Annotated in this window: 124 protein-coding genes and 4 tRNA genes (1 of these 128 cut by a window edge); 94 read left to right on the top strand and 34 right to left on the bottom strand. The window is 58.9% G+C overall.

Features of this window, described 5'->3' with window-relative positions; genetic code table 11:
- Window positions 1-232 precede the first annotated feature (232 nt).
- From birA to bfr, 49 genes are all read left to right on the top strand, one after another.
- The gene (birA, locus tag EJD88_RS26260) at window positions 233-1,192 is read left to right on the top strand and encodes a bifunctional biotin--[acetyl-CoA-carboxylase] ligase/biotin operon repressor BirA (protein ID WP_099584602.1); all 960 of its coding nucleotides are present in this window, start codon (window positions 233-235) and stop codon (window positions 1,190-1,192) included.
- Window positions 1,182-1,931 (top strand): pantothenate kinase, encoded by a 750-nt coding sequence (locus EJD88_RS26265; RefSeq protein WP_158879346.1) that lies wholly within the window; start codon window positions 1,182-1,184, stop codon window positions 1,929-1,931. The genes birA and EJD88_RS26265 overlap by 11 nt, the downstream gene beginning before the upstream one ends.
- A 7-nt stretch (window positions 1,932-1,938) precedes the next feature.
- A complete protein-coding gene (locus EJD88_RS26270; RefSeq protein ID WP_099584604.1) occupies window positions 1,939-2,385 on the top strand; it encodes a hypothetical protein in 447 nt (148 codons plus the stop codon).
- A gap of 142 nt (window positions 2,386-2,527) precedes the next feature.
- Window positions 2,528-2,612 (top strand) — tRNA-Tyr (locus tag EJD88_RS26275).
- Window positions 2,613-2,636: 24 nt separating this feature from the next.
- Window positions 2,637-2,710, top strand: a tRNA-Gly gene (locus EJD88_RS26280).
- Window positions 2,711-2,735: 25 nt separating this feature from the next.
- Window positions 2,736-2,811, top strand: a tRNA-Thr gene (locus tag EJD88_RS26285).
- Between the two features lie 167 nt (window positions 2,812-2,978).
- A tRNA-Trp gene (locus EJD88_RS26290) sits at window positions 2,979-3,054 on the top strand.
- A gap of 45 nt (window positions 3,055-3,099) precedes the next feature.
- The gene (gene secE / locus EJD88_RS26295) at window positions 3,100-3,468 is read left to right on the top strand and encodes a preprotein translocase subunit SecE (protein ID WP_003194658.1); all 369 of its coding nucleotides are present in this window, start codon (window positions 3,100-3,102) and stop codon (window positions 3,466-3,468) included.
- Window positions 3,469-3,477: 9 nt separating this feature from the next.
- Window positions 3,478-4,011 carry a transcription termination/antitermination protein NusG gene (nusG, locus tag EJD88_RS26300; protein ID WP_003176436.1) on the top strand — a complete coding sequence of 178 codons (534 nt, stop codon included), beginning with the start codon at window positions 3,478-3,480 and terminating at the stop codon, window positions 4,009-4,011.
- Between the two features lie 117 nt (window positions 4,012-4,128).
- Window positions 4,129-4,560 carry a 50S ribosomal protein L11 gene (gene rplK, locus EJD88_RS26305; RefSeq protein ID WP_003176435.1) on the top strand — a complete coding sequence of 144 codons (432 nt, stop codon included), beginning with the start codon at window positions 4,129-4,131 and terminating at the stop codon, window positions 4,558-4,560.
- A complete protein-coding gene (gene rplA, locus EJD88_RS26310) occupies window positions 4,560-5,255 on the top strand; it encodes a 50S ribosomal protein L1 (RefSeq protein ID WP_028618134.1) in 696 nt (231 codons plus the stop codon). The genes rplK and rplA overlap by 1 nt, the downstream gene beginning before the upstream one ends.
- A 200-nt stretch (window positions 5,256-5,455) precedes the next feature.
- Window positions 5,456-5,956, top strand: a complete 501-nt coding sequence (gene rplJ / locus EJD88_RS26315; RefSeq protein WP_003232405.1) for a 50S ribosomal protein L10 — start codon at window positions 5,456-5,458, stop codon at window positions 5,954-5,956.
- Between the two features lie 78 nt (window positions 5,957-6,034).
- Window positions 6,035-6,400 carry a 50S ribosomal protein L7/L12 gene (gene rplL, locus EJD88_RS26320; protein ID WP_053138313.1) on the top strand — a complete coding sequence of 122 codons (366 nt, stop codon included), beginning with the start codon at window positions 6,035-6,037 and terminating at the stop codon, window positions 6,398-6,400.
- Window positions 6,401-6,619: 219 nt separating this feature from the next.
- The gene (gene rpoB / locus EJD88_RS26325; protein WP_032884533.1) at window positions 6,620-10,693 is read left to right on the top strand and encodes a DNA-directed RNA polymerase subunit beta; all 4,074 of its coding nucleotides are present in this window, start codon (window positions 6,620-6,622) and stop codon (window positions 10,691-10,693) included.
- 64 nt (window positions 10,694-10,757) lie between these two features.
- Window positions 10,758-14,957, top strand: coding sequence for a DNA-directed RNA polymerase subunit beta' (gene rpoC, locus EJD88_RS26330; protein WP_099584605.1), 4,200 nt, complete (start codon window positions 10,758-10,760; stop codon window positions 14,955-14,957).
- A 216-nt stretch (window positions 14,958-15,173) separates the two neighbouring features.
- Window positions 15,174-15,545, top strand: coding sequence for a 30S ribosomal protein S12 (gene rpsL, locus EJD88_RS26335; RefSeq protein ID WP_002555494.1), 372 nt, complete (start codon window positions 15,174-15,176; stop codon window positions 15,543-15,545).
- 118 nt (window positions 15,546-15,663) lie between these two features.
- Window positions 15,664-16,134 (top strand): 30S ribosomal protein S7, encoded by a 471-nt coding sequence (rpsG, locus tag EJD88_RS26340; RefSeq protein ID WP_002555493.1) that lies wholly within the window; start codon window positions 15,664-15,666, stop codon window positions 16,132-16,134.
- A gap of 30 nt (window positions 16,135-16,164) precedes the next feature.
- Entirely contained in the window at window positions 16,165-18,270 is a 2,106-nt protein-coding gene (gene fusA / locus EJD88_RS26345; protein WP_015886136.1) for an elongation factor G, read from the top strand.
- 30 nt (window positions 18,271-18,300) lie between these two features.
- Entirely contained in the window at window positions 18,301-19,494 is a 1,194-nt protein-coding gene (gene tuf, locus EJD88_RS26350) for an elongation factor Tu (RefSeq protein WP_099584606.1), read from the top strand.
- A gap of 158 nt (window positions 19,495-19,652) precedes the next feature.
- Window positions 19,653-19,964, top strand: coding sequence for a 30S ribosomal protein S10 (rpsJ, locus tag EJD88_RS26355; protein WP_003186070.1), 312 nt, complete (start codon window positions 19,653-19,655; stop codon window positions 19,962-19,964).
- 81 nt (window positions 19,965-20,045) lie between these two features.
- Window positions 20,046-20,681 (top strand): 50S ribosomal protein L3, encoded by a 636-nt coding sequence (rplC, locus tag EJD88_RS26360; protein ID WP_003194649.1) that lies wholly within the window; start codon window positions 20,046-20,048, stop codon window positions 20,679-20,681.
- Window positions 20,682-20,693: 12 nt separating this feature from the next.
- Complete coding sequence (gene rplD, locus EJD88_RS26365; protein ID WP_003176424.1) at window positions 20,694-21,296, top strand: 50S ribosomal protein L4; 603 nt, start codon at window positions 20,694-20,696, stop codon at window positions 21,294-21,296.
- The gene (rplW, locus tag EJD88_RS26370; RefSeq protein ID WP_002555488.1) at window positions 21,293-21,592 is read left to right on the top strand and encodes a 50S ribosomal protein L23; all 300 of its coding nucleotides are present in this window, start codon (window positions 21,293-21,295) and stop codon (window positions 21,590-21,592) included. Before rplD ends, rplW begins: the two co-directional genes overlap by 4 nt.
- Before the next feature lie 14 nt (window positions 21,593-21,606).
- Window positions 21,607-22,431, top strand: a complete 825-nt coding sequence (gene rplB, locus EJD88_RS26375) for a 50S ribosomal protein L2 (RefSeq protein ID WP_003176423.1) — start codon at window positions 21,607-21,609, stop codon at window positions 22,429-22,431.
- 16 nt (window positions 22,432-22,447) lie between these two features.
- Window positions 22,448-22,723 carry a 30S ribosomal protein S19 gene (rpsS, locus tag EJD88_RS26380; protein WP_003232420.1) on the top strand — a complete coding sequence of 92 codons (276 nt, stop codon included), beginning with the start codon at window positions 22,448-22,450 and terminating at the stop codon, window positions 22,721-22,723.
- Window positions 22,724-22,734: 11 nt separating this feature from the next.
- Window positions 22,735-23,067, top strand: coding sequence for a 50S ribosomal protein L22 (gene rplV / locus EJD88_RS26385; RefSeq protein ID WP_003103908.1), 333 nt, complete (start codon window positions 22,735-22,737; stop codon window positions 23,065-23,067).
- Window positions 23,068-23,080: 13 nt separating this feature from the next.
- Window positions 23,081-23,767, top strand: coding sequence for a 30S ribosomal protein S3 (gene rpsC, locus EJD88_RS26390; protein WP_003176422.1), 687 nt, complete (start codon window positions 23,081-23,083; stop codon window positions 23,765-23,767).
- Between the two features lie 12 nt (window positions 23,768-23,779).
- On the top strand, window positions 23,780-24,193 hold the full coding sequence (gene rplP / locus EJD88_RS26395) for a 50S ribosomal protein L16 (protein ID WP_003232424.1): 414 nt from the start codon (window positions 23,780-23,782) through the stop codon (window positions 24,191-24,193).
- A complete protein-coding gene (gene rpmC, locus EJD88_RS26400) occupies window positions 24,193-24,384 on the top strand; it encodes a 50S ribosomal protein L29 (RefSeq protein ID WP_002555481.1) in 192 nt (63 codons plus the stop codon). Before rplP ends, rpmC begins: the two co-directional genes overlap by 1 nt.
- Before the next feature lie 2 nt (window positions 24,385-24,386).
- The gene (rpsQ, locus tag EJD88_RS26405; protein ID WP_003176419.1) at window positions 24,387-24,653 is read left to right on the top strand and encodes a 30S ribosomal protein S17; all 267 of its coding nucleotides are present in this window, start codon (window positions 24,387-24,389) and stop codon (window positions 24,651-24,653) included.
- 23 nt (window positions 24,654-24,676) lie between these two features.
- A complete protein-coding gene (gene rplN, locus EJD88_RS26410) occupies window positions 24,677-25,045 on the top strand; it encodes a 50S ribosomal protein L14 (protein ID WP_002555479.1) in 369 nt (122 codons plus the stop codon).
- 11 nt (window positions 25,046-25,056) lie between these two features.
- On the top strand, window positions 25,057-25,371 hold the full coding sequence (rplX, locus tag EJD88_RS26415; protein WP_003176416.1) for a 50S ribosomal protein L24: 315 nt from the start codon (window positions 25,057-25,059) through the stop codon (window positions 25,369-25,371).
- Between the two features lie 20 nt (window positions 25,372-25,391).
- A complete protein-coding gene (gene rplE, locus EJD88_RS26420; RefSeq protein WP_003176415.1) occupies window positions 25,392-25,931 on the top strand; it encodes a 50S ribosomal protein L5 in 540 nt (179 codons plus the stop codon).
- Between the two features lie 13 nt (window positions 25,932-25,944).
- Window positions 25,945-26,250 (top strand): 30S ribosomal protein S14, encoded by a 306-nt coding sequence (gene rpsN, locus EJD88_RS26425; protein WP_003176414.1) that lies wholly within the window; start codon window positions 25,945-25,947, stop codon window positions 26,248-26,250.
- 206 nt (window positions 26,251-26,456) lie between these two features.
- Window positions 26,457-26,849, top strand: a complete 393-nt coding sequence (gene rpsH / locus EJD88_RS26430) for a 30S ribosomal protein S8 (RefSeq protein ID WP_003176413.1) — start codon at window positions 26,457-26,459, stop codon at window positions 26,847-26,849.
- A gap of 12 nt (window positions 26,850-26,861) precedes the next feature.
- Window positions 26,862-27,395, top strand: a complete 534-nt coding sequence (gene rplF, locus EJD88_RS26435; protein ID WP_003176412.1) for a 50S ribosomal protein L6 — start codon at window positions 26,862-26,864, stop codon at window positions 27,393-27,395.
- 10 nt (window positions 27,396-27,405) lie between these two features.
- The gene (rplR, locus tag EJD88_RS26440; protein ID WP_017135964.1) at window positions 27,406-27,756 is read left to right on the top strand and encodes a 50S ribosomal protein L18; all 351 of its coding nucleotides are present in this window, start codon (window positions 27,406-27,408) and stop codon (window positions 27,754-27,756) included.
- Between the two features lie 3 nt (window positions 27,757-27,759).
- Entirely contained in the window at window positions 27,760-28,260 is a 501-nt protein-coding gene (gene rpsE, locus EJD88_RS26445; RefSeq protein WP_003186035.1) for a 30S ribosomal protein S5, read from the top strand.
- A 2-nt stretch (window positions 28,261-28,262) separates the two neighbouring features.
- Window positions 28,263-28,439, top strand: coding sequence for a 50S ribosomal protein L30 (gene rpmD, locus EJD88_RS26450; RefSeq protein WP_003176408.1), 177 nt, complete (start codon window positions 28,263-28,265; stop codon window positions 28,437-28,439).
- A gap of 3 nt (window positions 28,440-28,442) precedes the next feature.
- A complete protein-coding gene (rplO, locus tag EJD88_RS26455) occupies window positions 28,443-28,880 on the top strand; it encodes a 50S ribosomal protein L15 (protein WP_003176407.1) in 438 nt (145 codons plus the stop codon).
- Window positions 28,881-30,209, top strand: a complete 1,329-nt coding sequence (gene secY, locus EJD88_RS26460) for a preprotein translocase subunit SecY (RefSeq protein ID WP_017736663.1) — start codon at window positions 28,881-28,883, stop codon at window positions 30,207-30,209.
- Window positions 30,210-30,237: 28 nt separating this feature from the next.
- Window positions 30,238-30,354: a 50S ribosomal protein L36 gene (gene rpmJ / locus EJD88_RS26465; protein ID WP_002555468.1), complete on the top strand. Its 117-nt coding sequence runs from the start codon at window positions 30,238-30,240 to the stop codon at window positions 30,352-30,354.
- A 129-nt stretch (window positions 30,355-30,483) separates the two neighbouring features.
- A complete protein-coding gene (gene rpsM, locus EJD88_RS26470; protein ID WP_003210063.1) occupies window positions 30,484-30,840 on the top strand; it encodes a 30S ribosomal protein S13 in 357 nt (118 codons plus the stop codon).
- A 30-nt stretch (window positions 30,841-30,870) separates the two neighbouring features.
- Complete coding sequence (gene rpsK, locus EJD88_RS26475) at window positions 30,871-31,260, top strand: 30S ribosomal protein S11 (protein ID WP_002555466.1); 390 nt, start codon at window positions 30,871-30,873, stop codon at window positions 31,258-31,260.
- Window positions 31,261-31,278: 18 nt separating this feature from the next.
- Window positions 31,279-31,899 carry a 30S ribosomal protein S4 gene (gene rpsD, locus EJD88_RS26480; RefSeq protein ID WP_003210056.1) on the top strand — a complete coding sequence of 207 codons (621 nt, stop codon included), beginning with the start codon at window positions 31,279-31,281 and terminating at the stop codon, window positions 31,897-31,899.
- 22 nt (window positions 31,900-31,921) lie between these two features.
- The gene (rpoA, locus tag EJD88_RS26485; RefSeq protein WP_003176403.1) at window positions 31,922-32,923 is read left to right on the top strand and encodes a DNA-directed RNA polymerase subunit alpha; all 1,002 of its coding nucleotides are present in this window, start codon (window positions 31,922-31,924) and stop codon (window positions 32,921-32,923) included.
- 41 nt (window positions 32,924-32,964) lie between these two features.
- A complete protein-coding gene (rplQ, locus tag EJD88_RS26490) occupies window positions 32,965-33,351 on the top strand; it encodes a 50S ribosomal protein L17 (protein WP_003176402.1) in 387 nt (128 codons plus the stop codon).
- Window positions 33,352-33,600: 249 nt separating this feature from the next.
- Window positions 33,601-35,049: a catalase gene (locus EJD88_RS26495; protein WP_158879347.1), complete on the top strand. Its 1,449-nt coding sequence runs from the start codon at window positions 33,601-33,603 to the stop codon at window positions 35,047-35,049.
- A gap of 155 nt (window positions 35,050-35,204) precedes the next feature.
- Entirely contained in the window at window positions 35,205-35,669 is a 465-nt protein-coding gene (gene bfr / locus EJD88_RS26500; protein WP_033900044.1) for a bacterioferritin, read from the top strand.
- Window positions 35,670-35,733: 64 nt separating this feature from the next.
- On the opposite strand, the gene uvrA is transcribed toward bfr, so the two are convergent.
- On the bottom strand, window positions 35,734-38,568 hold the full coding sequence (gene uvrA, locus EJD88_RS26505) for an excinuclease ABC subunit UvrA (protein ID WP_099584608.1): 2,835 nt from the start codon (window positions 38,566-38,568) through the stop codon (window positions 35,734-35,736).
- A 178-nt stretch (window positions 38,569-38,746) separates the two neighbouring features.
- On the opposite strand from uvrA, the gene EJD88_RS26510 reads away from it, so the two are divergent.
- The 3 genes from EJD88_RS26510 to tam all read left to right on the top strand — a co-directional run bounded on the left by EJD88_RS26510 (window position 38,747) and on the right by tam (window position 41,645).
- Window positions 38,747-40,141, top strand: coding sequence for an MFS transporter (locus EJD88_RS26510; RefSeq protein ID WP_099584609.1), 1,395 nt, complete (start codon window positions 38,747-38,749; stop codon window positions 40,139-40,141).
- A gap of 9 nt (window positions 40,142-40,150) precedes the next feature.
- On the top strand, window positions 40,151-40,666 hold the full coding sequence (locus tag EJD88_RS26515) for a single-stranded DNA-binding protein (protein WP_003232445.1): 516 nt from the start codon (window positions 40,151-40,153) through the stop codon (window positions 40,664-40,666).
- Window positions 40,667-40,883: 217 nt separating this feature from the next.
- Window positions 40,884-41,645, top strand: coding sequence for a trans-aconitate 2-methyltransferase (gene tam, locus EJD88_RS26520; RefSeq protein ID WP_158879348.1), 762 nt, complete (start codon window positions 40,884-40,886; stop codon window positions 41,643-41,645).
- Window positions 41,646-41,664: 19 nt separating this feature from the next.
- Here the strand turns inward: tam and EJD88_RS26525 are convergent, their stop codons facing one another.
- Complete coding sequence (locus tag EJD88_RS26525) at window positions 41,665-42,228, bottom strand: cysteine hydrolase family protein (protein WP_112196879.1); 564 nt, start codon at window positions 42,226-42,228, stop codon at window positions 41,665-41,667.
- Between the two features lie 96 nt (window positions 42,229-42,324).
- Between EJD88_RS26525 and EJD88_RS26530 the strand changes: the two genes are divergently transcribed.
- The 3 genes from EJD88_RS26530 (at window position 42,325) to EJD88_RS26540 (ending at window position 45,310) form a co-directional block, all read left to right on the top strand.
- Window positions 42,325-43,284, top strand: a complete 960-nt coding sequence (locus tag EJD88_RS26530) for a GlxA family transcriptional regulator (RefSeq protein ID WP_099584612.1) — start codon at window positions 42,325-42,327, stop codon at window positions 43,282-43,284.
- Window positions 43,285-43,455: 171 nt separating this feature from the next.
- Window positions 43,456-44,565, top strand: coding sequence for a DUF3182 family protein (locus tag EJD88_RS26535; RefSeq protein ID WP_158879349.1), 1,110 nt, complete (start codon window positions 43,456-43,458; stop codon window positions 44,563-44,565).
- Window positions 44,555-45,310: a S9 family peptidase gene (locus tag EJD88_RS26540; protein WP_099584614.1), complete on the top strand. Its 756-nt coding sequence runs from the start codon at window positions 44,555-44,557 to the stop codon at window positions 45,308-45,310. The genes EJD88_RS26535 and EJD88_RS26540 overlap by 11 nt, the downstream gene beginning before the upstream one ends.
- Window positions 45,311-45,315: 5 nt before the next feature.
- Here the strand turns inward: EJD88_RS26540 and EJD88_RS26545 are convergent, their stop codons facing one another.
- Genes EJD88_RS26545 through EJD88_RS26555 form a run of 3 tightly spaced genes read right to left on the bottom strand, consistent with a single transcriptional unit; the run spans window position 45,316 to window position 48,294 of the window.
- The gene (locus tag EJD88_RS26545; RefSeq protein WP_112196876.1) at window positions 45,316-46,260 is read right to left on the bottom strand and encodes a lysylphosphatidylglycerol synthase domain-containing protein; all 945 of its coding nucleotides are present in this window, start codon (window positions 46,258-46,260) and stop codon (window positions 45,316-45,318) included.
- A complete protein-coding gene (gene clsB, locus EJD88_RS26550) occupies window positions 46,250-47,518 on the bottom strand; it encodes a cardiolipin synthase ClsB (RefSeq protein ID WP_158879350.1) in 1,269 nt (422 codons plus the stop codon). The genes EJD88_RS26545 and clsB overlap by 11 nt, the downstream gene beginning before the upstream one ends.
- Entirely contained in the window at window positions 47,515-48,294 is a 780-nt protein-coding gene (locus tag EJD88_RS26555; protein ID WP_099584617.1) for an endonuclease/exonuclease/phosphatase family protein, read from the bottom strand. The genes clsB and EJD88_RS26555 overlap by 4 nt, the downstream gene beginning before the upstream one ends.
- Before the next feature lie 266 nt (window positions 48,295-48,560).
- Here EJD88_RS26555 and EJD88_RS26560 point away from each other — a divergent pair, with 266 nt between their 5' ends.
- From EJD88_RS26560 to EJD88_RS26580, 5 genes are all read left to right on the top strand, one after another.
- Window positions 48,561-50,003 (top strand): OmpA family protein, encoded by a 1,443-nt coding sequence (locus EJD88_RS26560; RefSeq protein WP_198426410.1) that lies wholly within the window; start codon window positions 48,561-48,563, stop codon window positions 50,001-50,003.
- Window positions 50,004-50,021: 18 nt separating this feature from the next.
- Window positions 50,022-51,584 carry a hypothetical protein gene (locus EJD88_RS27060; protein ID WP_160385009.1) on the top strand — a complete coding sequence of 521 codons (1,563 nt, stop codon included), beginning with the start codon at window positions 50,022-50,024 and terminating at the stop codon, window positions 51,582-51,584.
- Window positions 51,585-52,415 carry a hypothetical protein gene (locus EJD88_RS26570; RefSeq protein ID WP_099584619.1) on the top strand — a complete coding sequence of 277 codons (831 nt, stop codon included), beginning with the start codon at window positions 51,585-51,587 and terminating at the stop codon, window positions 52,413-52,415.
- Between the two features lie 59 nt (window positions 52,416-52,474).
- The gene (locus EJD88_RS26575) at window positions 52,475-54,559 is read left to right on the top strand and encodes a mechanosensitive ion channel family protein (RefSeq protein WP_158879352.1); all 2,085 of its coding nucleotides are present in this window, start codon (window positions 52,475-52,477) and stop codon (window positions 54,557-54,559) included.
- A 112-nt stretch (window positions 54,560-54,671) separates the two neighbouring features.
- Window positions 54,672-55,556: a sugar nucleotide-binding protein gene (locus tag EJD88_RS26580; protein ID WP_158879353.1), complete on the top strand. Its 885-nt coding sequence runs from the start codon at window positions 54,672-54,674 to the stop codon at window positions 55,554-55,556.
- 127 nt (window positions 55,557-55,683) lie between these two features.
- On the opposite strand, the gene EJD88_RS26585 is transcribed toward EJD88_RS26580, so the two are convergent.
- The 5 genes from EJD88_RS26585 to EJD88_RS26605 form a co-directional block, all read right to left on the bottom strand.
- Window positions 55,684-56,382, bottom strand: coding sequence for an OmpW family protein (locus tag EJD88_RS26585; RefSeq protein ID WP_099584622.1), 699 nt, complete (start codon window positions 56,380-56,382; stop codon window positions 55,684-55,686).
- 94 nt (window positions 56,383-56,476) lie between these two features.
- Window positions 56,477-56,998, bottom strand: coding sequence for a DUF3299 domain-containing protein (locus tag EJD88_RS26590; RefSeq protein WP_099584623.1), 522 nt, complete (start codon window positions 56,996-56,998; stop codon window positions 56,477-56,479).
- A gap of 11 nt (window positions 56,999-57,009) precedes the next feature.
- Window positions 57,010-58,275: an ABC transporter permease gene (locus EJD88_RS26595; protein WP_092358194.1), complete on the bottom strand. Its 1,266-nt coding sequence runs from the start codon at window positions 58,273-58,275 to the stop codon at window positions 57,010-57,012.
- A gap of 1 nt (window position 58,276) precedes the next feature.
- A complete protein-coding gene (locus tag EJD88_RS26600) occupies window positions 58,277-58,987 on the bottom strand; it encodes an ABC transporter ATP-binding protein (RefSeq protein WP_099584624.1) in 711 nt (236 codons plus the stop codon).
- Between the two features lie 6 nt (window positions 58,988-58,993).
- Window positions 58,994-59,599, bottom strand: coding sequence for a DUF2796 domain-containing protein (locus EJD88_RS26605; RefSeq protein ID WP_099584625.1), 606 nt, complete (start codon window positions 59,597-59,599; stop codon window positions 58,994-58,996).
- 132 nt (window positions 59,600-59,731) lie between these two features.
- Here EJD88_RS26605 and EJD88_RS26610 point away from each other — a divergent pair, with 132 nt between their 5' ends.
- Complete coding sequence (locus EJD88_RS26610; RefSeq protein WP_158879354.1) at window positions 59,732-60,073, top strand: hypothetical protein; 342 nt, start codon at window positions 59,732-59,734, stop codon at window positions 60,071-60,073.
- Here EJD88_RS26610 and trxA read toward each other — a convergent pair.
- The 4 genes from trxA to EJD88_RS26630 form a co-directional block, all read right to left on the bottom strand.
- Window positions 60,070-60,942, bottom strand: a complete 873-nt coding sequence (gene trxA / locus EJD88_RS26615; RefSeq protein ID WP_158879355.1) for a thioredoxin — start codon at window positions 60,940-60,942, stop codon at window positions 60,070-60,072. The genes EJD88_RS26610 and trxA overlap by 4 nt on opposite strands.
- Window positions 60,943-61,014: 72 nt before the next feature.
- The gene (locus EJD88_RS26620) at window positions 61,015-62,016 is read right to left on the bottom strand and encodes an Abi family protein (protein WP_158879356.1); all 1,002 of its coding nucleotides are present in this window, start codon (window positions 62,014-62,016) and stop codon (window positions 61,015-61,017) included.
- Between the two features lie 263 nt (window positions 62,017-62,279).
- Entirely contained in the window at window positions 62,280-62,933 is a 654-nt protein-coding gene (locus tag EJD88_RS26625; protein WP_099584628.1) for a methyltransferase, read from the bottom strand.
- Window positions 62,930-63,385: a YbaY family lipoprotein gene (locus tag EJD88_RS26630; protein ID WP_122307046.1), complete on the bottom strand. Its 456-nt coding sequence runs from the start codon at window positions 63,383-63,385 to the stop codon at window positions 62,930-62,932. Before EJD88_RS26630 ends, EJD88_RS26625 begins: the two co-directional genes overlap by 4 nt.
- Window positions 63,386-63,524: 139 nt before the next feature.
- On the opposite strand from EJD88_RS26630, the gene nrdR reads away from it, so the two are divergent.
- From nrdR to EJD88_RS26685, 11 genes are all read left to right on the top strand, one after another.
- A complete protein-coding gene (nrdR, locus tag EJD88_RS26635; RefSeq protein ID WP_160385008.1) occupies window positions 63,525-63,995 on the top strand; it encodes a transcriptional regulator NrdR in 471 nt (156 codons plus the stop codon).
- A complete protein-coding gene (ribD, locus tag EJD88_RS26640; RefSeq protein ID WP_099584630.1) occupies window positions 63,992-65,128 on the top strand; it encodes a bifunctional diaminohydroxyphosphoribosylaminopyrimidine deaminase/5-amino-6-(5-phosphoribosylamino)uracil reductase RibD in 1,137 nt (378 codons plus the stop codon). Before nrdR ends, ribD begins: the two co-directional genes overlap by 4 nt.
- Before the next feature lie 48 nt (window positions 65,129-65,176).
- Window positions 65,177-65,839, top strand: a complete 663-nt coding sequence (locus EJD88_RS26645; protein WP_158879357.1) for a riboflavin synthase — start codon at window positions 65,177-65,179, stop codon at window positions 65,837-65,839.
- A gap of 15 nt (window positions 65,840-65,854) precedes the next feature.
- On the top strand, window positions 65,855-66,946 hold the full coding sequence (gene ribBA / locus EJD88_RS26650) for a bifunctional 3,4-dihydroxy-2-butanone-4-phosphate synthase/GTP cyclohydrolase II (RefSeq protein WP_099584631.1): 1,092 nt from the start codon (window positions 65,855-65,857) through the stop codon (window positions 66,944-66,946).
- Between the two features lie 88 nt (window positions 66,947-67,034).
- On the top strand, window positions 67,035-67,511 hold the full coding sequence (gene ribE / locus EJD88_RS26655) for a 6,7-dimethyl-8-ribityllumazine synthase (protein ID WP_003176356.1): 477 nt from the start codon (window positions 67,035-67,037) through the stop codon (window positions 67,509-67,511).
- Window positions 67,508-68,008, top strand: a complete 501-nt coding sequence (gene nusB, locus EJD88_RS26660) for a transcription antitermination factor NusB (protein ID WP_158879358.1) — start codon at window positions 67,508-67,510, stop codon at window positions 68,006-68,008. Before ribE ends, nusB begins: the two co-directional genes overlap by 4 nt.
- A gap of 18 nt (window positions 68,009-68,026) precedes the next feature.
- Window positions 68,027-68,992, top strand: coding sequence for a thiamine-phosphate kinase (gene thiL / locus EJD88_RS26665; protein WP_158879359.1), 966 nt, complete (start codon window positions 68,027-68,029; stop codon window positions 68,990-68,992).
- Between the two features lie 66 nt (window positions 68,993-69,058).
- Complete coding sequence (locus tag EJD88_RS26670; protein ID WP_158879360.1) at window positions 69,059-69,787, top strand: ABC transporter substrate-binding protein; 729 nt, start codon at window positions 69,059-69,061, stop codon at window positions 69,785-69,787.
- Window positions 69,788-69,914: 127 nt separating this feature from the next.
- Entirely contained in the window at window positions 69,915-70,532 is a 618-nt protein-coding gene (gene ribA / locus EJD88_RS26675; protein WP_016978544.1) for a GTP cyclohydrolase II, read from the top strand.
- Window positions 70,529-70,945: a nuclear FMR1 interacting 1 family protein gene (locus EJD88_RS26680; protein WP_099584636.1), complete on the top strand. Its 417-nt coding sequence runs from the start codon at window positions 70,529-70,531 to the stop codon at window positions 70,943-70,945. The genes ribA and EJD88_RS26680 overlap by 4 nt, the downstream gene beginning before the upstream one ends.
- Entirely contained in the window at window positions 70,942-71,730 is a 789-nt protein-coding gene (locus tag EJD88_RS26685; RefSeq protein WP_158879361.1) for a cobalamin-binding protein, read from the top strand. Before EJD88_RS26680 ends, EJD88_RS26685 begins: the two co-directional genes overlap by 4 nt.
- Window positions 71,731-71,801: 71 nt before the next feature.
- Here EJD88_RS26685 and EJD88_RS26690 read toward each other — a convergent pair whose 3' ends face one another.
- From EJD88_RS26690 to ycaC, 6 genes are all read right to left on the bottom strand, one after another.
- Entirely contained in the window at window positions 71,802-73,691 is a 1,890-nt protein-coding gene (locus EJD88_RS26690) for a TonB-dependent receptor domain-containing protein (RefSeq protein ID WP_158879362.1), read from the bottom strand.
- Between the two features lie 78 nt (window positions 73,692-73,769).
- On the bottom strand, window positions 73,770-75,668 hold the full coding sequence (gene dxs / locus EJD88_RS26695; protein ID WP_112196861.1) for a 1-deoxy-D-xylulose-5-phosphate synthase: 1,899 nt from the start codon (window positions 75,666-75,668) through the stop codon (window positions 73,770-73,772).
- Between the two features lie 111 nt (window positions 75,669-75,779).
- Window positions 75,780-76,667, bottom strand: a complete 888-nt coding sequence (ispA, locus tag EJD88_RS26700) for a (2E,6E)-farnesyl diphosphate synthase (protein WP_099584640.1) — start codon at window positions 76,665-76,667, stop codon at window positions 75,780-75,782.
- Entirely contained in the window at window positions 76,664-76,906 is a 243-nt protein-coding gene (locus EJD88_RS26705) for an exodeoxyribonuclease VII small subunit (protein ID WP_003176346.1), read from the bottom strand. The genes ispA and EJD88_RS26705 overlap by 4 nt, the downstream gene beginning before the upstream one ends.
- Before the next feature lie 74 nt (window positions 76,907-76,980).
- Window positions 76,981-78,120 (bottom strand): Fic family protein, encoded by a 1,140-nt coding sequence (locus EJD88_RS26710; protein WP_158879363.1) that lies wholly within the window; start codon window positions 78,118-78,120, stop codon window positions 76,981-76,983.
- A gap of 209 nt (window positions 78,121-78,329) precedes the next feature.
- Window positions 78,330-78,962 (bottom strand): isochorismate family cysteine hydrolase YcaC, encoded by a 633-nt coding sequence (ycaC, locus tag EJD88_RS26715; protein WP_099584642.1) that lies wholly within the window; start codon window positions 78,960-78,962, stop codon window positions 78,330-78,332.
- Between the two features lie 369 nt (window positions 78,963-79,331).
- Here ycaC and EJD88_RS26720 point away from each other — a divergent pair, with 369 nt between their 5' ends.
- The 9 genes from EJD88_RS26720 (at window position 79,332) to EJD88_RS26760 (ending at window position 85,970) form a co-directional block, all read left to right on the top strand.
- Complete coding sequence (locus EJD88_RS26720; RefSeq protein ID WP_158879364.1) at window positions 79,332-79,913, top strand: YjfI family protein; 582 nt, start codon at window positions 79,332-79,334, stop codon at window positions 79,911-79,913.
- Between the two features lie 17 nt (window positions 79,914-79,930).
- A complete protein-coding gene (locus EJD88_RS26725; protein WP_099584643.1) occupies window positions 79,931-80,629 on the top strand; it encodes a PspA/IM30 family protein in 699 nt (232 codons plus the stop codon).
- A gap of 98 nt (window positions 80,630-80,727) precedes the next feature.
- Entirely contained in the window at window positions 80,728-81,288 is a 561-nt protein-coding gene (locus EJD88_RS26730; protein ID WP_158879365.1) for a rhomboid family intramembrane serine protease, read from the top strand.
- A 72-nt stretch (window positions 81,289-81,360) separates the two neighbouring features.
- Entirely contained in the window at window positions 81,361-82,395 is a 1,035-nt protein-coding gene (locus tag EJD88_RS26735; RefSeq protein ID WP_158879366.1) for an ion channel, read from the top strand.
- A complete protein-coding gene (locus EJD88_RS26740) occupies window positions 82,382-83,056 on the top strand; it encodes a DUF2491 family protein (RefSeq protein WP_158879367.1) in 675 nt (224 codons plus the stop codon). Before EJD88_RS26735 ends, EJD88_RS26740 begins: the two co-directional genes overlap by 14 nt.
- A 15-nt stretch (window positions 83,057-83,071) precedes the next feature.
- Window positions 83,072-83,500, top strand: a complete 429-nt coding sequence (locus EJD88_RS26745) for a DUF350 domain-containing protein (protein ID WP_099584647.1) — start codon at window positions 83,072-83,074, stop codon at window positions 83,498-83,500.
- Between the two features lie 18 nt (window positions 83,501-83,518).
- Window positions 83,519-84,232: a DUF1190 domain-containing protein gene (locus EJD88_RS26750; protein ID WP_158879368.1), complete on the top strand. Its 714-nt coding sequence runs from the start codon at window positions 83,519-83,521 to the stop codon at window positions 84,230-84,232.
- Window positions 84,233-84,244: 12 nt separating this feature from the next.
- Window positions 84,245-85,402: a glutathionylspermidine synthase family protein gene (locus EJD88_RS26755; protein WP_158879369.1), complete on the top strand. Its 1,158-nt coding sequence runs from the start codon at window positions 84,245-84,247 to the stop codon at window positions 85,400-85,402.
- A 331-nt stretch (window positions 85,403-85,733) separates the two neighbouring features.
- Complete coding sequence (locus tag EJD88_RS26760) at window positions 85,734-85,970, top strand: hypothetical protein (RefSeq protein WP_158879370.1); 237 nt, start codon at window positions 85,734-85,736, stop codon at window positions 85,968-85,970.
- A 225-nt stretch (window positions 85,971-86,195) separates the two neighbouring features.
- On the opposite strand, the gene EJD88_RS26765 is transcribed toward EJD88_RS26760, so the two are convergent.
- From EJD88_RS26765 to EJD88_RS26805, 9 genes are all read right to left on the bottom strand, one after another.
- Window positions 86,196-86,972: a S24 family peptidase gene (locus EJD88_RS26765; protein ID WP_158879371.1), complete on the bottom strand. Its 777-nt coding sequence runs from the start codon at window positions 86,970-86,972 to the stop codon at window positions 86,196-86,198.
- Between the two features lie 214 nt (window positions 86,973-87,186).
- Entirely contained in the window at window positions 87,187-87,714 is a 528-nt protein-coding gene (gene ppa, locus EJD88_RS26770; protein ID WP_003176323.1) for an inorganic diphosphatase, read from the bottom strand.
- Window positions 87,715-87,822: 108 nt separating this feature from the next.
- Window positions 87,823-88,638, bottom strand: coding sequence for a zinc-dependent peptidase (locus tag EJD88_RS26775; protein WP_158879372.1), 816 nt, complete (start codon window positions 88,636-88,638; stop codon window positions 87,823-87,825).
- A 6-nt stretch (window positions 88,639-88,644) separates the two neighbouring features.
- Complete coding sequence (locus tag EJD88_RS26780) at window positions 88,645-89,301, bottom strand: DedA family protein (protein ID WP_122308050.1); 657 nt, start codon at window positions 89,299-89,301, stop codon at window positions 88,645-88,647.
- 280 nt (window positions 89,302-89,581) lie between these two features.
- Window positions 89,582-90,040: an N-acetyltransferase gene (locus EJD88_RS26785; protein ID WP_017528964.1), complete on the bottom strand. Its 459-nt coding sequence runs from the start codon at window positions 90,038-90,040 to the stop codon at window positions 89,582-89,584.
- Between the two features lie 92 nt (window positions 90,041-90,132).
- Window positions 90,133-90,966: an ethanolamine ammonia-lyase subunit EutC gene (gene eutC, locus EJD88_RS26790; protein WP_158879373.1), complete on the bottom strand. Its 834-nt coding sequence runs from the start codon at window positions 90,964-90,966 to the stop codon at window positions 90,133-90,135.
- Window positions 90,963-92,357, bottom strand: a complete 1,395-nt coding sequence (locus EJD88_RS26795; RefSeq protein ID WP_099584655.1) for an ethanolamine ammonia-lyase subunit EutB — start codon at window positions 92,355-92,357, stop codon at window positions 90,963-90,965. Before EJD88_RS26795 ends, eutC begins: the two co-directional genes overlap by 4 nt.
- 52 nt (window positions 92,358-92,409) lie before the next feature.
- Complete coding sequence (gene eat, locus EJD88_RS26800; RefSeq protein ID WP_112196852.1) at window positions 92,410-93,843, bottom strand: ethanolamine permease; 1,434 nt, start codon at window positions 93,841-93,843, stop codon at window positions 92,410-92,412.
- Between the two features lie 147 nt (window positions 93,844-93,990).
- Window positions 93,991-95,511: an aldehyde dehydrogenase family protein gene (locus EJD88_RS26805; RefSeq protein WP_099584657.1), complete on the bottom strand. Its 1,521-nt coding sequence runs from the start codon at window positions 95,509-95,511 to the stop codon at window positions 93,991-93,993.
- 272 nt (window positions 95,512-95,783) lie between these two features.
- Here EJD88_RS26805 and EJD88_RS26810 point away from each other — a divergent pair, with 272 nt between their 5' ends.
- The 4 genes from EJD88_RS26810 (at window position 95,784) to EJD88_RS26825 (ending at window position 100,017) form a co-directional block, all read left to right on the top strand.
- The gene (locus tag EJD88_RS26810; RefSeq protein WP_158879374.1) at window positions 95,784-97,685 is read left to right on the top strand and encodes a sigma-54-dependent Fis family transcriptional regulator; all 1,902 of its coding nucleotides are present in this window, start codon (window positions 95,784-95,786) and stop codon (window positions 97,683-97,685) included.
- Between the two features lie 79 nt (window positions 97,686-97,764).
- Window positions 97,765-99,114 carry a UDP-N-acetylmuramate:L-alanyl-gamma-D-glutamyl-meso-diaminopimelate ligase gene (mpl, locus tag EJD88_RS26815; RefSeq protein ID WP_158879375.1) on the top strand — a complete coding sequence of 450 codons (1,350 nt, stop codon included), beginning with the start codon at window positions 97,765-97,767 and terminating at the stop codon, window positions 99,112-99,114.
- Entirely contained in the window at window positions 99,111-99,740 is a 630-nt protein-coding gene (gene ubiX / locus EJD88_RS26820; RefSeq protein WP_099584660.1) for a flavin prenyltransferase UbiX, read from the top strand. Before mpl ends, ubiX begins: the two co-directional genes overlap by 4 nt.
- Window positions 99,733-100,017 carry a YceK/YidQ family lipoprotein gene (locus EJD88_RS26825; RefSeq protein ID WP_099584661.1) on the top strand — a complete coding sequence of 95 codons (285 nt, stop codon included), beginning with the start codon at window positions 99,733-99,735 and terminating at the stop codon, window positions 100,015-100,017. Before ubiX ends, EJD88_RS26825 begins: the two co-directional genes overlap by 8 nt.
- Window positions 100,018-100,056: 39 nt before the next feature.
- Here EJD88_RS26825 and EJD88_RS26830 read toward each other — a convergent pair whose 3' ends face one another.
- From EJD88_RS26830 to EJD88_RS26840, 3 genes are all read right to left on the bottom strand, one after another.
- Window positions 100,057-100,698: an oxidoreductase gene (locus EJD88_RS26830; RefSeq protein WP_158879376.1), complete on the bottom strand. Its 642-nt coding sequence runs from the start codon at window positions 100,696-100,698 to the stop codon at window positions 100,057-100,059.
- Window positions 100,699-100,727: 29 nt separating this feature from the next.
- On the bottom strand, window positions 100,728-102,446 hold the full coding sequence (locus EJD88_RS26835; protein WP_099584663.1) for a C13 family peptidase: 1,719 nt from the start codon (window positions 102,444-102,446) through the stop codon (window positions 100,728-100,730).
- A 105-nt stretch (window positions 102,447-102,551) separates the two neighbouring features.
- The gene (locus EJD88_RS26840; RefSeq protein WP_158879377.1) at window positions 102,552-103,007 is read right to left on the bottom strand and encodes a MaoC family dehydratase; all 456 of its coding nucleotides are present in this window, start codon (window positions 103,005-103,007) and stop codon (window positions 102,552-102,554) included.
- A gap of 164 nt (window positions 103,008-103,171) precedes the next feature.
- Here EJD88_RS26840 and EJD88_RS26845 point away from each other — a divergent pair, with 164 nt between their 5' ends.
- The 4 genes from EJD88_RS26845 (at window position 103,172) to EJD88_RS26860 (ending at window position 105,166) form a co-directional block, all read left to right on the top strand.
- On the top strand, window positions 103,172-103,525 hold the full coding sequence (locus EJD88_RS26845; RefSeq protein WP_032884588.1) for a CidA/LrgA family protein: 354 nt from the start codon (window positions 103,172-103,174) through the stop codon (window positions 103,523-103,525).
- Window positions 103,522-104,238, top strand: a complete 717-nt coding sequence (locus tag EJD88_RS26850) for an LrgB family protein (RefSeq protein WP_017735619.1) — start codon at window positions 103,522-103,524, stop codon at window positions 104,236-104,238. Before EJD88_RS26845 ends, EJD88_RS26850 begins: the two co-directional genes overlap by 4 nt.
- Before the next feature lie 21 nt (window positions 104,239-104,259).
- Window positions 104,260-104,850 carry an LON peptidase substrate-binding domain-containing protein gene (locus tag EJD88_RS26855; protein WP_158879378.1) on the top strand — a complete coding sequence of 197 codons (591 nt, stop codon included), beginning with the start codon at window positions 104,260-104,262 and terminating at the stop codon, window positions 104,848-104,850.
- Window positions 104,851-104,950: 100 nt separating this feature from the next.
- On the top strand, window positions 104,951-105,166 hold the full coding sequence (locus tag EJD88_RS26860; protein WP_099584827.1) for a hypothetical protein: 216 nt from the start codon (window positions 104,951-104,953) through the stop codon (window positions 105,164-105,166).
- On the opposite strand, the gene EJD88_RS26865 is transcribed toward EJD88_RS26860, so the two are convergent.
- The gene (locus tag EJD88_RS26865) at window positions 105,160-106,476 is read right to left on the bottom strand and encodes a bifunctional DedA family/phosphatase PAP2 family protein (protein WP_112196846.1); all 1,317 of its coding nucleotides are present in this window, start codon (window positions 106,474-106,476) and stop codon (window positions 105,160-105,162) included. The genes EJD88_RS26860 and EJD88_RS26865 overlap by 7 nt on opposite strands.
- 114 nt (window positions 106,477-106,590) lie before the next feature.
- On the bottom strand, window positions 106,591-107,262 hold the full coding sequence (locus EJD88_RS26870) for a DNA-3-methyladenine glycosylase (protein WP_158879379.1): 672 nt from the start codon (window positions 107,260-107,262) through the stop codon (window positions 106,591-106,593).
- 175 nt (window positions 107,263-107,437) lie between these two features.
- Here EJD88_RS26870 and EJD88_RS26875 point away from each other — a divergent pair, with 175 nt between their 5' ends.
- The 5 genes from EJD88_RS26875 to mrdA form a co-directional block, all read left to right on the top strand.
- Complete coding sequence (locus tag EJD88_RS26875) at window positions 107,438-108,703, top strand: glutamate-5-semialdehyde dehydrogenase (protein ID WP_158879380.1); 1,266 nt, start codon at window positions 107,438-107,440, stop codon at window positions 108,701-108,703.
- Window positions 108,703-109,347, top strand: a complete 645-nt coding sequence (gene nadD, locus EJD88_RS26880) for a nicotinate-nucleotide adenylyltransferase (protein WP_099584669.1) — start codon at window positions 108,703-108,705, stop codon at window positions 109,345-109,347. Before EJD88_RS26875 ends, nadD begins: the two co-directional genes overlap by 1 nt.
- A gap of 69 nt (window positions 109,348-109,416) precedes the next feature.
- Window positions 109,417-109,911 carry a ribosome silencing factor gene (gene rsfS, locus EJD88_RS26885; RefSeq protein WP_003176298.1) on the top strand — a complete coding sequence of 165 codons (495 nt, stop codon included), beginning with the start codon at window positions 109,417-109,419 and terminating at the stop codon, window positions 109,909-109,911.
- 9 nt (window positions 109,912-109,920) lie between these two features.
- On the top strand, window positions 109,921-110,388 hold the full coding sequence (gene rlmH, locus EJD88_RS26890) for a 23S rRNA (pseudouridine(1915)-N(3))-methyltransferase RlmH (protein WP_003176297.1): 468 nt from the start codon (window positions 109,921-109,923) through the stop codon (window positions 110,386-110,388).
- A gap of 15 nt (window positions 110,389-110,403) precedes the next feature.
- Window positions 110,404-110,614 carry the start of a penicillin-binding protein 2 gene (mrdA, locus tag EJD88_RS26895; protein WP_099584670.1) on the top strand. The gene runs 1,688 nt beyond the window's last position, so 211 of the gene's 1,899 nt are visible here — the first part of the coding sequence; the start codon lies at window positions 110,404-110,406; the stop codon falls past the right edge of the window.

The following is a 110,614-nucleotide window of genomic DNA, read 5'->3' on the forward strand; positions in this document are numbered from 1 at the left end:
TAGTGAAACGATGCATCGCCGATGGTAGTGTGGGGTTTCCCCATGTGAGAGTAGGTCATCGTCAAGATTAAATTCCGAAACCCCATTTGCGAAAGCAGATGGGGTTTTGTTTTGGGCGGTCGGAAAGTCCGGCGCGCTGCTCGGAGTGCGCTTCAATGCCAAGCGTCCGCCTTTCTATGCAATGCCCCTGCGCATGGCTATCATGCGTGCCTCATTGTGAGGCGATACTTGCATGCTGACGTTGTTAGAACTTCTGAAAGATGGCCGGTTCCATTCCGGAGAAGCGCTTGGTGCTGCCCTGGGCGTTAGTCGCAGTGCTGTTTGGAAGCAGCTCCAGCACCTTGAAGCCGAATTGAATCTGCCCGTTCATAGGATTCGAGGGAAGGGGTATCAATTGGCTTCTCCTCTTGTTTTCTTGAGCGCTGCGGAAATTCGGCAACATGCGCCTGCTTTGGCGTGGCCTATCCATGTCTACGATTCCATCGACTCAACAAATGCTGAAGCTTTGCGCCTTGCGGGTGTCGAGTGCGCAACCCCCTTCCTAGTGCTTGCGGAACAGCAAACGGCGGGAAGAGGCAGGCGTGGTCGAAAGTGGGTCAGTCCGTTTGCTCAGAATGTGTATTACAGCCTCGTCTTGCGTATTGAGGGCGGTCTGCGGCAACTGGAGGGGCTAAGCCTTGTGGTTGGGTTGGCAGTCATGCAAGCCCTACGTGAATCGGGAGTTCAGGCTGCTGCTTTGAAATGGCCTAACGACGTCCTCGTTGGACATAAGAAAATTGCCGGGATCTTGCTGGAACTCGTAGGGGACCCTGCGGATATCTGTCACGTTGTCCTCGGAATAGGTATCAACGTCAATATGCAGAAGGCTGATGAGGTTGACCAGCAATGGACATCGGTGCAGTTGGAGACGGGCTCTCCTGTTGATCGCAATTCGTTGGTTGCCCGTCTTGGTCTGCAGTTGCAGCGGTACCTGGATCGGCACAGGGCATTAGGTTTTGCCGCGCTTCAGGATGAATGGGAGGCAAGCCATGCTTGGCAGGGCAGGGCGGTGTCGCTCATAGCCGGTGTCAATGAGGTCGATGGATTTGTTCTGGGCGTTGATCGTCAAGGTGCGTTGCGCTTAAGTGTCGATGGCATTGAGAAAATATACAGTGGTGGTGAGTTAAGCCTGAGGTTGCGTGATGATTCTTGAGCTCGACTGTGGGAACAGCTTTATCAAGTGGCGTGTGCTCGGTTCGAGTCTGGCTGGTGTAGCGATAGAAGGTGTGGCAGGTTCTGATGAGGCATTGGTTGATAGTCTGCTGGCGGTGCCTGGCCTGTTGCTGACGCGTTGCCGGCTAGTGAGTGTGCGTGCGCTGGAGGAGACAGACAAGCTGGTCGCGGCGCTTGTGGATGCATTTGGTGTTGCTGTTACCTGCGCTGCTTCGGCTCGTGAAATGGCTGGGGTGCGTAACGGCTACGAAGATTTCGAGCGCTTGGGGCTCGATCGCTGGTTGGCGATGCTTGGTGGATTTAAGTTGGCATCCGGCGCTTGCTTGGTCCTGGACTTTGGTACGGCGGCGACGGCAGATTTTATAGCTGCGGATGGAGAGCACCTGGGGGGCTTCATTTGTCCGGGTATGTCTCTCATGAGGAATCAGCTGCGAACGCATACGCGCAAGATCCGGTATGGCGATGCCGCCGCTGAAAGGGCCTTGGAGTGCCTGTCACCTGGTCGCACCACGGTCGAAGCTGTAGAGCGGGGCTGTACGTTGATGCTAAGAGGGTTTGTGCTGACCCAGTTGGAGCTGGCCAGGAGCTACTGGGGCGATGACTTCACCGTGTTCCTGACAGGCGGCGACGCTGAACTGGTATTGGATGCTGTGCCGCAGGCTCGGCTCGTTCCTGATCTGATTTTCGTTGGTTTGGCGATGGCGTGCCCGTTATCTTGAGGTGTTTATGCGTTGGCTGTTTTTGCTTTTACTGATCCTCAACGCTTTTTACTACATATGGCATCAACAAGAGGCGCCGTTGCGCGCTAAAGATGTCACTCCTCTGAGTCTCTATCGAGGCAGCCAGCAGGATATTCGTCTGCTGAGCGAGTCCTCTGACGCCGTGGCCCGCAGGGAGCGGGCAAAGGCGTCTGATGCGCAAAATACCTGTTTGTATATTGGTGGTTTTGTAGATCAGCGTCAGGCGCAATCTGTCGAGCAGCGCCTCACCAGCCTGGATATAAAGGTCAGGATTCAGTTGCTGAGCTTGCCTGATGCCCAGGGTTACTGGCTCCGGGTTGCCCCGGAAAGCAGGCGTCTGGCTGAGGATCTGCCCTTTGAAAACCTTGCTAAGGAATTCAATGAGTTAAAACATAAAATAATGCTGTGCGAAGGCATTGCAACTGTCGAATAGTTTGAATAGAATGGCGCCCGCTTCGCAGTGAAGACCTTTAGGGGGATTTGATGGGAAGTGACGTCAATGCAGCTAACCTCATAATTTAAATGAGAAAATGCTTGACAGAAGGTCGGCGTGATGTAAAATGCCGGCTCGCTTAGGAGGGGTTCCCGAGCGGCCAAAGGGATCAGACTGTAAATCTGACGTCTACGACTTCGAAGGTTCGAATCCTTCCCCCTCCACCATTTTTAGCGTGAGCTGCAAGCTCCGCGGGTATAGTTTAGTGGTAGAACCTCAGCCTTCCAAGCTGATGATGCGGGTTCGATTCCCGCTACCCGCTCCAAGTTTGCAGGTTGTGCAGGTGTTTTGCTCTTGTAGCTCAGTTGGTAGAGCACACCCTTGGTAAGGGTGAGGTCAGCGGTTCAAATCCGCTCAAGAGCTCCATATAACAAGGCAGATATGAAAATATCTGCCTTTGTTTTAACAGCTGCCTCGGCTTGAGGGTTTTTTATCTGGCGACGATGATGTTGTCAGGTGAATTCAAGTCTAGTGGGGTTGGTTGTTGTAAAGTCTTTTTCAGGCCTGCATAATGGTCGGCCTGATTTTGTTTTAGGTCAGTAGCTCAATTGGCAGAGCGACGGTCTCCAAAACCGTAGGTTGGGGGTTCGATTCCCTCCTGACCTGCCAGATTCACGTGGTGTGTCTGGCTTTCTTTTCACAGGATCTTCATAGATGACTCCTAAGGCTGAAGCTCAAAGCTCTCGTTTCGATCTCGTCAAGTGGCTCGCTGTGGTCGCATTGGTGGTCGTAGGCGTTGTTGGCAATCAGTACTACTCTGCTTCGCCGATCCTGTACCGCGTTCTCGCTTTGCTTGCTCTTGCTGCTGTAGCTGCCTTTGTAGGCTTGCAGACTGCCAAAGGCAAGTCTTTCGCGGTTCTGGTGAAGGAAGCTCGCACCGAAATCCGTAAAGTCGTTTGGCCGACTCGCCAAGAAACCACGCAGACCACGTTGATTGTTGTGGCTGTTGTTCTGGTTATGGCGTTGCTGTTGTGGGGGCTTGATTCCCTCCTCGGCTGGCTTGTTTCCTTGATTGTTGGCTAAGGGTGTCCCGTGGCTAAGCGTTGGTACGTTGTGCATGCTTACTCGGGTTACGAGAAGCATGTTATGCGCTCTTTGCTAGAGCGCGTAAAGCTGGCAGGCATGGAAGATGGCTTCGGCGAAATTCTGGTTCCCACTGAAGAAGTGGTTGAAATGCGGAATGGTCAGAAGCGCAAAAGTGAGCGTAAGTTCTTCCCTGGCTATGTGCTGGTTCAGATGGACATGAATGAAGGTACTTGGCACTTGGTCAAGGACACTCCTCGTGTCATGGGTTTCATTGGCGGTACTGCTGATAAGCCTGCTCCAATCACTGACAAAGAGGCAGAAGCAATTCTGCGTCGTGTTGCTGATGGTAGCGACAAGCCTAAGCCGAAGACGTTGTTCGAGCCGGGTGAGGTTGTTCGTGTCACAGATGGTCCGTTTGCTGATTTCAACGGTACTGTCGAAGAAGTTAACTACGAAAAGAGCCGGATCCAAGTGGCGGTGCTCATTTTCGGTCGCTCTACTCCGGTAGAGTTGGAGTTCAGCCAGGTCGAGAAGGTCTAGCTGAATAAGCATCCCAACCCCGCAGCCTTAGGCTGTGGGGTTTTGTCGTCACTGGGATAAACGCGCAAGTAACCGGGGAGCCTTTCGAGGCGTTTGAACCCGTAATTGGAGTGCCTCATGGCCAAGAAGATTACCGCTTACATCAAGCTGCAAGTGAAGGCCGCTCAGGCCAACCCAAGCCCACCTGTTGGTCCAGCTCTGGGTCAGCACGGCGTGAACATCATGGAATTCTGCAAGGCTTTCAACGCCCGTACTCAGGGTCTTGAGCCAGGTCTGCCGACTCCAGTGATCATCACTGTATACAGCGACCGTAGCTTCACTTTCGAAACCAAGTCGACCCCGGCTTCGGTTTTGCTTAAGAAAGCTGCTGGTCTGACTAGCGGTTCCGCTCGTCCTAACACCGTTAAGGTTGGCACCGTAACTCGTGCTCAGCTGGAAGAAATCGCGAAAACCAAAAACGCGGATCTGACTGCAGCTGATATGGATGCAGCCGTGCGTACCATCGCCGGTTCTGCTCGTAGCATGGGCCTTAACGTGGAGGGTGTGTAATGGCTAAGCTGACCAAGCGCCAAAAGGCTATCGCCGGCAAAATCGAAGCGGGCAAGTCCTACAGCTTTGTAGACGCTGCTGCTCTGCTGACCGAGCTGTCGACTGTCAAGTTCAGCGAGTCTGTTGACGTTGCTGTAAACCTGGGTGTTGACCCACGTAAATCCGACCAGGTCGTTCGTAGCGCTACTGTGCTGCCACACGGTACTGGCAAGACTGTACGTGTAGCCGTCTTCACCCAAGGTCCAGCTGCTGAAGCAGCTCTGGCCGCTGGCGCTGATCGCGTTGGCATGGACGACCTGGCTGCCGAAATGAAAGGCGGCGACCTGAACTATGACGTAGTTATTGCTTCCCCGGATGCAATGCGCGTTGTAGGTCAATTGGGTCAGATCCTGGGCCCGCGCGGCCTGATGCCTAACCCTAAAGTCGGTACCGTAACTCCAGACGTAGCTACCGCGGTTAAAAACGCCAAGGCTGGTCAGGTTCGTTATCGCACCGACAAAAACGGCATCATTCACACCTCCGTTGGCAAAGTCGGCTTCGACGCCGTCAAGCTGAAGGAAAACGTTGAGGCCCTGATCGCTGATCTGAAGCGTATCAAGCCAGCTTCCTCGAAAGGTATCTACGTCAAGCGCGTTACCCTGAGCACCACTATGGGCCCAGGTCTGGTCATCGACCAAGGCTCGCTGGACGTATAAGACACAGATTGGCGCAAGCGATTGCGTCAATTGGAAAAAATTGGGGTCCCTGCCTGGCGGGGGCTATCCAAGACCGTAGGCGACGCAAGTCTTAAACCAAAAGCCTACGCAGATGGTGCTCCCGGTTCCTTACCGAATCAGACACCAAAACGACATCCGGCTCCGGCCAGATGAAACGGTAACAAGCAGGAGTTAAACCCGTGGCAATTAATCTCGAAGACAAGAAGGCCATCGTCGCTGAAGTCAACGAGGCTGCCAAAGCTGCTCTGTCCGCTGTCGTGGCTGATGCCCGTGGTGTGACAGTAGGCGCTATGACCGGACTCCGTAAAGAGGCTCGTGAAGCTGGCGTATACGTACGTGTTGTACGTAACACCCTGCTCAAGCGCGCCGTTGCTGACACTGAATACAGTGTCCTCAACGACGTGTTCACAGGCCCGACTCTGATCGCGTTCTCCAAGGATCATCCAGGCGCTGCTGCCCGTTTGTTCAAGGAATTCGCCAAGAGTCAGGATAAGTTCGAGATCAAGGCAGCTGCGTTCGAGGGCAAGTTCCTCGCAGCTAACCAAATCGACGTACTGGCAACACTGCCGACCCGCGACGAAGCCATTTCGCAGCTGATGAGCGTGATTCAAGGCGCTACCAGCAAGCTGGCTCGTACTCTGGCTGCAGTTCGCGAGCAAAAAGAAGCTGCCGCAGCCTAAGGCTGAGCAAATTCTCTCGCGTATTTTTGTTTATTTCGATGGCCGCGTAGGCCGTCCCCCAATTCAGGAAATACAGCAATGTCTATCTCCCAAGACGATATCCTCAACGCCGTAGCTGAAATGTCGGTTCTGCAGGTTGTTGAGCTGATCAAAGCTTTCGAAGAAAAATTCGGCGTTTCCGCTGCCGCTGCTTCCGCTGGCCCAGCTGCTGCTGCTGCCGTTGTTGAAGAGCAAACCGAATTCAACGTCATGCTGCTGGAAGCTGGCGAGAAGAAAGTAAACGTGATCAAGGCAGTACGTGAACTGACCGGTCTGGGCTTGAAAGAAGCCAAGGCTGTAGTTGACGGCGCTCCTGCTATGGTTCTGGAAGCAGTGACCAAAGATGCAGGCGACAAAGCCAAGGCAACTCTGGAAGAAGCAGGCGCTAAAGTCGAGCTGAAGTAAGCATCGACATTGCGTCTCCAGCCCAAGCGTTAAGCTGAAGGCTGATGGCTGGTGGCTCTTGCCACCGGCCTTTTTCCGTTCTTGGCTGTCGACTCGGTCGCCGCCATTAACGCGCTGTAGCCACCCGATGCGGTGGTGCAAACCATGGGGTTTGCAAGATTTTCTGGCTGCTCCCGTCGGAGGGGCCAAACAAGCAGGTGACCAAGCTGGGGAACGCTGATGGCTTACTCATATACTGAGAAAAAACGTATCCGCAAGGACTTTAGCAAGTTGCCGGACGTCATGGATGTCCCGTACCTTCTGGCTATCCAGCTGGATTCGTATCGTGAATTCTTGCAGGCGGGAGCGACCAAAGATCAGTTCCGCGACGTGGGCCTGCATGCGGCCTTCAAATCCGTTTTCCCGATCATCAGCTACTCCGGCAATGCTGCGCTGGAGTACGTCGGTTATCGCCTGGGCGAACCGGCATTTGATGTCAAAGAATGCGTGTTGCGTGGCGTTACGTACGCCGTACCTTTGCGGGTAAAAGTCCGCCTGATCATTTTCGACAAAGAATCGTCGAACAAAGCGATCAAGGACATCAAAGAGCAAGAAGTCTACATGGGCGAAATCCCATTGATGACTGAGAACGGTACCTTCGTTATCAACGGTACCGAGCGTGTAATTGTTTCCCAGCTGCACCGTTCCCCGGGCGTGTTCTTTGACCACGACCGCGGCAAGACGCACAGCTCCGGTAAACTGTTGTACTCCGCACGCATCATTCCGTACCGCGGTTCGTGGTTGGACTTCGAGTTCGACCCGAAAGACTGCGTGTTCGTGCGTATCGACCGTCGTCGCAAGCTGCCGGCCTCGGTACTGCTGCGCGCGCTCGGTTACACCACTGAGCAAGTGCTGGACGCTTTCTATACCACCAACGTGTTCAGCCTCAAGGATGAAACTCTAAGCCTTGAGCTGATTGCTTCGCGTCTGCGCGGTGAAATTGCGGTCCTGGACATTCAGGATGAAAATGGCAAGGTCATTGTTGAAGCGGGTCGTCGTATCACTGCGCGCCACATCAACCAGATCGAAAAAGCCGGCATCAAATCGCTGGAAGTGCCTCTGGACTACGTCCTGGGTCGCACGACCGCTAAAGTCATCGTTCACCCTGCTACTGGAGAAATCCTGGCTGAGTGCAACACCGAGCTGAACACTGAGATCCTGGCCAAGATTGCCAAGGCTCAGGTTGTTCGCATCGAGACTCTGTACACCAACGATATCGACTGCGGTCCGTTCGTCTCCGACACCCTGAAGATCGACTCCACCAGCAACCAATTGGAAGCGCTGGTCGAGATCTATCGCATGATGCGTCCTGGCGAGCCACCTACCAAAGACGCAGCCGAAACCTTGTTCAATAACCTGTTCTTCAGCCCTGAGCGTTATGACCTGTCTGCGGTCGGCCGGATGAAGTTCAACCGTCGTATCGGTCGTACCGAGATCGAAGGTTCGGGCGTGCTGTGCAAGGAAGACATCGTTGCGGTCTTGAAGACTCTGGTCGACATCCGTAACGGCAAAGGCATCGTCGATGACATCGACCACCTGGGTAACCGTCGTGTTCGCTGCGTAGGCGAAATGGCTGAGAACCAGTTCCGTGTTGGCCTGGTACGTGTTGAGCGTGCGGTCAAAGAGCGTCTGTCGATGGCAGAAAGCGAAGGCCTGATGCCGCAAGACTTGATCAACGCCAAGCCAGTGGCTGCGGCGGTGAAAGAGTTCTTCGGTTCCAGCCAGCTCTCGCAGTTCATGGACCAGAACAACCCGCTCTCCGAGATCACCCACAAGCGCCGTGTTTCTGCACTGGGCCCGGGCGGTCTGACCCGTGAGCGTGCAGGCTTTGAGGTTCGTGACGTTCACCCTACGCACTACGGTCGTGTATGCCCGATCGAAACGCCGGAAGGTCCGAACATCGGTCTGATCAACTCCCTGGCCGCTTATGCGCGCACCAACCAGTACGGCTTCCTTGAGAGCCCGTACCGTGTGGTGAAAGACGCTCTGGTCACCGACGAGATCGTGTTCCTGTCTGCTATCGAAGAAGCTGATCACGTGATCGCTCAGGCTTCGGCCACGATGAACGACAAGAAAGTCCTGATCGACGAACTGGTAGCTGTTCGTCACTTGAACGAGTTCACCGTCAAGGCGCCGGAAGACGTCACCTTGATGGACGTTTCGCCGAAGCAGGTAGTTTCGGTTGCAGCGTCGCTGATCCCGTTCCTGGAGCACGATGACGCCAACCGTGCGTTGATGGGTTCCAACATGCAGCGTCAAGCTGTACCGACCCTGCGTGCTGACAAGCCGCTGGTAGGTACCGGCATGGAGCGTAACGTAGCCCGTGACTCCGGCGTTTGCGTCGTGGCTCGTCGTGGCGGCGTGATCGACTCCGTTGACGCCAGCCGTATCGTGGTTCGCGTTGCCGATGACGAAGTTGAAACTGGCGAAGCCGGTGTCGACATCTACAACCTGACCAAATACACCCGCTCGAACCAGAACACCTGCATCAACCAGCGTCCGCTGGTGAGCAAGGGTGATCGCGTTCAGCGTAGCGACATCATGGCCGACGGTCCGTCCACCGACATGGGTGAACTGGCTCTGGGTCAGAACATGCGCATCGCGTTCATGGCATGGAACGGCTTCAACTTCGAAGACTCCATCTGCCTGTCCGAGCGTGTTGTTCAAGAAGACCGCTTCACCACGATCCACATTCAGGAACTGACCTGTGTGGCACGTGATACCAAGCTTGGGCCTGAAGAGATCACTGCAGACATCCCGAACGTGGGTGAAGCTGCACTGAACAAGCTGGACGAAGCCGGTATTGTTTACGTAGGTGCTGAAGTAGGCGCAGGCGACATCCTGGTTGGTAAGGTCACTCCGAAAGGCGAGACCCAACTGACTCCGGAAGAGAAGCTGCTGCGTGCGATCTTCGGTGAAAAAGCCAGCGACGTTAAAGACACCTCCCTGCGTGTACCTACCGGTACCAAAGGTACTGTCATCGACGTACAGGTCTTCACCCGTGACGGCGTTGAGCGTGATGCTCGTGCACTGTCCATCGAGAAGACTCAACTCGACGAGATCCGCAAGGACCTTAACGAAGAGTTCCGTATCGTTGAAGGCGCGACCTTCGAACGTCTGCGTTCCGCTCTGGTAGGCCACAAGGCCGAAGGCGGCGCAGGTCTGAAGAAAGGTCAGGACATCACCGACGAAATCCTCGACGGTCTTGAGCACGGCCAGTGGTTCAAGCTGCGCATGGCTGAAGATGCTCTGAACGAGCAACTCGAGAAGGCCCAGGCCTACATCGTTGATCGCCGCCGTCTGCTGGACGACAAGTTCGAAGACAAGAAGCGCAAACTGCAGCAGGGCGATGACCTGGCTCCAGGCGTGCTGAAAATCGTCAAGGTTTACCTGGCAATCCGTCGCCGCATCCAGCCGGGCGACAAGATGGCCGGTCGTCACGGTAACAAGGGTGTGGTCTCCGTGATCATGCCGGTTGAAGACATGCCGCACGATGCCAATGGCACCCCGGTCGACGTCGTCCTCAACCCGTTGGGCGTACCTTCGCGTATGAACGTTGGTCAGATCCTTGAAACCCACCTGGGCCTCGCGGCCAAAGGTCTGGGCGAGAAGATCAACCGTATGATCGAAGAGCAGCGCAAGGTCGCAGACCTGCGTAAGTTCCTGCACGAGATCTACAACGAGATCGGCGGTCGCAACGAAGAGCTGGACACCTTCTCCGACCAGGAAATCCTGGATCTGGCGAAGAACCTGCGCGGCGGCGTTCCAATGGCTACCCCGGTGTTCGACGGTGCCAAGGAAAGCGAAATCAAGGCCATGCTGAAACTGGCAGACCTGCCAGAAAGCGGCCAGATGCAGCTGTTCGACGGCCGTACCGGCAACAAGTTTGAGCGCCCGGTTACTGTTGGCTACATGTACATGCTGAAGCTGAACCACTTGGTAGACGATAAGATGCACGCTCGTTCTACCGGTTCGTACAGCCTGGTTACCCAGCAGCCGCTGGGTGGTAAGGCTCAGTTCGGTGGTCAGCGTTTCGGGGAGATGGAGGTCTGGGCACTGGAAGCATACGGTGCTGCATACACTCTGCAAGAAATGCTCACAGTGAAGTCGGACGATGTGAACGGTCGTACCAAGATGTACAAAAACATCGTGGACGGCGATCACCGTATGGAGCCGGGCATGCCCGAGTCCTTCAACGTGTTGATCAAAGAAATTCGTTCCCTCGGCATCGATATCGATCTGGAAACCGAATAACACGTGACGCGAATCGAGAGCGGGGCTGTTTAGCCCGCTCTCTGCTCCGCCAGGAGGAAAGGCCTTGAAAGACCTACTGAATTTGCTGAAAAACCAGGGTCAAGTCGAAGAGTTCGACGCCATCCGTATTGGATTGGCATCGCCTGAGATGATCCGTTCGTGGTCGTTCGGTGAAGTTAAAAAGCCGGAAACCATCAACTACCGTACGTTCAAACCTGAGCGTGACGGCCTGTTCTGCGCCAAGATCTTTGGCCCGGTAAAGGATTACGAGTGCCTGTGCGGTAAGTACAAGCGCTTGAAGCACCGTGGCGTGATCTGCGAGAAGTGCGGCGTTGAAGTCGCGCTGGCCAAGGTTCGTCGTGAGCGTATGGCGCACATCGAACTGGCTTCGCCGGTTGCCCACATCTGGTTCCTGAAATCGCTGCCGTCCCGTATCGGCTTGCTGATGGACATGACCCTGCGTGATATCGAGCGCGTCCTCTACTTCGAGAGCTATGTCGTTATCGATCCAGGCATGACTACCCTTGAAAAAGGTCAGCTGCTGAACGATGAGCAGTACTTCGAAGCGCTGGAAGAGTTCGGCGACGATTTCGATGCCCGCATGGGTGCCGAAGCTGTCCGCGAACTGCTGCACGCTATCGACCTGGAACACGAGATTGGCCGTCTGCGCGAAGAGATTCCGCAAACCAACTCGGAAACCAAGATCAAGAAGCTGTCCAAGCGTCTGAAGTTGATGGAAGCCTTCCAAGGTTCCGGCAACTTGCCAGAGTGGATGGTGCTGACCGTTCTGCCGGTTCTGCCGCCAGACCTGCGTCCTCTGGTACCGTTGGATGGTGGTCGTTTCGCAACGTCCGACCTCAACGACCTGTACCGTCGCGTGATCAACCGTAACAACCGCTTGAAGCGTCTGCTTGATCTGTCCGCTCCGGACATCATCGTGCGCAACGAAAAGCGTATGTTGCAAGAAGCGGTCGATGCACTGCTCGACAACGGCCGTCGTGGCCGCGCTATCACGGGTTCGAACAAGCGTCCTCTGAAATCCTTGGCTGACATGATCAAGGGTAAGCAAGGTCGTTTCCGTCAGAACTTGCTCGGCAAGCGTGTTGACTACTCCGGTCGTTCGGTAATTACCGTAGGCCCGACCCTGCGTCTGCACCAGTGCGGTCTGCCTAAGAAGATGGCACTTGAGCTGTTCAAGCCGTTCATCTTCGGCAAGCTGGAAATGCGCGGTCTCGCGACCACCATCAAAGCGGCCAAGAAAATGGTCGAGCGCGAACTGCCAGAGGTTTGGGACGTTCTTGCTGAAGTGATTCGCGAACACCCGGTTCTCCTCAACCGTGCACCGACCCTTCACCGTTTGGGTATTCAAGCGTTTGAACCGGTACTGATCGAAGGTAAGGCTATCCAGCTGCACCCTCTGGTCTGTGCTGCGTACAACGCCGACTTCGACGGCGACCAAATGGCCGTGCACGTACCGCTGACACTGGAAGCCCAGTTGGAAGCGCGTGCGTTGATGATGTCGACCAACAACATTCTGTCGCCAGCCAACGGTGAGCCAATCATCGTTCCGTCGCAGGACGTTGTATTGGGTCTGTACTACATGACCCGTGAAGCGATCAACGCCAAAGGCGAAGGTCGTGTGTTCGCTGACCTGCAAGAAGTTGACCGTGTGTTCCGTGCCGGCGAAGCCGCACTGCACGCCAAGGTCAAAGTGCGGATCAACGAAACCGTCAACGACCGTGACGGCGGCAGCGTGAGCGGCACTCGTATCGTCGACACCACTGTCGGCCGTGCGCTGCTGTATCAAGTTGTGCCAAAAGGTCTGTCCTACGACGTCGTCAACCTGCCGATGAAGAAAAAGGCGATCTCCAAGCTGATCAACCAGTGCTACCGCGTGGTTGGTTTGAAAGAGACCGTGATCTTCGCTGACCAGTTGATGTACACCGGTTTTGCTTATTCGACCATCTCCGGCGTTTCCATCGGTGTTAACGACTTCGTTATCCCGGATGAAAAAGCCCGCATCATCGCAGCTGCAACCGATGAAGTGAAAGAGATCGAAAGCCAGTACGCCTCGGGCCTGGTAACACAGGGCGAGAAGTACAACAAAGTGATCGACCTTTGGTCCAAGGCCAACGACGAAGTCTCCAAGGCGATGATGGCCAACCTCTCGAAAGAGAAAGTCATCGACCGTCACGGCGACGAAGTTGACCAGGAATCCTTCAACTCGATGTACATGATGGCCGACTCGGGCGCACGGGGTTCTGCTGCGCAGATCCGTCAGCTCGCCGGTATGCGTGGCCTGATGGCCAAGCCGGACGGTTCCATCATCGAAACGCCGATTACTGCGAACTTCCGTGAAGGTTTGAGCGTACTCCAGTACTTCATCTCCACTCACGGTGCTCGTAAGGGTCTTGCGGATACCGCGTTGAAAACCGCTAACTCCGGTTACCTGACTCGTCGTCTGGTAGACGTTGCACAAGATCTGGTTGTAACCGAGATCGATTGCGGCACCGAGCACGGCTTGCTGATGACTCCGCACATTGAAGGCGGTGACGTTGTAGAGCCGCTGGGTGAGCGCGTATTGGGTCGAGTTATTGCACGTGACGTATTCAAGCCAGGTACCGAGGAAATTATCGTTCCTGCCGGCACCCTGGTAGATGAAAAGTGGGTCGAGTTCATCGAACTCAACAGCATCGACGAAGTGATCGTTCGCTCGCCGATCAGCTGTGAAACCCGCTACGGCATCTGCGCCAAGTGCTACGGCCGTGACTTGGCTCGTGGTCACCAGGTGAACATCGGTGAAGCGGTCGGCGTTATCGCTGCCCAGTCCATCGGTGAGCCGGGTACCCAGCTGACCATGCGTACGTTCCACATCGGTGGTGCGGCAAGTCGGACCTCCGCTGCGGACAGCGTTCAGGTGAAGAATGGCGGTACCGTCCGTCTGCACAACCTCAAGCACGTTGAGCGAGTGGATGGTCACTTGGTTGCTGTGTCCCGTTCCGGCGAACTGGCCATCGCTGATGACTACGGTCGTGAGCGTGAGCGCTACAAGCTGCCGTACGGTGCTGTGATTTCGGTTAAAGAAGGCGACAAGGTCGACGCTGGCGCTATCGTGGCCAAGTGGGATCCGCACACTCACCCAATCGTTACCGAAATGAAAGGTACCGTGACCTACGTAGGCATGGAAGAAGGCATCACGATCAAGCGTCAGACTGACGAATTGACCGGTATGACCAACATTGAAGTACTCGACGCCAAAGATCGTCCAGCTGCCGGTAAAGACATCCGTCCTGCCGTGAAGATGGTCGATGACAACGGCAAGGATCTGTTGCTGCCAGGCACTGACGTAATCGCTCAGTACTTCCTGCCAGCCAACGCCCTGGTCGGTGTAGCGGATGGTGCGAAGATCGCGATCGGTGATGTTATCGCGCGTATCCCGCAAGAAACTTCGAAGACTCGCGACATCACCGGTGGTCTGCCGCGTGTTGCCGACTTGTTCGAAGCTCGTCGTCCGAAAGAAGCGTCGATTCTGGCAGAAGTCAGCGGCACCATCGCGTTCGGCAAAGAGACCAAGGGCAAGCGCCGCCTGGTTATCACCCCGAACGACGGTACCGATCCGTACGAAGAGCTGATTCCAAAGTGGCGTCACCTGAACGTCTTCGAAGGCGAACAGGTAAACCGCGGCGAAGTTATCTCCGACGGCCCGAGCGATCCACACGACATCCTGCGTCTGCTGGGTGTAAGTGCGCTGGCCAAGTACATCGTTAACGAGATCCAGGACGTTTATCGCCTGCAAGGCGTGAAGATCAACGATAAGCACATCGAGACCATCCTGCGTCAGATGCTGCGTAAAGTTGAAATCGCTGAATCCGGCGATTCCAGTTTCATCAAGGGCGACCAGATGGAACTGACTCACGTACTGGTAGAAAACGAGCGTCTGGCTGGCGACGAGAAATTCGTTTCCAAGTTCACTCGTGTGCTGCTGGGTATCACCAAGGCGTCGCTGTCCACTGAATCGTTCATCTCGGCGGCCTCCTTCCAGGAGACCACTCGTGTACTGACCGAAGCAGCGGTAACCGGCAAGCGCGATTACCTGCGCGGCCTGAAAGAGAACGTGGTCGTGGGTCGTCTGATCCCGGCGGGTACCGGTTTGGCTTATCACAGCGAGCGTAAGCGTCGCCGTGATGCTGACAAGCCGCTGCGCGTTAGCGCCAGTGAAGTGGAAGCTGCACTGACCGAAGCACTGAACTCAAGCGGTAACTGAGTTCTGCACTAGATAAGACTGGGCCCTGGCAGCCCCATTCGTCGGATCGAGGCAGTTTTGCCCCGGTTCGACGAGTGGGGAGGTCGGGGCCTTGCCTTGACTGGGGACAAGATCCTCTTTAGACTCTTGTACCCCTAAATTTGGCGGGAATTCGTTCCTGCCATTTTGCTTTTCTTGCAAGACAATAGCGTCGCAAGACAACAGTGGAGCTAGTAGATGGCAACTATCAACCAGCTGGTACGTCAGCCGCGTAAGCGTATCGTCGAGAAATCCGACGTACCTGCGCTGCAGAACTGCCCGCAACGTCGTGGCGTATGCACCCGTGTGTATACCACCACGCCGAAAAAACCTAACTCGGCACTGCGTAAAGTATGCCGTGTGCGTCTGACCAACGGTTTCGAGGTTTCCTCGTACATCGGCGGTGAAGGCCACAACCTGCAAGAGCACAGCGTGGTACTGATCCGCGGCGGTCGTGTAAAAGACTTGCCAGGTGTTCGTTACCACACCGTACGCGGCTCCTTGGATACTTCCGGCGTTAAAGGTCGTAACCAGGGTCGTTCGAAGTACGGTACCAAGAAGCCTAAGTAGTAGCGGCTTTTTGTAAAACTGAATCATCTTATTTTCTGAGTCGATAAGAGTAAGGTCGGAGGCGTCCCGAAAGGGCACCGATTCCGAACGAACCTGAAGACCGTTTGAGGGCTTATCCATGCCAAGAAGACGCGTAGCAGCCAAGCGCGAAGTGCTTGACGATCCAAAATACGGAAGCCAAATCCTGGCCAAGTTCATGAACCACGTGATGGAAAGCGGCAAGAAAGCCGTTGCCGAGCGTATCGTTTATGGCGCGCTGGAAAAGGTTAAAGAACGCAAGAACAGCGATCCCCTGGAAATCTTCGAGAAAGCTCTCGACGCCATCGCTCCGCTGGTCGAAGTGAAGTCGCGCCGTGTAGGCGGTGCTACTTACCAGGTTCCGGTCGAAGTTCGTCCGTCCCGTCGTAACGCTCTGGCAATGCGCTGGTTGGTAGACTTCGCCCGTAAGCGTGGCGAGAAGTCTATGGCTCTGCGTTTGGCCGGCGAACTGTTGGACGCTGCTGAAGGTAAAGGTGCTGCTGTTAAGAAGCGTGAAGACGTGCACCGTATGGCTGAAGCTAACAAAGCTTTCTCGCACTACCGCTTCTAATCTTAGCTTCACTAATTTTGCGAGGGCTTTATGGCTCGTACTACTCCGATTAGCCGCTACCGTAACATCGGTATCGTTGCTCACGTGGATGCTGGTAAAACCACCACCACCGAGCGCGTACTGTTTTACACCGGCAAAAGTCACAAGATGGGCGAGGTGCATGATGGCGCCGCGACCACAGACTGGATGGTTCAGGAGCAGGAGCGTGGTATTACCATTACTTCTGCTGCTATTACCGCCTTCTGGAAAGGTTCCGAGAAGCAGTACAAAGATGAGCACCGCTTCAACGTAATCGATACTCCGGGCCACGTTGACTTCACCATTGAAGTTGAGCGTTCCCTGCGCGTACTCGACGGCGCTGTCGTTGTGTTCTGCGGTACCTCGGGTGTTGAGCCTCAGTCGGAAACCGTATGGCGTCAAGCCAACAAATACGGTGTTCCACGTCTTGTTTACGTAAACAAGATGGACCGTGCTGGTGCCAACTTCCTGCGCGTGATCGGTCAGATCAAGCAGCGCCTGGGTCACACTCCGGTGCCAATCCAGTTGGCTATCGGTTCCGAAGACAACTTCCAAGGCCAGATCGATTTGCTGACCATGGAAGCTGTTTACTGGAACGATGCTGACAAAGGTATGGTTCCTGTTCGTAAGCCTATCCCTGCTGAGCTGCAGGAACTGGCTGACGAATGGCGCAACAACATGGTTGAAGCTGCGGCCGAAGCCAACGAAGAGCTGATGAACAAGTACCTCGAAGGTGAAGAACTCACCAACGTGGAAATCAAGGCTGCTCTGCGTCAGCGTACTATTGCTGGTGAGATCGTCTTGGCTGTTTGCGGTTCCTCGTTCAAGAACAAGGGCGTTCCCCTGGTTCTCGATGCTGTGATCGACTACTTGCCGGCACCAGTGGATATTCCTGCTATCAAGGGTACTGACCCGGATGACGAGACTATCGAGCTGGAGCGTCATGCAGACGACGCAGAACCGTTCTCCGCTCTGGCATTTAAAATTGCCACTGACCCATTCGTGGGTACCTTGACCTTCGTCCGCGTTTACTCGGGCGTGTTGAACTCCGGCGACGGCGTGATCAACTCGGTTAAAGGCAAGAAAGAGCGCGTGGGTCGTATGGTGCAAATGCACGCAAACGCCCGCGAAGAGATCAAGGAAGTACGCGCTGGTGACATCGCGGCCTTGATCGGCATGAAGGACGTCACCACTGGTGAGACCTTGTGCAACGCTGACAAGCCAATCATCCTGGTTCGTATGGACTTCCCGGAGCCGGTTATTTCGGTTGCCGTAGAGCCTAAGACCAAGGATGACCAGGAAAAAATGGGTATTGCTCTGGGCAAACTTGCTCAGGAAGATCCATCTTTCCGCGTTAAAACTGATGAAGAGACTGGTCAAACGATCATCTCTGGCATGGGCGAGTTGCACCTGGACATCCTGGTTGACCGGATGCGCCGCGAGTTCAACGTCGAAGCTAACATCGGTAAGCCTCAGGTTTCCTATCGTGAGCGCATCACGAAGAACTGTGAAATCGAAGGCAAGTTCGTTCGTCAGTCCGGCGGTCGTGGTCAGTTCGGTCACTGCTGGATCCGTTTTGCTCCTGCTGACGAAGGTCAGGAAGGTCTGCAATTCGTGAACGAAGTAGTAGGTGGTGTGGTTCCTAAGGAATACATCCCTGCTATCCAGAAGGGCATCGAAGAGCAGATGAAGAACGGTGTTGTTGCCGGCTATCCGCTGATCGGCCTGAAAGCAACCGTTTTTGACGGTTCTTACCACGACGTCGACTCCAACGAGATGGCGTTTAAGGTGGCTGCTTCCATGGCAACCAAGCAACTGGCCCAGAAGGGCGGTGGTGAGTTGCTTGAGCCAATCATGGCGGTAGAAGTTGTTACACCTGAAGACTATATGGGTGATGTCATGGGCGACCTTAACCGTCGTCGCGGCATGATCTTGGGTATGGAAGACACGGTTTCCGGCAAAGTAATTCGCGCCGAGGTTCCGTTGGGTGAGATGTTCGGTTACGCGACCGACGTTCGCTCCATGTCCCAGGGTCGCGCAAGCTACTCTATGGAATTCAAAAAATACAACACAGCTCCGGCGCACATCGCTGAAACTGTATCCAAAAAACAAGGCTGATTCAGTCCTTTAGGCAAGGAGTTAATTGTCGTGGCTAAAGAAAAATTTGATCGTTCCCTACCGCACGTCAACGTTGGCACTATCGGTCACGTTGACCACGGTAAAACCACTCTGACCGCAGCTCTGACTCGCGTTTGCTCCGAAGTATTCGGTTCGGCAATCGTTGATTTCGATAAAATCGACAGCGCGCCAGAAGAGAAAGCTCGTGGTATCACCATCAACACCGCGCACGTCGAGTACAACTCGAAGATCCGTCACTACGCTCACGTCGACTGCCCAGGTCACGCTGACTATGTGAAGAACATGATCACCGGTGCTGCCCAGATGGATGGCGCGATCCTGGTTTGCTCGGCCGCTGATGGTCCGATGCCACAAACCCGTGAGCACATCCTGCTGTCCCGTCAGGTAGGCGTTCCGTACATCGTGGTTTTCCTGAACAAGGCTGACCTGGTAGACGACGCTGAGCTGCTGGAACTGGTTGAGATGGAAGTGCGCGATCTGCTGAGCACTTACGACTTCCCAGGCGACGACACTCCGATCATCATCGGTTCTGCTCGTATGGCGCTGGAAGGCAAAGACGACAACGAAATGGGCACCACTGCCGTTCGTAAACTGGTTGAAACCCTGGACAGCTACATCCCAGAACCAGTTCGTCTGACCGACAAGCCGTTCCTGATGCCAATCGAAGACGTATTCTCGATCTCCGGTCGTGGTACTGTTGTGACTGGTCGTATCGAGCGCGGTATCGTTCGCGTTCAAGATCCGCTGGAAATCGTTGGTCTGCGTGACACCACCACCACCACCTGCACCGGTGTTGAAATGTTCCGCAAGCTGCTCGACGAAGGTCGTGCTGGCGAGAACTGCGGCGTTCTGCTGCGTGGTACCAAGCGTGACGACGTTGAGCGTGGCCAGGTTCTGGTTAAGCCGGGTTCGGTTAAGCCGCACACCAAGTTCACCGCTGAAGTCTACGTTCTGAGCAAAGAAGAAGGCGGTCGTCACACTCCGTTCTTCAAAGGCTACCGTCCACAGTTCTACTTCCGTACTACTGACGTGACTGGTAACTGCCAGCTGCCAGAAGGCGTTGAAATGGTAATGCCAGGCGATAACATCCAAATGGAAGTTACCCTGATCAAAACCATCGCAATGGAAGACGGTCTGCGCTTCGCAATTCGTGAAGGCGGCCGTACTGTTGGCGCTGGCGTTGTAGCTAAAATCATCGAGTAAGCATCTCTTCTGAGATAGCTTCGATGCTTTGAAAAGGCCCCCGCTCAGCGGGGGCTTTTTTATTGGGTTGACACCTATCTGGGGCGTCTATAGAATTGCGCCTCCTTTTAACGGGCGTATTGCGCTCGCTGGGAATAGCAGCCGGAGTCTGAAATCCAATGCAAAATCAGCAAATCCGTATCAGGTTGAAGGCTTTTGACCATCGCCTGATCGACCAATCCACCCAGGAAATCGTGGAAACCGCGAAACGTACTGGTGCTCAAGTGCGTGGTCCAATTCCACTGCCTACCCGCAAAGAGCGGTTCACCGTTCTGGTCTCCCCGCACGTCAACAAAGACGCGCGTGACCAGTACGAGATCCGTACTCATAAGCGCGTTCTGGACATTGTCCAGCCAACGGATAAAACCGTTGATGCACTTATGAAGCTTGATCTGGCGGCCGGTGTGGAAGTACAGATCAGCCTCGGCTAAGACTTGGGTCTTAGTCGTGTAACGCTCTGAAATGGGCGGCCATAGCGGGTGAAAGCCCCGTACACTCATGAGGTTTACAACATGACTATTGGTGTAGTCGGTCGTAAATGCGGTATGACCCGTATTTTCACCGAAGAAGGTGTCTCCATTCCGGTTACGGTCATTGAGATCGAGCCGAATCGCGTCACCCAGTTCAAAACTGAAGAAACCGATGGCTATCGTGCAGTGCAAGTCACTGTCGGCGAGCGTCGTGCTTCGCGCGTGACTGCTGCTCAAGCAGGTCACTTCGCAAAAGCAAACGTTGCAGCTGGTCGTACTGTTATGGAGTTCCGTCTTGAAGATGGTGACTACCAGGCTGGCGATCTGATCAACGCTGAAATCTTCGCCGCTGGTCAACTGGTTGATGTAACCGGTCAGTCCAAGGGTAAAGGCTTCCAGGGTACGATCAAGCGTTGGAATTTCCGTGGTCAAGACAACACTCACGGTAACTCCGTTTCCCACCGCGTCCCGGGCTCTATTGGCCAGTGCCAGACTCCTGGTCGTGTATTCAAGGGCAAAAAAATGTCCGGTCATATGGGCGCCGAGCGCGTGACCGTGCAGTCCCTCGAAGTAGTGCGCGTCGACGCTGAACGCAATCTGTTGTTGGTCAAGGGTGCTGTTCCTGGCGCTACTGGCGGCAACCTGGTTGTACGTCCAGCGGCCAAGGCTCGCGGTTAAGGGGAAGCTGACATGCAATTAAATGTAAATGACGCTCAAGCGATCGAAGTTTCCGAACTGACATTTGGCGGCGAATTCAACGAGACGCTGGTTCACCAAGCAGTCGTGGCCTACATGGCCGGCGGCCGTCAAGGTAGCAAGCAGCAAAAGACCCGTTCCGACGTACGTGGTGGCGGTAAGCGCCCTTGGCGTCAGAAAGGCACTGGCCGTGCTCGTGCCGGTACTATCCGTAGCCCAATCTGGCGTGGCGGCGGTACCACTTTCGCAGCTCGTCCACAGGATCACTCTCAGAAGCTCAACAAGAAGATGTATCGCGCAGCTCTGCGCTCCATCCTTGCTGAACTCGTGCGTACTGATCGTCTGGTCGTGGTTCAGGACTTCGCTGTTGAAAGTCCAAAGACCAAAGATCTGCTGGGCAAACTGAACAACATGAGCCTGACCGACGTTTTGATCGTGTCTGAAGCTGTTGATCAGAACCTGTACCTGGCTGCTCGCAACCTGCCACACGTTGATGTACGTGACGTGCAAGGTTCCGATCCAGTTAGTCTGATCGCATACGATAAGGTGTTGATCACCGTGTCGGCCGTGAAGAAATTCGAGGAGCTGCTGGGATGAACCAGGAACGCGTATTTAAAGTTCTGCTTGGCCCGCACGTTTCCGAAAAGGCTACGGTTCTGGCTGACAAGAAAGGCCAGTTCGTTTTCAAGGTTGCAACTGACGCAACCAAGCTGGAAATCAAGAAGGCCGTCGAAAGCCTGTTCAGCGTGAAAGTTGAGCGTGTTACTACCCTGAATGTTCTGGGTAAGAGCAAGCGCACTGCTCGCGGTCTGGGCAAGCGTAATGACTGGAAGAAGGCAGTTATCTCCCTTCAGCCAGGCCAAGATCTCGATTTCAGCAGCAGTGCTGAGTAAGGAAGGGGTGCATCATGGCAATCGTTAAATGCAAACCGACTTCCCCTGGCCGCCGTTTTGTGGTCAAGGTGGTCAACCAGGAGCTGCATAAAGGCGCTCCTCACGCACCGCTGCTCGAGAAGAAATCGAAGACTGGTGGTCGTAACAACAATGGTCGCATTACCACTCGTCACATCGGTGGTGGCCATAAGCAGCATTATCGTCTGGTCGACTTCCGTCGCAACGACAAAGATGGCATCTCTGCCACTGTCGAGCGTATCGAATACGATCCAAACCGTACTGCTCACATCGCTCTGCTGCTGTACGCAGATGGCGAGCGTCGCTACATCATCGCCCCTAAAGGCGTGAGCGCTGGCGACCAGCTGATCGCAGGTGCTTTGGCGCCGATCAAGCCGGGCAACGCTCTGCAACTGCGTAACATTCCAGTTGGTAGCACCGTACACGGCATCGAATTGAAGCCAGGTAAAGGCGCGCAAATCGCTCGTTCCGCTGGTGCTTCGGCTCAGCTGATCGCTCGTGAAGGTGTCTACGTGACCCTGCGTCTGCGTTCTGGTGAGATGCGTAAAGTGCTGGCTGAATGCCGTGCGACCTTGGGTGAAGTCTCGAACTCCGAGCACAGCCTGCGTTCGCTGGGTAAAGCTGGTGCCAAACGCTGGCGTGGCGTTCGCCCAACCGTTCGTGGTGTTGCCATGAACCCGGTTGACCACCCACACGGTGGTGGTGAAGGTCGTACCTCTGGTGGTCGTCATCCGGTATCGCCATGGGGCTTCCCGACTAAGGGCGCGAAGACTCGTGGTAATAAGCGTACCGACAAAATGATCGTCCGTCGTCGCAAGTAAATAGAGGGATACGACAGTGCCACGTTCTCTGAAAAAAGGTCCTTTTATTGATCTTCACCTACTGAAGAAGATCGAAGTGGCGGCGGAAAAGAACGATCGCAAACCAGTTAAGACCTGGTCGCGTCGTTCGATGATCCTGCCACAAATGGTCGGTTTGACCATCGCTGTACACAACGGTCGTCTGCACGTCCCAGTTCTCGTGAACGAAGACATGGTTGGCCACAAACTGGGCGAGTTTGCCGGTACCCGCACTTATCGTGGGCACGTGGCAGACAAGAAAGCCAAGCGTTAAGGGGTTAGGAAATGGAAGTAGCCGCTAAGTTGTCGGGCGCTCGAATCTCCGCCCAGAAAGCCCGCTTGGTCGCCGACCAGATCCGCGGGAAGAAGGTGGGCGAAGCGCTCAACCTGTTGGCTTTCAGCAGTAAGAAAGCCGCCGAGATCATGAAGAAAGTGCTGGAGTCGGCCGTAGCCAACGCCGAGCATAACGAAGGCGCAGACGTTGATGACCTTAAAGTCAGCACCGTTTTCGTCAACGAAGGGCGTTCGCTGAAGCGCATCATGCCACGTGCCAAAGGCCGTGCTGATCGCATCGTCAAGCGGTCTTGCCATATCACTGTCAAGGTTGCTGACAAGTAACGGAGTCGAAGAGATGGGTCAGAAAGTACATCCCATTGGCATTCGCCTGGGAATCGTCAAGGAGCACACCTCCGTCTGGTACGCAGACGGTCGGACTTATGCGGACTATTTGTTCGCTGATCTGAAGGTGCGTGAGTATCTCCAAGACAAACTAAAAAGCGCGTCCGTAAGCCGTATCGATATCCATCGTCCGGCACAAACTGCACGTATCACCATCCACACCGCTCGTCCAGGTATCGTTATCGGGAAGAAAGGTGAAGATGTTGAGAAACTGCGTCAGGACCTGACCAAGCAAATGGGTGTGCCTGTGCACATCAATATCGAAGAGATCCGCAAGCCGGAGCTCGACGGTATGCTGGTTGCGCAGAGCGTAGCTCAGCAGCTGGAGCGTCGCGTAATGTTCCGTCGCGCTATGAAGCGCGCCGTACAGAACGCCATGCGCATTGGTGCCAAAGGCATCAAAATCCAAGTGAGCGGTCGTCTCGGCGGTGCTGAAATCGCACGTACTGAATGGTATCGCGAAGGTCGTGTGCCACTGCACACCCTGCGTGCCGACATCGACTATGCCAACTACGAAGCTCACACCACTTACGGTGTGATCGGTGTAAAGGTTTGGATCTTCAAAGGCGAAGTAATTGGTGGTCGCCAAGAAGAACTGAAACCACAAGCACCAGCGCCTCGTAAAAAAGCTGCTAAGTAAGGGGTACGCCAAATGTTGCAACCAAAGCGTACGAAGTTCCGCAAGCAGATGACAGGCCACAACCGTGGTCTGGCTCAGCGCGGTAGCAAAGTCAGCTTCGGCGAGTTCGCGCTGAAGTCTGTAGCTCGTGGTCGTCTCACCGCTCGTCAGATCGAGTCAGCGCGTCGTGCACTGACCCGTCACGTTAAACGTGGCGGCAAGATCTGGATCCGTGTATTCCCGGACAAGCCGATCTCCAAAAAACCTCTTGAGGTTCGGATGGGTAAAGGTAAGGGTAACGTGGAATACTGGGTAGCCCAGATTCAGCCAGGCAAAGTCCTGTATGAAATCGAGGGTGTAACTGAAGAGCTGGCGCGTGAGGCTTTTGCCCTGGCTGCTGCAAAGCTGCCGCTCGCCACCGCCTTTGTTAAACGGACGGTGATGTGATGAAAGCGAATGAACTTCGTGAAAAATCCGCACAGCAGCTGAACGAGCAACTGCTCGGCCTGCTGCGCGACCAGTTCAATCTGCGCATGCAGAAAGCAACTGGCCAGTTGGGGCAGTCTCATCTGCTCTCGCAAGTTAAGCGTGACATTGCTCGCGTGAAGACTGTGCTCAACCAGCAGGCAGGTAAGTGATCATGGCTGAAGCCGAAAAGACTGTCCGTACGCTGACTGGCCGTGTTGTCAGCGACAAGATGGACAAAACCATCACCGTACTGATCGAGCGTCGCGTTAAGCACCCGATCTACGGTAAATATGTTAAGCGTTCGACTAAGCTGCACGCGCACGACGAAACCAATCAGTGCCACATCGGCGACAAAGTCACTATTCGTGAAACTCGTCCGCTGGCCAAGACCAAGTCTTGGGCACTGGTTGATGTTCTCGAACGCGCTGTGGAAGTCTAAGGACTAGGGGTCGGAGAAATTATATGATTCAGACTCAATCCATGCTCGATGTGGCCGATAACAGCGGCGCTCGCCGTGTTATGTGCATCAAGGTGCTGGGTGGCTCCCATCGTCGTTACGCTGGTATCGGTGACATCATCAAAGTTACCGTGAAGGAAGCAATTCCTCGCGGCAAAGTGAAAAAAGGCCAAGTGATGACTGCTGTTGTAGTCCGCACTCGTCACGGCGTACGTCGTGCTGATGGCTCCATTATCCGCTTTGATGGCAACGCTGCTGTTCTTCTGAACAACAAGCAAGAGCCGATCGGCACCCGTATCTTTGGGCCAGTGACCCGTGAACTTCGTACTGAGAAGTTCATGAAGATCGTCTCGCTCGCCCCAGAAGTGCTGTAAGGAGATCCGACATGCAAAAGATTCGTCGTGACGACGAGATCATCGTGATCGCCGGCAAAGACAAAGGTAAGCGCGGTAAGGTGCTTAAGGTTCTCGCCAATAACCGTCTGGTTATCGGTGGTCTGAACCTGGTCAAGCGTCATACCAAGCCTAACCCGATGTCGGGCGTACAAGGCGGTATCGTCGAAAAAGAAGCTCCACTGGACGCTTCTAACGTCGCCATTTTCAACGGCGAAACCAACAAGGCTGACCGCGTTGGTTTCAAAGTAGAAGACGGCAAGAAAATTCGTGTCTTCAAGTCGACCCAAAAAGCGGTTGATGCTTGAACACTGCTAGGTAGAAGACCATGGCACGACTAAAAGAGATTTACTGGAAAGAAATCGCACCGAAGCTTAAGGAAGAACTTAAGCTTTCGAACGTGATGGAAGTTCCACGCGTTACCAAAATCACCCTGAACATGGGTCTGGGCGAAGCTGTCGGCGACAAAAAAGTCATCGAGCATGCTGTTGCTGACCTGGAAAAGATCACCGGCCAGAAAGTCGTTGTGACCTACGCTCGGAAATCCATCGCTGGCTTTAAAGTCCGTGAAGGTTGGCCGATCGGCGTCAAAGTGACCCTGCGTCGTGAGCGTATGTATGAATTCCTGGATCGTCTGCTGTCGATCTCCCTGCCTCGGGTTCGCGACTTCCGCGGCCTGAATGCCAAGTCCTTCGATGGTCGTGGTAACTACAGCATGGGCGTGAAAGAGCAGATCATCTTCCCGGAAATCGACTACGACAAGATCGATGCTCTCCGCGGTCTGGACATCACCCTGACCACCACTGCCAAGAACGATGATGAAGGCCGCGCTCTGCTGCGTGCGTTCAAATTCCCGTTCCGCAACTGATTGGAGTAGGACCATGGCCAAGATGAGCATGAAAAACCGCGAGCTGAAGCGTCAGCTCACGGTTGCCAAGTACGCCAAGAAGCGTGCAGCACTGAAAGCAATCATCGTAGATCTGAACGCAAGTCCAGAAGCGCGTTGGGAAGCGACAGTTGCTCTGCAGAAGCAGCCACGTGACGCAAGCGCCTCGCGCATGCGTAACCGCTGCCGCCTGACCGGTCGTCCACACGGCGTTTACCGCAAGTTCGGCCTCGGCCGTAACAAACTGCGTGAAGCGGCAATGCGTGGTGACGTACCAGGTCTGGTTAAAGCCAGCTGGTAAGTACTTTCAGCGTCGGGGCGGTCAAAATCGCAAGATACTGACCGCCGGTGACCTTGAATCTGGAACAAGCCCCTTTTGGGGCTTGTTTCATTTCCGGAGTGTGTCTAAAATACGCGGCTCGCCTGAGCCCGTGTTTTTTACCCGGAGATTCTCGGCGACATATGTAGCCGCAAGGCTAATTTTTTTGTATTAGGAGCGTCTAGCCCATGAGTATGCAGGACCCGTTAGCGGACATGCTAACTCGTATCCGTAATGCCCAGATGGCTGAAAAGTCCGTCGTAAGCATGCCATCTTCCAAGTTGAAGGTAGCTGTTGCCAAAGTCCTGAAAGACGAAGGCTACATTGCGGGTTATCAGATCAGCAGCGAAATCAAACCACTGCTGTCCATCGAGCTGAAGTACTTCGAAGGCCGTTCGGTCATCGAGGAAGTGAAGCGCGTTAGCCGTCCAGGCCTGCGTCAGTACAAGTCCGCTGAAGATCTGCCGAAAGTTCGTGGCGGTCTGGGCGTGTCTATCGTCTCCACCAACAAAGGTGTGATGACGGATCGTGCTGCGCGCGCTGCCGGTGTCGGCGGCGAAGTTCTTTGCACTGTGTTCTAAGGGGGGATAAGCATGTCTCGCGTCGCTAAGAACCCCGTTAAGCTGCCAGCCGGTGTCGAAGTAAAATTCGCAGGCCAACAGCTTTCGGTGAAGGGTGCCAAGGGCACTCTTGAACTGAACATCCATTCGTCCGTTGAGATCGTTGAAGAAGCTGGTGAGCTGCGTTTCGCTGCTCGCAATGGCGATCAACAAACTCGCGCAATGGCCGGTACCACGCGTGCGTTGGTAAACAACATGGTCCAAGGCGTAAGCCAAGGCTTCGAGCGTAAGCTCCAGCTGGTCGGTGTTGGTTACAAAGCGCAAGCAAAAGGCACGGTTTTGAACCTGGCCCTTGGCTTCTCGCACCCAGTGGATTACGAACTGCCGGAAGGCATCACCGCTGAGACCCCTAGCCAGACCGATATCCTGATCAAGGGTATTGATAAGCAGCTGGTAGGTCAGGTGGCCGCTGAGATCCGCGACTTCCGTCCACCAGAGCCGTACAAAGGCAAAGGTGTGCGCTACGCGGACGAAGTCGTCCGTCGTAAAGAAGCCAAGAAGAAGTAGGGCATAGCAAATGACCGACAAAAAAGTTACTCGACTGCGTCGCGCTCGCAAAGCACGCCTGAAAATGCACGAACTAGAAGTCGTGCGTCTCTGCGTGTACCGCTCGTCGCAGCACATTTACGCCCAGGTCATCTCGGCCGACGGCAACAAAGTCCTGGCAAGCGCCTCGACTTTGGATAAAGAACTGCGTGATGGTGCCACCGGCAACATCGACGCGGCCACAAAGGTTGGCCAGCTGGTCGCTACACGTGCTAAGGCCGTGGGCGTCTCGCAAGTGGCTTTCGACCGCTCTGGCTTCAAGTACCACGGTCGCGTTAAAGCGCTGGCTGATGCTGCTCGTGAAGCTGGGCTGGAGTTCTAAGTTATGTCAAATAACGACCAAAAGCGCGACGAAGGCTACATTGAGAAGCTGGTTCAAGTTAACCGCGTAGCCAAAACCGTTAAAGGCGGCCGTATCTTCACTTTCACCGCGTTGACCGTGGTGGGTGATGGTAAAGGGCGTGTTGGCTTCGGCCGTGGCAAGTCACGTGAAGTGCCTGCTGCGATCCAGAAGGCGATGGAAGCTGCTCGTCGCAACATGATCCAAGTTGATCTGAACGGCACCACGCTGCAATACGCTATGAAGTCCGCTCACGGCGCTTCGAAGGTGTACATGCAGCCTGCTTCTGAAGGTACCGGTATCATCGCTGGCGGCGCTATGCGTGCTGTCCTCGAAGTTGCTGGCGTTCAGAACGTTCTGGCCAAGTGCTACGGTTCGACTAACCCGGTAAACGTGGTTCACGCCACTTTCAAAGGTTTGAAAGCTATGCAGTCTCCTGAATCCATTGCCGCCAAGCGTGGCAAAAGTGTCAAGGAGATCTTCTGATCATGGCTACCGTTAAAGTAACGCTGATCAAAAGCATGACCGGCCGCATTCCTAACCACAAACTGTGCGTTAAGGGTTTGGGTCTGCGTCGCATCGGTCACACTGTAGAAGTCCAGGATACTCCCGAGAATCGCGGGATGATCAACAAGGCTTACTACATGCTGCGTGTAGAGGGTTAATCGATGAAACTCAATGATCTGAGTCCAGCGCCGGGTTCCCGTCGCGAAAAGCATCGTCCGGGCCGTGGTATCGGTAGCGGTTTGGGTAAGACTGGTGGCCGTGGCCACAAAGGTCAAACCTCCCGCTCCGGTGGCACCATCGCTCCAGGCTTTGAAGGCGGTCAACAGCCGCTGCATCGTCGCCTGCCTAAGTTCGGTTTCGTATCCCTGAAAGCTATGGATCGCGCAGAAGTGCGTCTGTCCGAGCTGGCTAAAGTGGAAGGCGACATCGTTACTGTGCAGACCCTGAAAGATGCCAACGTGATCAACGTCAACGTACAGCGTGTGAAAATCATGCTGTCCGGTGAAGTGACTCGCGCTGTCACTATCGGCAAGGGAATCGGCGCCACCAAAGGTGCGCGTTCGGCTATCGAAGCAGCTGGCGGCAAGTTCGAGGAATAAATGGCTAAGCAAGGTGCTCTCTCAGCGCTCGGCAAAGGCGGTATGTCTGAACTTTGGGCTCGTCTGCGTTTTCTGTTCTTGGCGATTATCGTCTACCGAATAGGCGCACACATCCCGGTTCCAGGTATCAACCCGGACCGACTCGCAGACCTGTTTCGACAGAATGAGGGGACCATTCTTAGCTTGTTCAACATGTTTTCCGGCGGTGCGCTGGAGCGGATGAGCATCTTTGCACTGGGGATCATGCCGTACATTTCGGCATCGATCATCATGCAGTTGATGACCGCCGTCAGCCCGCAGCTGGAGCAGTTGAAGAAGGAAGGTGAAGCTGGCCGTCGCAAGATTAGCCAGTACACCCGCTACGGCACTGTCGCTCTCGCCTTGGTTCAAGCTATCGGCATGTCCGTTGGTTTGGCAGGGCAGGGCGTTGCGTTCACTGGTGACTTTGGCTTCCATTTCGTTGCGGTATCCACGTTTGTGGCTGGCGCAATGTTCATGATGTGGCTGGGTGAGCAGATTACTGAGCGTGGTGTTGGTAACGGTATCTCGATGTTGATTTTCGCAGGTATCGTCGCCGGTCTTCCGAGAGCGATTGGGCAGTCTTTCGAGTCTGCACGTCAGGGTGATATCAATATTTTCGCCCTTGTCGCCATCGGTTTGCTGGCAGTAGCGATTATCGGTTTTGTGGTGTTCATTGAGCGTGGTCAGCGTCGTATTGCTGTTCACTACGCCAAGCGTCAGCAGGGCCGTAAGGTTTTTGCTGCGCAGACCAGCCACTTGCCGCTGAAAGTGAATATGGCCGGTGTTATTCCGGCAATTTTCGCGAGCAGCATTTTGCTGTTTCCGGCTTCGTTGGGTACCTGGTTTGGTCAGTCTGAAAACATGGGCTGGCTGCAGGACCTCTCTCAGTCGATCGCTCCTGGTCAGCCGTTGAATATTCTGCTGTTTAGTGCAGGGATTATTTTCTTCTGCTTCTTCTATACGGCGTTGATGTTCAATCCGAAAGACGTAGCGGAAAACCTGAAGAAGTCCGGTGCCTTTATTCCGGGTATCCGTCCAGGTGAGCAGTCTGCACGCTACATTGACGGCGTTCTGACTCGTTTGACCCTGTTCGGTGCTCTATATATGACGGCCGTGTGCTTGTTGCCCCAGTTCCTGGTGGTTGCAGCAAACGTTCCGTTCTACCTTGGCGGGACCTCGTTGCTGATCGTCGTCGTGGTTGTGATGGACTTCATGTCCCAAGTACAATCGCACCTCGTTTCGCACCAGTACGAATCCCTGATGAAGAAAGCCAACCTGAAGGGCTACGGCAGCGGCATGTTGCGCTAAGTACCCCATAAGGTTCGAGGAGTTGGTGATGAAAGTTCGTGCATCGGTGAAAAAGCTGTGCCGTAACTGCAAGATTATTCGCCGCGAAGGTGTTGTTCGAGTAATTTGCAGCGCGGAACCGCGTCACAAACAGCGCCAAGGCTGAGTGTGATCCGCTTGAAGCCCGGCAGCTAGTGCGCTGCCGGGTTGATTATTTGTTATTACAGCGATATTATCTCGCGCCCTATTTCTTGGCTTCCGGGGCGTAGGTAGCTGTCAATTGGAGTCCCACTGAATGGCCCGTATTGCAGGCGTTAACATTCCAGATAACAAGCACACTGTTATCTCGCTGACCTACATCTATGGTGTTGGTCGCACTACTGCGCAGAAAATTTGCGCAGATACTGGGGTAAACCCAGCCGCGAAGATCAAAGATCTGAGCGACGAGCAGATTGAGCTGTTGCGTGGCGAAGTGGCGAAGTTCACCACTGAAGGTGACCTGCGTCGCGAAATCAACATGAAAATCAAGCGTTTGATGGACCTCGGTTGCTACCGTGGTCTGCGTCATCGTCGTGGTCTTCCAGTACGCGGTCAGCGTACCAAGACTAACGCGCGTACCCGTAAAGGTCCGCGTAAGCCGATCCGCAAGTAATCGCCCACGCGAATCGACAGGAAAATTATCATGGCAAAACCTGCTGCTCGTCCTCGTAAAAAAGTTAAAAAGACAGTGGTTGATGGCATCGCCCACATCCATGCATCTTTTAACAACACAATCGTGACCATCACCGACCGTCAAGGTAACGCGCTTTCTTGGGCTACCTCCGGTGGTTCGGGTTTCCGCGGTTCCCGCAAGTCCACCCCGTTTGCCGCTCAAGTAGCTGCTGAACGTGCTGGTCAAGCTGCGCTGGAATATGGCCTGAAAAACCTCGACGTTAACGTCAAAGGTCCAGGTCCAGGTCGTGAGTCTGCTGTCCGTGCTTTGAACGGCTGTGGCTATAAGATCGCCAGCATCACCGACGTGACGCCAATCCCGCACAACGGGTGCCGTCCGCCGAAGAAGCGCCGCGTGTAATCCAGGAGATTGTAAAGAATGGCTCGTTACATTGGTCCAAAATGCAAACTCGCTCGTCGTGAAGGCACCGATCTCTTCTTGAAGAGCGGCGTGCGCGCGATCGAATCGAAGTGCAACATTGAAGCAGCACCTGGTATCCACGGCCAACGCCGCGGTCGCCAGTCCGACTACGGCACCCAACTGCGTGAAAAGCAGAAGGTCCGTCGTATTTACGGCGTTCTCGAGCGTCAGTTCAGCGGCTACTACAAAGAAGCTGCTGGCAAGAAAGGTGCAACCGGTGAAAACCTGCTGCAACTGCTCGAATGCCGTCTGGACAACGTTGTATACCGTATGGGCTTTGGTTCGACTCGTGCCGAATCCCGTCAGCTGGTATCGCACAAATCCGTAAGCGTAAACGGCCAAACCGTTAATGTCCCGTCCTACCAGGTTCGTGCTGGTGACGTGGTCGCGATTCGCGAGAAAGCAAAAAACCAACTTCGCATTGTCCAAGCTCTCGATCTGTGTGCCCAACGTGGCCGCGTAGAATGGGTAGAAGTAGACACTGAGAAGAAGTCGGGCGTTTTCAAGAACGTTCCTGCTCGCAGTGATCTGTCCGCCGACATCAACGAAAGCCTGATTGTCGAGCTCTACTCCAAGTAAGGGCTAGAAAATAGGTGCATCCATGCAGATTTCGGTAAATGAGTTCCTGACACCCCGCCACATTGATGTGCAGGTTGTCAGTCCAACCCGCGCCAAGATCACTCTCGAGCCTCTCGAGCGTGGTTTTGGCCACACCCTGGGCAACGCGCTGCGCCGCATCCTGTTGTCCTCAATGCCCGGCTGTGCAGTAGTCGAGGCCGAGATTGACGGTGTGCTCCACGAGTACAGCGCCATCGAAGGTGTACAGGAAGACGTAATTGAAATCCTGTTGAACCTTAAAGGTCTGGCTATCAAGCTGCACGGCCGTGACGAAGTTACGCTGACCTTGTCGAAGAAGGGTTCGGGGGTGGTTACCGCTGCCGATATTCAGCTGGATCATGATGTCGAGATCGTTAATCCCGATCACGTAATCGCTAACCTGGCGTCTAACGGCGCCCTGAACATGAAGCTCACTGTAGCTCGTGGTCGTGGTTATGAACCGGCCGACTCGCGTCAGAGCGATGAAGACGAAAGCCGCAGCATTGGTCGCTTGCAGCTCGACTCTTCGTTCAGCCCGGTTCGCCGTATCGCATACGTGGTGGAAAACGCCCGTGTCGAGCAGCGTACTAACCTGGACAAGCTGGTTATTGATCTGGAAACCAACGGTACTTTGGATCCTGAAGAGGCAATCCGCCGCGCTGCAACCATTCTGCAACAGCAGTTGGCTGCGTTCGTCGACCTCAAAGGTGACAGCGAACCAGTGGTAATCGAGCAGGAAGACGAGATCGATCCGATCCTGCTTCGCCCGGTTGACGATCTGGAACTGACTGTACGTTCGGCTAACTGCCTTAAGGCGGAAAACATTTACTACATCGGCGACCTGATTCAGCGTACCGAAGTAGAACTGTTGAAGACTCCGAACCTTGGCAAGAAATCCTTGACTGAAATCAAGGACGTTCTGGCCTCCCGCGGTCTGTCCCTCGGCATGCGCCTCGACAACTGGCCGCCTGCAAGTCTTAAGAAGGACGACAAGGCGACTGCCTGATCGTCGTAATCACCGAACGTGAGTTTGGTAAGGAATGAACCATGCGTCATCGTAAAAGTGGTCGTCACCTGAGCCGTACCAGCTCGCACCGCAAGGCCATGTTTCAAAACATGGCGGTGTCGCTGTTCGAGCACGAGCTGATCAAAACTACACTGCCGAAAGCTAAAGAACTGCGTCGCGTTGCTGAGCCGCTGATCACTTTGGCTAAGACAGACAGCCTGGCTAACCGCCGTCTGGCTTTCGACCGTACTCGCTCGAAAGCTATCGTTGGTAAGCTCTTCAACGACCTGGGCAAGCGTTACGCTACCCGTGAGGGTGGCTACCTGCGCATCCTCAAGTGCGGTTTCCGCGCTGGCGACAACGCGCCTATGGCGTACGTCGAGTTGGTTGATCGTGCTACTGCCGGCGAAGCTGTAAGCGCCGAGTAAGACGACAAGCTGTAACGGAGAACCGGGCCTAGTGCCCGGTTTTTTGTGTGTGTAAAAAACGTTGTCTATATTAATTCAGTCGCTGCCAGCATCAGAGTCCAATCCATAGCTAATTACTCTGTTGGGTTTGTTAGTTATTTTCTATCAATGACCATGATTTAATAAATTTGATGGTGTCATCTTGATCGTCAATACTCCCTTTAAGCCGATTAGCCGGCAGTTCCAAGTCTGACCTGAGGAAGATTGAGCATGAGCCAGAATAAAGTCCTTACTACCGCCAGCGGTGCCCCCGTTGCGGATAACCAGAATTCCCGTTCCGCCGGCCCGCGCGGCCCGTTGCTGCTCGACGATTTTCACCTGATCGAGAAGCTCGCTCACTTCAACCGTGAAAACATCCCGGAGCGGCGTGTACACGCTAAAGGTTCGGGTGCCTACGGTACGTTCACGGTCACCCAAGACATTACCCAGTACACCAGCGCCAAGCTGTTTGAGACCGTTGGCAAGCAAACCCCTACCTTTCTTCGGTTTTCCACTGTTGGTGGTGAACGCGGTTCTGCCGATACCGAGCGCGACCCGCGCGGCTTCGCTTTGAAGTTCTACACCGAAGAAGGTAACTGGGACATCGTGGGTAACAACACGCCAGTGTTCTTCATCCGCGACCCGCTGAAATTTCCGGACTTCATCCACACCCAAAAGCGCCTCCCACAAAGCAACCTGAAAAGCGCGCAAATGATGTGGGACTTCTGGTCGCACTCGCCTGAGGCGCTGCACCAGGTGACCATCCTGTTTTCGGACCGTGGCATTCCAGACGGCTATCGCCACATGCACGGCTTCGGTAGTCACACCTACAGCCTGATCAATGCGAAGGGCGAGCGTCACTGGGTTAAATGGCATTACAAAACCAAGCAGGGCATCAAGAACCTGGCTCCAGCGGATGCCGCACGTTTAGCCGGTACTGATCCTGATTACGCCCAGCGTGATCTGTTCGGCGCGATTGAGCGCGGTGACTTTCCGAAATGGCGCGTCTGCATCCAGATCATGACTGAAGCCCAGGCTAACGCTCACTATGAGAATCCTTTCGACGTGACCAAAACCTGGTCTCAAAAGGAATTTCCGCTGATCGAAGTGGGTGAACTGGAGCTCAACCGCAACCCTCTGAACTACTTTGCCGAAGTGGAGCAAGCCGCGTTCGGGCCAAGCAATATGGTGCCCGGTGTTGGCCTGTCGCCAGACCGTATGTTGCAAGGTCGTGTTTTTGCTTACGCCGATGCCCATCGTTATCGTGTCGGCACCAATCACCAGCAATTGCCGGTAAACGCGCCGCGCAGCCCGGTAAACAGCTACCAGCGCGACGGCTCGATGGCTTTTGGCAGCAACGGTGGTTCAGCTCCTAACTACGAGCCGAACAGCTACGCCGATGCCCCCAAGCAAGCCCCGCAGTACGCTGAGCCTGCTTTGGCGCTGAGCGGTGCCGCTGATCGTTACGATCATCGTGAAGACACTGACTACTACAGCCACGCGGGTGCGCTGTTCCGTCTAATGAATGCTGAGCAGCAGGCACTGCTGACCACCAACATCGCCGGTGCAATGGCTGGGGTTTCCAGTGATGTTGTCCAGCGTCAATTGGCGCACTTCTACAAGGCAGACGCTGCTTACGGAGAAGCAATCGCAAAGGCGCTGGGTGTATCGCTTAACTGACTCTAAACGATAAGCAGAACCGCCCTCATTTGGGCGGTTTTCGCGTTATTTCAGCTACTTTTCTCGGGAAATGTGCGTTTTTATGCCGTTGATCCCGTGACCTCCAGGTCATCATGGTTCAAACTACAGTCTTTCAAGCAGGGAGATGTAGGGCGATGCAAGGTCACCCCGACGTAATCGATTACCTCAACACGTTGCTGACGGGCGAACTGGCAGCTCGTGACCAATATTTCATCCACTCGCGGATGTACGAAGACTGGGGTTTTACCGAACTCTACGAGCGTATCAACCACGAGATGGAAGAAGAGGCACAGCACGCTGACGCACTGATGCGCCGTATCCTGATGCTCGAAGGCACGCCGCGTATGCGTCCCGACGACTTGGACGTGGGCACAACCGTACCTGACATGCTGGCAGCCGATCTTCGCCTCGAATACAAGGTACGTGCTGCGCTTTGCAAGGGCATTGAGCTCTGCGAGCAGCACAGTGACTTCGTCACACGTGAAATCCTTCGCGTGCAATTGAATGACACAGAGGAAGATCACACCTACTGGCTGGAAAAGCAGTTGGGTCTGATCAAGCTCATTGGCCTGGAAAACTACCTGCAATCGCAGTTCTGATTCCCGGCTACGAAAAAGCCCCTGTCACCGCAAGGTGACAGGGGCTTTTTCATGGGGCGACAAGTCAGGCCCGGTCGCGCTCCAGCAACGGTTTCAAGTAGTAACCGGTGTGGGACTGCGGCATTTCAGAGACTTGCTCCGGCGTGCCGACCGCGATGATCTGGCCACCCTTGGAGCCGCCCTCCGGCCCGAGGTCCACCAACCAGTCAGCCGTCTTGATCACATCAAGGTTGTGCTCAATCACCACTACAGTGTTGCCGTGGTCGCGCAATCGGTGCAGCACGTCGAGCAGTTGCTGGATATCCGCGAAATGGAGCCCCGTAGTCGGTTCATCGAGGATATACAGAGTCTTGCCCGTATCACGCTTGGACAGCTCCCTGGACAGCTTCACCCGCTGTGCCTCGCCACCGGACAGCGTGGTCGCTGATTGCCCCAGCTTGATATACGACAGGCCCACATCCATCAGCGTCTGCAGCTTGCGCGCCAATGCTGGAACCGCGTCGAAGAACACGCGAGCTTCCTCGATGGTCATCTCCAGGGTTTCGTGGATGTTCTTGCCCTTGTACTTGATCTCAAGAGTTTCGCGGTTATAGCGCTTGCTCTTGCACACATCGCACGGCACATAGATATCCGGCAGGAAGTGCATCTCTACCTTGATCAAGCCATCGCCCTGACACGCTTCACAGCGTCCGCCCTTGACGTTGAACGAGAACCGCCCAGGCCCGTAGCCACGTGAGCGAGACTCCGGCACACCCGCGAACAGCTCGCGAATCGGCGTGAACAGCCCCGTGTACGTTGCCGGGTTGGACCGAGGTGTACGGCCAATCGGGCTCTGGTCGATATCGACCACTTTGTCCAGGTGCTCAAGGCCCTTGATGCTGTCATGCGCGGCCGCTTCCAGCGTGGTTGCGCCGTTCAGGGCGGTTGCACTAAGGGGGAACAGCGTGTTGTTGATCAGCGTCGACTTACCCGAACCCGATACACCGGTCACACAGGTCAGCAAGCCCAGCGGAATCTCCAGGTCGACATTACGCAGGTTGTTCCCGCGTGCGCCCTTGAGATGCAGCGCCATCTTCTTGTTGCGCGGTGTACGTTTAGCCGGCACTGCAATCTTCACTCGGCCAGACAAATACTTGCCGGTCAGGGAGTCCGGATGAGCCATGACTTCGGCCGGTGTGCCTTCAGCAACAATATGTCCACCGTGCACGCCGGCGCCTGGGCCAATATCGACCACATAGTCCGCCAGGCGAATCGCGTCTTCATCGTGCTCGACCACAATCACCGTGTTGCCGATATCCCGTAGGTGCTTCAACGTGCCCAACAGACGATCGTTGTCCCGTTGGTGCAAGCCAATGGACGGTTCATCCAGGATGTACAACACGCCCACCAAGCCTGCACCAATCTGGCTGGCCAGGCGAATACGTTGCGCCTCGCCGCCGGACAAGGTGTCGGCGCTACGGTCCAGAGAAAGATAGTCCAGGCCCACATTGACCAGGAACTGTAACCGCTCACGGATTTCCTTGAGGATCTTGTCGGCAATTTCCCCACGGCGTCCGGTCAGCTTGAGCACACCGAAGTATTCACACGCATCGCCGATCGGCAGGTTCGTCACTGCTGGCAGGGTCTTCTCACCCACCCAGACATGCCGCGCCTCACGGCGCAAGCGAGTGCCACGGCAATCTGGACAAGGTTGAGTGCTGAGGAATTTCGCCAGCTCTTCGCGCACGCTCGCCGATTCGGTTTCGCGGTAGCGCCGCTCCAGGTTTGGCACAATGCCTTCGAACGGGTGCGAACGCTTGACGATGTCGCCGCGGTCGTTCAGGTATTTAAAGTCGACGTTCTGCGAACCACTGCCATTGAGGATGACCTTCTGCTGATCTGCCGGCAGTTGGTTGAATGGCACTTCAAGGCTGAATTTGTAGTGGGACGCCAGCGACCCCAGCATCTGGAAGTAATAGACGTTACGCCTGTCCCAGCCGCGTATCGCCCCTTCCGCCAACGTCAGCTCGCCATTGACCAGGCGCTTGATATCGAAGAACTGCTTCACACCCAGGCCATCGCAGGTTGGGCAGGCGCCGGCCGGGTTGTTGAAGGAAAACAGCTTGGGTTCCAGTTCGCTGATGGCATGGCCACAGATCGGGCAGGCAAAGCGCGCAGAGAAGATGATCTCTTCGCCCGGCTCGTCATCCATGGGCGCAACCAGCGCAATACCATCCGCCAGCTTCAGCGCGGTCTCGAACGATTCCGCCAGGCGCTGCTGCAGGTCGGCGCGCACTTTGAAGCGGTCGACCACTACATCGATCGAATGCTTCTTCTGCTTGTCGAGCTTCGGTGCTTCGTCCAGTTCATACAGCTTGCCATTGATGCGCGCGCGTACAAAACCTTGCGCCCGCAGCTCTTCGAAGACGGAAAGATGTTCGCCCTTGCGCTCGCGAATCACCGGCGCCAGCAGCATCAGCTTGGCACCTTCCGGCTGGGCCAGTACCAGGTCGACCATCTGGCTGACGGTCTGGGCTTCCAGTGGAATGTCGTGATCCGGGCAGCGGGGGATACCGACCCGCGCGTAAAGCAGGCGCAGGTAGTCGTAGATTTCAGTGATGGTGCCCACGGTGGAACGTGGGTTGTGGGAGGTCGACTTCTGTTCGATGGAAATTGCCGGCGACAGGCCTTCAATGGTGTCGACGTCGGGTTTTTCCATCATCGACAGGAACTGCCGGGCATAGGCCGACAGCGATTCCACATAGCGGCGCTGACCTTCGGCATACAGCGTGTCGAACGCCAGGGACGATTTGCCCGAGCCAGACAAGCCGGTGATGACAATCAGCTTGTCCCGGGGCAGGGTCAGGTCGATGTTCTTCAGGTTGTGGGTTCTAGCCCCACGAATCAGGATCTTGTCCAAGATGGCCTCGCACGGCGGGCGTAAATAATGCCGGAGTATACGGCTAAAGACTGGATGAATATACACTGTCAAAGTGCCGGGTGCAGCCTTACATGAAAGCTGCGCGGCAAAGCGCCGCATATACCCTCTCAATCGATGGGACTGGTAGAATCGCCGCCGGTTCACACGAGGTTTTTCCATGCACGATCCCCACAGCGAACGCATGAGTAGCGGCGAGACCCGAGCGGCAAGCGGTCTGGCCCTTGTGTTCGCCTTCCGTATGCTGGGCATGTTTATGGTGTTGCCAGTGCTGGCGACCTATGGCATGGACCTCGCCGGCGCAACCCCGGCGCTGATCGGCCTGGCGATTGGCGCCTATGGCCTGACACAGGCGATTTTTCAGATTCCGTTCGGGATCATTTCCGACCGCATTGGCCGTCGTCCGGTGATTTACCTGGGGCTGATCGTGTTCGCCCTCGGCAGTGTGCTCGCGGCCCAGTCCGATTCGATCTGGGGCGTGATCGCCGGACGTATTCTGCAAGGTGCCGGGGCGATTTCCGCTGCGGTGATGGCGCTCCTCTCTGACCTGACCCGCGAGCAGCATCGCACCAAGGCCATGGCGATGATCGGTATGACCATCGGCCTGTCGTTTGCCGTGGCCATGGTGGTCGGACCCTTGCTCACACGTGCGTTCGGCCTGCACGGTTTGTTTCTGGCCACAGGCGGCATGGCGTTGTTCGGCATCGTGATCGTGGCCTTCATGGTGCCGCGCTCCACCGGCACATTGCAGCACCGTGAATCCGGCGTTGCGCGCAACGCGTTGTTGCCGACGCTCAAGCACCCGGACCTGCTGCGCCTGGATTTAGGTATCTTCGTATTACACGCAATGCTGATGTGCAGCTTCGTCGCCTTGCCCCTGGCCCTGGTACAAAAAGCCGGGCTGCCCAAGGAGCAGCACTGGTGGGTCTACCTCACCGCTCTGTTGATTTCGTTTTTCGCCATGATCCCGTTCATCATCTATGGCGAGAAAAAACGCAAAATGAAACGAGTTTTGCTGGGCGCCGTCGCGACATTGATGCTCACTGAACTATTCTTCTGGCAGTTCGGCGACAGCCTACGGGCGCTGGTAATCGGCACGGTGGTGTTCTTCACCGCGTTCAACCTGCTGGAGGCTTCATTGCCTTCGCTGATCAGTAAAGTTTCACCGGCGGGTGGCAAGGGCACGGCGATGGGGGTGTATTCCACCAGCCAGTTCCTCGGCTCGGCGTTAGGCGGCATCATGGGCGGCTGGATGTTTCAGCATGGCGGTTTGTCGGTTGTCTTCCTCGGATGCGCCGGGCTGGCTGCACTTTGGCTGGTCTTTGCTGTTACCATGCGCGAACCTCCCTACGTCACAAGTCTGCGTTTGCCGCTATCGCCCGAGGCGATCCGCGAAGCCGGTCTGGCAGAGCGCCTGAAGGCCGTCGTAGGGGTAACGGATGCAGTCGTGGTCGCTGAAGAGGCGGCCATTTACATCAAATTGGACACCGAATTATTGGATCGCGCGACGCTTGAGCAACTGGTCAACCCAGTGCCGACAGCGCGCCCAGCCTAGGAGAACGTTATGGCCCGTGGGGTTAACAAAGTCATATTGGTCGGTACTTGCGGCCAGGATCCCGAAGTTCGCTACTTGCCTAACGGTAACGCCGTGACCAACCTGAGTCTGGCGACCAGCGAACAGTGGACCGACAAGCAAACCGGTCAGAAAGTCGAAAAAACCGAATGGCACCGTGTGTCGATGTTCGGCAAGGTCGCAGAGATCGCCGGTGAATACCTGCGCAAGGGTTCGCAGGTCTACATCGAAGGCAAACTGCAGACCCGCGAGTGGGAAAAAGACGGCATCAAGCGTTACACCACTGAAATCGTGGTCGACATGCAAGGCACCATGCAACTGCTGGGCGGCCGTCCACAGGGCGACCAACAGGGCCAGGGCGGCATGTCCAACTCGGCACCGCGTCCACAGCAGTCGCGTCCGCAGCCAAGCCAGCAGCCACAGCGTGAGTCGCGTCCAGCGCCACAGCAGGCCGCTCCTCAGCCGGCTCCGGATTTCGACAGCTTTGATGACGATATTCCGTTCTAGGATATCGCTCGGAGCAATCCGTAAAGTTTTCCCGGAAAGCCCCGTGAGCACTGCTCTCGGGGCTTTTTTATTTGCCAACGCTACCCACGGCTCCAGGCCGAACAGTGTTCTGAAAAGGATCGACTGACGGGACCAGTGATCAGATGTCCCGGCATTTGTGCTCATGGGCTACAGGATTTAGGCTGGAGCCAAACCCTAGAGACGAAGGAAAGCCGCGATGACCTGGTCTGCCAAGCAGTACACGATGTTTGAACAACAGCGCACTCGCCCCGTGCGTGACCTGGTGGCAGCCATTCCCAATCTGGATGTGCACACCGCCGTCGACCTCGGCTGCGGCCCTGGCAACTCCACCCAAGTGTTGGCCGAGCGTTTTCCTCAAGCGGATGTCACCGGCATGGACAGCTCTGAAGACATGCTCGTCGACGCCCGCAACCGCCTGCCGAGACTGAGCTTTGAACTGGCGGACATCGGCGCCTGGAACCCTGGAAAAACATTCGATGTGATCCTCGCCAACGCCTCGCTGCAATGGCTGCCAGACCACGCCACGCTTTACCCCCATCTGGTCAACCAGTTGAACCCCGGCGGTACGCTGGCGGTGCAAACCCCGGATAACCTGGACGAGCCTGCGCACCGCCTGGCTCGGGAGGTTGCGGCGGATGGCCCGTGGGCTGCCAGGATTGGTACGGTCAAACACAATGAACGGCACGTGGCGAGTTACTACTACGAGTTGCTGAGCAAGCACTGCGCCACTGTTGACGTTTGGCGCACGACCTACCTGCACCCGTTGGCGGGTCATGGGGCTGTGGTGGAGTGGTTCAAGGGCTCTGCATTGCGTCCATTCCTCGCGCCTTTGACCGATGATGAAAAAGTCGCCTTCCTACAGGAATATCAGGCGCGGATTACCCAGGCCTATCCAGCCCTGGCCGATGGCACCGTACCACTGCCATTCCCGCGCCTGTTTATCATCGCGACCCGCTAAAAACCCAGGCAAGCAGTGGTCACGCCGCCGCTGCTTGTGCCTTCAAATACTCATCCGCCGACACCACGCCCGCATACCCAAACGCCAGTGACGCCATATACGCGCCATGCACCTGCGCGGCCGGGATCACTTGCCCGTTGAATTCCTGATCGCGGGTGGCACAAGCGTCATGAATCACCGTGACCTTGTAGCCCAGGTCCGCTGCGGCACGCACCACGGCGTCGACGCACATATGGCTCATGCTGCCGACCACCACCAGTTCGGTGATGCTGCGTTGTTCCAGCAGGGCGCGCAGATTGGTTTCACGAAACGCGTTCACAAAGTGTTTAAGCACCACGGGCTCATCGCGTTGGTTCAGTACCTTCGGATGCAGGTGTGCGCCTTCGGACCCGGGCGTGAAGAACGGTGCCTCTTCGGACGTGAATTCATGGCGCACATGAATCACTGCATCCCCCGCCTGGCGAAACGCCTTGAGTACTTGCGCAGCCTTGTCCGCTGCAGCTTCTACGCCATCCAGCGGCCACTTGCCCTGAGGGAAGTAGTCGTTCTGGATATCGATTAGGATGAGCGCTTGCTTGGCCATGGGTATTGCCTCGTGATGGGTTGATGGGCCCAGTATCTTAGCTGGCGCCGACGCCGGGGATTGGCTGCACCGACAATAACAGGGGGAAAACTGACAATGGCGGTTGTTGAGCTGGGTGTGTTGATCTACCAAGGGGCGCAATTGGCCGCCGTGCATGGCCTGACCGACCTGTTCGGCGTGGCCAACCGGATCGCCGCCGAGCATCAGTCGGCACAACTGCCGCTGCTGCGGATCAGCCATTGGCACGTGGATGCCGATGGTCACCCGACACGGGTATTCGATAGCCACCCAGGCCCCGAGCAACCGATGATGGCCGTGCTGGTGCCACCGTCGATTGGTGTGTTCACCGATGAACAGTCGCCGCCTGCGCTGTTGGCGTGGCTTCGTCAGCAGCACGCGACGGGCACAGTGCTGGGCGGCGTGTGCATCGGCTCGATCATGCTGGCGCGCAGCGGCTTGCTGGATGGGCGCAGCGCTACCACCCATTGGTCTTCCGCCAAGTCTTTTGCCGCGCAGTACCCGGCCGTGCGCCTGGAAGCGGATAAACCCATCGTCGATGACGGTGACCTGATCACCACCGCCGGGCTGATGGCCTGGTCAGAGCTGGGCCTGCGTCTGGTTGACCGCCTGATGGGGCCGAGTATCGCTGCCGACACCGCGCGGTTTTTGGTCATTGAACACAGCGACAGCGCGAGCCAGTGCGGCAGCAACTTTGCGCCGATCCTCGGCCATGGCGACGTGGCGATTCTCAAAGTCCAGCATTGGTTGCAAGCCAGCGGCGCGGTGGAGGTGTCCGTGGCGGCCATGGCGCAAGAGGCGGGGCTGGAGGCACGCACTTTCCTGCGGCGCTTTCGCGGCGCCACCGGCTTGAAACCCACCGAATACTGCCAGCACCTGCGGGTGGGCAAGGCGCGGCAGATGTTGGAATTCACCAACGGCACCATTGACCATATTGCCTGGACCGTGGGCTATCAGGACCCCAGCGCCTTTCGCGCCACCTTCAAGAAAATCACCGGCCTGGCGCCCAGCGATTACCGCAGCCGTTTTGGCGTGTGAATCGTGCAGAACGCCGCGCATTTGAGGCGTCGTCGTGCAGAATAAAACAGGCCAACTGCCATCGGTTTTTCAGTAACTGCTTGATTTCAAATCGCTTGCGCTCACAGCTGTTTTGGCCTGATCCCTGCAGCCTTCCTGATACACACATGGCGGGAAGGCCAAGGGGGATGCATGACCCCAACACAACGCAGGAAATGGGTGGTCGCTCACTCCACACGAGCGGGCGCACCCCAGCATGAGGTCGACACCAATCACAGCCTGGCCCGCTGGCTGGCGCAGATCCTGGGGCTTAAATTCGATGGCAGCTACGACCCGCGAAAACATGCTGGCCGGGAGCTTTATCTGCTACCCACTCAAACCCTGGTGGGCCCGGCGCAAGCTCTCGCGCTCAACATCAAAGGCCCCGAAGACCTGTGGGGCGGCTATGTCGATCACGACTTCATCTGCACCAAAGCCATCAGCCATGGTTTGCTGAGCCCTGAAGCCATCGCGCCCGAAGGATGGTCGCCGTTGTTCTGTGAGCGGGTAAGAACAGTCGTGTTGGATGGCCTCAGTGTGTTTTCGCTCGAAGACGCTTTACCCGCCGCCGCCCATTTGCTCGACGACGGGCCCATCCGCCTGAAACCGGTGCACGCCTGCGCCGGACGCGGCCAGGAAGTTATCCACAGCCTCGATGCCTTCAAGGCCGTTCTCGTCCGACCCGACGCCGCGCAGTTGTTCAACGACGGCGTGGTGCTGGAGCAAGATCTGCGCGACGTGGTCACCCATAGCGTGGGCCAGAGTTTTATCGGCGATCACGTATTCAGCTACTGCGGGCAGCAATACCTGACCGAGGACGGGCAGGGCGAAAGCGTCTATGGCGGCTCCGACTTGCTGGTCGTTCCGGGTTATTACGAAGATTTGCTTGAACTCGATCTGCCCGACGACGTACGACTGGCCATCGAGCAAGCGCAAATCTTCGACACGGCGGCAGATGAAGCCTACCCCGGCTTCTACGCGTCCCGGCGCAACTACGACATCGCTCAAGGCCTGGATAGCCACGGCCAGCGCCGCAGTGGCGTGCTCGAACAATCCTGGCGCATGGGCGGCGCCAGCAGCGCGGAGGTCGCGGCGCTGCAAAGCTTCATCAATCACCCGGGTCTTAACGCCATTCATGTGTCCTCGGTAGAAACCTATGTGGACCAGGCGCTGCCAGCGGATGCCATTGAGGTGTATCGCGGCCCCGCAGAAAACAGTGACTTTCTTCTCAAGTACGTGACGGTCAAATCTTATGACGGCTAGAAGTGAAACCATTTCCATCGACATCGACGACGAACAAATGAGCGGCACCTTCCTGAGCCCCAAATCCAAAGTACCGGGCGTGTTGTTTGTGCACGGTTGGGGCGGTAGCCAGGAGCGGGATCTGGAACGGGCCAAAGGCATCGCCGGCCTTGGCTGTGTGTGCCTCACTTTCGACCTGCGCGGCCACGCCGGTACCGGCATTCCATTGAACCGCGTCACCCGCGAAGACAACCTGCGCGACCTGCTGGCGGCCTACGACCGGCTGCTCGCCCACCCGGCCATCGACACCTCGGCGGTGGCGGTCGTGGGCACCAGTTATGGCGGTTACCTCGCCGCCATCCTCACCTCGTTGCGCCCGGTACGCTGGCTGGCGCTGCGCGTGCCGGCGCTGTACCGCGATCAGGAATGGCTCAAGCCCAAGCGCGACCTGGATAAGGTCGATTTGATGGATTACCGCAGCACCCTGGTGCACGCCGAGACCAATCGCGCATTACACGCCTGCGCGGCGTTTACCGGTGATGTGCTGATCGTCGAATCGGAAACCGACGACCACGTGCCCCATGCCACCATCATGAGCTACCGCGCGGCGTGCCAGCAGACGCACTCCCTGACGCACCGCATCATTGATGGCGCTGACCATTCCCTCAGCGATCCGGTGTCCCAGCAGGCTTACACCTCAATCCTGGTCGACTGGATTACCGAGATGGTGGTCGGCGAGCGGTTGAGCATCATCCAGTCCCAGTAGCCCGTTCAGGCGGGTGTTTTCTTTACCCGCAACGCCTTGGCCTTGGCTTCTACACCCACGTACATCACCAAGGCGATCAGCAGCGGGCAGATGAAGTAGATCGCCCGGTACGCGATCAGCCCCGCCAGCAAACTGCCCCGCGACGCCTCATGTTGCAGCAGCCCGATAAACACCGCTTCCAGTACCCCAAGCCCCGCCGGAATATGGGTGAGCACACCGGCAATCGCGCTGATCAGCAACACCCCAAGTACCAGCGGATAGTCCAACTTGGCGGGCAGCAGGGTAAAAATCACCGCCGCCATCAGCGACCAGTTCAACGCGCCCAACGCCAGTTGCAAACAGGCCATGCGCAGCGACGGCAGGTTGATCTCAATGCCGCGGATCGACCACGCGCGTTTTTTCGAAAACTGGCAGGCGGCCAGGTAGCCGAGGCTGGCCAACACCAGCAACACGCCCACCCCTTGCAACGCGCCGCTGCTCAGTTTCCAGCCCGGCGGCATGGTCACCAGCCCGCTGCTGAAAACCGCGCCGGCCAACGCCATGTAGCCAAACCAATTGGTGGCCAGGCTCAGGCCGAGAATCTTGGCGATATTGCTGCTGCTCACCCCCAGCCGCGAATACAGCCGATAGCGCATGGCGATGCCGCCAACCCACGCGCTGAGGTTGAGGTTGAACGCATAACTGATAATCCCTACCGGCAAGATCTGCTTCCAGCGCAACGGCTGGCGGATGTAGGTGCGGCCGATCAGGTCGAAACAGGCGTAGACGATAAAGCTGCACAGGGTCAACGCGCCCGCGATCAGCAAGGTGCGCAGTTTGAACTCACCGAGTGTCTGGACCACCTCGCTCCAGTCAATCCGGCGGGCGAGCAGGGTGAATAGCACGATCAGCAGCAGGAAGAAGACGATGGTCAGTGGCTTCTTCCAACGCTTGAAACGATCAGCTGTCATGGCGCTGGCCCTCATGCACGAAGGGTTTCAAACGTGGCTTGTGTGCCGGCAACCAGCCGGTCAGCGCGGGGAAGTGGCGCATTACATGGAACACCAGAAAGCCGACGGTCAATCGCCACAACCACAGGCGTGGCTTGCGGTTTTCCGGGATGGTCTGGCAGTGATTCTGACTGAGTGCTTGCAGGCGCTCGTACAGTTGCTGATTAAACGCGCGGTCGCGAATCAACACATTGGCTTCCAGGTTCAGCGCCAGGCTCAGCGGGTCGAGGTTGCTCGAACCCACCGTGCTCCACTCGTCATCCACCAGCGCGACCTTGCCGTGCAGCGGGCGCTGGCAGTATTCGTGAATCACCACGCCGTCCTTGAGCAGATAGTCGTAGAGCATGCGCGCCGCCAGCTTGGCCAGCAGTACGTCGGGTTGGCCCTGCATGATCAATTGCACCTGCACACCACGGCGCGCCGCGTTGCGGATTTCCCGCAGCAGGCGGTAGCCGGGGAAGAAATACGCGTTGGCGATCACGGCTCGGTGTCGGGCCTTGCTCAAGGCGTGGATATACGCTTCTTCGATGTCGTCACGGTGTTGCAGGTTGTCGCGGTAGATCAGGCGCACCAGGCCGTCGCCATGCTCGTTCGACCACGCTGAAGGCCGTTGCTGGCGCCGCCGCCAACCGCGCCGCGTGCGCACCTGACGGCCACTTTGCGCCAGGGCAAAGTGATGCAGATCGGCCACCGCCGGGCCAGTGATTTGCACCGCGTAATCCTGTTTGGCCTCGGGGCCGAAATCCCCCAAGTGATCGGCAGAGAAGTTGATCCCGCCGATAAACCCCACCGTGGCGTCCACCACCACAATCTTGCGGTGCAGGCGGCGGAACCAGTTGGTGCGAATGCCCAGGGTCTTGGACGCGGGATCGAACATCTGCACCGTCACCCCAGCCTCGGCCAGTTCACCGAGAAACGCCGGGCTCAGCTCGCCGCAGCCAAAACCATCCAGGCTGACCACCACCTTGACCCCACTCTGCGCGGCCTCGATCAGGATGCCTTGCAGCTCATGGCCGACCTTGTCTTCGAAGAGGATGAAGGTCTCCAGCAGGATCTCGCGCCGGGCCTGGCGCATCGCTTCGAAGACCTTGGGAAAGTACGCTTCGCCGTTTTCCAGCAACTCGACCTGATTGCCGCTTTGCCAGCCGTAGTCCAGGTCGCGGGCCTTGGTTTCATCCGGCGGTTGGTCGGTGGAAATGTGCTCGACGGCAATGTTCATAGCTCAATCTCCACCGACAGCGGTACATGGTCTGACAGATGCGACCACGGCCGGGTGGTCAGCACCTTGGGGTTGTGCACCTTTACGTTACGCACGTAAATGCGATCCAGCGCCAGCAATGGCAGGCGAGCTGGAAAGGTGCGCGCCGGTTTGCCAAGGGCGTGCACAAACACCTCGGTGAGGCCGCTTTGGCTCAGGTCGGCACGCTGGCGCCAGTCGTTGAAATCGCCGGCGACCACCAGTGGTGCATCGGCGGGAATCTCGCGGATGCGCTGCTCCAGCAAACGCAATTGCTGCTGGCGATGCACCTCGCGCAAGCCCAGGTGAATACAGATCGCATGCACTTCCTGCCCGTTGCCCGGCAGGCGCAACACGCAATGCAGCAAACCACGGTTTTCATGGCCGCTTTGGGAGATGTCGAGGTTGTCGTAGCTCACGATCTGGAATTTCGACAGCAACGCATTGCCGTGATCGCCATGGGGATACACCGCGTTGCGCCCGTAAGCAAACTGCGGCCAGATGCTGTCGGCCAGAAACTCGTATTGCGGCATGTTCGGCCAGTCGCTGTAGCGCTGCGGATGGCGCTCGTGGGTGCCGTGGATTTCCTGCAGGAACACCATGTCCGCGCCCACACTGCGCACCGCTTCGCGCAGCTCGGGCAGGATGAAGCGTCGGTTCAGGGCCGTGAAGCCCTTGTGGATATTGACCGTCAGCACCGTAAAGCGCGTGATGGCGACGCTGGGGGTTACGGGCACCCAGTCTGGGATCGCAGTCATGTGTATTCCTGTGAAGAGTGGCGCAATGCTTCATGTAAGGGCTGACTGCCGGTGGCTGGAGAAAGTTTCGAGCGTCCTACGGACGGTTCTGGAGGACGCATAGAGTTACAAATGCTGTTGAATTGCCATCAGTGACGTGATCCAATCCCGCGCTATCTACCCCATTCAACGATTGTGCAGGGCCTGTTCATGGATGATGCAGTTGGCGCTTTTCTGGCGCTGGCAGTGGGTCGGCGGCTCTTTTCATGAAGGCCGGAACCCATCAAGTGAATACCTCCTTTACCCGAAAAATCAGCCTGCTTGCCGGCGCCGTGGCGCTCAGCGGCTGCGCGACGCTTAACGATGCGGGCAAAAACTACGGCACGGCCATTGGTTGCGCCGGGGGTGCATTGCTCGGCGCCGGCTTGACGTACGCGATCACCGGCGACGCCAAAAAGGCCATCGTCGGCGGCGGCGTGGGCGCGGCGGCCGGTTGTGTGGCGGGCAACTTGTGGCAGAACCGCTTGCAGGAACTGGAGCGGATTGCCAAAGAAGAGAACCTGAACATTCAGGTGCAAACCCTGCAAAGCCAGGACGTGGCTACCGGCACCACCCGAGCCCCTGCGCCGACCGAGGCGGGCATCGTCGCCCAGGTGCAGGATGAAGGCATGTTCGCCACCGGCAGCGCGCAGTTGAGCACCAACGGTCAGCGCCAGGTGCGCAAGCTGGCCGCCGCGTTTGCGCCCAAGCAGGGCCAGAACAGCCAAGCGGCGATTCTGGTCGTCGGCCACACCGACGCCACCGGCAGCGCCGCCACCAACCAGCGATTGTCCGAGCAGCGCGCCCGCGCTGTGGCGTCGATCCTGGCCGAGCAAGGCATCGCGCCGCAGCGCATGTTCTTCCAGGGCGCGGGGGCTTCGCGGCCGATCGCCGACAACAGCGACGTGCAGCAACGCGGCAAGAACCGTCGGGTTGAGATCGTTGAAGTGACCGACCGCAACATGCTGGTCAAGCGCGTCAACGCCGAACAGAACAACTCCAAATACCTCACGCACGGCACCTCGACCGAGCCCGTGCGTACCGTCGCCAGCGCGCCGAAAAACAAGCCTGCCGTCACAACCAAACCGGCTGCCCAGAGCCAACCCGCTGACGCCGGCACCGCGCTGGTCGACTTCGGTGGCACGCCTGCCAGCGACACGCGCTGGACCCTGGCCCAAGGCATCGCGCCGAAAAAGGCCGGCTTCGCCCTGGTCAGCAGTGCCCACGCCAGCGACCTGCCCAACAGCAGTTGCGAGGCCGACCGCCCGCGTGAAACCGGCAAAGTGTTCAACCTCGCCAGTGGCAAGGCGCTCGACACCCAAGTCACCACCGAATACCTGCCGGGCTACAACAACCGCGTGTGGGCCAACGTAGTCAATGGCCACCTGGTGACGCTGTCGCCGGTTTCGATCCTGCGCGATGGCGCCAGTGTCGACCGCCAGCCCTTCATCGAAGTGGTCAAGGATTACAAAGAGGGCAACCGCAAATCGATCAAGAGCAAAGCCGTGGCCAACACCTACGAAGGTGAGGAACTGGTGCTCTATCGCGTATTCATCCAAGACCCCAAGGCACCGGTGTCGTGTATCGACGTGGTGTTCAGCAAGAAAAACTCCGAAGCCACGGACGGTGCGTTGTTCTACCCGCGCAGCCGTGAAGCTTTCACTACCCGTTTCGTGCCGATTCGCGCGTAAGACTCAAGGACATACACCATGGAAGACTTCAGCTTCAATGCGCTGACGGCCCTGCTCTGGGCAAACAAACTAATCACCGGCCTGGTGATCTCCACATTGCTGGCGGCCATCCTGATTCAAGCGTATTGGGACAAGGTGGGTTATTTCGTCATGCGTGTGTGGCACGGCGTGCCTGTGATCGGCAAGGTGGCGCGCTTGTCCAAGCAGAGCCTGATGCTTGACGCCCACGGCTGGCCGAAATCCGAAAGCGAGCTGTGCGACGCGTACTACTCGCGCTATGAAAAAATCGGCGCGGAAGATGTCGATTTCTTCAACAAGAGCGAATCCTACCTGCGCACCATCGGTGAGCGCGGGCGCCGCGAGCGGCCGTTCTGGGTGTTTGCCCTGATCTTTATGCTGATCATGTTCGAGGCCGTGGGTTTCGCCTACGTGCTGGTGCCCTTTATCAACCAGAACCTGTCGGCCAACGATCAAAGCTGGATGGGCTGGTTGTTCGCCTTCTTGCTGGCGGTCGCCTCGGCGATCCTGGCCGAAGTCACTGGCCGCGCCGCGCACAAGAACGCGCTGATCAGCAAGGCGCGGCACTGGTGGGAAAACGACAGCGACAGCGACCGCCCGAACCAGCTCAAGGAGTTGCCGGGCATCGGCATCAAACACACCGACAGCGATAAAGACGGCAAGGACTACAACCGCATCCTGGCGCGCATCAACACCAACCACACCGTGACGCCGAGCCGTGGCTGGATGATCACCACCGGTATCTGGATCGCGATTATCGCGATCGCCGCGTTCGGTATCCGCACCATGCAGCTCAAAAGCATCGAGACCGAAATGGTCGGCAGCCCCCATGCCTTTGCCCAGCAAAATTACGACTCGGCCAGCCCGTTCGAACTGCCGGCCGATTCGGCGGCGATCAACGATCAGGCCGACAAGCAAACCCTGACCGACAAGATGGACGCGATCCGCAAAGCCTCGCTGATCACCTTCATTGTGCTATCGGTGATCTACATCGCGATCCAGATCACCAGCATCTGGCTGGCGTCGATCTTCGGGTTTGCCGGGGTCGAATCCAAGACCGCCTGGGAACACACCCACAAATTTTCCAGCGGCGAAGCCCTGGAAAACTGGATGCAGAGCCAGCGCGTGGAAATTGCCTCCCATGCCGATCACAAACTGAGCAAGTTGCAGCTCAAGCTCGCCGGGCGCACCACCACCAACGCCCAGCAGCAGGCGGCGTTGACCACGGCGCACAATCGCAGCTTCGAGACCTTCGTAGCACGCAAACAGGCGTTGCCGGGCAATCCGCAACCGGTGGCCAAACCCGTCAGTGTTCCGGTTGCACCTGCTGCACCGGTGGTAGCGGAAGTCGCGGCTCCAGTTCCAGCTCCTGTAGCAGCCCCCGTGCAGACGCCGGTTGCTGCCTCGGAGGGTCTCGATGCCCTGCGCGGCAAGGACCTGACGGCCTACAGCGAAGAACAATTGGCAACGATCAGTCGTGTCAAAGGCCATGCACTGGAAGATGTGCTGGCGCTGCGTGCCGAACAGCAATTGCTTAAAGACTTTGACGCCACAGGTGCCTGAATGATGATCCCGCGCTTTTTCTGTGCCCTGTTGCTGGCGCCCTTGATGGCGATGGCAGGCGAGCGCAATGACATTCCGGATTGCTACCCCTACGCCAAGGTCGCCGAGTTTCGGCCCGTGGCCGCGGGGCGCGAGTTGACAGTGATCATCGATCAAACGATCCCGATGCCCGAAGTCATTCAGAAGTCCACCTGGGCCCAGATTCAGCGCTTTGTACAACCGGGCGACAAGGTCCGGCTGTACAGCTTCTCGGCGTTTCTGCCGGGGCAGTTCATGCAGTTGCGCTTTGCCGGTGAACTCAACCAGGGCATCGACGAGAAGGTCCGCGAGCGGGTCGGTATGCAATCGCTGCGCACCTTCGACACCTGCCTTGCCGAGCAGCGCAGCTTTTTCAACAAGACCTTTGGCAAGGTGTTTGTGACCACGCTGCGTGAAGCGTCCGAAGACATTGCACGCAGTGAGATCTTCCAGTCGTTGCGTGATATCGGCAACGACCTGGGCCAGCAACCGGCCCAGGAACGTGTGGTGTTGTTGATTTCCGACATGCTGGAAAACAGCGATTTCGGCAGCTTCTACGCCAACAACCGGATTCGTGACCTGCAACCCGACGCCGAGCTCAAGCGTGTGGCCGACAAGGGTCTGTTCGCCGACCTGCAGGGCGCGCGCGTCTATGTGGCCGGAGCGGCGCTGGTGACCAAGGACGTCAAGCAGGCGTATCGTTCCGGCAAGACTATCCAAGCGTTGGAAGGCTTCTGGAAAGGCTATTTCGCTGGTTCCAACGCGCAGTTGGTAGCGTTTGGCGCGCCGAGCCTGAATGTCGACCTGAAGTGAACCATCCTCGCTGAAACCCGTCAGTTCCTTACAGACCCTTCTGTAAGGAGCCCGGTGTTTTGCTCAATCTCAAGACTGCTTTACTGCTGGGTGCGCTGCTGTGTTGCGGCAGTGGCGCACTGCACGCCGCGGCGGCGGCGCCTGAACCCGAGGCGCCGGCCAAGCCGGAGTTGCTGGTAGAAGGCGGTCTGCTGGGTGCGATCAGCTCCAGCATCGACGACGTGCAGGACAAGCTCGACCTCAACCAAAACCTGATCGACGCCTGGCGCCTGCGTGCGGACAGGGCGGCGGATGAAGTAGGGCGGTTGGTTAACCAAACGTCAGAACGTTCGCCGTGGACTGTGGCCGGAAATTTCCTGCTGCTGTCCGGGGTGTGGGTCGGCGCGTTTACCGTACTGACGCTGCTGGGGCGGTTTATCGTGCAGCGCCTGGGGCGACGGTCATTTGTTGCACAGCGCAAGCGCCTGCACGCGGTGCTCGGGTATGTGGTGCCCTACACGATCCCGGCGCTGATCTGCCTGCCGCTGACCCTTTATGTCAGTCACTTTCTGCCCACTTCAGTGGGGCGTGCGCTGGCGCTGTGTTTTGCCTATGCCACCAGCAGCGGCATTTTTTCCACGTCGATGCTGTTGTGCGTCATTGTCATGTTCAACGTCGGTCACAAGCGCCCGGCAGTGCAGATTATTCGCGATTATTGCCCCAAGCCGCTGTTCTTGATCGGCTTCCTCGCCGCCCTCAGCGATGCCCTGACCAGCCCACAAATCGCCCGTCAACTGGGCGGTAATATCACCAGCAGCATCGCGGTGTTTACCGGGCTGTTCGCGGCAGTGATCTTCGGCGTGCTGGTGGTGCGCCTGCGTCGGCCGGTCGCCCACCTGATCCGCAATCGGCCTCTGGCTCAGCGCCTTAAACACCCGGCGCTGCAGCAATCGTTGCGGGTGTTTTCCGGCTTGTGGTACTGGCCGATTCTGTTGATGGTGCTGGTCTCGGCCATCAACTTGATCGGTGCCGGTGACGATAACCAGAAAGCCCTGCGTTGCGCGCTGTTCACCACGATTCTGCTGATTGGCACCGTGTTCCTGAGTACCGTGCTGCAACACCTGTTCAAGTCTCGCAGCCAGGTGGCGATCCAGCGCAGCAGCGCCTACAAGGAACGTTTCCTCAGTCTGTTGCACGCGATCCTGCGCATCGTCATGGCCATCGCCTTTATCGAAATCCTCGGGCGGATCTGGGGTGTGTCGTTGTTCGAGTTTGCCCAGCGCAACTCGATAGGGCGGGCGATCAGCGACTCTTTGAGCAGCATCGGCCTGATCCTGCTGATGACGTGGCTGTTCTGGGTGGTGCTCGACACTGCGATCCAGGAAGCGCTGAAACCGCCAGTGAACAAACGCTCCAACCGCCAGCCGAGCACGCGGGTGAAAACCATCCTGCCGCTGGTGCGTAATGCGGTGAAGATCATTCTGGTGGTCATCTGCGCGATCACCACCATGGCCAACCTGGGCATCAATGTCGCACCGCTGCTGGCGGGTGCCGGTGTGGTCGGCCTGGCCATTGGTTTCGGCTCACAGCAACTGGTGCAGGATGTGATCACCGGGTTGTTCATCATCATTGAGGACACGCTGTCCATCGGCGACTGGGTGGTGCTTGACTCCGGCCATGCCGGTACCGTCGAGGGCCTGACCATCCGCACCCTGCGCCTGCGCGACGGCAAGGGTTTTGTGCATTCGGTGCCGTTCGGGCAGATCAAGGCTGTCACCAATCAGTCGCGGCAATTTGCCTATGCGTTCTTCTCGGTGCAGTTCACCTACGACACCGATGTGGACAAGGCCGTGGAGTTGATTCGTGAAGCTGGTCAGGCGATCCGCGACGATGTGTTCCTCAAGTACAACCTGCAAGGGCCGCTGGAGGTGTTTGGTGTCGACAAGATGGACCTCAATGGGGTGGTGCTCACGGCGCAGTTCCGCACAGTGTCGGGTGGGCAATATGCTGTCAGTCGTGCCTTTAATCAGCGTCTGAAAAAGCTTGTGGATAACTGCCCCGAGGTGCACTTCGCGCAGACTTATCCACAGCAGGTCATGGTGCCTCAGCGTACGGCGCTGGAGCACGCGCCGGCAGAGCCCGATGTCAAGACACTTAATCCGTGACGGTTGCGCTACAAACCCGCAAAATGCAACGATTCTGGCAACTGCCAGCGGCAAGGCCCATGGGCCTGCCGACCATAGCCAACGTTCCAAACAGACCGGGCCTGCTCAATCTATGCGAATGCGCCTTATGTTACTGGGCGGCGGGAATGCCCTCGGGCAGGCGCTGATTCGCCTCGGTGCAGAGGAAGACATCGGTTTCCTCGCACCCAAACCGCCCCAAGACGGCTGGGATGCCGCGAGCCTCACCCAATTGCTCGACGACACCCGTCCCGATGCCTTGATCAATCTCGCCTACTACTTCGACTGGTTCCAGGCCGAAGCCGTCAGCGAAACCCGTTTAGCTTCCCAGGAGTTCGCCATCGAACGCCTGGCCGAACTGTGCCAACACCACAACATCACCTTGCTCCAACCGTCCAGCTACCGCGTATTCGATGGCTCCCGTGCCACCGCCTACAGCGAAAAGGACGAGCCGGTGCCCCTGGGCCTGCGCGGCCAGGCGTTGTGGCGTATCGAACAGAGTGTGCGCGCCACGTGCCCGCAGCATGTGTTGCTGCGCTTTGGCTGGCTGCTGGATGACAGCGTTGATGGCACTCTCGGGCGCTTCCTGGCCCGGGCCGAGAACACCGACGAGTTGCTGATGGCGGATGACCGACGCGGTAACCCGACGCCGGTGGATGATGCGGCGCGGGTGATCATTTCAGTGCTCAAGCAACTCGATTGCGCGGCGCCGCTGTGGGGTACTTACCACTACGCTGGCCAGGAGGCCACCACGCCGCTGGCGCTGGGCCAGGCGATTCTGACCGAAGCACGCAATTTCCACCCGTTGGCGGTTGAATCACCCACCGCCCAGGCCCACGCGGCCCGGCCGGACGCGGCGGATGAGCCGCAACACGCGGTGCTGGCCTGCAAGAAAATCCTGCATACCTTTGGCATCAAGCCACGGGCGTGGCGAGCGGGGTTGCCGGCGTTGCTAGACCGGTTCTACCGCCACAGCTGAATCCAACACAAAACCCAAATGTAGGAGGGGGCTTGCCCCCGATAGCAGAGTGCCAGTCAACAGATTCGTTGGCTGATCCACCGCTATCGGGGGCCAGCCCCCTCCCAAATGTGTTATGTGATGTTGCTTAGAACTTGTAACCGATACCCACCATGTAAACCATCGGGTCGACGTCCACATTGACCTTGGCACGTGTGCCCGGCGCTACGGCGTTGTTTTCCACGGTCGCCTTGGTGCTGATGTCGATGTAGCGCGCCTGGGCGTTGATCATCCATTTGTCGTTGATCATGTAGTCCGCGCCGATCTGCGCAGCCCAACCCCACGAGTTCTCAGCCTTGAAGTTGCTGAAGCCAGCCCCTTGGGCACGGCTGCCTACGTGTTCATCGTAGATCCAGGTGTAGTTGATACCGGCACCGACGTACGGCTGGAAGGCGGATTTGTTGTCCAGCGGGTAGTACACGACGCTCAGGGTCGGCGGCAGGTGTTTCAGGGTGCCGAGCTTGCCATTGGCGGCGCCGAGGGCGGTGCCCTTGATCTTCACGTCGTGCTCGAACGGCGTGGCGGCCAGCAGTTCGATACCTACGTGATTGGTCAGCATGTAGGCGAAGTTGAGGCCCAGCTGGGTGTCGCTGCTCATGGTCGCCTTGCCGCCCAGATTGGCGCCGGCCAGCGGGCCCTGGTCAACCTTGACGGTGCTGCTGTCGGCCTTCGGGTTCACGGTGATAGCACCGGCGCGAACCAGAATGTCGCCCGCTTCGTGAGCGTGGGCAAGGGGGGCGACGAGGGCGAGCGCGAAGAGGGACGCGCCGAGCAGAGACTTGTTCATGGGAGCTCCAAAGGACGTTTAAAAGTTGTACGTCCAATGGTAAAGATCGTTCCGTCTGGTCTGTTGACTCAGCTCAATGAAAGGGCGATCAGGGTTATTCCTGCAGCTCGTACATGTAAATCTTCTCGGCCTCCATCTGGTAACCGGCGTCGGCCAGTTCGCTGGTAGACGGCTTGACCTGCATCGCGCCTTCAATCCAGTACGGCTGGTACAACTCATCGAGTTTTACGCCGACTTCGCTTTTCACATGCACGATCTGGTTCGACGGCGGCGGCGGTACGTGGATGCACGCGCCGAAATACGGCACCAGCAAAAACTCGGTGGTGCGGCCTTCCTCACTGACTTCCAACGGCACGATATAGCCCGGCAGGCGGATGTGCTGGCCATTGAGGCTCTGCACCACCGGCGCATTGGGCAAGTCCTGCTTGGCCGCGGGCGCGGCTTCGACGGCCAGGGCGTCGGCCATGTTCGACAGGTCATGCAGCGGTTTCATATTGGGGACTTCCGGCGGCGCGTCCGGCGGAATCATCTCTTGCCAGGACAAATCCTTGGGCTGCTCATCCGCCCAGGCCGGAACGACCACCAGCAACAACAGTGCGAACAGGGCACGACGCATCGAAGCCTTCCTCATAAACGTATGGACAGGCCATCGGCCAAGGATTGTCGGTAGGCGCGCCAGGCCGGCACGCTACCCATCAACAGCGCAGCAGCCAGGATACCGGCGAGCAGGGTCCATTCATATTCGCTTGGCCATGACATCGGCAGGTCCAGCCCGTAATTGGCCTGCAAATACCCGCGCGACGCGGCGATGCACACATACAGCAGGCCCACGCCTGCGATCACGCCGGACAGGGCCAGGGCGAAGGCTTCGAAGATCAGCAACGTCGCGATATGCCACGGCCGTGCACCCACCGAGCGCAGGATCGCCATTTCGCGGCGGCGTTCGTTAAGGCTGGTGAGGATCGCCGTGAGCATGCCGATCAAGCCGGTCAGCACCACGAACAGCGAGATCACGAACAGCGCTTTTTCGGCGGTGCCCATCATGCTCCACAGTTCTTGCAACGCCACGCCCGGCAAGATCGCCAGCATCGGCTCGCCACGGAATTCATTGATCTCCCGTTGCAGGGCGAAAGTGGAAATCTTGTTGTTCAGGCCAAGCATAAAGGCGGTGATGGCCTGCGGAGTCAGGTCCATGTTGCGCGCCTGGTCGGCGCTGATACGGCCTTTACCCTGGGCCGGTACGCCGTTGTGCCAGTCGATATGGATCGCTTCCATGCCGCCCAGGCTGATGTGCAACGTGCGGTCCACCGGCGTGCCGGTTCGTTTGAGAATACCGACCACGGTGAACGGTTTGTCATCGTGTTTCACCAGGCTGACCACCGCCACGCCATGGGCCAGTACCAGCTTGTCGCCGAGCTTGTAATGCAGGGCATCGGCCACCTCGGCGCCGAGCACCACTTCGAACGGGTCGGTGGCAAAGGCACGGCCACTGGCGAGTTCGAGGTTTTGCTTGCGGCCGTACTGATAGTGCTCGAAGTAGGATTCGTTGGTGCCCATCACCCGGTAGCCGCGATGGGAGTCGCCGAGGGAAATCGGGATCGCCCATTTGACCTGGGGGTTGGCGGCGAAGTGCTCGTAGCTGTCCCAGCGGATATTGTTGGTCGCGTTGCCGATGCGAAACACCGAATACAGCAGCAGGTTGACCGAGCCGGAACGCGCGCCGACGATCAGGTCGGTGCCGCTGATGGTGCTGGCGAAACTATTGCGTGCCTCAACGCGCACCCGTTCCACCGCGAGCAACAAGCAGACTGAAAGCGCGATGGCGAACGCGGTGAGGATCGCGGTAAAGCGGCGGTTAGCCAGGCTGGCCATGGCCAGACGAAACAAATACATCTCAAACCTCTGCGGGCGTGGCGGCGCGATTGAGTTCGGCCAGCGACAGGTTGCGGTCGAACAACGGCGCCAGGCTCTGGTCGTGGCTGACAAACAACAGGCTGGCGCCAGCGTCGCGGCATTCAGCGAACAACAGCTGAAGGAAAGCTTCGCGGGCGTCGTAGTCCAGGGCCGAGGTGGGTTCGTCGGCGATCACCAGCTCCGGTTGGCCGATCAGCGCACGGGCGGCGGCCACTCGTTGCTGCTGGCCGATGGACAGCGAGTCGGCACGGCGCTCCAGCAGGTCTTTATCCTTCAAGCCCAAATGCGCGAGCAACGTGGCAGCGGCCTGGTCGACACTGCCGTGGCGCTGCTTTGCACGCTGCGCACGCAGTTTGGAAAAGTGGCAAGGCAACTCGACGTTTTCGCGCACCGACAGGAACGGCAGCAGGTTGAATTGCTGGAAGACGTAGCCGGTATGGTCGACGCGGAAACGATCACGGGCGCCGGCCGAGAGTTCGGTCAGTTCCTGGCCCAGCAGGCGAATGCTGCCTCGGCTGGGCGTCTGCACGCCGCCCAACAGGCCCAGCAGCGTAGTCTTGCCACTGCCGCTCGGGCCCTTGAGAAACAGGGTTTCCCCCGCGTCCAGGCGGAACGCGGGAATATCCAGCAACTGTGGGTGACCGGGCCAGTTGAAGCCCAGGTCAGACAGTTCGATCAGTGCTTGGGTCATGTGAACTCAGAACTTCAGGGTGGCTGCTGTGGCCGTGGCGTCAACACCTTGCTGGCCGCTCGGGCCGATCAGTTGTACCTGAATTTTCTGGGTGGCGGGGAAGGTCTTGAAGACCTGCGTCAGGTCCAGATTGCTCAAGGCAGTCGGCGTGGCGCAGGTGAATTGGTAATGGGCGTGGATTTCGCTGTGGTCGTGATGATGCTCGTGGGCGCCGTCCTTGGCGTCGTGGTCGTGGTCATCATCGTCGTCGTGGTCGGCTTCCGGCTTGTCGCCGAACAACGGGCTGTTGAGTTCCTGGCTGCTGACCACGCAACCGGCGGCCTTGGGCAGGCTGAACAGGGCCACCGGGTTTTCCAGCTGTTTGCGCGCGGCGGCGACCTTGGCCTTGTCGGCCGCAGTAGTGGCGACGTGCTCGAAACCGACCAGGTTCATGGCCGGGCTGTCCAGCTCAAGCTCCAGGGCCTGGCCGTCGAGTACGGCATTGAGGCGGCCGACGCCGTGCTCGTGGGCGCCAAGGCTGCCGTGTTCGTGGTCGTGATCATGCTCGTCGGCTGCGTGAGCAATGGCGAGTGGCAGCAGGGCGAACGGCAAAGCGAGCAGCAGGCGGCGCATGGGAAGGCTCCAGAACATGAAAGTTATGTTATGTGATCTTATAACAATAGAGCCGAGAGTTTGACCGTCTGCTTGGCGTTGCGCAAGCCGCATGGGAGCATGCCCGTCAGAAAAACTGCAGGAGTAAGGACGATGTTGCGAATTCGTGGAACCGTCGGCGACCTGCCGGTGGACTTGACCCTGGAACTGGACGACGGCGACTGGGCACGGCTGGGCGCGCAGTTGCAGGCCGCACCCACCCCGACTGCGCCGACAGCGGCGCCGGTTAAACAAAATGAGGATCTGTGGCAGAACGCCCTGGACCTGTTGCGCAGCGCCGGGCAACTCACTGGCCTGGAACTGCTCGACCAACTGGAAGCCCTGGCTGGTGATGCCTCGGCGGGCAAGCGCCTGTTGGTGCGCCTGCGCCACAGCGCCAAGGTCAAGGTGAGCAGCGGCGGGGATACGCCGCTGTACAGTTGGATCGGCAATTAGTACAGCGCGGCAAACAACTTGCGGCGGTACGCGGTGACCAGTGGATGGTCATTGCCCAGCAGTTCGAACACCTGCAGCAAGGTCTTGTGCGGCAGGCCTTCGCTGTAGCTGCGGTTGCGGATAAACAATTTGAGCAGGCCTTCCAGCGCGGCGTCGTACTGCTGGCGCGCCAGTTGTTGGATGCTCAACTGATAGGCGGCTTCATCGTCCTGCGGGTTTTGCGCCAGACGGCTTTTCAAGTCGGCGGCGTCCGGCAGTTCGGCGGCCTGGCGCAGAAAGGTGATTTGCGCCTTGGCCCCGGCGAGCGCGGCTTTGTGGTCGTCGCTTTTAACGGCGTCGAGCACGGTTTGCGCTTCACCCAGCTCACCACGTTCGGCCAGGCAGCGCGCGTACAGGATCAATGCGGCAGCGTTGCTGTTGTCCTCGCCCAGCAGTGCGACGAGTACGGCTTCGGCATCGCTGATGCGACCTTCGGCAAACAACGTTTGGGCCTGCACCAACGGATCAGCCGCTTTTGGCGCAGGCATCTGCACATGGGGCTCCAACAGTGCACGCACCGCCGACTCCGGCTGCGCGCCAGCAAAACCATCCACCGGCTGGCCATCCTTGAACAGCACCACCGTCGGCAGGCTTTGAATGCCAAAGCGCGCAACGATGTCCTGCTCGGCTTCGCAATCGACCTTGGCCAACAGCAACTCGCCCTGATAACTCTCGGCAATCTGCGCCAGCATCGGCATCAACGCCTTGCACGGCGCGCACCACTCGGCCCAGAAATCCACCAGGACGGGTTTTTCGAAGGAGTTCTGGATCACGGCCTGGTCGAAGTTGGCGGTGGTGACGTCGAAGATGTACGGCGTGGGCTCACTCATGGGGCGTCTCGAATAAAGCGGGAATGGGGCAACTATAAGGGCTGGCGCAGGCTACCGGAAGCTGCATGGCTCTCAGCCGGGAGAGGCGTGCCAAAAAGGGTCTTGATACCAGTCCTGAGGAAAGCCCATGGCTTTCAAGCTGACATCAGGAAACTCGTCGATAAGTTGGTACAGGCGCTGATCCCAATGGGTGTGTGGGCTTACTTGATGCATCAGGTGGTTAAGAATACAAAGTACGGCGAAAATTCGGCTATGAGGCCCTTGTTGGAGAAGACGTTCCGGCCACAAGAAATTAGCTTTCTTCGGGAGCTCGGGACGAATACCCAATTCTCGGTTCCACATCCGTGAATGATGGGCGCATACATTTCGAATGGTGGTCAACGTGTGCAGCCAGGATTGCATCAGGGGGGATGGGAGTTGCAGGCGCCTGGCAATGGCTTTTTTGTCCACGTCCTTTGCCAAACCTTTGTACAGGTGGGACAAATCACCCAGCGTCAGTTCCTCAAGCATGGCCCAGCCGGGCATCAATGAAGGCTGGTCATAGGTCAACGGGTAGTGACGGCTGTAGCTTTCTCTTGCCCTTTGGTGTTTGAGCAGGTCTTTTCTCGCACTGTCTGCCTGGGATCTATCGATGCGCTCGCATTCTCGCTGGTAATCGCGTGTCGCGGTCGACTGCTTCAGGGACAACGTCGTGAGCAGGCGTTGATGATCGTATGCGTGATGAAAGATCTGCGGGTTGATGTACCAGTGGCTGCCATAAATGGGGCCCATGTGGTTACTGATGACTGCACGCGATGCCACCTCGACTCTTTCTATGGCGTCCATAGTTAATAAACGAAGTCGTTGATCGAAGTTGTAAAGGCGAGTTAATTGGCTGAATTGGCTGCCGTCACGGAATCTGTGCTCGACATCTTCCGGCTTTTGGAAGGGCCGCATGTAAGGGCTTAGTCGGAAAAAACTGACAGACCGCAGGAAAGCCTCGGCGCGAGCCCCATTATGAATATTCAATCCGCGGAGCTCGAGGAGCTCCAATTGCGCACGCACGTCGATGGCAGGCTTGCTGAACGTCCTCATGCCAAAAAAGTACCGGGCATAAAAAACCCGCACAATTTGTGCTTGGCTACTGACGCAACCAGAGGCATGGCGGGTGTATTGCCGCAAAGGGTAGGTAGCTGCCTGACTTTACGCAAGACCTTTGTGTTGCCGTAGATAAGCGAGGTTGTTTGAAAAAACATGCAGGTCGATTGCCCAGGCCGCGTGCGAAAGGAGGGCATTTTCCATGCCCTGTCGTTCACTGTCTCAGCCAACCTATTGCCGAAAATTTGTAACGCGCAACCTTAGCGCCGCGAATGGTACAGGCTCACCTTGCGAAACTCCCAAGGCTCGGCCAGGTCGGGCAGGGTCAGCGCGTCGAGGATTTCCAGGCGCTGGTAAGCCGGGTGCTGGAAGTCGCGCACCCGTGAATCCGCGACCAGTGCTTCGCGGCCACGGCTGAGGAAGTGATCCAACAGCGGCAGGTTGGCGCGGTCGTAGAGCACGTCGGCTACCAGGATCAGGTCGAAGCGGTCGGCTTCGGTGAAGAAGTCGGCCGAGTAGGTCAGTTCCACGTGATTGAGCTCGGCATTGGCGCGGCAAGCCGCCAAGGCCAGCGGGTCCAGATCGCAGGCCACCACTTCCAACGCGCCGGCTTTGACCGCTGCAATCGCGGCCACGCCGGAACCGGCACCGAAGTCCAGCACGCGCTTGCCGGCGACCCACTCGGGGTTCGCCGCCAAATACCGCGCCAATGCCAGGCCGCTGGCCCAGCAAAAACTCCAGTAGGGCGGCTCATGCAGAATGCGCCGAGTTTCTTCGGGGCTGAAGGCGCGGTCCATGTTGTCCGCATCCAGCAACCACAACGACAGCTCGGTACCCGGCAGCGGGCAGGGCACCAGTTGCGCGTCGCCGATCAGTTCGCTCAGGGCGCGCTGCAAGTCCAACGGCGGCGTCATGGTGCCTTGACGAGTTCCAGGGGGCCGGTGGTCTGGGTGATTGCCTGGGTGATGCGCACGGCGGGCAGGTGCAGGATCAACTGGCCGGATTGGCTGGCGCGGCCGCGCAGTTCAACCCGCGCCCCGGCCGGGAAGGCCTCGGGGTTGAAGCGCAGGCGGAAGGCCAATGGCTTGCCATTGCCGGTCAGCACGCTGCTGGCGAGCAGTTGTTGCGGGCGCGAGCGGTCGTCGATCACCAGCAGGGCCATCTCGACTTCGGCCCCGGCGGGCACGTTGGTCAGGCTGCCGTTGATTTCACGCTGGTAGGCGGGCAGGGGGCCGAGGTCTTCAATGCCCGGGACTTTTTTCTCTTGCGCAGGCACCGGTTGAGGCGTGGAAGGTTTGGGGGCTTCGCTGCTGCAGGCGACCAGGACACTGAACAGGGTGAGCAAAACAAGTGGTCGTAACTGCATGTACGGCTCCAGAAAGGACAAAATCCGTGACTTGAAATGTAAGAAACATAATAGCCCGCCTATATACCGTAAAGGCTATGGCTTGTCTTGCCACAGGGATGCGCTACCATGGCCCTCCCTTTTTTTGTTGCCTGCCACCATGCACTGTCCCTTCTGCGGTGCCAACGACACCAAGGTCATTGACTCGCGTCTGGTCGCCGAGGGCGATCAAGTACGTCGCCGGCGCGAATGCCTGGCCTCTGGCTGCGGTGAACGTTTCACCACCTTCGAAACCGCCGAACTGGTATTGCCACGTCTGATCAAGTCCGACGGCAGCCGCCAGCCCTTCGACGAAGAAAAACTGCGCGCCGGTATGCAGCGCGCCCTGGAAAAACGCCCGGTGAGTGTCGAGCGGCTGGAAGCGGCGCTGGTGCACATCAAGCACAAGCTGCGGGCGACCGGCGAGCGCGAGGTCAAGAGCCTGGTGGTGGGTGAGTTGGTGATGGGCGAGCTGCAAAAGCTCGACGAAGTCGCCTATATCCGTTTCGCTTCGGTGTATCGACGCTTCCAGGACCTCAATGAGTTCCGCGAAGAGATCGACCGCCTGGCCCGTGAGCCGGTCAAACCATGATCCCACCTATCGCTGAACAAGCTGTCCTCGACGCCCATTACATGGCCCGCGCCCTCGAACTGGCGCGCAAGGGCCGCTACACCACCCACCCCAACCCTCGGGTGGGCTGCGTGATCGTGCGAGATGGCCAGATTGTCGGCGAAGGCTGGCATGAGCGCACCGGCGAACCCCATGCCGAACCCAATGCCCTGCGCGCCGCCGGTGACAAGGCCCGTGGCGCCACCGTGTACGTGACCCTCGAACCGTGCAGTCATCACGGTCGTACACCGCCGTGCGCCGATGCGCTGGTGAGTGCTGGCGTTGCGCGGGTCGTGGCCGGCATGCAGGACCCCAACCCGGAAGTGGCGGGGCGCGGTATGCAGCGCCTGGCCCAGGCCGGGATCGAGATTCGCAGCGGCGTATTGGAAAGTGAGGCGCGGGCGCTGAACCCGGGTTTTCTCAAGCGTATGGAACACGGCCTGCCGTTTGTGCGGGTCAAGCTGGCGATGAGCCTGGACGGCCGCACGGCGATGGCCAGCGGCGAAAGCCAATGGATCACCGGCCCTGCCGCCCGCGCCGCCGTGCAGCGCCTGCGCGCCGAGGCCAGCGTGGTGCTGACCGGCGCCGACACGGTGTTGGCCGACGGCGCGCGGCTGACCGTGCGCGCCGCCGAGCTGGGCCTGGATGAAGCAACCACCGCCCTGGCCATGTCGCGCCCGCCACTGCGTGTGTTGATCGACGGTCGCCTGCGGGTGCCGCTCAACGCGCCGTTCTTCAAGGCGGGTCCGGCATTGGTCATCACCTGTGTCACCCCGGAGAACCAGTTCCCCCGTGGCCCGGAGTGCCTGGTGGTGCCGGGTGTGGAAGGCCAGGTCGACCTGCGTTCGGCGCTGGTGGCCCTGGCGGCGCGTGGCGTCAACGAAGTGCTGGTGGAAGCCGGCCCAAGCCTGGCAGGGGCGTTTGCCCAGCAGGGGCTGGTGGACGAATACGTGATTTTCGTCGCCGGCAAGTTCCTCGGCTCCGCCGCTCGGCCGTTGCTGGACTGGCCGCTTGAGAAGCTGGCCGACGCCCCCCAACTCAAGATCACTGAAATGCGCGCTGTAGGCGACGACTGGCGGGTCACTGCCATCCCTGTGCCAGCAGCGAGCGTATAATTCCCGGCCTGCGCTTGCGCGTCAGCCCCTCGTTTTCAGGAGAACGAAATGTTCACCGGCATTATCGAATCCATCGGCAGCATCCGTGCAATGACCCCCAAAGGCGGCGACGTACGCCTGCTGGTTGAAACCGGCAAGCTCGACCTCGGCGACGTCAAGCTGGGCGACAGCATTGCCGTCAGCGGCGTGTGCCTGACCGTCATCGAGCTGCCTGGCAATGGCTTTGCCGCCGACGTCAGCCGGGAGACCCTGGACTGCACCGCGATGAATGACCTCAAGGCCGGCAGCCCGGTCAACCTGGAAAAAGCCCTGACGCCCACCACCCGCCTCGGTGGTCATCTGGTCAGCGGCCACGTCGACGGTGTCGGCGAAGTGGTTGCCCGCAGCGAAAACGCCCGCGCCGTGGAATTCCGCATTCGCGCGCCGAAAGAGCTGGCCAGGTACATTGCCCACAAAGGCTCGATCACCGTCGACGGCACCAGCCTGACCGTGAACGCCGTGAATGGCGCCGAATTCGAGCTGACCATCATTCCCCACACCCTGAGCGAAACCATCATGGCGTCGTACCAGCTTGGTCGTCGGGTGAATCTGGAAGTCGACTTGCTTGCCCGTTACCTGGAGCGCCTGTTGTTGGGCGACAAGGCCGCAGAGCCTGCTGCAGGTAACATCACTGAAAGTTTTTTGGCCGCTAACGGCTACCTGAAATCCTGACCAAGGGGGTGCCGCGTGGCGCTCAATAACATCGAAGAACTGGTTGAAGACATCCGCCAAGGCAAGATGGTCATCCTGATGGATGACGAAGATCGCGAGAACGAAGGCGACATCATCATGGCCGCCGAGGCCTGCAAGCCCGAGCACATCAACTTCATGGCCAAGCACGCCCGTGGGCTGATCTGCATGCCCATGAGCCGCGAGCGCTGCGAGCTGCTCAAGCTGCCGTTGATGGCGCCGCGCAATGGCTCGGGGTTTGGTACAAAGTTCACGGTGTCGATTGAAGCGACCACCGGCGTCACCACCGGCATCTCCGCCGCTGACCGCGCCCGCACCGTGCAAGCGGCTGCCGCGAAAGACGCCAAGGCCGAAGACATTGTCAGCCCAGGCCATATCTTCCCGCTGATGGCCCAACCGGGCGGCACCCTGGCCCGTGCCGGCCATACCGAAGCGGCCTGCGACCTGGCGCGCATGGCCGGTTTCGAGCCGAGTGGCGTGATCTGCGAAGTGATGAACGACGACGGCACCATGGCCCGTCGCGCCGAACTCGAAGCCTTTGCCGCCGAGCACAACATCAAGATCGGCACCATTGCCGACCTGATCCACTACCGGATGATCCACGAACGTACCGTTCAGCGGATTGCCGAGCAGCCGCTGGACAGCGAACTGGGCCAATTCAACCTGGTGACCTACCGTGATTCGGTGGAAGGCGACGTGCACATGGCCCTGACCCTGGGCGCCATCAGCGGTGACGAGCCGACCCTGGTGCGCGTGCACAACATGGACCCACTGCGCGACCTGTTGATGGTCAAGCAGCCGGGCCGTTGGAGCCTGCGCGCCGCCATGGCTGCGGTGTCCGAGGCGGGCAGCGGTGTGGTGTTGCTGCTGGGTAACCCGGTAGACGGCGATGTATTGCTCGCCCATATCCGCGAAACCGCCGAGCAGACCCAGGCCAAAACACCGACCACCTACAGCATCGTCGGGGCCGGTTCGCAGATCCTGCGGGACCTCGGTGTGCGCAAAATGCGCCTGATGAGTGCACCGATGAAATTTAATGCGATATCCGGATTCGATCTGGAAGTTGTAGAATACGTGCCCTCCGAATAAAGGCTGGCGTTTGTTGCCCCTTGTTCGCGGTTAAATCATCACTGAGGGACGCACTTTTCGCGTCCCGGCTCTTTAAGAGATTTGTCGAATGACCCTGAAGACCATCGAAGGTACCTTCATCGCCCCCAAAGGCCGCTATGCCCTGGTGGTTGGCCGCTTCAACAGCTTTGTAGTTGAAAGCCTGGTAAGCGGTGCCGTGGATGCCCTGGTTCGCCACGGTGTGAGCGAAAGCGACATCACGATTATCCGTGCCCCTGGCGCCTTCGAAATTCCACTGGTTGCGCAAAAAGTTGCTCAACAGGGTGAATACGCAGCCATCATCGCCCTGGGCGCTGTGATTCGTGGCGGTACTCCGCACTTCGAATACGTGGCCGGCGAATGCACCAAGGGCCTGGCCCAGGTGTCCATGGAGTTCGGCGTGCCAGTCGCTTTCGGCGTACTGACCGTTGATTCCATCGAGCAAGCCATCGAGCGTTCCGGCACCAAGGCCGGCAACAAAGGCGCTGAAGCTGCCTTGTCCGCCCTGGAAATGGTTAGCCTGCTGTCGCAGTTGGAGGCCAAGTGATTTCTGACGAGAGCGATCAGTTCAACCCTCAGGACCCGCGTCCTGCGGATGCCGGCAAGCCGTCCAAGAGCGAGAAGCGTCGCAAGGCGCGTCAACTTGCGACCCAGGCGCTGTACCAGCGTCACCTGGCAGGCGCTTCGCTGAGCGAAATCGAGGCACAGTTTCGCGTCGATAACGACTTCACCTTCGCCGACCAGAGCTACTTCCACGACATCCTGCACGGCGTGCATGCCAACCTGACCGAGATCGACACAGCCCTGGCGCCTTGCCTGGACCTGACCATCGAAGAACTCGACCCGGTTGAGCTGTGCGTAATGCGCCTGTCCACCTGGGAGCTGCTCAAGCGTGTCGACGTGCCGTACCGTGTGGTGATCAACGAAGGTATCGAGCTGGCGAAAGTCTACGGTTCGACCGACGGCCACAAGTTCGTCAACGGCGTGCTCGACAAGCTGGCCCCGCGCCTGCGTGAAGCCGAAGTGAAGGAACACAAGCGCTAACCTGCGCTTGAGTCCTGAATGGGTGAGTTTGAGCTGATCCGCAAGTACTTCGCCGCCGCGCCCTGTGCGCAGGGCGGCGACGGCATTGCCTTGGGGATTGGCGACGACTGCGCCCTGCTGGCGCTCCCTGCCGGGGAGCAACTGGCAATCTCCACCGATACCTTGGTGGCCGGCGTGCACTTTGCCGACCCCTGCGATCCGTTTCTGCTCGGCCAGCGCTCGTTGGCGGTAGCGGTGAGCGATCTGGCCGCCATGGGCGCCAACCCCCTCGCGTTTACCCTTGCACTCACGACACCCACCGTCGATGCCGACTGGTTGCAACGCTATGCCCAGGGCTTGAACGCCATGGCGCTGAGCTGCGGCGTGGGTCTGGTGGGTGGCGACACCACGCGCGGCCCGCTCAGCCTGACCCTGACCGTGTTCGGGCGTGTACCGGCGGGCCAGGCGTTGACGCGCAGCGGTGCGCAACCGGGCGACCTGCTGTGCGTCGGCGGCGAGTTGGGCAATGCCGCTGGCGCCTTGCCGCTGGTACTGGGTCTGCGCAACGCCGATGAGGCCGTTGCGCAGCCACTGCTGGCCCATTACTGGTCACCGCAGCCGCAGTTGGCCTTGGGGCTGGCGCTGCGCGGCAAAGCGACGGCTGCGATGGACATCTCCGACGGGCTGTTGGCCGATTGCGGGCATATCGCCAAGGCATCGGCTGTCAGCCTGTTGATCGAGCGTCAGCAGTTGCCGCTGTCCAGCGCCTTGCTGGCATTTGTTGGTGATGATGAGGCGCGGGTGGCTGCCTTGAGCGGTGGCGACGATTACGTGCTGGCGTTTACCTTGCCGCCCGTCGAGCTGGCGCCGTTGCTGGCCGACGGTTGGCCGGTGCACGTCATCGGCCGTGTCCAGGCGGGGCAGGGTGTGACGCTGCTTGACGCAAAGGGACAGGACATCACACCGGCCATCCGGGGTTATCAACACTTTCGCGACACGCCCTGAATCGGCGCACTGCGCTACCCTCTATAACGTCATTACTCAAGCAAGGTTTTGCAGGAGGTCGTACCCATGGTTGTACGCCGCTGGCTGCTGATACTGCTGTGTGTGATTCCAGCCTGGGCGCAGGCGCAGGATGTGCCCGTGGTACCAGGCAAGGTCGTGCTCGCCAGTGAGGCCTGGGACGACTACACCAACGCGGACGGCAGCGGCCTGGCCTGGGATGTGATGCGTCAGGTGTTTGAGCCGAGTGGGATCACGCTGCAAACCCGTATCGAGCCGTACACCCGGTCGGTGGGCCTGGCCCAGCGCGGTGAGGTGGATGGTTGGGTGGGTTCCTACCGCGATGAGGTCAAGGGCGTGCTGTACCCGCACTGGAACTTCGACTCCGACCCTATCTACGCCCTTGGGCTGACAACCTCGCCGATTCCGAGCGTGGCGACGCTGGGCGAATACCGCCTGGCCTGGGTTCGCGGCTACCGGTACGAGGCGTACTTGCCCAATGTGCGCCGTTTCAACCAGATCCAGCGCCGTGACGGGATTCTGCCGATGCTCCAGCACGGTCGGGTCGACTTCTACATCGACGCCCTCACCGAGGCGCAATATGTCCTCAACCAGGCGCCCGACAGTGCCCGATTCCGGCTCACCCACCTTATCGACCTCCCGCTCTACATAGGCTTTGCCGACACCGAGCGTGGTCGGGCATTACGTACCGTGTTCGACCAGCGCATGGCCGTCCTTGTCAAAAGCGGCGAGCTGAAGCCGATCTTCCAGCGCTGGAAACTGCCGTATCCGTTCTGACTGCATAGAACCGCGAGGAAGACCAATCAAACCGATTGATCTTTATCAGCGATCATTCAGCTTAAGCGTCTGTAGGAACCTGCTGTTACAATGCCGCCTCTGTGAAATCTGAAATCAGGAGCACACGGTGCCCGTCGTTTTCGTCGCCGCTTCCAAGCTGCCTACCCCTTTTGCCACGTTCACCATGAACGGCTTCCTCGAAGAAGCCACCGGGCGCGAACACGTTGTGCTCAGCCTCGGCGATATCGCGGATGGCGCGCCGGTGCTGGGTCGTGTGCATTCCGAATGCCTGACCGGCGATGCGCTGTTCAGCCAGCGCTGCGACTGCGGCTCGCAATTGGAAGCTGCCATGCGCGCCATCGCCCGTGAAGGGCGTGGCGTGCTGCTGTATCTGCGCCAGGAAGGCCGTGGCATTGGCCTGATGAACAAGATCCGCGCCTACGAGCTGCAAGACGGTGGCGCCGATACCGTTGAGGCCAATGAGCGCCTGGGCTTTGCTGCCGATCAGCGTGACTACGCGATCTGTCTGCCGATGCTGGAGCACCTGGGCGTGAAATCCCTGCGCTTGATGACCAACAACCCGCGCAAGGTCAAAGCCTTGACCGAGATGGGCATCACCGTCGCCGAGCGCGTGCCGCTGCACACCGGGCACAACCCCCATAACAAGCTCTACCTGGCGACCAAAGCCAGCAAGCTCGACCATATGATGGGCAACGAGCACCAGGGCGAGGTCGACCGCGCGTGACCCGTGGCCAGGTAAAACGGCGACTGTCCTTCAACTGGTGGCAGTACCTGGCCCTGGCGCTGCTTCCGTTGTTCGTACTCAACCTGGTGTTTGGTCAGGTAGCCTTGCTGCCGGTGCTGGCAATGCCGTTGTTCATCGCTGGCGTGGCCTCGATGTTCCTCAGCCTGCGCTACTTTCACGGCTATAAACACGCGCTGATCGCCACGTCAAAAGCCCTCGATACTCCCGAAGAACCGGCTGCCTGGATCACCCTCGCGGCCCGTCGGCGCACGGCGTTGCTGGTGGCCGCGATCCCGTCGTGGGTGGGCGCGCTGGCGGTGTTTGTCGGGCTGGAAGCAGTTCCGCTGTTTTTGCTGGCGCTGTCGACGATGGTGCTGTTTTACCTCTATCGCATTCCCCGTCAACTCGGATGATGCGCCGCTGGCTGGCGCTTGTGCTGCTGGTGTTGAGCGTCCAGGCCCTGGCCGTCGAGCGAGTGGTGAGCCTGGCGCCATCCCTGACTGAAATCGTGGTTGAACTGGGTGCTGCCGATCTGCTGGCTGGCGTGCTCGATGGCGGCGAACGGCCGGCCGACTTGGCGAAGGTGCCGTCGGTGGGGCATTACGGCCAGTTGGATATGGAGCGCCTGCTCAGCCTCAATCCCGACCTGATCCTGCTGTGGCCCGGCAGTGTCGGCCCAGCCCAGCGCGAACAGTTGCAACGCCTGAATATCCCGGTGTATGTCGCCGAACCCCATAGCCTTGAACAGCTCACCACCCAGGTCCAGGCCATCGCCGAGCAAGTGGGCCGCGCCGAGGCCGGTCGGCAGTTGGCTGCACAGCTGCGCCAGCGCCTGGCCGGGCTGCGCCAGCGTTACCAGCAGGCCGAGCCAGTGCGGGTGTTTTATCAGGTGTGGGACCAGCCGCTGTATACCGTCGGTGGCGGGCAGATCATCAGCGACGCGTTGAGCGTCTGCGGAGCGCGCAATGTATTCGATGACCTGAAACTGCCTGCGCCGCAGGTCAGTATCGAGTCGGTGTTGCAGCGTGACCCTGAGCTGATCCTGGTGGGGGATCAGGCTCAACTGGAGGCCTGGAAAGTCTGGCCATTGATGGCTGCGCGGGTGCGCGTGGTGCCGGACAAAGGCCTGGAGCGGCCTAGCGGGCAAATGCTGGAAGCGGTGGCGCGGTTATGTCAGGTGATTGCTCCGAGCCGCTGAGACCGCTGTCTGTGAATGCAGTCAAAATGTGGGAGGGGGCTTGCCCCCGATGAGGCCAATCCAGGCGCCAATTAGATTTCAGGCGTCCAGGTCACATCAACCCTCCACACCCGACCCTCTTCACGGTAATCCTGATTGTTCAGAAACGCCGGATCGTTGTAGCTGTAACGTGCCCGCGCATAGGATTTATCCAGCACGTTATCGACCTTCAGTGACAGCGCCACTTCCCGGTTCAGCGCCCAACTGCTGCGCAAGCCGAGCAATCCGTAGCCGCCCAGGCGCTGCGCATTGTCTTCATCGTCATAGCTGCTGCTGATCGCCTGCCAACTCGCACCCAGGCCGAGTGTGTCGAATTGCCGATCCAGATCCAAATTCAACGTGCGCCGTGCACGGCGGGCCAAGGTGTGGCCGGTATCACGGTCGCGCGGGTCGATGATGGACACGCCCAGGTTGCCTTGCCAGCCAAACAGATCCTGTTTGAGGGCGGCTTCAAACCCGTCAATACGCGCCGACGCCACGTTTTGCGGCTTGCTGGTGCTGTCCAGGATAATCGCATCGCTCAAGTCGGTGCGGTACAGCGAAGCCTCCAGGCGCGTGCTGTCGGTCAGTTGGCTGCGCCATTGCAGTTCGTAGCTCTTTGAGGTCTCGGGCTGCAGGTTCGGGTTGCTGTATTTCGTGTCGGGGTAATACAGATCGTTGAAGGTAGGCGCGCGAAAGCCTTCGCTGTAGCTCAGCAACAAGTCATTGTCGGGGTTGATCGGCAGCGTCAGGGTGCCGCTCCAACTGTTCTGCCCACCGAACTGCTGGTTCTGGTCGCGGCGCAGGCCCAGCTCTGTGGAAAACCATTCACTGTGGAAACGGTGCTGCACAAAGGCTGCGCGGTTCCAGCGGCTGTCTTCGCTAAACGGGGTGGAGCCGTGGAAGCGGTCTTCGTACCAGTCGCCGCCCAGGATCAGGCTGTTGCTGTCGTTGAGCGTCAGGTCGTTCTGCCAGTTCAGCGAGTCGCGGTAGGTGTTGAACACGCTGAAATCGTCACTGAGGGTATCGCGCTTGGTGTCGCGGTTCTCGCTGTGGCCCAGCTCCAGGCGCGATTGCCAGTGCTCATTGAGCGCTGCGTCGACATACCCGCTGGCGCTGCTGACGGCGTAATCGGTGTAGGGTTTTTGCCCCAAGGTCTGCCCACTGGCAACGTCGTAGCGGCCGAAGCTGTTGTCGTACTCCGACTTGCCACGGTTATCCAGCAGATTGAAACCCACCTCCAGTTCATCGCTGAACGAATGGCTGAGGTTCAGGCTGAGCGACTGATTGCGATAGGCATCATGGTCGCCGTCGCTGGGGAAGGATTGGTGGGTCGAATTGATGCCAGCGGTCTCATCCAGGCTCGCCCCCAGGTTGAAGCGCGTGTGTTCATCACCGCCCGACAGACCGAGGCTGCGCTCCCAGGTCTGGTTGCTGCCAATGCCCAGCTTCAGGCGCGGTTGCAGACCTTGCTCGGCATTGCGCCGGGTAAACACCTGGATCACCCCGCCGATGGCATCGCTGCCGTAGATCACCGAGCGCGAGCCGCGCAGCACCTCCACACGCTCGATCTGGTCGACGTTCAGGTATTGCAGGCCGCTGTCGCCGGAGGTGGTATTGGCAATGCGCTGGCCGTCCACCAGCACCAGGCTCTGGGCGGACTTGGTGCCGCGCAGGTAGATCCCCGGCAAACTGCCACGCCCACCGGTTCGCGCCACTTGTACGCCGGGCACGCGGCTGAGCAGGTCGGTGAGGCTGGTGGGTTGCAGGCGGTCGATGTCGTCGCGGGTGAATACGGTATTGGCGGCGCTGCTGTCGTTGCGTGCCTGGACCTGGCGGTTGGTGCTGATGACCACATCGGGGAGTTTGAGGGCCTGGTCGCGGGTCTCGGCGAGCAACTCAGGTGCGGGCAGGAGCAACAGGACAAGGTGCAGACGTTTCATGGGCTGTCCGTAGCGTTTGAAGATGGCAAAAATCAAATGTGGGAGGGGCAAGCCACCTCCCACATGTTGATGCGATTTCTACCGGGAGAGCAGCGCCAAGCGCACGCGCACCGCGGCCTCGATGCCTGCCTCGTCCAAACCACACTCCGCCAGCATCTGCGCCGGCTTGGCGTGTTCGACGTACACATCCGGCAAGCCCAGGTGCAGCACCGACTTGAGGATGTTCTCCCGCGCCAGGAATTCACTGACCGCCGCACCGGCGCCGCCCATGATGGCGTTCTCCTCAACGGTCACCAGCAACTCATGGCTACCGGCGATCTCGCGCACCAGGGCTTCATCCAGCGGTTTGACGAAACGCATGTCGATCACGGTCGCGTCGATCTTTTCGGCGACTTTCAGCGCTTCGGCCAATTGCACGCCAAACACGAGGAACGCGACCTTGTTGCCCTGGCGCCGCACGATGCCTTTACCGATTTCGATCGGCTCAAGATCTTTTTCAATCACCGCATTCGGACCGTTCCCACGCGGGTAACGCACGGCGGCCGGGCCGTTGTACAGGTGGCCGGTGCTGAGCATCTTGCGCAGTTCGTTTTCGTCGCTCGGCGTCATCACCAGCATGCCGGGGATGCAGCGCAGGTACGACAGGTCAAAGCTGCCGGCGTGGGTCGGACCGTCTTCGCCCACCAGGCCTGCGCGGTCTATGGCGAACAGCACGTCGAGGTTTTGTACCGCCACATCGTGAATAAGCTGGTCATAACCACGTTGCAGAAAGGTGGAATAGATCGCCACCACCGGCTTGGCGCCTTCGCAGGCCATGCCGGCCGCGAACGTCACCGCATGTTGCTCGGCAATCGCCACGTCGAAGTAGCGCAGCGGGAAACGCTCGCTGAATGCCACCAGGTCGGAGCCTTCCTTCATCGCCGGGGTAATGCCCACCAGACGCGAGTCGGCGGCGGCCATGTCGCACAGCCATTCGCCGAACACACCGGAATACTTCGGCCCGCTGGCCTTTTTCGGCGCGGCGGCGGGGGCGTCCACCGGTTCCAGCTTGGTGATCGCGTGGTAGCCAATCGGGTCGACTTCCGCCGGGGCGAAGCCTTTGCCTTTCTTGGTGACGATATGCAGGAACTGCGGGCCCTTGAGGTCACGCATGTTACGCAGTGTGGCGATCAAGGTCGGCAGGTCATGGCCGTCGATGGGGCCGATGTAGTTCCAGCCCAACTCTTCGAACAGGGTGCCGGGAACCAGCATGCCCTTGGCATATTCTTCGGTCCGTCGGGCAATTTCCCACGCGCCGGGCAGACGCGAGAGCACCTTCTTGCTGCCTTCGCGCATGCTGGCGTAGGTACGACTGGAAAGAATCTTTGCCAAATAATTCGACAGGCCACCGACGTTGCGCGAGATCGACATGTCGTTGTCGTTGAGGATCACCAACATGTTGGCGTCCACTTCCGGCGCATGGTTCAGCGCTTCGAAGGCCATGCCAGCTGTCAATGCGCCATCGCCGATCACCGCAATCGCCTTGCGATCGCTGTTTTGCAGACGGGCGGCAATCGCCATGCCCAGCGCTGCACTGATCGAGGTGCTGGAGTGGCCGACGCCAAAGGTGTCGTACTCGCTCTCTGACCGGCGTGGGAAGGCGGCAACGCCGTCCTTCTGGCGCAGGGTGGCCATGCGCTCGCGGCGGCCCGTGAGGATCTTGTGCGGATACGCCTGATGGCCCACGTCCCACACCAGCCGGTCGTCGGGGGTGTCGAACACGTAATGCAAGGCGATGGTCAGCTCGATGACGCCCAGGCCAGCACCGAAATGCCCACCGGTCTGGCCGACCGTGTAGAGCAATTCCAGGCGCAGTTCATCGGCCAGGGTTTCCAGCTCGGCTTCACCCAGACGACGCAGGCCGTCCGGCGTGGCAGCACGGTCGAGCAGGGGCGTGGACGGGCGCTTGCGGGGAATCTCTTGAAACGTCGTGGGCATCAGGCGAATCGTTATAGGTATAAGAAGAGGCGGCAGTTTACCTCAAGCATCGCAAACTGCCCACGCAGAGCGCCGAACTTGGCCGATATGCGGCGGCAATGGCCGCCGTTTTCAGTGCCGGCGTTCGACGATATACCGAGCCAGGTCACGCAGCGGCTCGGCTGCCGCGTCGAAAGGTCGCAGGGCGTCCAGGGCCTGGTCGCGCAGTTCCAGGGCGTATGCCTTGGCAGCATCGAGCCCAAGAAGCGCAGGATAAGTCGGTTTGTCCCGTGCGATATCGGCACCTTGGCGCTTGCCCAGGGTGGCGGTGTCACTTTCCACGTCGAGTATGTCGTCCTGCACCTGGAACGCCAGGCCGATGGCTCGGGAATAGATCTGCAATGCCGCCAATTGGGCCGCGTCGGCACGGCCGCTGGCCAGGGCGCCGAGGTGCACGGCGGCTTCGATCAGCGCGCCGGTCTTGTGGCGATGCATATGTTCAAGGGCTTGCTGATCCAGCTTGAGACTGACCGAACCCATGTCGATTGCCTGCCCGCCGACCATGCCGGCCGGTCCTGCCGCGTGGGCCAGGGCGGTGACCATGCGCAGGCGGATCTCGGCGTTGACGCTGCTCAAGCGCGGGTCCAGCAGTGCGCTGAACGCCAGGCTCTGCAGGCCATCACCGGCCAGGATCGCATAGGCTTCATCAAAGGCCTTATGAGTGGTGGGCTGGCCGCGACGTAGATCATCGTCGTCCATCGCCGGCAAATCGTCGTGTACCAGGGAATAAGCGTGGATCAATTCCACTGCACACGCCGCGCCGTTGGCCTGCTCGGCAGGGGTGCCGAGGGCTTCACAGGCCGCGTACGCCAGCAACGGGCGCACACGTTTGCCGCCGTTCATCACGCTGTAGCGCATGGCGGCGTAAAGGCGGTTCATTTCCGGGCTGGGCGCAACAAACAAGGGCTCCAGCGCCGCATTCACCCGGGCTTGGCTACTGGCCTGATACGCGTCGATCATTCGGGCTGTTCCGCATCGAAAGGTTCTTCGGCCAACTCCCCATCACGCTCCAGCAACACCTGCACCTTCTGCTCTGCCTGCGCCAGCGCGCTCTGGCAGTCGCGAGTCAGGCCGATGCCTTGCTCAAACGCTGTCAGTGAGTCCTCCAGCGACAACTCGCCGTTCTCCAGACGCTCGACCAAGGTTTGCAGGTCGGCGAGGGATTGTTCGAAATCGAGTGCAACTTTTTTGCGGGCCATGGCGGCTATTCCGGTAGACGGTAAACCGGCGGGACACTAGCAGACATGGGGATGGTGGGCAAATGAGCGGGGCATCAGTCGCCTGCTGTATTGACTTGATAACGCGTGCTGCGGCCGCCTGCGGGGAGACGGATCAGGCAGTTTTTTTCCAGCAGGTCAGCCAGGTGTCGCGTCGCCGTCGCCTTGGATACCTTTGCCACCGCTTGGTACTGCGCAGCGCTGATGCCGTGTTCGAAGCCCTTTTCACCACCGTCGAGCAGGCGATTGAGGACCTTGATCTGTTCAGCAGACAAAGGAAGGTCGCGGTGTTGCTGCCAGAACCGGCTCCTGCCCAGCACTCGGTCAATCCTCGCCATGGCTTGCTGCACACTGCGCAACAGGGTTTTAAGGAACCACTCCAGCCACTCAGTGATATCCAGCGTGGCCCTCTGGCTGGACTCAAGCGCGTTGTAATAACCGATGCGGTCTTCAAGAATGCTGGCTGACATGGCGTAAAAACGAATGGCCTGATGCTCGCCTTGGGCTAATGCCAAATCGGTGATAGCGCGTGTCAGGCGACCATTGCCGTCATCGAAGGGGTGCAGCGTGACAAACCAGAAGTGCGCAACGCCGGCGCGTACCAGCGGATCCAGTTCCGGCTGATCGCGGCTGGTTTCGAACCACTCCAGGAAATCATCCAACGACTGTTCCAGCCCTGGACGCGGCGGGGCCTCGAAATGCACGGTTGGCCGATCAAGTCGGCCCGACACCACTTGCATTGGCTCACCGCCCCTTAATGACCCGATATTGAGTGGTCGGGAGGCATAGTTTGCTTGCGGGACCGGGAACAATAGCTGGTGCCAGTTCAATAAGCGGGCGAGGGTAAAGGGCTGGTTGAATTGTTGGGTGGCATCCATCATCAGCTCGGCGAGACCTTCGCTGCGGCGGCTTACCTGACCGTCTTTCAGCGCCTCCAGGCCCATCCGTCGGGCCAGGGAGGAGCGAACAGAGCCAACGTTCAGTTGCTCACCTTCGATGGCCGAAGAGGTCAGAATGTTTTGCAGCAGCGCATCCAATTCATTCTCTGCACTGATGGCCTGGCTGACAGAGCCGAGCATGCCCAACAACCTGCCTTGGGTATGCCCGCACTCACGCAGCAAAGCCGCCAAGCGCCCAGGTTGCCAGTGGAAGTGGGGCCAGTCGGTGTGTTGCCAGATCCAGTGTGGTTGGTCCATGGAGGAATACCTGGTGCGTGAGCCGAATAAAAAATTATTCGGCTCATTTTGTGAGCCGATTGTGCATTCTAATCGGCTCATCGTCCATTGAGATAAAGTTGTTGGTCACCCCTCGCCTCTAAACCCGTTTGCTGAAGCGCACTGGTAAAGCGCTCAGCAACAACGAAAGCCTGCTTTTAAGGGCAGGCTTATCGCGAATCTCGGCTGACTTATTTCTGATGAGCCGTCAGCGCCGCATATCCATTCATCAGGTTGCGATAGTTGGGAATACGCTGGGACAACAAATTCCCCAGGCCTTCGATGTCGTTGCGCCAGTCGCGGTGCAGCTCACACGCCACCGAGAACCAGTTCATCAACTGCGCACCGGCTTGCGTCATCCGGCTCCACGCTGCTTGCTGCACCGTGGTGTTGAACGTGCCGGAGGCATCGGTCACTACAAACACCTCAAACCCTTCCGCCAGCGCCGACAAGGTCGGGAACGCTACGCACACATCCGTGACCACACCGGCAATGATGATCTGCTTACGGCCAGTGGCCTTGATCGCCTTGACGAAGTCTTCGTTGTCCCACGCGTTGATCTGGCCAGGGCGTGCGATGTACGGCGCGTCCGGGAACATCTCTTTCAACTCTGGCACCAGCGGGCCGTTGGGGCCTTGCTCGAAGCTGGTGGTGAGGATGGTCGGGAGGTTGAAGAACTTGGCCAGGTCGGCCAGGGCCAACACGTTGTTCTTGAATTCGTTGGGCGAGAAGTCCTGCACCAGGGAGATCAGGCCGGTCTGGTGGTCGACCAGCAGAACGATGGCGTCGTCTTTGTTCAAGCGGCTGTAGGTTGGAGTGCTCATGGTTGAATCCTTTTTTGTTTAGGTTGGTTGGGCGTTGCGTTCAACATGGGCACAGATTAATGGGTGGGTGTTGGCGGATAAATCGGCTGAATTGGGTAATACCGTCAACTCAGATGAGACAATTGAGGATTTGTCAGTAGGACCGATCCTTTTCGTAGGCGGCAAAGTAAGTCAAAAAATCTCACGCGTGAGCTATTGAGTGTGGCAAAAAATGCCTGTAGATTTTCTCACGCGTGAGTTTTTCACAGCGAGGTCAGTACCATGGAAAGCAGCTCTCCATCGAGTCCGCCTAAAGGGCCCGATACCGATTCAGCAAGCCTTCAGGGAGAGCGCTTGAAGCCGTCCGCCAAAAAGCCATCGAGCTTTTACATGAAGCAGATGCGTGCAGGCCTGGCGGCCGCCGGCTATGTGAAACACGAGACTTGGGTGCTTCCCGAAAACCGAAGCCTGCTCAAGCAGATGGAGAAACAGCTTCGCCAGCCGATTCTGGCTGGCTCATTCATGTCGGAGAATTTCATGAGCGCAGGTACCAACTGGAATATCGATCGCCTCTTCACCGCTCTTCAGGCCCTGGACGACGTGGTGTCCAAGGACATTACGCTCTATCTCGTTCAAGGCTCCGAGTCCAGCATCAAGCTGGAAATGAACGACTTCGGTGGCTTGCCGATTTACATCGCGGTGGTTGGCGAGCAGATCATCGTGGACACGGTCCTGGTTGATGTCGAGTCCATCAACGATGTCGCGAAATTCAATGACGCAGTGTTGCGCAGCCGGGAAATGTTCCCGCTGTCCTCCATCGGTATCGAGTCCATGCCTAACGGGCAAGTGGTCTACAACATGTTCGGCGCTCTGAGCTCCGACTCCAGCCTGACCAATATCGTGACCGAGGTGAAAACCCTGGTCGACAACGTGCAGCGCGCCAGCGAAGCCTTCGAACGTTTCTTCAATTAAGTATTCGGGAGTATCCAATGACTCAGTCCATCTGGAGCAAATTGTTCACCGCGCTGCGTGGCGGTGCCAACGAAGTCGGCGAATCGATCGTCGACCAACAAGCCCTGCGCATCCTCGATCAGGAAATCCGCGATGCCGACACCGCGCTGGCCAATGCCAAGCGTGAGCTGGTCAGCATCATGGCCAAGCACAAGTTGGCGACTGATCGCGTCAGCGAGTACGACGCCAAGATCAAGGACCTGGAGTCCAAGGCAGTGGCTGCCCTGCAGGCCAACCGTGAAGACCTCGCCCTGGAAGTGGCCGAAGCCATTTCGAGCCTGACCAACGAGCGGGATGTCGAGCATAAGCAAGCTGCGGAGTTCGGTGGGTATGCAGAAAGCATGCGCAAGGACATCACCAAGGCCGAAAGCCGGATCAAAAGCCTGCGTCAGCAAGTGGATATGGCCAAGGCTCGCGACAGCGTACAGAAGGCGCAGGTCAGCGCCTCCATCGCCAGCGGCGGCGCCAACGGCAAGCTGGAAACCGCCGTCGGTACGTTGAATCGTTTGCAGGCCAAGCAACAGCAGCGTGCCGCTGAACTGCAAGCCCAGGATGAGTTGGTTGAGGCGTCCACGGGGACCGACCTGGAGCGCAAGCTGCGCGACGCAGGCATCACGCCGAACGAAGGCAGCGCCAATGCGATTCTGGAGCGTCTGAAGCAAAAGTCGACCGAGTAGGCGAAGGGCTAGCACGGTACCTGAGGCGAGGGAGCAGTGATCTTCCTTAACGAACGGGCATTTATTCTCAACCCTTCTTTATTTACGTCGAGGTCAGGATGGATGCCCTGAAGGGGTTCAAGACAATCGCAGGCGTGGCCCTTTTGATGGTCGCGCTGCAGTTGTTCAATGTGGTGACCGGATACAGCCTCATGGCGTTCGGCCTGGTCCCAAGAACGCTGCAGGGGCTGTTCGGCATCCTCGCCTCACCGTTTTTGCACGGCTCGTTTACCCACCTGAGCGCCAACCTGATTGCCTTTTTGGTATTGGGCACCCTGGTGATTCTCGAAGGGCTCAGTCGGTTCATAACCGTCAGTATGATCATCATTGTGCTGGGCGGCTCGCTGGTCTGGCTGTTCGGTTTTGCGGGTATCCACGTAGGGGCCAGCGGTTGGGTATTTGGGTTGTGGGCGTACCTGTTGTCTCGCGCCTGGTTTCACAGGAGCTGGAGCAACCTGATAACGGCCAGTGTCGTGGCGCTACTGTACGGCGGCCTGATCCTTGGATTTCTTCCTCGTCAGGGTGTTTCCTTTGAAGGGCATCTCTTTGGTGCATTTGCCGGATTTATTGCAGCCAGGGTACTTCTCTCCAAACCGCGCAGCAGGTTTAATGCCGCCTGAACGCACTTGAGCATCCAGACGTCGAGGCGATGGCGTCATCAGGAATCAAGTACCCAGGGAGCCAGGGACTAAATGTCGATTTTTCTTTTGTTGCGCATGTACGCCTCCTCTCTCTTTCACCGCTTCGGCTGGGCGGGTCTGGTGGTTGCCTTGGGTGTACACCTGAGCACGGCTTATCTGGGCCTGCTGTACCTGGGCGAACAGCACCTCACGGCGCCCGCCACCTTTGTTTACTTCTATCTCACCACCACGCTGACCGTCGGCTACGGCGATCTCGCACCGCAGACCTCGGCGGGGCGCGTGTTCGTGGCGACCTGGGTGATGCTCGGCGGCATTGCGCTGCTGACGGCAGCCATTGGCAAAACCACCAGCAGTGTTATCGATGCATGGAGAAAAGGCATGAAGGGCAAAGGCGATTTCACCGGAAAGGTCGGCCATACCGTGCTGATTGGCTGGGAGGGCGCGTCCAGCGAGCGCGTCATTGAGCTGTTGCTGCAAGACGAAACCTCAAACGACAACCTGATCGTCATTTGCGACTGCACCCTCGAAGAAAACCCGATGCCGGGCAAAGCCGCGTTCATCCGCGGTGAAAGCCTGTCCTCCACCGCGTTATTGCAGCGTGCCGGCGTGCCCGGTGCCGAGCGTGTGCTGGTACGAACCCCGTCTGACGATCTGACCCTGGCCACGGTGCTGGCGGTGAATCAACTCAGTCCTGTCGGGCATGTCGTCGCCCATTTCAATGAAAGTGAAATTGCCGCGCTGGCCAGCTCCTATGCGCCGAGCCTGGAATGCACATCCAGCATGGCCATCGAAATGTTGGTGCGTGCGTCTCAGGACCCAGGCTCCTCGGTGGTCATCAATGAGTTGCTGTGTGTAGGGCAGGGAGCCACCCAATACCTGATGAAGTTGCCCGACGCGTTTGAAGCCACCTTCGGCGATCTGTATAGCCAACTGAAAGAGCAGCACAACGCCACCCTCATCGGCTATCGCGCCAAAGGCGCCCAGCAACCGTCGATCAACCCGCCCAACGCCACACGCGTTGAAGGCGGTGAACTCTTCTACATCGCCTCCACCCGCCTCAAGGAAATCTCCAATGGGATGGTTTAAACAGTTGATGGGGCTTGAGGCCCCGCAAGCGACGACACAATCGAAAGGCGCCGCCGCCGAACCCCTGCCGACCACCGGGCCGCTAGGCCTGGCACCGGGCAAAGGCGTGATATTCGACACAACCCTGAAGTTGTTGCTCGACGGGAAAACCACGGTGGTTATCCCTGGCTCCCAGGAAATCTGGAGTAACGGCACCGTTGACCTTGGGCAGTCGACCTGGCTGTCGCGTTATTACATGAATGACGAAGATTACTGGCTGCAGGTGCACACCACGGGCGAGATCGCCGGGCAGGTCGAGTCCGTGATCCTGTTCAACTACCGGAGTTACGTCACGCTCAGCAGCGAAGCTGAATTGCGTCGGCTGGCGGGGTCCCAGAGCCTGATCGGGTTGCCGACCTACGCCCACAACGGCGTCGAATACGCACGCGTGTGGGGCAGCGAGGATGGCCAGACGGAATTGGTGGCCATGAGCGAGCACGTAATAAACCCCGAGGACTCCTACAGCGTCGAGCACCGCTCGATGCTATACGCCCGTGACACCGGCCTGACCGATCGACGTGAGTTCCTGCTGTTTTCCGTCGAAGAAGACGCCGAAGGCACCGTCAGCCTGAGCACCTCGCTAGGCATTTCGCTGTACACAACCGACTTGAATGCGCTCTAAAAAAGGAAGAAATCCATGTTAGAAGCTCTCTCCATCTCCCTGAACAAAGCCGCCGTGCTTGGTTTTGTCACCTACCTTCTGGGCGCGGCGGTGCTGTTCGCGCTGTTCCAGTTCATCTACACCCGCATCACTCCGCACAAGGAGTTTGAACTGATCCGGGCGGGCAACGTGTCTGCGGCGGTCGCCCTGGGCGGTGCCATCGTCGGTTTTGCCATTCCGGCCAGCAACGTGATTGCCTACTCGATCAGCATCCTCGACTTCGTCGTCTGGGCAGTGATCGCTGCTGTCGTCCAACTGTTGGCGTTCCTGCTGACCAGCCTGGTGCTCAAGGGCACCTCCGAGCGCATCAAGAGAGGTGAACTCGCAGCGGGTATCTACGTCGCCGCCGTGGCCATCAGCGTTGGCATGTTGAACGCCGCGTGCATGACGCCTACCCAGAACTGATTGCCCACGGAGCTCCCGATGAAACGAAGCAAGTACGTCCAGCTTTCGCTGGCAGCGTCGGTCGCGATGGCGATATCCGGCTGCGGGCCGACCGAAAAAACCTACGATTTGCAGAAGAAGTACAACTTCCAGTCGGTTCAGCAGTGCGCCGATGAAAAACTCCCGGTGGACGTCTGCTCGGACGCCTACATGACGGCCATGGCTGAGCATCGCCGCATTGCGCCGGTGTACGCCAGCCAGGCCGATTGCGATGCCGATTTTGTCGCCGGCTGGTGCCAACTGGACTCCAATGGCCAGTTCATTCCCAAGCTGGGCGGTTTCGAACTGACCGCCGAAGGCCAGGTGACCCAGTCCCAGGTCGATGCCGCCAATGCCCAAGCGGGCGGCTCCCAGGCGAACAGCGGCGGCTCCGGCTTCTCCACCAGCAGCCTGCTGACCGGACTGCTGATTGGCAACATGCTGAGCAACAACCGCAACAGCTACCGCTCCGAGCCGGTGTACCGCTATCGCGATGATCGCGGCGAATACGGCAACTCGACGCTTAATCAGCGTGCGTCCAATGGCGCGACGTTTGGCCGCTCCAACCAGGTCCGCTACGGCAGCAGCAACTACACCAACGCGCTGCGCAACTCCAGCAAGTCCAGCTCCGTTGCGTCGGCCACCTCCCGTGGCGGCTTCGGCAGCAAGGCCAGTGCACGCAGCGGCTGGGGCGGCGGCGGGTCGAGCAGTTAAGGAAGGCGGGCCATGAAGAAGATCCATTGTGCAGAACGTCATGACTGGAAACAGACCGCCGACAGCCTCGGCTTCCTGTTCCACACCATTGACGACGAACCCTACTGGGACGAAAGCGCGTACTACCAGTTCACGCTCAAGCAAATCGAGCACGACCTCGAAGACCCGACCACCGAGATCCACGACATGTGCATGGACCTCGTCGCCCGCGTGGTCCAGAGCGAAGAACTGCTCGAACGCCTGAGCATTCCCGCGCCCTTCTTCGACATGATCAAAACCTCATGGCTCGAAGGCCACCCGCACCTGTACGGGCGCATGGACTTCTCCTACAACGGCACCGGGCCTGCCAAGCTGCTGGAACTCAACTACGACACACCGACCAGCCTCTACGAGGCCGCCGCGTTCCAGTGGGGCTGGCTCGAGCAATGCATCGAACGCGGCCTGCTGCCCAAGCATGCCGACCAGTTCAACAGCATCGACACCAAACTGCACCAGGCTTTCGCCCAACTGCAGGTCAACCAGCCGTTCTACTTCGCCTCGATGAAAGGTTCGACCGAAGACAAAGGCACCACCGACTACCTGCGCCTCGTCGCGGAAAAAGTCGGCATTGAATCACGCCACATCGACATCGAAGACATCGGCCTGACCAGCGAAGGCCGCTTCGTCGACCTGGAGGATCGCTGGATTCCGCACCTGTTCAAGCTGCACGCCTGGGAGTTCATTTTCCACGAACCTTTCGGCGCCGCCATTGCCGAGAGTGACACGCAGTTTTTCGAGCCAGCGTGGAAATCGATCCTCTCCAACAAAGGCATCCTGCCGCTGCTGTGGGAGTTCAACAAAGGCCACCCGAATTTGCTCGCGGCCCACCTGGATACCGACCCAGGTAAAGCCGTGCCAAAAGGTTGGGTGCGCAAGCCGTTTTTCTCGCGGGAAGGGGCAAATATCGAACTGCAAACGGCTGATGGGCTGATCGTGAAAGAGGATGGGCCCTACACGGATGCGCCGTTTATCCTTCAGGAGTTCGCACCGCTGCCGCGGTTTGGGGACAGTTACACGTTGATTGGGTCTTGGGTGATTGGGGATCAGGCGGCGGGGATTGGGGTGCGGGAGGACAATAGTCTGATTACCAAGGATTCGAGCCGGTTTTTGCCGCATTTGATATTGGATTGAGGTTGGAGCTTAAAGGGCCAGCAGGGCTGATCCCTTTCATTTGCAGGACGTTTCCGAGAGAATCCCAACCGCATTGCGTCAGCGGGAATGCGTGACTAGGCTGCGATCCGTCACTGCAAATTCAGTGATCGGGTTTAGTCGCCCGGATTCGATTGGCGCATAGGCAATTCATGAGTCAGGCATCTTCGCCTGCATCTTATGGTGGCTGTGCGCAGGGCACCTCCGGGTGCGCCGGGTTTCCAATCGACCGGTCGACTAACCTGCGTACAGCTGCCACCTTTCGTTTAGTCGCGCTTAGTGGCAGCTCCAAATTATCGATTGGAGGTTTGCTATGGATAACGTTGTTTCGGATTCGCCCTCATCGCCTGAGACTAACCCCTTTATTGTCAATGAAGAGCTGAGCTTTGAAGATGCTTGGGTGCGCGTGGCTGAATTGCTGCAGTGTGCGGCGGCGACTTCGCAGTTGCTCGGTGAGCCAATGGCTGCGCCGCAGAGGGTGGTGATGCATTTGGTGGAGATGGCGAAGATGGTGGCGGACCGGGCGGTGGAGTGTATGCGGACTAGCTAACGTTTAGGATTTTCGAGCATTAAAAAGCCGGCTTGTGGCCGGCTTCTCGGGGACTGCCTCAGCTTGTTTTTGACAAACCTCAGCAGCCTTCAAATCGCTCAGCCCACATTGCGTCGGGCTGAATAGTAGGGGCATCCGCGGGAACTCCTCCGCTTCGCCGAGCAAGGTGGATAGCCGTAAAGCCAACCCCTGCCAAATGTGCGGCGCATGATACCCACATTCACTTCAATTGCCCACCTCCGGTTCCGATTTAGAGCCTTCCCAGCCCAAAAGATGCTCATCCAGCGGCACCGGCGGGCGGCGGTTGTTGAGGGTGGACCACCAGAATACCCAGCCGACGATTTTGAAGTTCTGCTCGAACCGTTCTTCATGGTTCAGGTATTCATCCGGGTGTTCGCCGGCGTTGTGGCTACGCATGCGCAGGCCGCCGCCGGGGCGGTTGTAGAGGTATTTGATGCGCAGCATGCCGTCGTGTTCGACGGCGTAGATTTCGCCGTCGATGATCTGGGTGCGGCCTTTGTCGATGGCGAGGGTGGAGCCTTGTTGGATGATGTCGATCATGCTGTTGTCGACCATGTAGGCGCCTACCGCGCGGTCGGGGTTTACGTTGAGGGTTTCGAGGGTGTACAGGGCGACACGGATGCGTTGGGTTGAGGTGAAGGTGGGGTGGAGGGGAATCTCCACGTCGATTTTTTCCGGTGGGCAGGCGGGGCCTGTGAGGTATTTGCCGCTTCCTTCGCGGGTGGTGGGCAGTCCTTTGCGTGTTTCCGGGCCTTCGAGCAGGAAGTTGGCCGGAGGGTGTTTGGGGCCTTCACCGTTGCGCAGCCAACGGCTGGAGACGCAGAGCAGTTCTGCGATCTCGTTGAGTCGGCCCATGGGTACGCCGCGCTTGAACCAGTTGTTCACGTGTTGAGGCGTGACACCGCGGTTCTTGGCGAAGTCTGAAGCGGAAAGATGAACTTCCCGCAATAGCGCTTTTAAACGATCACCTGATGTATTCATAAACGCAGAGTTTACTGGCCGAAAAAACTAATCAAATAAACCATGCGTTGAATTGCACGTGTAGGTTTTTACTTAGTTGTAGTCGGATCTTTCGGTAGGAGCGCTTAGTTGAACGCTGCGTACTAACTGTTGAACTTGTTGTTTAATTTTTCCCACAAAAAAAGCCCCGAATGATCGGAGCTTTTTTGATTGCCGGGGCAATGATGAGTCAGTGTCAGCCTTTGTAGGCAGCGACCGACTTCATGATCTCGGCGCGGGCGGCGTCTGCGTTGCCCCAACCGTCGATCTTCACCCATTTGCCTTTTTCGAGGTCTTTGTAGTTCTCGAAGAAGTGCTTGATCTGTTCCAGCAGCAGTGGCGGCAGGTCGGTGTATTCCTTCACGTCCACGTACAGCTGGGACAGCTTGTCGTGGGGTACCGCGATAACTTTGGCATCGCCGCCGCCGTCGTCGGTCATGTTCAGGATGCCGACTGGGCGAGCGCGGATAACCGAACCTGGGGTAACCGGGTAAGGGGTTACAACCAGCACGTCGAGGGGGTCACCGTCGTCAGCCAGGGTGTTCGGGATAAAACCGTAGTTGGCCGGGTAGAACATCGGGGTGGCCATGAAACGGTCAACGAACAGGCAGTCGCTGTCTTTGTCGATTTCGTATTTGATCGGCGCGTGGTTGGCCGGAATTTCGATGGCGACGTAGATGTCGTTCGGCAGGTCTTTGCCAGCCGGAATCTTGCTGTAGCTCATTGGGCGTTGCCCCCGTAGTTGGCCATATGACATGGCCGGATTGGCCTAAAAGTGGCGGCGATTATAGGCATATTCTGACGGCGATGCCATGCGCCAGACGTCGTACGGTCATTCGTCTTGCGGCTGATAACGCGGGTCGTGGGCTTGCAGGAGGGTCAGGCGGGCCAAGGGATCCTGGCGGTAAAAGCGGCTGAGTTGGGCGTATACCTGTGGATAGGTGCTGACCAGTAAATCCGGGGCGCTGAAAAAATATTCACTGGTGACGGCAAAGAATTCCGCCGGATTTTCCGCGGCGTAGGGGTCGATCTCGGTCTCGGCATCCGGGTTGGCGTCCAGTTGGCGATTCAGGTCGTCGTAAGCGCCCTGCATCACGCTGGCCCACTCCTGCACGCGCATGTCGCTGTGCAGGGGCGGCAGGCCATTGGCGTCGCCGTTGAGCATGTCGAGTTTGTGCGCCAGTTCGTGGATTACCAGGTTGTAGCCTTCCCACTGGCCGCTGGCGAGCACGCCGGGCCAGGCGAGGATCACCGGGCCTTGTTGCCAGGCTTCGCCGCTGTGTTCGCCGTCCCACTCGTGTTCGATGCCGCTGCTGTCACGATGGCGCTGGGGGCTGAGGAAATCGTCGGGGTACAGCACGATTTCGTGGAAGCCCTGGTACCAGTCGAGGTCGCCGAGGTTCATCAGCGGCAATTGCGCCTGGGCGGCCAGCAGCAGGCGTTGTTCCTGGTGCAGTTCGACGCCGGGCAGGGCGGTCAGGTGTTTTTCGGCGAGGAACACCACGCAGGCTTCGCGCAGCCACTGGTCCTGCTCGGCGCTGATGCCGTCGAGGAAGGTCAGGTGGTGGCGCACCCGCTGCCAGGCGTCATCGGCAATCGGGTGCTTGGCCAGCAGGCGCCGGCGACGCCAGGCGCTGAGGGACCACATCGCAGGTCAGTGCGGCTTGGCTTCGGAGGAGGTGCGGCCAAAACGGCTGCGGAACACCCCGATGATCATCGGCACCAGGGACAGCAGGATGATGAACACCACCAGCAGCGACAGGTTTTTCTTGATAAATGGCACGTTGCCGAAGAAGTAGCCCAGGGTCACCAGGCCGCCGACCCAGAGGATGGTGCCCAGTACGCTGAAACCGAAAAAGCGCGGGTAGGGCATTCTCGCGATGCCGGCGACGAACGGCGCAAAGGTGCGCAGGATCGGCAGGAAGCGCGCCAGGGTCACGGTTTTGCCGCCGTGCCTGTCGTAGAAGTCGTGGGTCTTTTGCAGGTAATCGCGGCGGAAGATCTTCGAGTTCGGGTTGCTGAACAAGCGTTCTCCGGCAGTTCGCCCGATCACGTAGTTGGTGCTGTCGCCGAGGATCGCTGCCAGCATCAACAGGCCGCCCAGTAAGACCGGGTCCATACCGCCACCAGCAGCGACGGCGCCGGCGATAAACAGCAGGGAATCACCCGGCAGGAACGGCATGACCACCAGGCCGGTTTCGCAAAAAATCACCAGAAACAGAATGGCGTAGATCCACGGACCGTAATTGGTTACCAGCAGGTCGAGGTAGACGTCGAGATGCAGGATAAGGTCGAGCGGGTTGAAATCCATGGATGGCACCTGTGTGAATAGCCCGGCTCAGCAGGCTTGTGCGGAAGCTCGGGTTAATAAGGCTACAAGTGTATGCCGCATTTCTTACAACCCTGAAGGGTCCGCATTATACGGATTGAGAGGTGAAAAGCCTGTTGGTTTTGTAGCGGGGGATGTCGCAAAGCCAAATGTGGGAGGGGGCTTGCCCACGATGAGGGCGTGTCAGTTATAAATAGTCTGACTGGTACGCCGCTATCGGGGGCAAGCCCCCTCCCACAATGGGTTTGCAGTGTTTGGGGGCTCAGTCTTCGCTGATCGGCAAGGTGTAGTTCTTGAACTCCGTGTCCTCGCGAAACCCGATCGACTCGTAGGTCTTCTGTGCCACTTCATTGTCACTGCTGGTCGACACCCGCAGCCGCACCGCATGCGTCTCCTTGGCCATCTTCTTCGCCGTGCGCATCAGGTTGTCCGCTACCAGTTGGCGGCGTGCGTCCTCGGCCACATAGATGTCGTTGAGTATCCACACCCGCTTGAGCGACAGCGACGAAAAGCTTGGATACAGCTGGCAGAACCCAAGCAATTTCTTGTCATCATCATCGGCCAGCGCCAGGTAGATCACCGATTCCTTGCGGCGCAGGCGCTTTTCCAGGAAGGCCCGCGACGAATCCGGAAAGGGCAGCGCCCCGTAAAACTCGCGGTATTTGACGAACAGCGGGGTCAACAGGTCCAAGTGTTCCAGGGTCGCTTGAGTAATCCGCATGCCAGGCCTCAACTTCCAAATGGGGTATGACCACACGCGCGGCCGTGACTTGATGCTGCCTAAAGACGCCAAAAAGCGCAATCGTGCCGGGATCAGTCCTCGGGTGGGCTGAGCAGGAAATTGCCTTTCATGAGGTCCGGGTCGTCGGATTCGATGGTCTGCACCTGCGCCTCATCCTTGAGGTTGACCCCCGACAGCTGCCGGCGACAGGCCTCTCGCATCAAGTACAGCAGGCGATGGGCCGCCATGCCATAACTCAAGCCTTCCAAGCGCACATTGGAGATGCAATTGCGATACGCATCCGTGAGGCCAACTTTGGGGTTGTAAGTGAAGTACAGCCCCAAACTGTCCGGCGAACTGAGCCCTGGCCGTTCGCCGATCAGGATGACGACCATCTTGGCGCCGAGCAATTGGCCAATCTCATCCGCCACGGCAACGCGGCCCTGTTCCACCAGAATGACGGGCGACAAGGACCACCCTTCGGCGTGGGTCTGTTCCTCCATGCGTGTCAGAAACGGCAGCGTGTGTTTATGCACCGCCAACGCCGAAAGACCATCCGCCACCACCACCGCCAGGTCCACGCCGCCAGGGTTGGCCGCCGCATGGTCGCGCAGGGCCTGGGCTGACTCATCGCTTAAACGTCGCCCCAGGTCCGGGCGTTGCAGGTAGCTGTGCCGGTCACTGGCGGCGCTGTGTAGTAACAGGCTGTCGCGTCCGCGTTCGGCCAGTTGGCTGCTGATGCCTGCATGATCGAAGGGCAAGTGCACCGCGTCCCGCGCCTGGGCGTGGGCGAACTGAAAATCCAGCTGGGCGTTAGTGGGAATGCTGGTGCCAGTACGGCCCAGGGCGATGCGCGCCGGGGTCAGGCGGCGCAGTTCCAGCCACGGGTTGTCAGGCAATTCTGGTTGCACGGTCGGCTCCTTCATCCCAATTGCGCCAAGGCTTGGCGAAACGCCGGTGGCAGGCTATTGCCGAAGCGTACCTTGCCGTCGGCCTGCGTGAAGATGCCCATTTTCGCCAGCCATTGTTCAAACTCCGGCGCCGGTTTTAAACCCAGTGTCTGGCGGGCGTACAGCGCGTCGTGGAACGAGGTGGTCTGGTAGTTGAGCATGATGTCGTCGGAGCCGGGGATGCCCATGATGAAGTTGATCCCGGCCACGCCGAGCAGGGTCAGCAGGGTGTCCATGTCGTCCTGGTCGGCTTCGGCGTGGTTGGTGTAGCAGATGTCGCAACCCATCGGCACGCCCAGCAATTTGCCGCAGAAGTGATCTTCGAGGCCGGCGCGGATGATCTGCTTGCCGTTGTACAGGTACTCGGGGCCGATAAACCCGACCACGGTGTTGACCAGAAACGGTTTGAAATGCCGTGCCACGGCATAGGCCCGGGTTTCGCAGGTTTGCTGGTCGACGCCAAAGTGCGCGTTGGCCGACAAGGCACTGCCCTGGCCGGTTTCGAAATACATCAGGTTCTGGCCCAAGGTGCCACGGTTCAGGCTCAAGCCCGCGTCGTAGCCTTCCTGCAGCACGTTCAGGTTGATGCCGAAACTGGCATTGGCCGCCTCTGTCCCCGCAATGGACTGAAACACCAAATCCAGCGGCACGCCCCGGTTGATCGCTTCGATAGAGGTGGTGACGTGGGTCAGCACGCAGGCCTGGGTGGGGATTTCGTAGCGCTGGATGATCGCGTCGAGCATCTCCAGCATGGCGCAGATCGAGGCGATGCTGTCGGTGGCCGGGTTGATGCCGATCATGGCGTCGCCGTTGCCATACAGCAGGCCGTCGAGAATGCTGGCGGCGATGCCGGCCGGTTCATCCGTCGGGTGGTTGGGTTGCAGGCGGGTCGACAGGCGCCCGCGCAGGCCCATGGTGCCGCGAAACTGGGTGACTACACGGATCTTTTGCGCCACCAGTACCAAGTCCTGCACGCGCATGATCTTGGATACGGCCGCGGCCATTTCCGGTGTCAGCCCCGGCGCCAATGCGCGTAGGGAATGTTCGTCGGCCGCATCACTGAGCAGCCAATCGCGCAGCCCGCCGACGGTCAGGTGGCTGACCGCCGCAAACGCCGGTTTATCGTGGGTGTCGATGATCAGCCGGGTGACTTCATCGCTTTCATAGGGGATCAGCGCTTCTTCCAGGAAGTGCTTGAGCGGGATGTTCGCCAGCGCCATTTGCGCCGCGACGCGCTCGCCGTCGTTCTGCGCGGCGACGCCAGCGAGGAAGTCCCCGGAGCGTGCCGGGCTGGCCTTGGCCATCACGTCCTTGAGGCTGTCGAAGCGGTAGGTCTGTGCACCGACCGCGTGGGAAAAGCTTGCCATACAGTGTCTCCTTGACGACGCGAGCAGTTGCCCGCGTCGAGGTTTACGGCAGTTAGTGCAAGGCGGCCTCTGCGGCCTGGATCGCCGCGAATTCCTCTTCGGGCGTGCCTGCTACCAAGTGATGCCGGCTGTAGAAAGCAAAGTAAGCAATTAATACTCCATAGATGATCGCGGCGCCAATCACCACCCGCGGATCCACCAAAAAGCCCGCCACTACGGCCACGCAAGCCAATACCAGCGCGACACCGGAGGTAAAGATGCCTCCCGGTGTGCGGTAAGGACGTTCCATTTTGGGGCGACGAATGCGCAGGGTGATGTGCGCGGCCATCATCAGCACGTAGGAAATCGTCGCGCCAAACACGGCCACCAGGATCAGCAGATCACCCTGGCCGGTCAGCGACAGGCCAAAGCCGATGATGCCGGGGATCACCAAGGCCAGTACCGGCGCCTTGCTTTTGTTGGTCTGGGACAGTTTGCGCGGCAGGTAACCGGCGCGGGACAAGGCGAAGATCTGCCGTGAATAGGCATAGATAATCGAGAAAAAGCTCGCGATCAGACCCGCCAGGCCCACCAGATTGACGAAGCTGCCCATCCAGGTCGAACCGCCGTAGGACAACGCCAGCGCTTCAACCAGCGGGTTACCGGATTTGATCAGCGCATAAGTGCCCGCGCCGCCCGGTGCAATCACCAGGATCAACAGGGCAAAACTGGTCAGCACCACAATGGCGCCGATCAGGCCGCGAGGCAGGTCGCGCTTGGGGTTCTTGGTTTCTTCGGCGGCCAGTGGCACACCTTCAACCGCCAGGAAAAACCAGATCGCATAGGGGATCGCGGCCCACACACCGACGTAGCCGAAGGGCAGGAAGGTGCTGGCGCCCTTGGCCTCGGTCACGGGAATGTCCAGCAGGTTGGCGACGTTGAAGTGCGGCACCATGGCCACCAGGAAGACGCCCAGGGCAATCGCGGCGACGGCGGTGATCACGAACATCAGCTTTAAAGCCTCGCCAACCCCGAAAATATGGATGCCGATAAAGATGATGTAGAACGCCAGGTAAATCATCCAGCCGCCGATGCCGAACAGTGACTCGCAATAGGCGCCGATAAACACGGCGATGGCGGCGGGGGCAATGGCGTATTCGATCAGGATCGCGGTGCCTGTCAGGAACCCGCCCCAGGGGCCAAATGCACTGCGGGCGAAGCCGTAGCCACCGCCAGCGGTAGGAATCATGGAAGACAGTTCGGCCAGGGAAAAACACATGCACAGGTACATGGTGGCCATCAGCAATGTAGCGAGGAACATTCCGCCCCAACCACCCTGGGCCAGGCCGAAGTTCCAGCCGGCGTAGTCGCCGGAGATCACGTAGGCAACGCCAAGGCCAACTAACAGCACCCAGCCGGCGGCGCCTTTTTTCAGTTCGCGTTGTTGGAAGTAATCGGTGCCGACTTTTTCGAAGTCGACGGAAGAGCCAGTGGGTTCGTTAGGCATGGGAAAGTACCTTTCATTGTTATTGTTTTTAACTCGGCTTATTTATGCCGAATGCACATCGCAAGTACTTATGAAGATCTAAAACTCTGGGAGGGGCAAAGTCCCCTCCCACAGTTGATTGCATTTCAAAGGTGGGAGGGGCGGTAGTTAGAAGAAGCCCAACGGATTAATGTCGTAGCTCACCAGCAAGTTTTTGGTCTGCTGGTAATGATCCAACATCATCTTGTGGGTTTCGCGACCCACGCCGGACTTCTTGTAACCGCCAAACGCGGCATGCGCCGGGTACAGGTGGTAGCAGTTGGTCCACACGCGGCCCGCCTTGATCGCCCGGCCCATGCGGTAGGCGCGGTTGATGTCGCGGGTCCACACGCCGGCGCCGAGGCCGAACTCGGTGTCGTTGGCAATCGCCAGGGCTTCAGCTTCGTCCTTGAAGGTGGTGATGCTCACCACTGGGCCGAAGATTTCTTCCTGGAACACGCGCATGTCGTTGGTGCCCTTGAGCAGGGTCGGCTGGATGTAATAGCCGCCCGCCATGTCGCCGGTGAGTTGCTCGACCTTGCCGCCGGTCAGCAGTTGCGCGCCTTCACCCTTGGCGATTTCCAGGTAGGACAGGATCTTGTCGAACTGCTGCTCGGACGCCTGGGCGCCGACCATGGTGTCGGTGTCCAGCGGGTCGCCGCGTTTGATCTGTTCGATTTTCTTCATTACCACTTTCATGAAGTCGTCGTAGATCGACTCTTCCACCAGCGCACGGGATGGGCAGGTGCACACCTCGCCTTGGTTGAAGAATGCCAGCACCAGGCCTTCGGCGGCTTTCTCGATGAACGACGGTTCGGCTTTCATGATGTCGGCGAAGAAGATGTTCGGCGACTTGCCGCCCAACTCGACGGTGGACGGAATAATGTTCTCGGCCGCCGCATGCATGATGTGCGAACCCACCGGGGTCGAGCCGGTAAAGGCGATCTTGGCGATACGCTTGCTGGTGGCCAGGGCCTCGCCGGCTTCTTTGCCGAAACCTTGCACCACGTTAAGCACGCCCGGCGGCAGCAGGTCGCCGATTACTTCCATCAGTACGGTGATGCCCAGCGGCGTTTGCTCGGCGGGCTTGAGCACCACGCAGTTACCGGCGGCCAGGGCCGGCGCGAGTTTCCACGCAGCCATCAGGATCGGGAAGTTCCACGGAATGATCTGGCCGACTACGCCCAGAGGCTCATGGAAGTGGTAGGACGCGGTGTGTTCGTTGATCTCGGCGCTGGTGCCTTCCTGGGCGCGAATACAGCCGGCGAAGTAGCGGAAGTGGTCGGCGGCCAGTGGAATGTCGGCGTTGAGGGTTTCACGCACGGCCTTGCCGTTGTCCCAGGTTTCGGTGATGGCCAGCAGTTCGAGGTTCTGTTCGATGCGGTCGGCGATTTTCAGCAGCACCAGCGAGCGGTCCTGAGCCGAGGTCTTGCCCCAGGCGTCAGCGGCGGCGTGGGCGGCGTCGAGTGCCTTGTCGATGTCTTTGGCAGTAGAGCGCGGGAACTCGGCGATAGGCTTGCCGTTGACCGGCGAGGTGTTGGTGAAATAGTTGCCGTCGACCGGCGCAACGAATTCGCCACCAATGTAGTTGCCGTACTTGGCCTTGAACGAAACGATCGCGCCTTCAGTACCGGGGTGTGCGTAACGCATGGTGGGTATCTCCTGGCTTTTATGTTTATTGGAGTGCAGCGCTCAAGCGCTTGATAAAGCGTAGAGCAAAGGTTGGGCCACTGCTTTGAGGGCCAGGTAAATCAAGGGGTTGGGGTTTGTTGCAAGGCGTTGCTGTCACACGACTGGTACAGCGCATGTGACAGTTTGTGCCATAAACGGTACAGCCTGTGACCGGTGGGTCGGCACGGGATTGCATCTGTCGCAGGGCTGGGGGATGCTGGGCGTTCTCACGCAGGGAGAATAATAAGAACATGCACAACGATCATTTCAGCCGCCATGCCCAGCAAGTCATAACCGTGGCGCGTGGCCGCGACCCGTCCAGCGATCCGTCCATCGCCCGTTCCTGGCTGCGGTGCCTGGAGGATTACCACCTCGACCCTGCGCAAACCATCGCCCCCACCGTGCTCGAACACGGCCGTTTGCTGGAAAGCCGCGAGCGCCTGCAACAAGTCCTGCACATCGCCGGCACGGAGATGAACAGCCTGCACCAGCAACTCTCCGGCGCCGGCCACGCGGTGCTTCTCACCGATGCGCGCGGGGTGATCCTCAACTGTGTCACAGCGCCGTCCGAGCGCAAGATTTTCGAGCGTGCCGGGTTGTGGCTCGGTGCTGATTGGAGCGAGGCCTGCGAAGGCACCAATGGCATCGGCACCTGCCTGGTGGAGCGCCAGTCCCTGACCATTCATCGCGACGAGCACTTCCGTGGCCGTCATACCGGGCTGACCTGCTCGGCAAGCCCGGTGTTCGACCCCCATGGCGAACTGCTGGCAGTGCTGGACGTGTCGTCGGCCCGGGAAGCGGTGTCGCGCCAGAGTCAGTTCCACACCATGGCGCTGGTGAATCTGTCGGCGAAGATGATCGAGAGTTGTTACTTCCTGCGTCACTTTGAACATCACTGGTTGCTGCGCTTTCATTTGCAGGCCGAGTCGGTGGGCCTGTTCAGCGAAGGGTTGTTGGCGTTCGATGGCGAAGGGCGCATTTGTGCGCTCAACCAGAGCGCACTGAACCTGTTGGGGCAGGTGCGTGGCGATTTGCTGGGGAAGCCTGTGGAAGCGTTTTTCGACTGCTCCCTGGATCAGTTGCTCGGTCGCGCCAGCGCCAATGCGACCGCCAGTTGGCCGCTGCGTACCCGTGACGGGCGGCGCTTGTTTGCCGCGTTGCGTGGGCTGCCGCGCAGTGCGTCGGTACCCATCAGCAAGCCGGAGCCTGCCCGTCTGGCCGGCATCTGCCTGGGGGACCCCGCGTTGCAAAACGATTTCCGCAAGGCCCTGCGGGTATTCGAGCGTGATGTGCCGCTGTTGATTAACGGGGAAACCGGCAGCGGCAAAGAAGCCTTTGCCAAAGCTGTGCATCACGCCAGCCAGCGTGCCGACAAAGCCTTCGTCGCCCTCAACTGCGCCGCCATCCCGGAAAGCCTGATCGAGAGTGAGCTGTTCGGATATCGCGGCGGCAGTTTCACCGGGGCACGCAAAGAAGGGATGCAGGGCAAGTTGCAGCAGGCGGATGGCGGCACCCTGTTCCTCGATGAAATCGGCGATATGCCTCTGGCGCTGCAAACCCGTCTATTAAGGGTGCTGGAGGATCGCATGGTGGTACCCATCGGTGGTGAGCCCGAGGCGGTGAACGTCAGAATCGTCAGCGCAACGCACCGCAATTTGCTGGCGCGAGTGCAGGACGGCAGTTTCCGTGAGGACTTGTATTACCGGCTCAACGGCCTGGAAGTGGGTTTGCCGGCGTTGCGCGAGCGCAGCGATAAATCCCAGTTGCTGGATTTCCTGCTGGCTGAAGAGGCGGACGGGCAAACCGTACAACTCGATCCGGCAGCGCGTTCGGCGCTGCTGACCTTTGCCTGGCCCGGTAATGTGCGACAACTGCGCACGGTTCTGCGCACGCTGGCGGCGCTGTGTGACAACGGGCGCGTGGGGCTGGAAGACTTGCCCGCGTCGATCCGCCAGGCCCGGCCGCAACCGGTGACGGGGGCCAAGCCCGCAGAGTTACCTCTGGAAGACGCCGAGCGACTCGCCTTGCTCACCGCCCTGGAGCAACAACGCTGGCACATGAGCCACACGGCGGAGCAATTGGGTGTCAGCCGTAACACACTCTATAGAAAGCTGCGCCGGCACGGCATCGCACGGGTGTCCCTATCCGGGTGACTGTGGTCAGGTCCTACAGCTAAAGAGTGCGATTTTCGCCCCCCTGCGCTAACCTGCCTCGATGTTTACGAGGTCGACTATGCACATTCATATTCTTGGTATCTGCGGCACTTTCATGGGCTCGATGGCGGTTTTGGCCAAAGAATTGGGTCATCACGTGACAGGCTCCGATGCCAACGTTTACCCGCCCATGAGTACGCAACTCGAAGCCCAGGGCATTGAGCTGACCCAAGGTTACGACCCCGCGCAATTTGACCCGGTGCCTGACCTGGTGGTGATCGGCAATGCCATGTCCCGTGGCAACCCCGCGGTCGAATACGTACTCAATAAAGGCTTGCCTTACGTGTCCGGCCCGCAATGGCTGGCCGACCACGTCCTGCAAGGCCGCTGGGTACTGGCCGTGGCCGGCACTCACGGCAAGACCACCACCAGCAGCATGCTGGCCTGGGTGCTGGAACACGCGGGCATGAGCCCCGGCTTCCTGATCGGCGGTGTGCCACAGAACTTCTCGGTGTCGGCGCGCTTGGGCGATACGCCGTTCTTTGTGATTGAAGCGGACGAATACGACAGCGCGTTTTTCGACAAGCGCTCCAAGTTTGTCCACTACCGTCCGCGTACGGCGATCCTGAACAATCTTGAGTTCGATCACGCGGATATCTTCCCCGATCTACCGGCGATTGAGCGTCAATTTCATCACCTGGTGCGCACCATTCCGAGCGAAGGCCTGGTGATTCACCCCACCACCGAGCCAGCCTTGCAGCGCGTGATCGAGATGGGCTGCTGGACGCCGGTGCAAACCACCGGCACCGGCGGGCAGTGGCAGGTCAAGTTGCTCAGCGAAGACGGTTCCAGGTTTGAAGTGCTGTTCGAAGGCGAAGCCCAGGGCATCGTCGAATGGGATATGACCGGCCAGCACAACGTCGCTAACGCCTTGGTGACGTTGGCGGCGGCGCGGCATGTGGGCGTGGTGCCGTCCATGGGCATTGCTGCGTTGAGCGCGTTCAAGAGCGTGAAGCGGCGCATGGAAAAAGTCGCCGATGTGAACGGGATTACCATCTACGATGACTTTGCCCACCACCCTACGGCGATCGCCACTACGCTGGATGGCCTGCGCAAGCGTGTGGGAGATGCTCCGATCATTGCGATCATCGAACCGCGCTCCAACTCCATGAAGCTCGGCGCGCACCGCGATGGCTTGCCCGAAAGCGTCAACGACGCCGATCAGGCTGTGTGGTATGCGCCGCCCAACCTCGGCTGGGACCTGCCGGGCATTGCAGCGTTATGCACCGTGCCGTCGACGGTTTGCGACAGCATTGAAGGCATTATCGAGTACGTCAAACAGCAGGCCAAACCGGGCACCCACGTGGTGGTCATGAGCAACGGCGGCTTTGGCGGCCTGCATGGCAAGCTGGCCGAGGCGCTCAAATGAGCGGCCCGGAACGCATTACCCTGGCGATGACCGGCGCCTCGGGTGCGCCCTATGGTCTGCGCCTGCTCGATTGCCTGGTGCGCGAGGACCGCGAGGTGCACTTTCTGATCTCCAAGGCCGCACAACTGGTGATGGCCACCGAGACCGACGTGGCACTGCCGGCCAAGGTGCAGATGATGCAGGCCTTCCTCACCGAGTACACCGGTGCGGCGGCGGGGCAGATCAAGGTCTACGGCAAAGAAGACTGGATGTCGCCGGTGGCCTCGGGCTCCGGCGCGCCGGCGGCGATGGTGGTGGTGCCGTGCTCCACTGGCACCTTGTCGGCGATTGCCACCGGGGCCTGCAATAACCTGATCGAGCGCGCGGCAGACGTGACCTTGAAAGAGCGTCGCCAGTTGATCCTGGTGCCACGCGAGGCGCCGTATTCGAGCATTCATCTGGAGCACATGCTCAAGCTGTCTAACATGGGCGTGACCATCTTGCCCGCGTCGCCAGGCTTTTATCACCAGCCGCAAACCATTGATGATCTGGTGGACTTTGTGGTCGCGCGGATTCTCAACCTGCTCAACATCCCCCAGGACATGCTGCCGCGTTGGGGCGAGCACCATTTGAGCAGTGATGAATAAGGCGCTGCTGCTGGTGTTGGCGTTGCACCTGACCGGCTGCGCCACGGCCCGCACCCTGGACGCCGCGCAACCGGGCGCGCCGGTGGTGTATGCCGGCACGCGGTTGGACCTGTATGCGATGAATGGCGGCTGCTGCGCCAAGGACCGGTTTGGTGCCGAGGCGCCGAGCTATCCCGGCGTCGACCTGCCGGCGAGTGCGTTGCTCGACACCTTGTTGCTGCCGTTGTCGGTGTTGACGGTACTGGGCGTGGGGTTTAATGCCACGGGCGGGCTGTAGCCTGGATCTTAAAAACACCACAGGCCAATGTGGGAGCTCTTACTTGCCCAGTTTGCGCAGATCGTCCGACTCCACCACCCGCACCCCATCCTGCTCTTCCAGCGTCAGACGCCACATGGCTCGGGCCAGCTCGCACACTTCGATCCCTCTGTACTTGCCTGGAATCAACCGTGACAACGGCCCGGCCAGTTGCTCGGCCAAACGCGGCTCCAGCCGTTCTCCCAATAACAGCGAAGGCCTCACGATGGTCAGTTGCGGCCAGCCTTGGGCCTTGAGCGCCTGTTCCATTTCCCCTTTGACACGGTTGTAGAAAATCGAGGATTTGGGGTCGGCGCCAATCGCGCTGATCACGATCAGGTGCCGTGCGCCCAGTTCCCGCGCGCGCTTGGCGAAGGCGACGACCAGGTCCAGGTCAACCGCACGAAAGGCCTCTTCCGAGCCGGCTTTTTTGATCGTGGTGCCCAGGCAGCAGAAGGCGATATCCACCCGGCCGCTCAGTTGCGGCAGGAACACCGCCGGGTCACCCACTGGGTTTTCCAGGTGCGGATGTTCGGCCAGCGGCTTGCGGCTCGGGGCGAGCACGCGGGTTACGGTGGGTTCGTTGAGCAGGCGGTCGAGCAGGTGTTCGCCAGTGAGGCCGGAGGCCCCCGCGAGCAAGATATGCTGAGGTGTCAGGTACATAGTGTTTCCCCCTTGTTACACGTTACAGCTTAGTTGCCTTTGGCTTCCTTGCTATTCATTGAGACGCTTTCGAGCGCCTTTCGTGCCTGCTGTTTGCGTAAAAGTTGCCAATGGGCGATCACGCCTTTGGGGGCCCAGATCTGCGGTTCGGACGCTTCGAAATTGTCGGCCTGTTCGCGTTCGCTCACATGCAGCTGCGCCAGTTTGAAGGCTTGCTGCAAGTCGTCGGTCTGGTTGAAGGCTTGGGCGAAGAGGGCGTCGCCAAAGTAGGTGAAGTCGGCCTCTTCGGAGCAGCCGAAGGACACGCGGTCGGCGCGGGAGGCCGTCATGATCAGGGTGCGATCATCTTTGAGCGCGGGGATAAAGCCGCCGGAATAGCAGGCGGAAATCACGACGATCTTGTCGCGGTTTTTCAGCGGTGCAAGCACGGCGGCCAGCTCATCGGCCGGCAAGTCGGCCAGCTCCATGCGTGGCTGGTCCAGGACCAGTTCATGTTCGTGGGTGCCGTGGCTGGTCATATAGATAAACACCAGGTCTTCCGGGCCGGTGCGCTCGGCCAGGGTTTGCACGGCGCGGCGCAGGCTTTCGCGGGTGGCCAGGGGGCGGTCGGCGATATGGTCGCGGTGATTGACCAAGCGGATCTGCCCGCGTGCGCCGAAGCGCGTGGCGAGCATGTTGCTGACGTAATCGGCTTCGCGCAGGAACACGCTTTGTTTGCCGTCGCCGGCCACGGCCAGGGTATACAGCTCCACGGCAGGTGTTGAGGCGGGCACGGCGGCGAGCGCAGCATCGAGCAAGCGGCCTTGGACCAGCACGCCGATTTCCAGCGGGTCGGGCAGCAACGTGCCGTCGGCGTCACGCACGCGCATGCCGTTGACCCAGGTCCCGGCCTGCACGGTGCCGTCGGAGAGTACCAGGGTGCCGCGACCCTGATAGTTGTCGCTGTCGAAGCCGCCGATATAGAAGCTGCCGTCGGTGAGGTTCAGGCGGCCTTCGCCGGTAAAGCGCCAATCGCTGAACTGGCCGACGTAATGGCTGCCGTCCACGCCGATCAGCTCGCCCTTGCCGCTGAGCGCGCCTTCCTTGAACTGGCCGATCCACACGTCGCCGTCGGCGTTTTCATAGCGGCCCTTGCCGTTGAGCTGGTTCTGCTTGAATTGGCCGACATAGATGTCGCCGTCGGCGCTGTTGAAGGTGCCGTTGCCCTCCAACTGACCATCGACGAAGTGCCCGCTGAACTGGTTGCCGCTGTCGTCGTTGCGCTGGCCTTCGCCGTTGGGTTTGCCGTGGGCGAACTGGCCCTGGTACTGGCTGCCGTCGGCCAGCTCCAGGCGGCCGAGGCCGGAATATTGATCGTCTTTGAATTCGCCACGGTAGGTCATCTGCCCCTCTTTGAGGGTGCCTTCGCCGTTGCGCCGGCCGGCGCGGAAACCGCCGACATACTGGCTGGCTGCGGTGGTCAGGCTGCCCTGGCCGTCGAACAGGCCTTGCTGGAACTGGCCCTTATAGACTTCGCCGTTGCTGCCGTGCCATTCGCCCTGGCCGTGCCACTGGCCCTTGTCGAATGCGCCGGCGTACCAACTGCCGTTGGGGTAGTCCACACGGCCCTGGCCTTGCAGCAAACCGTTGACCACATCGCCCCGGTAGCGGCCGCCGTCGGGCAGGCGCGCATCGGGCGGCAACAGCGATTCGCCGTCTCCGCAAGCGGTGAGCAACAGGGCAAGGGCAAGGGGGGCGAGTGGGCGCATAGCGGGATCCGGATAATTGAGCGCCGAGTATGCCGCAGCTGCGAGGTTCATACATAAATTTACATGCCCTGTGGTGAGTTTCAGTCCCTCACCACAGGGAAGCGCTTACACGAAGCAGAGTGACAGCGACTCAGCGATGTACGCCGGTTTTTCCTGACCTTCGATTTCCAGCGTGGCGGTGGCCTTGAACAGCCACTGGCCGGTTTTTTTTTCGGTGACGTCAGTGAGGGTGACGTTCAGGCGCACCTTGGAATTGACCTTCACCGGCTGGATAAAACGCACGCTGTCCAGGCCATAGTTGACCGCCATTTTCAGGCCTTCGGGCATGATCAGGATGTCTTCCATCAACTTGGGCATCAGCGACAGAGACAGGAAACCGTGGGCAATGGTGCTGCCGAACGGCGTTTGCGCTGCCTTGACCGGGTCGACGTGGATGAACTGATGATCGCCAGTGGCCTCTGCGAACAGGTTGATACGTGCCTGGTCGATGGTGAGCCATTCGGAACGTCCCAGTTCCTTGCCGACATAATCTTTGAGCTGCGCTACAGGTACATAGGGCATTGCGTCTCTCCTTGGTTCATCGATGCAGTTTTTATGGATTACAGAGAACCAATGTAGATCATCACGGGCAACCAGCCCGGTCAACCCACCATGCTTTTGGCGAATGCCGATGCATAGGGCCGGCATGCTTATAATGCGGGCGGGTTCAGAGGGGGAGAGGACGGATGCTGTTACGTGGTCTGACATGGCTGGTGCTGTTTCAGTTGATTGGCACGGCGATCAATCATTTGCTGCTGCCGGTACTGCCGGGGCCGATCATTGGCCTGTTGCTGATGCTGGGTTTCCTGATCTGGCGTGGCGAGGTGGGCGAGCCGCTGAGCCTCGCGGCTGGCAGCCTGTTGCGCTATTTGCCATTGCTGCTGGTGCCGCCGGCAGTCGGGGTGATGGTCTACGCCAAGGACATCGCGGCTGATTTCTGGGCCATTGTCGGCGCGCTGGTGCTGTCACTGGTGATCGCCATGGCTTTTGTGGGCGTGCTGATGCAACAGATGGTCAAGCGCAAGGAGAAGGATCAATGATCTTCGACTGGCATGGCGCGTGGACGGCCGTCATTCATCATCCGCTGTTTGGTATCGGTATTACCCTGGGCGCCTATCAACTGGTGCTCGCGGGGTTCGAGAAAACCCGCTGGATCTTCCTGCAACCGGTGCTGGTCTCAATGCTGCTGGTGATCGGCGTGTTGCTGACCTGCGGCTTGAGCTACGCCGAGTACCGCAAGAGCACCGAAATCATGGGTATTCTGCTGGGGCCTGCCACGGTGGCGCTGGCGGTGCCGCTGTATCTCAATCTGCGGCGCATTCGCCAATTGTTCTGGCCGATTTTTACTACGCTGGTAATAGGCGGCGTTCTGGCTACCGGCCTGTGTGTGCTGCTCGGCTGGTGGTTCGGTGCTGAACACATGATGCTGATGACCATGGCGCCCAAGTCGGTAACCTCGCCGATTGCCATGCTGGTGGCCGAACAGATTGGCGGTGTGGCGGCGCTGGCGGCGGTGTTTGTGCTGATCACGGGTGTCGTGGGGGCGATGGTGGGGCCGGCGCTGCTGTCGCGCCTGGGCGTGCACAGCCCCGAGGCGCGCGGCATGGCGTTGGGCATGACCGCCCACGCCGTCGGCACCTCGGTGGCCCTGCAGGAAAGCGAAGAGTGCGGCGCCTTTGCGGCGCTGGCCATGAGTCTGATGGGCGTGGCCACGGCGGTGTTCCTGCCGTTGGCTGTGTCAGTGATCGTTTAAACCAGGTTTAAGGAAACCTTTATGAGTCTGGCGCTGTTCCCGCTCAATACTGTGCTGTTCCCCGGTTGCACCCTCGACCTGCAAATATTTGAGGCGCGCTATCTGGACATGATCAGTCGTTGCATGAAAAAGGGTGAAGGCTTCGGCGTGGTGTGCATCCTTGACGGCAAGGAAGTGGGCATGGCCCCCGACGGCTATGCGCTGATCGGCTGCGAAGCGCTGATTCGCGACTTCAAGCAACAGGACAATGGCCTGCTGGGGATTCGTGTCGAAGGTGGGCGCCGTTTCCGCGTGCGTGACGCTAACGTGCAGAAGGACCAACTGCTGGTGGCCGACGTGCAATGGCTGGGCGAAAAGCCGGACCAGCCACTGGAGGAAGAGGACGCTGATCTGCTGGCGTTGCTCCAGGCCCTGGCCGAGCATCCCATGGTCGCCTCGCTGGACATGGACGCCAACGCCGATGGCCAGCAAGCCTTGGGCAATCAGTTGGCTTATCTGCTGCCCTTCACCGAGGCTGACAAGATCGACCTGCTGCAGCTCGACGATCCGCAACAGCGGCTGGATGCAATCCAGATGCTGCTCGATGAGCTACAGGGTGAGTTGTTTACCTGAGTTTCGGAATTCACTGGCCAGACTCTCGGAATTTTCCTTCGTTGCGCCTTGGGGCCGACTGAAATAGTCCCCGATCACACACCTTGATCTGGGGATGGGAATGATTCGGCTAACGCAATCGGAAATGGCCACTTGGGACGCCTTTTTTGTCAGCATCACCACGCAACTGATCCGCAAGGATGAAAAGCGCGGCGCTGAATTTATCGCCACGCGCGCCGCAGAGATCGCCGATGAAATGCTCTTGGAGCGGCGCGAGCGTTATACCGAACGCCGCGTCGCGCCAGTCGACTGGATTGGCCCCGCCAAGGGTCAGTAGGCGTACCTGAGCAGTGCGTGGGACGTGCCAGTAAAGGCGATAAACCCAAGAACTGCCACCACGGCCGGTAGCACCAGCCACCAGGCTTTGGCCGGCATCGGCGGCAACGGGCTGCGGTATTGGCTGACCGTCAGGCTGAATGCGCATACGGTCATCGCCAGCAGCGTGCCGGCCAGGATGTCGCTGGGCCAATGAGCGCCCAGGTACACCCGAGACAACGCGATAAATGCGGCGGGAATGCAGCCCAGCAATATCCAGGTCAGGCGCAGCCGTGTCGGTTGGCCGCGTCCGGCCAGCACTGCCAGTGCCAGGAAAAACGCAAAGGCGCCGGAGGCGTGGCCACTGGGCATGCTGAAGCTGGTGAGGGGGTCTGTCAGGATTTCCGGGCGACCACGGGCGAAAAACAACTTGGTCCCGGTGTTGATCACGGCGGCCCCGGCCAGCGTGGCGCCGACAAACAGTGCGTGGCGCCATTGTCGTGCCAGTAACAGCAGGCCGGTGAACACAGCGCTGGCGACGAACATCTTCTTGAACTCACCCAACTGGGTGACCATCACCATGGTTTCATCCAGCCAGGCGCTGCGATGCTCCTGCACCAGCGCGCTCAGACCCTGGTCGAAATCGTTGAGGTGGTGATAGCCGATAAACAGCGCAAGCAAAAGAATCAGACTGGCGCAGCCTGTCCACAGGGTGGCGCGACGATGGCCGCGCAGGCTGCTGTTCAAGGTCAGTCCCAGCAGTACCGCCAGGCAGGCCGTGACAACACCTGCCTCCGGCCAGAAACCTTCCGGCAGCGGCAGGCGGAACGCGGCGCCAGTGGCCCAACCCGGCAGCAAGTAAGCCACCGTCCAGCCAGCAGCGGCAAGAATGCTCACCAGGGCAAAGCGCGGGAACGGCATGTCGCACATGCCAGCCACCATCGGCAGCATCGGGCGCAGGGGGCCGATGAAACGTCCGACCAGCAGGCTGGCGATGCCGTACTTGTGAAAGTAGGTCTCTGCACCATTCATCCATTCGGGGTGGTGGCGCAGGCCGGGCAGGCGCCGGATGTTCTGGTGGAAATGTCGGCCCAGGAAGTAGGAAACTCCATCGCCCAGCAAGCCGCCGAGAAAGCCCAGCAACAGCGTTTCACTCAACGACAGCGCACCGCTGCCGGCCAGCGCCGCAATAGCAAACAGCAACACCGTGCCCGGCACGATCAGCCCGGCGATGGCCAGGCATTCCACGCACGCGACGATAAACACCGCCGCCGCCAGCCATTGCGGGTTGACGGTCAGCCAGCCAGTAATGCTATCGAGCCATTGGCCCATAAAACCTCACTCCCTCTGTGAAATACATAACCCTTAGTCACTGGAAATCAATTGTGGGAGGGGTCTTGCCCCCTCCCACATGGGATCTGCTGTGCTTTCGGTTCTTATGTTCATTCAAATCAAAAAATAATCCCGGCCTTCGACCTGGCCCCGGCGTAGCGGGTTCCGTGTGCAATACGGCGCATAGCCAGCATCGACAAAGCGGTACATCAGGTGTTCATCGCGCCCACTGGGGATGCCCAGGCGGGTTGTCTGGATGATCTGGGTCGGTATCTGGCCCACGTCTTCGACGTAGAGCAGTTCCTCGTCAAAGCGCTTGGCGTCCCACATCGGCACTTTCAGGCCCAGGGCTTTGCACAGCAGGGTCTGGCCGGCACACAGTTTCTGCGTGGGGCGCGGGCTGCCGTCGGCATTCGGGTTGTTCAATAACATCTGCGCCAGGCTGGCCGGGCCGGAGATTTCGTCCACCCACGGATAAGCCGATTTGATCAGCACGGCATTGCCCGGCCCCTGGGCGCTGAAGTTCAAGGAATCGCCGCCACGGGCGTAGTACATGTAGATATGGCCACCATCCAGAAACAAAGCCTTACGCTTTTCTGTGTAGCCCAGTGAGGCGTGGCTGCCTTTTTCGGCCACGTAATAGGCTTCGGTTTCAATAATTCGCGCCGAAAGCCAGATTTCGCCGACGCGATGGCGTATGACTTTTCCGAGCAAGTCGCGCGCAAGCAGTTGCGCATCTCGGTCGAAGAAGCAGTCGGGCAGGGCGCTGGAGGGGAGTTGGGGCATGGCGGTCAGGGGTTAATACGGCTAAATGTGACCGAATAATAACAACTCCCACCTTAATTACCGCTGAACCCCAGGTTTTTACAGTTCATTTCGACCATCCGCCCGTCACCGCTGTCAGTCGGGCGGCGTCACAGCTATAATCTGCCGCTTTCCTCTTTCCCAAGACTCCCTGACCATGACTGAGTCCGTTCTTGACTACATGACCCGCCTGGGTCGCGCTGCCCGTCAGGCCTCGCGGTTGATCGCCCGTGCGAGCACTGCGCAGAAGAACCGTGCCCTGCTGGCTGCCGCCGATGCTCTGGATGCCTCGCGCTCCGAACTCGCCGCCGCCAACGACCTGGACCTGGCCAACGGCCGCGCCAATGGCCTGGAGCCGGCCCTGCTGGACCGCCTGGCGCTGACCCCGGCACGTATCGATGACATGATCGAAGGCTTGCGTCAGGTGGCCAAGCTGCCTGACCCCATCGGTGAAATCCGCGATATGCGTTACCTGCCGTCCGGCATCCAGGTCGGCAAGATGCGCGTGCCACTGGGCGTGATCGGCATCATCTATGAGTCGCGCCCGAACGTGACCATCGACGCCGCGAGCCTGTGCCTCAAGTCCGGCAATGCCACCATCCTGCGTGGCGGTTCCGAGGCAATCAATTCCAACCGCGCCATCGCGACGTGCATCCAGCAAGGCCTGGCCGTGGCCGAACTGCCGGCTGAAGTGGTGCAAGTGGTGGAAACCACCGACCGCGCCGCTGTTGGCGCGCTGATCACCATGCCGGAATTTGTCGACGTGATCGTGCCGCGCGGTGGCAAGAGCCTGATCGAACGTGTCAGCCGTGATGCCAAGGTGCCGGTGATCAAGCACCTGGACGGCGTATGCCACGTGTTCATCGACGTTGCTGCCGATATCGACAAGGCCATCCGCATCGCCGACAACGCCAAGACCCACCGTTACGCCCCGTGCAACACCATGGAAACCCTGCTGGTGCACGTCGGCATTGCCGAACGCGTGCTGCCGCCGCTGGCTGCCATCTACCGCGACAAGGGCGTGGAACTGCGCGGCTGCGAACGCACCCGTGCGTTGCTGGGCGCGGACGTGATCGAAGCGACCGAGCTGGACTGGTACACCGAATACACGGCGCCGATCCTGTCGATCAAGATTGTCGATGACCTGGACGAGGCCATTGAACACATCAATCAATACGGCTCCAAGCACACTGACGCCATTGTCTCCGAGCATTTCAGCGATGCGCGGCGTTTCCTCAACGAAGTGGATTCCGCTTCGGTGATGATCAACGCCTCGACGCGTTTTGCCGACGGCTTCGAATACGGCCTGGGCGCGGAGATCGGCATCTCCACCGACAAGCTCCATGCACGCGGCCCGGTTGGCCTGGAAGGGCTGACCAGCGAGAAGTACGTGGTGTTCGGCGACGGTCATGTGCGCACTTGATGGTTAAACGCATCGGGCTGCTCGGCGGTACTTTCGACCCCGTGCACATCGGCCATTTGCGCAGCGCCCTGGAAGTCGCGGATGCCCTCGCGCTGGACGAGCTGCGCGTGATGCCCAACGCGCGGCCGCCCCATCGCGATACGCCGCAGGTGTCGCCGCAACAACGTCTGGAAATGGTGCGCCTGGCGGTAGAGGGCGTATCGCCGCTGGTGGTGGACGACCGCGAACTCAAACGCGATAAACCGTCCTACACTGTCGACACCCTGGAACTGATGCGCGCCGAGTTGGCCGCAGATGACCAGTTGTTTCTGCTTTTGGGCTGGGACGCATTTTGCGGCCTGCCCTCTTGGCACCGCTGGGAGGAACTCCTCCAGCATTGCCACATCCTGGTTTTGCAACGCCCGGATGCCGACAGCGAACCGCCGGATGCCTTGCGCAACCTGCTGGCCGCGCGGTCGGTAAGTGACCCCTTGGCCCTGACCGGGCCGAACGGGAATATTGCATTCGTCTGGCAGACCCCGCTTGCGGTGTCCGCCACCCAGATCCGTCAACTGCTGGCCAGCGGGAAGTCGGTACGTTTCCTGGTGCCTGACGCGGTCCTGGCCTACATCGATGCGCACGGGCTTTACCGTGCGTCGAACTGAAAAGGCGCGCTTGAACGCACGAACAGTCGTGCAGCGAGCGCCCGAACATACGAGCAAAACGAGTTTTTTATGACGAACAAAGACGTAAGCAAAGTAAAACGCAAAGGCACGTTCAAAAGCGCCCCGCTGCCGGTTGAAGCCCACGTTGGCCCGGAACTGGCTGGCGAAGAGCTGGTAAAAGTCGCCGTTGCCGCCCTGGAAGACGTGAAGGCCCAGGATATCCAGGTCCTGGACGTGCGCGACAAGCAGAGCATCACCGACTTCATGATCATCGCCACCGGTACCTCCAACCGCCAGATCGGCGCGATGCTGGACAAGGTTCGCGAAGCCGTCAAAGCCCAAGGCGTCAAGCCACTGGGTGAAGAAGGCAAGGGCGACAGCGACTGGGTGCTGCTGGACATGGACGATGTGATCGTTCACATGATGACCTCCAACGCCCGTCAGTTCTACGACCTGGAGCGTCTGTGGAAAGGCGCCGAGCAGAGCCGTGCCGCTGATGGCAAGCACCACAGCCCGGAAGTGGGCCACGCGCACTTCGACAAGCTCAACAAAGACCAGGAATAAGGAACGGCTGTGCGCCTGCGTCTGATCGCTGTCGGTTCACGCATGCCCAAGTGGGTGGAAGAAGGCTGGCACGAGTATGCCAAGCGTCTGCCCGCTGAGCTGTCGCTGGAACTGGTGGAAATACCGCTCAACACCCGGGGCAAGAATGCCGACGTGGCGCGCTTTATCCGCCAGGAAGGCGAAGCCATGTTGGCCAAGGTCGGCCCCAATGAGCGCATCGTCACCCTCGAAGTGCACGGCAAACCCTGGAGCACCGAGCAACTGGCGGTGGAACTGGATCGCTGGCGCCTGGACTCGCGCACCGTCAACTTCATGGTCGGTGGCCCGGAAGGGCTGGCGCCGGAAGTCTGCGCGCGGGCGGACCAGCGCTGGTCGCTGTCGGCGCTGACGTTGCCGCACCCGTTGGTAAGGATTCTGATCGGTGAACAGCTGTATCGCGCCTGGACAGTCCTGTCCGGGCACCCTTACCACAAATAATCTGCGCCCCTCCCGATGACCCAGCCGATCCGCATCAAGGACCACGAGAAAGACGCACGTCTTGTACGCGCTCGGGTCGTGTTTGGTGCGATTCTGGTCGTCGGGCTGATGTGTGTGCTGATCGCCCGCCTGTATTTCCTGCAGGTGATCCAGTACGAGTATCACTCCACGCTGTCGGAAAACAACCGGGTGCATGTGCAGCCGATTCCGCCGACCCGTGGGCTGA

It is taken from the genome of Pseudomonas sp. PB105, from assembly GCF_009764655.1.
Taxonomy (GTDB): domain Bacteria; phylum Pseudomonadota; class Gammaproteobacteria; order Pseudomonadales; family Pseudomonadaceae; genus Aquipseudomonas; species Aquipseudomonas cyclaminis.

Coding starts and splice junctions, on each gene's coding strand:
- birA (WP_099584602.1), top strand. CDS start 233: ATGCTGACGTTGTTAGAACTTCTGAAAGATGGCCGGTTCCATTCCGGA.
- EJD88_RS26265 (WP_158879346.1), top strand. CDS start 1,182: ATGATTCTTGAGCTCGACTGTGGGAACAGCTTTATCAAGTGGCGTGTG.
- EJD88_RS26270 (WP_099584604.1), top strand. CDS start 1,939: ATGCGTTGGCTGTTTTTGCTTTTACTGATCCTCAACGCTTTTTACTAC.
- secE (WP_003194658.1), top strand. CDS start 3,100: ATGACTCCTAAGGCTGAAGCTCAAAGCTCTCGTTTCGATCTCGTCAAG.
- rplK (WP_003176435.1), top strand. CDS start 4,129: ATGGCCAAGAAGATTACCGCTTACATCAAGCTGCAAGTGAAGGCCGCT.
- rplA (WP_028618134.1), top strand. CDS start 4,560: ATGGCTAAGCTGACCAAGCGCCAAAAGGCTATCGCCGGCAAAATCGAA.
- rplL (WP_053138313.1), top strand. CDS start 6,035: ATGTCTATCTCCCAAGACGATATCCTCAACGCCGTAGCTGAAATGTCG.
- rpoB (WP_032884533.1), top strand. CDS start 6,620: ATGGCTTACTCATATACTGAGAAAAAACGTATCCGCAAGGACTTTAGC.
- rpsL (WP_002555494.1), top strand. CDS start 15,174: ATGGCAACTATCAACCAGCTGGTACGTCAGCCGCGTAAGCGTATCGTC.
- rpsG (WP_002555493.1), top strand. CDS start 15,664: ATGCCAAGAAGACGCGTAGCAGCCAAGCGCGAAGTGCTTGACGATCCA.
- fusA (WP_015886136.1), top strand. CDS start 16,165: ATGGCTCGTACTACTCCGATTAGCCGCTACCGTAACATCGGTATCGTT.
- rpsJ (WP_003186070.1), top strand. CDS start 19,653: ATGCAAAATCAGCAAATCCGTATCAGGTTGAAGGCTTTTGACCATCGC.
- rplC (WP_003194649.1), top strand. CDS start 20,046: ATGACTATTGGTGTAGTCGGTCGTAAATGCGGTATGACCCGTATTTTC.
- rplD (WP_003176424.1), top strand. CDS start 20,694: ATGCAATTAAATGTAAATGACGCTCAAGCGATCGAAGTTTCCGAACTG.
- rplW (WP_002555488.1), top strand. CDS start 21,293: ATGAACCAGGAACGCGTATTTAAAGTTCTGCTTGGCCCGCACGTTTCC.
- rplB (WP_003176423.1), top strand. CDS start 21,607: ATGGCAATCGTTAAATGCAAACCGACTTCCCCTGGCCGCCGTTTTGTG.
- rplV (WP_003103908.1), top strand. CDS start 22,735: ATGGAAGTAGCCGCTAAGTTGTCGGGCGCTCGAATCTCCGCCCAGAAA.
- rpsC (WP_003176422.1), top strand. CDS start 23,081: ATGGGTCAGAAAGTACATCCCATTGGCATTCGCCTGGGAATCGTCAAG.
- rplP (WP_003232424.1), top strand. CDS start 23,780: ATGTTGCAACCAAAGCGTACGAAGTTCCGCAAGCAGATGACAGGCCAC.
- rpmC (WP_002555481.1), top strand. CDS start 24,193: ATGAAAGCGAATGAACTTCGTGAAAAATCCGCACAGCAGCTGAACGAG.
- rpsQ (WP_003176419.1), top strand. CDS start 24,387: ATGGCTGAAGCCGAAAAGACTGTCCGTACGCTGACTGGCCGTGTTGTC.
- rplN (WP_002555479.1), top strand. CDS start 24,677: ATGATTCAGACTCAATCCATGCTCGATGTGGCCGATAACAGCGGCGCT.
- rplX (WP_003176416.1), top strand. CDS start 25,057: ATGCAAAAGATTCGTCGTGACGACGAGATCATCGTGATCGCCGGCAAA.
- rplE (WP_003176415.1), top strand. CDS start 25,392: ATGGCACGACTAAAAGAGATTTACTGGAAAGAAATCGCACCGAAGCTT.
- rpsN (WP_003176414.1), top strand. CDS start 25,945: ATGGCCAAGATGAGCATGAAAAACCGCGAGCTGAAGCGTCAGCTCACG.
- rpsH (WP_003176413.1), top strand. CDS start 26,457: ATGAGTATGCAGGACCCGTTAGCGGACATGCTAACTCGTATCCGTAAT.
- rplF (WP_003176412.1), top strand. CDS start 26,862: ATGTCTCGCGTCGCTAAGAACCCCGTTAAGCTGCCAGCCGGTGTCGAA.
- rplR (WP_017135964.1), top strand. CDS start 27,406: ATGACCGACAAAAAAGTTACTCGACTGCGTCGCGCTCGCAAAGCACGC.
- rpsE (WP_003186035.1), top strand. CDS start 27,760: ATGTCAAATAACGACCAAAAGCGCGACGAAGGCTACATTGAGAAGCTG.
- rpmD (WP_003176408.1), top strand. CDS start 28,263: ATGGCTACCGTTAAAGTAACGCTGATCAAAAGCATGACCGGCCGCATT.
- rplO (WP_003176407.1), top strand. CDS start 28,443: ATGAAACTCAATGATCTGAGTCCAGCGCCGGGTTCCCGTCGCGAAAAG.
- secY (WP_017736663.1), top strand. CDS start 28,881: ATGGCTAAGCAAGGTGCTCTCTCAGCGCTCGGCAAAGGCGGTATGTCT.
- rpmJ (WP_002555468.1), top strand. CDS start 30,238: ATGAAAGTTCGTGCATCGGTGAAAAAGCTGTGCCGTAACTGCAAGATT.
- rpsM (WP_003210063.1), top strand. CDS start 30,484: ATGGCCCGTATTGCAGGCGTTAACATTCCAGATAACAAGCACACTGTT.
- rpsK (WP_002555466.1), top strand. CDS start 30,871: ATGGCAAAACCTGCTGCTCGTCCTCGTAAAAAAGTTAAAAAGACAGTG.
- rpsD (WP_003210056.1), top strand. CDS start 31,279: ATGGCTCGTTACATTGGTCCAAAATGCAAACTCGCTCGTCGTGAAGGC.
- rpoA (WP_003176403.1), top strand. CDS start 31,922: ATGCAGATTTCGGTAAATGAGTTCCTGACACCCCGCCACATTGATGTG.
- rplQ (WP_003176402.1), top strand. CDS start 32,965: ATGCGTCATCGTAAAAGTGGTCGTCACCTGAGCCGTACCAGCTCGCAC.
- EJD88_RS26495 (WP_158879347.1), top strand. CDS start 33,601: ATGAGCCAGAATAAAGTCCTTACTACCGCCAGCGGTGCCCCCGTTGCG.
- bfr (WP_033900044.1), top strand. CDS start 35,205: ATGCAAGGTCACCCCGACGTAATCGATTACCTCAACACGTTGCTGACG.
- EJD88_RS26510 (WP_099584609.1), top strand. CDS start 38,747: ATGCACGATCCCCACAGCGAACGCATGAGTAGCGGCGAGACCCGAGCG.
- EJD88_RS26515 (WP_003232445.1), top strand. CDS start 40,151: ATGGCCCGTGGGGTTAACAAAGTCATATTGGTCGGTACTTGCGGCCAG.
- tam (WP_158879348.1), top strand. CDS start 40,884: ATGACCTGGTCTGCCAAGCAGTACACGATGTTTGAACAACAGCGCACT.
- EJD88_RS26525 (WP_112196879.1), bottom strand. CDS start 42,228: ATGGCCAAGCAAGCGCTCATCCTAATCGATATCCAGAACGACTACTTC.
- EJD88_RS26530 (WP_099584612.1), top strand. CDS start 42,325: ATGGCGGTTGTTGAGCTGGGTGTGTTGATCTACCAAGGGGCGCAATTG.
- EJD88_RS26535 (WP_158879349.1), top strand. CDS start 43,456: ATGACCCCAACACAACGCAGGAAATGGGTGGTCGCTCACTCCACACGA.
- EJD88_RS26540 (WP_099584614.1), top strand. CDS start 44,555: ATGACGGCTAGAAGTGAAACCATTTCCATCGACATCGACGACGAACAA.
- EJD88_RS26545 (WP_112196876.1), bottom strand. CDS start 46,260: ATGACAGCTGATCGTTTCAAGCGTTGGAAGAAGCCACTGACCATCGTC.
- clsB (WP_158879350.1), bottom strand. CDS start 47,518: ATGAACATTGCCGTCGAGCACATTTCCACCGACCAACCGCCGGATGAA.
- EJD88_RS26555 (WP_099584617.1), bottom strand. CDS start 48,294: ATGACTGCGATCCCAGACTGGGTGCCCGTAACCCCCAGCGTCGCCATC.
- EJD88_RS27060 (WP_160385009.1), top strand. CDS start 50,022: ATGGAAGACTTCAGCTTCAATGCGCTGACGGCCCTGCTCTGGGCAAAC.
- EJD88_RS26570 (WP_099584619.1), top strand. CDS start 51,585: ATGATGATCCCGCGCTTTTTCTGTGCCCTGTTGCTGGCGCCCTTGATG.
- EJD88_RS26580 (WP_158879353.1), top strand. CDS start 54,672: ATGCGAATGCGCCTTATGTTACTGGGCGGCGGGAATGCCCTCGGGCAG.
- EJD88_RS26585 (WP_099584622.1), bottom strand. CDS start 56,382: ATGAACAAGTCTCTGCTCGGCGCGTCCCTCTTCGCGCTCGCCCTCGTC.
- EJD88_RS26590 (WP_099584623.1), bottom strand. CDS start 56,998: ATGCGTCGTGCCCTGTTCGCACTGTTGTTGCTGGTGGTCGTTCCGGCC.
- EJD88_RS26595 (WP_092358194.1), bottom strand. CDS start 58,275: ATGTATTTGTTTCGTCTGGCCATGGCCAGCCTGGCTAACCGCCGCTTT.
- EJD88_RS26600 (WP_099584624.1), bottom strand. CDS start 58,987: ATGACCCAAGCACTGATCGAACTGTCTGACCTGGGCTTCAACTGGCCC.
- EJD88_RS26605 (WP_099584625.1), bottom strand. CDS start 59,599: ATGCGCCGCCTGCTGCTCGCTTTGCCGTTCGCCCTGCTGCCACTCGCC.
- EJD88_RS26610 (WP_158879354.1), top strand. CDS start 59,732: ATGTTGCGAATTCGTGGAACCGTCGGCGACCTGCCGGTGGACTTGACC.
- trxA (WP_158879355.1), bottom strand. CDS start 60,942: ATGAGTGAGCCCACGCCGTACATCTTCGACGTCACCACCGCCAACTTC.
- EJD88_RS26620 (WP_158879356.1), bottom strand. CDS start 62,016: ATGAGGACGTTCAGCAAGCCTGCCATCGACGTGCGTGCGCAATTGGAG.
- EJD88_RS26625 (WP_099584628.1), bottom strand. CDS start 62,933: ATGACGCCGCCGTTGGACTTGCAGCGCGCCCTGAGCGAACTGATCGGC.
- EJD88_RS26630 (WP_122307046.1), bottom strand. CDS start 63,385: ATGCAGTTACGACCACTTGTTTTGCTCACCCTGTTCAGTGTCCTGGTC.
- nrdR (WP_160385008.1), top strand. CDS start 63,525: ATGCACTGTCCCTTCTGCGGTGCCAACGACACCAAGGTCATTGACTCG.
- ribD (WP_099584630.1), top strand. CDS start 63,992: ATGATCCCACCTATCGCTGAACAAGCTGTCCTCGACGCCCATTACATG.
- EJD88_RS26645 (WP_158879357.1), top strand. CDS start 65,177: ATGTTCACCGGCATTATCGAATCCATCGGCAGCATCCGTGCAATGACC.
- ribE (WP_003176356.1), top strand. CDS start 67,035: ATGACCCTGAAGACCATCGAAGGTACCTTCATCGCCCCCAAAGGCCGC.
- thiL (WP_158879359.1), top strand. CDS start 68,027: ATGGGTGAGTTTGAGCTGATCCGCAAGTACTTCGCCGCCGCGCCCTGT.
- EJD88_RS26670 (WP_158879360.1), top strand. CDS start 69,059: ATGGTTGTACGCCGCTGGCTGCTGATACTGCTGTGTGTGATTCCAGCC.
- EJD88_RS26685 (WP_158879361.1), top strand. CDS start 70,942: ATGATGCGCCGCTGGCTGGCGCTTGTGCTGCTGGTGTTGAGCGTCCAG.
- EJD88_RS26690 (WP_158879362.1), bottom strand. CDS start 73,691: ATGAAACGTCTGCACCTTGTCCTGTTGCTCCTGCCCGCACCTGAGTTG.
- dxs (WP_112196861.1), bottom strand. CDS start 75,668: ATGCCCACGACGTTTCAAGAGATTCCCCGCAAGCGCCCGTCCACGCCC.
- ispA (WP_099584640.1), bottom strand. CDS start 76,667: ATGATCGACGCGTATCAGGCCAGTAGCCAAGCCCGGGTGAATGCGGCG.
- EJD88_RS26705 (WP_003176346.1), bottom strand. CDS start 76,906: ATGGCCCGCAAAAAAGTTGCACTCGATTTCGAACAATCCCTCGCCGAC.
- EJD88_RS26710 (WP_158879363.1), bottom strand. CDS start 78,120: ATGGACCAACCACACTGGATCTGGCAACACACCGACTGGCCCCACTTC.
- ycaC (WP_099584642.1), bottom strand. CDS start 78,962: ATGAGCACTCCAACCTACAGCCGCTTGAACAAAGACGACGCCATCGTT.
- EJD88_RS26720 (WP_158879364.1), top strand. CDS start 79,332: ATGAAGCAGATGCGTGCAGGCCTGGCGGCCGCCGGCTATGTGAAACAC.
- EJD88_RS26725 (WP_099584643.1), top strand. CDS start 79,931: ATGACTCAGTCCATCTGGAGCAAATTGTTCACCGCGCTGCGTGGCGGT.
- EJD88_RS26730 (WP_158879365.1), top strand. CDS start 80,728: ATGGATGCCCTGAAGGGGTTCAAGACAATCGCAGGCGTGGCCCTTTTG.
- EJD88_RS26735 (WP_158879366.1), top strand. CDS start 81,361: ATGTCGATTTTTCTTTTGTTGCGCATGTACGCCTCCTCTCTCTTTCAC.
- EJD88_RS26740 (WP_158879367.1), top strand. CDS start 82,382: ATGGGATGGTTTAAACAGTTGATGGGGCTTGAGGCCCCGCAAGCGACG.
- EJD88_RS26745 (WP_099584647.1), top strand. CDS start 83,072: ATGTTAGAAGCTCTCTCCATCTCCCTGAACAAAGCCGCCGTGCTTGGT.
- EJD88_RS26750 (WP_158879368.1), top strand. CDS start 83,519: ATGAAACGAAGCAAGTACGTCCAGCTTTCGCTGGCAGCGTCGGTCGCG.
- EJD88_RS26755 (WP_158879369.1), top strand. CDS start 84,245: ATGAAGAAGATCCATTGTGCAGAACGTCATGACTGGAAACAGACCGCC.
- EJD88_RS26760 (WP_158879370.1), top strand. CDS start 85,734: ATGGATAACGTTGTTTCGGATTCGCCCTCATCGCCTGAGACTAACCCC.
- EJD88_RS26765 (WP_158879371.1), bottom strand. CDS start 86,972: ATGAATACATCAGGTGATCGTTTAAAAGCGCTATTGCGGGAAGTTCAT.
- ppa (WP_003176323.1), bottom strand. CDS start 87,714: ATGAGCTACAGCAAGATTCCGGCTGGCAAAGACCTGCCGAACGACATC.
- EJD88_RS26775 (WP_158879372.1), bottom strand. CDS start 88,638: ATGTGGTCCCTCAGCGCCTGGCGTCGCCGGCGCCTGCTGGCCAAGCAC.
- EJD88_RS26780 (WP_122308050.1), bottom strand. CDS start 89,301: ATGGATTTCAACCCGCTCGACCTTATCCTGCATCTCGACGTCTACCTC.
- EJD88_RS26785 (WP_017528964.1), bottom strand. CDS start 90,040: ATGCGGATTACTCAAGCGACCCTGGAACACTTGGACCTGTTGACCCCG.
- eutC (WP_158879373.1), bottom strand. CDS start 90,966: ATGAAGGAGCCGACCGTGCAACCAGAATTGCCTGACAACCCGTGGCTG.
- EJD88_RS26795 (WP_099584655.1), bottom strand. CDS start 92,357: ATGGCAAGCTTTTCCCACGCGGTCGGTGCACAGACCTACCGCTTCGAC.
- eat (WP_112196852.1), bottom strand. CDS start 93,843: ATGCCTAACGAACCCACTGGCTCTTCCGTCGACTTCGAAAAAGTCGGC.
- EJD88_RS26805 (WP_099584657.1), bottom strand. CDS start 95,511: ATGCGTTACGCACACCCCGGTACTGAAGGCGCGATCGTTTCGTTCAAG.
- EJD88_RS26810 (WP_158879374.1), top strand. CDS start 95,784: ATGCACAACGATCATTTCAGCCGCCATGCCCAGCAAGTCATAACCGTG.
- mpl (WP_158879375.1), top strand. CDS start 97,765: ATGCACATTCATATTCTTGGTATCTGCGGCACTTTCATGGGCTCGATG.
- ubiX (WP_099584660.1), top strand. CDS start 99,111: ATGAGCGGCCCGGAACGCATTACCCTGGCGATGACCGGCGCCTCGGGT.
- EJD88_RS26825 (WP_099584661.1), top strand. CDS start 99,733: ATGAATAAGGCGCTGCTGCTGGTGTTGGCGTTGCACCTGACCGGCTGC.
- EJD88_RS26830 (WP_158879376.1), bottom strand. CDS start 100,698: ATGTACCTGACACCTCAGCATATCTTGCTCGCGGGGGCCTCCGGCCTC.
- EJD88_RS26835 (WP_099584663.1), bottom strand. CDS start 102,446: ATGCGCCCACTCGCCCCCCTTGCCCTTGCCCTGTTGCTCACCGCTTGC.
- EJD88_RS26840 (WP_158879377.1), bottom strand. CDS start 103,007: ATGCCCTATGTACCTGTAGCGCAGCTCAAAGATTATGTCGGCAAGGAA.
- EJD88_RS26845 (WP_032884588.1), top strand. CDS start 103,172: ATGCTGTTACGTGGTCTGACATGGCTGGTGCTGTTTCAGTTGATTGGC.
- EJD88_RS26850 (WP_017735619.1), top strand. CDS start 103,522: ATGATCTTCGACTGGCATGGCGCGTGGACGGCCGTCATTCATCATCCG.
- EJD88_RS26855 (WP_158879378.1), top strand. CDS start 104,260: ATGAGTCTGGCGCTGTTCCCGCTCAATACTGTGCTGTTCCCCGGTTGC.
- EJD88_RS26860 (WP_099584827.1), top strand. CDS start 104,951: ATGATTCGGCTAACGCAATCGGAAATGGCCACTTGGGACGCCTTTTTT.
- EJD88_RS26865 (WP_112196846.1), bottom strand. CDS start 106,476: ATGGGCCAATGGCTCGATAGCATTACTGGCTGGCTGACCGTCAACCCG.
- EJD88_RS26870 (WP_158879379.1), bottom strand. CDS start 107,262: ATGCCCCAACTCCCCTCCAGCGCCCTGCCCGACTGCTTCTTCGACCGA.
- EJD88_RS26875 (WP_158879380.1), top strand. CDS start 107,438: ATGACTGAGTCCGTTCTTGACTACATGACCCGCCTGGGTCGCGCTGCC.
- nadD (WP_099584669.1), top strand. CDS start 108,703: ATGGTTAAACGCATCGGGCTGCTCGGCGGTACTTTCGACCCCGTGCAC.
- rsfS (WP_003176298.1), top strand. CDS start 109,417: ATGACGAACAAAGACGTAAGCAAAGTAAAACGCAAAGGCACGTTCAAA.